The 115,343-nt window shown below is 52.0% G+C and carries 106 protein-coding genes and 1 tRNA gene (1 of these 107 only partly in view); 32 read left to right on the forward strand and 75 right to left on the reverse strand.

Annotated features, from left to right (window positions below; all coding sequences use genetic code 11):
• Nucleotides 1-327 precede the first annotated feature (327 nt).
• The 8 genes from coaE to BD749_RS11065 all read right to left on the reverse strand — a co-directional run bounded on the left by coaE (nt 328) and on the right by BD749_RS11065 (nt 6,692).
• Entirely contained in the window at nt 328-933 is a 606-nt protein-coding gene (gene coaE, locus BD749_RS11030) for a dephospho-CoA kinase (protein WP_101444383.1), read from the reverse strand.
• Nucleotides 934-937: 4 nt separating this feature from the next.
• The gene (locus BD749_RS11035; RefSeq protein ID WP_101444384.1) at nt 938-1,915 is read right to left on the reverse strand and encodes a YbbR-like domain-containing protein; all 978 of its coding nucleotides are present in this window, start codon (nt 1,913-1,915) and stop codon (nt 938-940) included.
• Between the two features lie 11 nt (nt 1,916-1,926).
• Nucleotides 1,927-2,229, reverse strand: coding sequence for a preprotein translocase subunit YajC (yajC, locus tag BD749_RS11040; protein ID WP_076668646.1), 303 nt, complete (start codon nt 2,227-2,229; stop codon nt 1,927-1,929).
• Nucleotides 2,230-2,259: 30 nt separating this feature from the next.
• Nucleotides 2,260-2,799, reverse strand: coding sequence for a DUF1573 domain-containing protein (locus BD749_RS11045; protein ID WP_101444385.1), 540 nt, complete (start codon nt 2,797-2,799; stop codon nt 2,260-2,262).
• Nucleotides 2,800-2,824: 25 nt separating this feature from the next.
• The gene (locus BD749_RS11050) at nt 2,825-3,823 is read right to left on the reverse strand and encodes an isocitrate/isopropylmalate dehydrogenase family protein (protein ID WP_101444386.1); all 999 of its coding nucleotides are present in this window, start codon (nt 3,821-3,823) and stop codon (nt 2,825-2,827) included.
• A 2-nt stretch (nt 3,824-3,825) separates the two neighbouring features.
• Nucleotides 3,826-4,131: a YtxH domain-containing protein gene (locus BD749_RS11055; RefSeq protein ID WP_101444387.1), complete on the reverse strand. Its 306-nt coding sequence runs from the start codon at nt 4,129-4,131 to the stop codon at nt 3,826-3,828.
• A gap of 80 nt (nt 4,132-4,211) precedes the next feature.
• Nucleotides 4,212-5,384: a transcription antitermination factor NusB gene (gene nusB, locus BD749_RS11060; RefSeq protein WP_101444388.1), complete on the reverse strand. Its 1,173-nt coding sequence runs from the start codon at nt 5,382-5,384 to the stop codon at nt 4,212-4,214.
• A 207-nt stretch (nt 5,385-5,591) separates the two neighbouring features.
• Nucleotides 5,592-6,692: a Glu/Leu/Phe/Val family dehydrogenase gene (locus tag BD749_RS11065; RefSeq protein WP_101444389.1), complete on the reverse strand. Its 1,101-nt coding sequence runs from the start codon at nt 6,690-6,692 to the stop codon at nt 5,592-5,594.
• Nucleotides 6,693-6,842: 150 nt separating this feature from the next.
• Here BD749_RS11065 and BD749_RS11070 point away from each other — a divergent pair, with 150 nt between their 5' ends.
• The gene (locus tag BD749_RS11070) at nt 6,843-8,627 is read left to right on the forward strand and encodes an ABC transporter ATP-binding protein (RefSeq protein WP_101444390.1); all 1,785 of its coding nucleotides are present in this window, start codon (nt 6,843-6,845) and stop codon (nt 8,625-8,627) included.
• Nucleotides 8,628-8,764: 137 nt separating this feature from the next.
• Complete coding sequence (locus BD749_RS11075) at nt 8,765-9,184, forward strand: hypothetical protein (RefSeq protein ID WP_101444391.1); 420 nt, start codon at nt 8,765-8,767, stop codon at nt 9,182-9,184.
• A 134-nt stretch (nt 9,185-9,318) separates the two neighbouring features.
• Here BD749_RS11075 and BD749_RS11080 read toward each other — a convergent pair whose 3' ends face one another.
• From BD749_RS11080 to BD749_RS11110, 7 genes are all read right to left on the reverse strand, one after another.
• Nucleotides 9,319-9,930: a TetR/AcrR family transcriptional regulator gene (locus BD749_RS11080; protein WP_101444392.1), complete on the reverse strand. Its 612-nt coding sequence runs from the start codon at nt 9,928-9,930 to the stop codon at nt 9,319-9,321.
• 72 nt (nt 9,931-10,002) lie between these two features.
• The gene (locus BD749_RS11085) at nt 10,003-10,524 is read right to left on the reverse strand and encodes a GyrI-like domain-containing protein (RefSeq protein WP_101444393.1); all 522 of its coding nucleotides are present in this window, start codon (nt 10,522-10,524) and stop codon (nt 10,003-10,005) included.
• Nucleotides 10,521-12,290: an ABC transporter ATP-binding protein gene (locus tag BD749_RS11090; protein WP_101444394.1), complete on the reverse strand. Its 1,770-nt coding sequence runs from the start codon at nt 12,288-12,290 to the stop codon at nt 10,521-10,523. Before BD749_RS11090 ends, BD749_RS11085 begins: the two co-directional genes overlap by 4 nt.
• A 914-nt stretch (nt 12,291-13,204) precedes the next feature.
• On the reverse strand, nt 13,205-14,512 hold the full coding sequence (locus BD749_RS11095; protein ID WP_101444395.1) for a cystathionine gamma-synthase family protein: 1,308 nt from the start codon (nt 14,510-14,512) through the stop codon (nt 13,205-13,207).
• Between the two features lies 1 nt (nt 14,513).
• Nucleotides 14,514-15,281 (reverse strand): tRNA pseudouridine(38-40) synthase TruA, encoded by a 768-nt coding sequence (truA, locus tag BD749_RS11100; protein ID WP_101444396.1) that lies wholly within the window; start codon nt 15,279-15,281, stop codon nt 14,514-14,516.
• A gap of 72 nt (nt 15,282-15,353) precedes the next feature.
• Entirely contained in the window at nt 15,354-15,893 is a 540-nt protein-coding gene (locus tag BD749_RS11105; RefSeq protein ID WP_101444397.1) for a GAF domain-containing protein, read from the reverse strand.
• Nucleotides 15,894-16,067: 174 nt separating this feature from the next.
• Nucleotides 16,068-17,267 (reverse strand): acetyl-CoA C-acyltransferase, encoded by a 1,200-nt coding sequence (locus tag BD749_RS11110; RefSeq protein ID WP_101444398.1) that lies wholly within the window; start codon nt 17,265-17,267, stop codon nt 16,068-16,070.
• Between the two features lie 64 nt (nt 17,268-17,331).
• On the opposite strand from BD749_RS11110, the gene BD749_RS11115 reads away from it, so the two are divergent.
• Nucleotides 17,332-17,829, forward strand: a complete 498-nt coding sequence (locus BD749_RS11115; protein ID WP_101444399.1) for a DUF4293 domain-containing protein — start codon at nt 17,332-17,334, stop codon at nt 17,827-17,829.
• Between the two features lie 152 nt (nt 17,830-17,981).
• On the opposite strand, the gene BD749_RS11120 is transcribed toward BD749_RS11115, so the two are convergent.
• The 3 genes from BD749_RS11120 to BD749_RS11130 form a co-directional block, all read right to left on the reverse strand.
• A complete protein-coding gene (locus BD749_RS11120) occupies nt 17,982-19,319 on the reverse strand; it encodes a PepSY-associated TM helix domain-containing protein (RefSeq protein ID WP_101444400.1) in 1,338 nt (445 codons plus the stop codon).
• Between the two features lie 79 nt (nt 19,320-19,398).
• Entirely contained in the window at nt 19,399-20,916 is a 1,518-nt protein-coding gene (locus tag BD749_RS11125; protein ID WP_101444401.1) for a SusD/RagB family nutrient-binding outer membrane lipoprotein, read from the reverse strand.
• Between the two features lie 27 nt (nt 20,917-20,943).
• Entirely contained in the window at nt 20,944-23,979 is a 3,036-nt protein-coding gene (locus tag BD749_RS11130) for a SusC/RagA family TonB-linked outer membrane protein (RefSeq protein ID WP_101444402.1), read from the reverse strand.
• A 169-nt stretch (nt 23,980-24,148) separates the two neighbouring features.
• Between BD749_RS11130 and BD749_RS11135 the strand changes: the two genes are divergently transcribed.
• On the forward strand, nt 24,149-25,129 hold the full coding sequence (locus BD749_RS11135; RefSeq protein WP_245869060.1) for a helix-turn-helix transcriptional regulator: 981 nt from the start codon (nt 24,149-24,151) through the stop codon (nt 25,127-25,129).
• 200 nt (nt 25,130-25,329) lie between these two features.
• Here the strand turns inward: BD749_RS11135 and BD749_RS11140 are convergent, their stop codons facing one another.
• The 5 genes from BD749_RS11140 to BD749_RS11155 all read right to left on the reverse strand — a co-directional run bounded on the left by BD749_RS11140 (nt 25,330) and on the right by BD749_RS11155 (nt 28,949).
• Nucleotides 25,330-26,058 carry a DUF4476 domain-containing protein gene (locus BD749_RS11140; RefSeq protein ID WP_101444403.1) on the reverse strand — a complete coding sequence of 243 codons (729 nt, stop codon included), beginning with the start codon at nt 26,056-26,058 and terminating at the stop codon, nt 25,330-25,332.
• Nucleotides 26,059-26,237: 179 nt separating this feature from the next.
• Nucleotides 26,238-26,912: an outer membrane beta-barrel protein gene (locus tag BD749_RS11145; protein WP_101444404.1), complete on the reverse strand. Its 675-nt coding sequence runs from the start codon at nt 26,910-26,912 to the stop codon at nt 26,238-26,240.
• Between the two features lie 12 nt (nt 26,913-26,924).
• A complete protein-coding gene (locus BD749_RS19760) occupies nt 26,925-27,500 on the reverse strand; it encodes an outer membrane beta-barrel protein (protein WP_394341669.1) in 576 nt (191 codons plus the stop codon).
• On the reverse strand, nt 27,455-27,625 hold the full coding sequence (locus BD749_RS19420) for a hypothetical protein (RefSeq protein WP_180336385.1): 171 nt from the start codon (nt 27,623-27,625) through the stop codon (nt 27,455-27,457). The genes BD749_RS19760 and BD749_RS19420 overlap by 46 nt, the downstream gene beginning before the upstream one ends.
• Nucleotides 27,626-27,779: 154 nt before the next feature.
• Entirely contained in the window at nt 27,780-28,949 is a 1,170-nt protein-coding gene (locus BD749_RS11155; protein WP_101444754.1) for an AIR synthase related protein, read from the reverse strand.
• A gap of 223 nt (nt 28,950-29,172) precedes the next feature.
• Between BD749_RS11155 and BD749_RS11160 the strand changes: the two genes are divergently transcribed.
• Nucleotides 29,173-29,718 (forward strand): outer membrane protein, encoded by a 546-nt coding sequence (locus BD749_RS11160; RefSeq protein ID WP_101444406.1) that lies wholly within the window; start codon nt 29,173-29,175, stop codon nt 29,716-29,718.
• A 154-nt stretch (nt 29,719-29,872) separates the two neighbouring features.
• Here BD749_RS11160 and BD749_RS11165 read toward each other — a convergent pair whose 3' ends face one another.
• The 4 genes from BD749_RS11165 to BD749_RS11180 form a co-directional block, all read right to left on the reverse strand.
• Nucleotides 29,873-31,822 carry an OmpA family protein gene (locus BD749_RS11165; protein ID WP_101444407.1) on the reverse strand — a complete coding sequence of 650 codons (1,950 nt, stop codon included), beginning with the start codon at nt 31,820-31,822 and terminating at the stop codon, nt 29,873-29,875.
• 25 nt (nt 31,823-31,847) lie between these two features.
• Nucleotides 31,848-32,330: a hypothetical protein gene (locus BD749_RS11170; protein ID WP_101444408.1), complete on the reverse strand. Its 483-nt coding sequence runs from the start codon at nt 32,328-32,330 to the stop codon at nt 31,848-31,850.
• 160 nt (nt 32,331-32,490) lie between these two features.
• Entirely contained in the window at nt 32,491-33,309 is an 819-nt protein-coding gene (locus tag BD749_RS11175) for a (Fe-S)-binding protein (protein WP_245869064.1), read from the reverse strand.
• A gap of 159 nt (nt 33,310-33,468) precedes the next feature.
• Nucleotides 33,469-34,842, reverse strand: coding sequence for a (Fe-S)-binding protein (locus BD749_RS11180; protein WP_101444409.1), 1,374 nt, complete (start codon nt 34,840-34,842; stop codon nt 33,469-33,471).
• 168 nt (nt 34,843-35,010) lie between these two features.
• On the opposite strand from BD749_RS11180, the gene BD749_RS11185 reads away from it, so the two are divergent.
• Both BD749_RS11185 and BD749_RS11190 read left to right on the forward strand, forming a co-directional pair.
• Nucleotides 35,011-35,086, forward strand: a tRNA-Phe gene (locus BD749_RS11185).
• 278 nt (nt 35,087-35,364) lie between these two features.
• Nucleotides 35,365-35,871 (forward strand): TlpA family protein disulfide reductase, encoded by a 507-nt coding sequence (locus BD749_RS11190; protein WP_101444410.1) that lies wholly within the window; start codon nt 35,365-35,367, stop codon nt 35,869-35,871.
• Here the strand turns inward: BD749_RS11190 and BD749_RS11195 are convergent.
• Entirely contained in the window at nt 35,868-36,965 is a 1,098-nt protein-coding gene (locus BD749_RS11195) for a J domain-containing protein (protein ID WP_101444411.1), read from the reverse strand. The two genes, BD749_RS11190 and BD749_RS11195, sit on opposite strands and share 4 nt — an antisense overlap.
• A 153-nt stretch (nt 36,966-37,118) precedes the next feature.
• Here BD749_RS11195 and BD749_RS11200 point away from each other — a divergent pair, with 153 nt between their 5' ends.
• From BD749_RS11200 to BD749_RS11210, 3 genes are read left to right on the forward strand one after another with little or no spacing between them, the layout of a single operon-like run.
• Nucleotides 37,119-37,493 (forward strand): phage holin family protein, encoded by a 375-nt coding sequence (locus BD749_RS11200; protein ID WP_101444412.1) that lies wholly within the window; start codon nt 37,119-37,121, stop codon nt 37,491-37,493.
• Nucleotides 37,490-38,125 carry a hypothetical protein gene (locus BD749_RS11205; protein ID WP_101444413.1) on the forward strand — a complete coding sequence of 212 codons (636 nt, stop codon included), beginning with the start codon at nt 37,490-37,492 and terminating at the stop codon, nt 38,123-38,125. The genes BD749_RS11200 and BD749_RS11205 overlap by 4 nt, the downstream gene beginning before the upstream one ends.
• Entirely contained in the window at nt 38,103-38,867 is a 765-nt protein-coding gene (locus BD749_RS11210; RefSeq protein WP_101444414.1) for a geranylgeranylglyceryl/heptaprenylglyceryl phosphate synthase, read from the forward strand. Before BD749_RS11205 ends, BD749_RS11210 begins: the two co-directional genes overlap by 23 nt.
• On the opposite strand, the gene BD749_RS11215 is transcribed toward BD749_RS11210, so the two are convergent.
• The 7 genes from BD749_RS11215 to panC form a co-directional block, all read right to left on the reverse strand.
• Nucleotides 38,850-39,773, reverse strand: coding sequence for an AraC family transcriptional regulator (locus BD749_RS11215; RefSeq protein WP_101444415.1), 924 nt, complete (start codon nt 39,771-39,773; stop codon nt 38,850-38,852). The two genes, BD749_RS11210 and BD749_RS11215, sit on opposite strands and share 18 nt — an antisense overlap.
• A 158-nt stretch (nt 39,774-39,931) precedes the next feature.
• Entirely contained in the window at nt 39,932-41,071 is a 1,140-nt protein-coding gene (locus BD749_RS11220) for an acyl-CoA dehydrogenase (RefSeq protein WP_101444416.1), read from the reverse strand.
• A 190-nt stretch (nt 41,072-41,261) separates the two neighbouring features.
• The gene (locus BD749_RS11225) at nt 41,262-41,939 is read right to left on the reverse strand and encodes a zinc metallopeptidase (RefSeq protein WP_101444417.1); all 678 of its coding nucleotides are present in this window, start codon (nt 41,937-41,939) and stop codon (nt 41,262-41,264) included.
• Nucleotides 41,940-41,954: 15 nt separating this feature from the next.
• Nucleotides 41,955-42,443, reverse strand: a complete 489-nt coding sequence (gene rfaE2, locus BD749_RS11230; protein WP_101444418.1) for a D-glycero-beta-D-manno-heptose 1-phosphate adenylyltransferase — start codon at nt 42,441-42,443, stop codon at nt 41,955-41,957.
• Nucleotides 42,427-43,470 carry a lysylphosphatidylglycerol synthase transmembrane domain-containing protein gene (locus tag BD749_RS11235; protein WP_101444419.1) on the reverse strand — a complete coding sequence of 348 codons (1,044 nt, stop codon included), beginning with the start codon at nt 43,468-43,470 and terminating at the stop codon, nt 42,427-42,429. The genes rfaE2 and BD749_RS11235 overlap by 17 nt, the downstream gene beginning before the upstream one ends.
• 9 nt (nt 43,471-43,479) lie before the next feature.
• A complete protein-coding gene (panD, locus tag BD749_RS11240; protein ID WP_007655433.1) occupies nt 43,480-43,827 on the reverse strand; it encodes an aspartate 1-decarboxylase in 348 nt (115 codons plus the stop codon).
• A 97-nt stretch (nt 43,828-43,924) separates the two neighbouring features.
• Nucleotides 43,925-44,779, reverse strand: coding sequence for a pantoate--beta-alanine ligase (gene panC, locus BD749_RS11245; RefSeq protein ID WP_101444420.1), 855 nt, complete (start codon nt 44,777-44,779; stop codon nt 43,925-43,927).
• A gap of 137 nt (nt 44,780-44,916) precedes the next feature.
• On the opposite strand from panC, the gene BD749_RS11250 reads away from it, so the two are divergent.
• From BD749_RS11250 to glmS, 3 genes are all read left to right on the forward strand, one after another.
• The gene (locus BD749_RS11250; RefSeq protein ID WP_101444421.1) at nt 44,917-45,732 is read left to right on the forward strand and encodes a glycogen/starch synthase; all 816 of its coding nucleotides are present in this window, start codon (nt 44,917-44,919) and stop codon (nt 45,730-45,732) included.
• Entirely contained in the window at nt 45,716-47,098 is a 1,383-nt protein-coding gene (locus BD749_RS11255) for a DUF4270 domain-containing protein (protein ID WP_101444422.1), read from the forward strand. Before BD749_RS11250 ends, BD749_RS11255 begins: the two co-directional genes overlap by 17 nt.
• A 91-nt stretch (nt 47,099-47,189) precedes the next feature.
• Nucleotides 47,190-49,025: a glutamine--fructose-6-phosphate transaminase (isomerizing) gene (glmS, locus tag BD749_RS11260; RefSeq protein ID WP_101444423.1), complete on the forward strand. Its 1,836-nt coding sequence runs from the start codon at nt 47,190-47,192 to the stop codon at nt 49,023-49,025.
• Nucleotides 49,026-49,078: 53 nt separating this feature from the next.
• Here glmS and BD749_RS11265 read toward each other — a convergent pair whose 3' ends face one another.
• The gene (locus BD749_RS11265; RefSeq protein WP_101444424.1) at nt 49,079-49,762 is read right to left on the reverse strand and encodes a 3-hydroxyacyl-CoA dehydrogenase family protein; all 684 of its coding nucleotides are present in this window, start codon (nt 49,760-49,762) and stop codon (nt 49,079-49,081) included.
• A 49-nt stretch (nt 49,763-49,811) separates the two neighbouring features.
• Between BD749_RS11265 and BD749_RS11270 the strand changes: the two genes are divergently transcribed.
• Both BD749_RS11270 and BD749_RS11275 read left to right on the forward strand, forming a co-directional pair.
• On the forward strand, nt 49,812-50,192 hold the full coding sequence (locus tag BD749_RS11270; protein ID WP_101444425.1) for a RidA family protein: 381 nt from the start codon (nt 49,812-49,814) through the stop codon (nt 50,190-50,192).
• A gap of 173 nt (nt 50,193-50,365) precedes the next feature.
• A complete protein-coding gene (locus BD749_RS11275) occupies nt 50,366-50,905 on the forward strand; it encodes a hypothetical protein (protein WP_101444426.1) in 540 nt (179 codons plus the stop codon).
• Between the two features lie 62 nt (nt 50,906-50,967).
• Here BD749_RS11275 and BD749_RS11280 read toward each other — a convergent pair whose 3' ends face one another.
• On the reverse strand, nt 50,968-51,990 hold the full coding sequence (locus BD749_RS11280) for a YihY/virulence factor BrkB family protein (protein ID WP_101444427.1): 1,023 nt from the start codon (nt 51,988-51,990) through the stop codon (nt 50,968-50,970).
• Nucleotides 51,991-52,155: 165 nt separating this feature from the next.
• Here BD749_RS11280 and gltX point away from each other — a divergent pair, with 165 nt between their 5' ends.
• From gltX to BD749_RS11300, 4 genes are all read left to right on the forward strand, one after another.
• Nucleotides 52,156-53,697: a glutamate--tRNA ligase gene (gltX, locus tag BD749_RS11285; protein WP_101444428.1), complete on the forward strand. Its 1,542-nt coding sequence runs from the start codon at nt 52,156-52,158 to the stop codon at nt 53,695-53,697.
• Nucleotides 53,698-53,828: 131 nt separating this feature from the next.
• Complete coding sequence (locus BD749_RS11290) at nt 53,829-54,197, forward strand: hypothetical protein (protein ID WP_101444429.1); 369 nt, start codon at nt 53,829-53,831, stop codon at nt 54,195-54,197.
• A gap of 44 nt (nt 54,198-54,241) precedes the next feature.
• Complete coding sequence (locus tag BD749_RS11295) at nt 54,242-55,009, forward strand: TIGR00266 family protein (protein ID WP_101444430.1); 768 nt, start codon at nt 54,242-54,244, stop codon at nt 55,007-55,009.
• A gap of 39 nt (nt 55,010-55,048) precedes the next feature.
• On the forward strand, nt 55,049-55,252 hold the full coding sequence (locus BD749_RS11300; RefSeq protein ID WP_101444431.1) for a hypothetical protein: 204 nt from the start codon (nt 55,049-55,051) through the stop codon (nt 55,250-55,252).
• Between the two features lie 227 nt (nt 55,253-55,479).
• Here the strand turns inward: BD749_RS11300 and BD749_RS11310 are convergent, their stop codons facing one another.
• From BD749_RS11310 to lptB, 3 genes are all read right to left on the reverse strand, one after another.
• On the reverse strand, nt 55,480-56,964 hold the full coding sequence (locus tag BD749_RS11310; RefSeq protein WP_101444433.1) for a GH3 auxin-responsive promoter family protein: 1,485 nt from the start codon (nt 56,962-56,964) through the stop codon (nt 55,480-55,482).
• A gap of 78 nt (nt 56,965-57,042) precedes the next feature.
• A complete protein-coding gene (locus tag BD749_RS11315; RefSeq protein ID WP_101444434.1) occupies nt 57,043-57,411 on the reverse strand; it encodes a four helix bundle protein in 369 nt (122 codons plus the stop codon).
• 85 nt (nt 57,412-57,496) lie between these two features.
• On the reverse strand, nt 57,497-58,228 hold the full coding sequence (lptB, locus tag BD749_RS11320; protein WP_101444435.1) for an LPS export ABC transporter ATP-binding protein: 732 nt from the start codon (nt 58,226-58,228) through the stop codon (nt 57,497-57,499).
• Between the two features lie 200 nt (nt 58,229-58,428).
• Here lptB and BD749_RS11325 point away from each other — a divergent pair, with 200 nt between their 5' ends.
• Both BD749_RS11325 and BD749_RS11330 read left to right on the forward strand, forming a co-directional pair.
• Entirely contained in the window at nt 58,429-59,292 is an 864-nt protein-coding gene (locus tag BD749_RS11325; protein WP_101444436.1) for a glycoside hydrolase family 25 protein, read from the forward strand.
• A 93-nt stretch (nt 59,293-59,385) separates the two neighbouring features.
• Entirely contained in the window at nt 59,386-59,670 is a 285-nt protein-coding gene (locus tag BD749_RS11330; RefSeq protein WP_101444437.1) for a hypothetical protein, read from the forward strand.
• A 50-nt stretch (nt 59,671-59,720) separates the two neighbouring features.
• Here BD749_RS11330 and recJ read toward each other — a convergent pair whose 3' ends face one another.
• Nucleotides 59,721-61,436 (reverse strand): single-stranded-DNA-specific exonuclease RecJ, encoded by a 1,716-nt coding sequence (gene recJ / locus BD749_RS11335; RefSeq protein ID WP_101444438.1) that lies wholly within the window; start codon nt 61,434-61,436, stop codon nt 59,721-59,723.
• A gap of 282 nt (nt 61,437-61,718) precedes the next feature.
• On the opposite strand from recJ, the gene BD749_RS11340 reads away from it, so the two are divergent.
• Nucleotides 61,719-62,330: a hypothetical protein gene (locus tag BD749_RS11340; RefSeq protein ID WP_101444439.1), complete on the forward strand. Its 612-nt coding sequence runs from the start codon at nt 61,719-61,721 to the stop codon at nt 62,328-62,330.
• 12 nt (nt 62,331-62,342) lie between these two features.
• Here BD749_RS11340 and BD749_RS11345 read toward each other — a convergent pair whose 3' ends face one another.
• The 10 genes from BD749_RS11345 to BD749_RS11385 form a co-directional block, all read right to left on the reverse strand.
• Nucleotides 62,343-64,151 (reverse strand): tetratricopeptide repeat protein, encoded by a 1,809-nt coding sequence (locus BD749_RS11345; RefSeq protein ID WP_245869067.1) that lies wholly within the window; start codon nt 64,149-64,151, stop codon nt 62,343-62,345.
• Nucleotides 64,152-64,318: 167 nt separating this feature from the next.
• Nucleotides 64,319-66,424 carry a peptidylprolyl isomerase gene (locus BD749_RS11350; RefSeq protein WP_101444441.1) on the reverse strand — a complete coding sequence of 702 codons (2,106 nt, stop codon included), beginning with the start codon at nt 66,422-66,424 and terminating at the stop codon, nt 64,319-64,321.
• A gap of 74 nt (nt 66,425-66,498) precedes the next feature.
• Entirely contained in the window at nt 66,499-67,797 is a 1,299-nt protein-coding gene (locus BD749_RS11355) for a hemolysin family protein (protein ID WP_101444442.1), read from the reverse strand.
• A gap of 13 nt (nt 67,798-67,810) precedes the next feature.
• On the reverse strand, nt 67,811-67,984 hold the full coding sequence (locus BD749_RS19425; protein WP_180336386.1) for a hypothetical protein: 174 nt from the start codon (nt 67,982-67,984) through the stop codon (nt 67,811-67,813).
• Entirely contained in the window at nt 67,984-68,520 is a 537-nt protein-coding gene (lptC, locus tag BD749_RS11360) for an LPS export ABC transporter periplasmic protein LptC (protein WP_101444443.1), read from the reverse strand. The genes BD749_RS19425 and lptC overlap by 1 nt, the downstream gene beginning before the upstream one ends.
• Before the next feature lie 95 nt (nt 68,521-68,615).
• Nucleotides 68,616-69,911: a hypothetical protein gene (locus tag BD749_RS11365; RefSeq protein ID WP_101444444.1), complete on the reverse strand. Its 1,296-nt coding sequence runs from the start codon at nt 69,909-69,911 to the stop codon at nt 68,616-68,618.
• The gene (locus tag BD749_RS11370) at nt 69,904-70,623 is read right to left on the reverse strand and encodes a type III pantothenate kinase (protein WP_101444445.1); all 720 of its coding nucleotides are present in this window, start codon (nt 70,621-70,623) and stop codon (nt 69,904-69,906) included. The genes BD749_RS11365 and BD749_RS11370 overlap by 8 nt, the downstream gene beginning before the upstream one ends.
• A 4-nt stretch (nt 70,624-70,627) precedes the next feature.
• Nucleotides 70,628-72,349: a pseudouridine synthase gene (locus BD749_RS11375; RefSeq protein ID WP_245869069.1), complete on the reverse strand. Its 1,722-nt coding sequence runs from the start codon at nt 72,347-72,349 to the stop codon at nt 70,628-70,630.
• Between the two features lie 88 nt (nt 72,350-72,437).
• Nucleotides 72,438-72,998, reverse strand: a complete 561-nt coding sequence (gene scpB, locus BD749_RS11380) for an SMC-Scp complex subunit ScpB (protein WP_101444446.1) — start codon at nt 72,996-72,998, stop codon at nt 72,438-72,440.
• Nucleotides 72,999-73,010: 12 nt separating this feature from the next.
• Nucleotides 73,011-73,400 carry a TraR/DksA family transcriptional regulator gene (locus BD749_RS11385; RefSeq protein ID WP_101444447.1) on the reverse strand — a complete coding sequence of 130 codons (390 nt, stop codon included), beginning with the start codon at nt 73,398-73,400 and terminating at the stop codon, nt 73,011-73,013.
• Nucleotides 73,401-73,746: 346 nt separating this feature from the next.
• On the opposite strand from BD749_RS11385, the gene BD749_RS11390 reads away from it, so the two are divergent.
• Nucleotides 73,747-74,343 carry a DUF3575 domain-containing protein gene (locus tag BD749_RS11390; RefSeq protein WP_101444448.1) on the forward strand — a complete coding sequence of 199 codons (597 nt, stop codon included), beginning with the start codon at nt 73,747-73,749 and terminating at the stop codon, nt 74,341-74,343.
• Between the two features lie 94 nt (nt 74,344-74,437).
• Here the strand turns inward: BD749_RS11390 and ribH are convergent, their stop codons facing one another.
• The 4 genes from ribH to pdhA form a co-directional block, all read right to left on the reverse strand.
• The gene (gene ribH, locus BD749_RS11395) at nt 74,438-74,914 is read right to left on the reverse strand and encodes a 6,7-dimethyl-8-ribityllumazine synthase (protein ID WP_101444449.1); all 477 of its coding nucleotides are present in this window, start codon (nt 74,912-74,914) and stop codon (nt 74,438-74,440) included.
• A gap of 47 nt (nt 74,915-74,961) precedes the next feature.
• A complete protein-coding gene (locus tag BD749_RS19430; RefSeq protein ID WP_180336387.1) occupies nt 74,962-75,099 on the reverse strand; it encodes a hypothetical protein in 138 nt (45 codons plus the stop codon).
• A gap of 6 nt (nt 75,100-75,105) precedes the next feature.
• Entirely contained in the window at nt 75,106-75,825 is a 720-nt protein-coding gene (locus tag BD749_RS11400; protein WP_101444450.1) for a tetratricopeptide repeat protein, read from the reverse strand.
• A gap of 117 nt (nt 75,826-75,942) precedes the next feature.
• Complete coding sequence (gene pdhA, locus BD749_RS11405) at nt 75,943-76,989, reverse strand: pyruvate dehydrogenase (acetyl-transferring) E1 component subunit alpha (protein WP_101444451.1); 1,047 nt, start codon at nt 76,987-76,989, stop codon at nt 75,943-75,945.
• A gap of 132 nt (nt 76,990-77,121) precedes the next feature.
• Between pdhA and recF the strand changes: the two genes are divergently transcribed.
• From recF to BD749_RS11425, 4 genes are all read left to right on the forward strand, one after another.
• On the forward strand, nt 77,122-78,228 hold the full coding sequence (recF, locus tag BD749_RS11410; protein WP_101444452.1) for a DNA replication/repair protein RecF: 1,107 nt from the start codon (nt 77,122-77,124) through the stop codon (nt 78,226-78,228).
• A gap of 53 nt (nt 78,229-78,281) precedes the next feature.
• A complete protein-coding gene (locus BD749_RS11415) occupies nt 78,282-78,605 on the forward strand; it encodes a DUF721 domain-containing protein (protein WP_101444453.1) in 324 nt (107 codons plus the stop codon).
• Nucleotides 78,606-78,687: 82 nt separating this feature from the next.
• Nucleotides 78,688-79,245, forward strand: coding sequence for an acyl-CoA thioesterase (locus BD749_RS11420; protein ID WP_101444454.1), 558 nt, complete (start codon nt 78,688-78,690; stop codon nt 79,243-79,245).
• A gap of 162 nt (nt 79,246-79,407) precedes the next feature.
• Nucleotides 79,408-80,787 carry a M28 family metallopeptidase gene (locus BD749_RS11425; RefSeq protein ID WP_101444455.1) on the forward strand — a complete coding sequence of 460 codons (1,380 nt, stop codon included), beginning with the start codon at nt 79,408-79,410 and terminating at the stop codon, nt 80,785-80,787.
• A gap of 76 nt (nt 80,788-80,863) precedes the next feature.
• Here BD749_RS11425 and BD749_RS11430 read toward each other — a convergent pair whose 3' ends face one another.
• Nucleotides 80,864-81,595 (reverse strand): head GIN domain-containing protein, encoded by a 732-nt coding sequence (locus BD749_RS11430; protein ID WP_101444456.1) that lies wholly within the window; start codon nt 81,593-81,595, stop codon nt 80,864-80,866.
• Nucleotides 81,596-82,269: 674 nt separating this feature from the next.
• Nucleotides 82,270-83,838 carry a rhomboid family protein gene (locus tag BD749_RS11435; RefSeq protein WP_101444457.1) on the reverse strand — a complete coding sequence of 523 codons (1,569 nt, stop codon included), beginning with the start codon at nt 83,836-83,838 and terminating at the stop codon, nt 82,270-82,272.
• A gap of 481 nt (nt 83,839-84,319) precedes the next feature.
• Between BD749_RS11435 and BD749_RS11445 the strand changes: the two genes are divergently transcribed.
• Genes BD749_RS11445 through BD749_RS11455 form a run of 3 tightly spaced genes read left to right on the forward strand, consistent with a single transcriptional unit; the run spans nt 84,320 to nt 88,067 of the window.
• Nucleotides 84,320-85,135, forward strand: coding sequence for an N-formylglutamate amidohydrolase (locus BD749_RS11445; protein ID WP_101444459.1), 816 nt, complete (start codon nt 84,320-84,322; stop codon nt 85,133-85,135).
• On the forward strand, nt 85,114-86,991 hold the full coding sequence (locus tag BD749_RS11450; RefSeq protein WP_101444460.1) for a flavohemoglobin expression-modulating QEGLA motif protein: 1,878 nt from the start codon (nt 85,114-85,116) through the stop codon (nt 86,989-86,991). The genes BD749_RS11445 and BD749_RS11450 overlap by 22 nt, the downstream gene beginning before the upstream one ends.
• Before the next feature lie 26 nt (nt 86,992-87,017).
• A complete protein-coding gene (locus BD749_RS11455) occupies nt 87,018-88,067 on the forward strand; it encodes a glutathione synthetase (protein ID WP_101444461.1) in 1,050 nt (349 codons plus the stop codon).
• 607 nt (nt 88,068-88,674) lie between these two features.
• On the opposite strand, the gene BD749_RS11460 is transcribed toward BD749_RS11455, so the two are convergent.
• From BD749_RS11460 to BD749_RS11470, 3 genes are all read right to left on the reverse strand, one after another.
• Complete coding sequence (locus BD749_RS11460) at nt 88,675-89,127, reverse strand: hypothetical protein (RefSeq protein ID WP_101444462.1); 453 nt, start codon at nt 89,125-89,127, stop codon at nt 88,675-88,677.
• 27 nt (nt 89,128-89,154) lie between these two features.
• The gene (locus tag BD749_RS11465) at nt 89,155-90,090 is read right to left on the reverse strand and encodes a hypothetical protein (protein WP_143741255.1); all 936 of its coding nucleotides are present in this window, start codon (nt 90,088-90,090) and stop codon (nt 89,155-89,157) included.
• 137 nt (nt 90,091-90,227) lie between these two features.
• A complete protein-coding gene (locus tag BD749_RS11470; protein ID WP_101444464.1) occupies nt 90,228-91,055 on the reverse strand; it encodes an energy transducer TonB in 828 nt (275 codons plus the stop codon).
• Between the two features lie 138 nt (nt 91,056-91,193).
• Between BD749_RS11470 and BD749_RS11475 the strand changes: the two genes are divergently transcribed.
• Complete coding sequence (locus BD749_RS11475) at nt 91,194-93,044, forward strand: ABC transporter ATP-binding protein (RefSeq protein WP_101444465.1); 1,851 nt, start codon at nt 91,194-91,196, stop codon at nt 93,042-93,044.
• 55 nt (nt 93,045-93,099) lie between these two features.
• Here the strand turns inward: BD749_RS11475 and BD749_RS11480 are convergent, their stop codons facing one another.
• The 12 genes from BD749_RS11480 to BD749_RS11540 all read right to left on the reverse strand — a co-directional run bounded on the left by BD749_RS11480 (nt 93,100) and on the right by BD749_RS11540 (nt 111,640).
• Nucleotides 93,100-93,888, reverse strand: a complete 789-nt coding sequence (locus tag BD749_RS11480; protein ID WP_101444466.1) for a DUF2490 domain-containing protein — start codon at nt 93,886-93,888, stop codon at nt 93,100-93,102.
• A 103-nt stretch (nt 93,889-93,991) separates the two neighbouring features.
• Nucleotides 93,992-95,407 (reverse strand): FAD/NAD(P)-binding protein, encoded by a 1,416-nt coding sequence (locus BD749_RS11485; RefSeq protein WP_101444467.1) that lies wholly within the window; start codon nt 95,405-95,407, stop codon nt 93,992-93,994.
• Between the two features lie 192 nt (nt 95,408-95,599).
• Entirely contained in the window at nt 95,600-97,378 is a 1,779-nt protein-coding gene (locus BD749_RS11490) for an SLC13 family permease (RefSeq protein ID WP_101444468.1), read from the reverse strand.
• 187 nt (nt 97,379-97,565) lie between these two features.
• On the reverse strand, nt 97,566-98,003 hold the full coding sequence (locus tag BD749_RS11495) for a hypothetical protein (RefSeq protein WP_101444469.1): 438 nt from the start codon (nt 98,001-98,003) through the stop codon (nt 97,566-97,568).
• A 118-nt stretch (nt 98,004-98,121) separates the two neighbouring features.
• Nucleotides 98,122-98,493, reverse strand: a complete 372-nt coding sequence (locus BD749_RS11500; protein ID WP_180336388.1) for a fasciclin domain-containing protein — start codon at nt 98,491-98,493, stop codon at nt 98,122-98,124.
• A 207-nt stretch (nt 98,494-98,700) separates the two neighbouring features.
• The gene (locus BD749_RS11505; protein ID WP_101444471.1) at nt 98,701-99,348 is read right to left on the reverse strand and encodes a rhomboid family intramembrane serine protease; all 648 of its coding nucleotides are present in this window, start codon (nt 99,346-99,348) and stop codon (nt 98,701-98,703) included.
• A 236-nt stretch (nt 99,349-99,584) separates the two neighbouring features.
• The gene (locus BD749_RS11510) at nt 99,585-100,559 is read right to left on the reverse strand and encodes a polyprenyl synthetase family protein (RefSeq protein WP_101444472.1); all 975 of its coding nucleotides are present in this window, start codon (nt 100,557-100,559) and stop codon (nt 99,585-99,587) included.
• Nucleotides 100,560-100,566: 7 nt separating this feature from the next.
• Nucleotides 100,567-102,825, reverse strand: a complete 2,259-nt coding sequence (rnr, locus tag BD749_RS11515; RefSeq protein WP_101444473.1) for a ribonuclease R — start codon at nt 102,823-102,825, stop codon at nt 100,567-100,569.
• Nucleotides 102,826-103,013: 188 nt separating this feature from the next.
• Nucleotides 103,014-104,849, reverse strand: coding sequence for an ABC transporter ATP-binding protein (locus BD749_RS11520; protein WP_101444474.1), 1,836 nt, complete (start codon nt 104,847-104,849; stop codon nt 103,014-103,016).
• A gap of 264 nt (nt 104,850-105,113) precedes the next feature.
• On the reverse strand, nt 105,114-105,734 hold the full coding sequence (locus tag BD749_RS11525; RefSeq protein WP_101444475.1) for a lipoprotein signal peptidase: 621 nt from the start codon (nt 105,732-105,734) through the stop codon (nt 105,114-105,116).
• 96 nt (nt 105,735-105,830) lie between these two features.
• On the reverse strand, nt 105,831-109,184 hold the full coding sequence (gene ileS / locus BD749_RS11530) for an isoleucine--tRNA ligase (protein WP_101444476.1): 3,354 nt from the start codon (nt 109,182-109,184) through the stop codon (nt 105,831-105,833).
• A gap of 953 nt (nt 109,185-110,137) precedes the next feature.
• Nucleotides 110,138-111,640 (reverse strand): glycine--tRNA ligase, encoded by a 1,503-nt coding sequence (locus BD749_RS11540; RefSeq protein ID WP_101444478.1) that lies wholly within the window; start codon nt 111,638-111,640, stop codon nt 110,138-110,140.
• A 224-nt stretch (nt 111,641-111,864) separates the two neighbouring features.
• Between BD749_RS11540 and BD749_RS11545 the strand changes: the two genes are divergently transcribed.
• A complete protein-coding gene (locus BD749_RS11545; RefSeq protein WP_101444479.1) occupies nt 111,865-113,001 on the forward strand; it encodes a hypothetical protein in 1,137 nt (378 codons plus the stop codon).
• Between the two features lie 217 nt (nt 113,002-113,218).
• Here the strand turns inward: BD749_RS11545 and BD749_RS11550 are convergent, their stop codons facing one another.
• The 3 genes from BD749_RS11550 to BD749_RS11560 form a co-directional block, all read right to left on the reverse strand.
• Nucleotides 113,219-113,677 (reverse strand): hypothetical protein, encoded by a 459-nt coding sequence (locus BD749_RS11550; protein WP_101444480.1) that lies wholly within the window; start codon nt 113,675-113,677, stop codon nt 113,219-113,221.
• A gap of 91 nt (nt 113,678-113,768) precedes the next feature.
• The gene (locus BD749_RS11555) at nt 113,769-114,275 is read right to left on the reverse strand and encodes a DUF4385 domain-containing protein (protein ID WP_101444481.1); all 507 of its coding nucleotides are present in this window, start codon (nt 114,273-114,275) and stop codon (nt 113,769-113,771) included.
• On the reverse strand, nt 114,247-115,343 hold the 3' portion of the coding sequence (locus tag BD749_RS11560; RefSeq protein ID WP_101444482.1) for a cation:proton antiporter. The gene runs 982 nt beyond the window's last position; 1,097 of the gene's 2,079 nt are visible here — the last part of the coding sequence; the start codon falls outside the window, past its right edge; the stop codon is at nt 114,247-114,249. The genes BD749_RS11555 and BD749_RS11560 overlap by 29 nt, the downstream gene beginning before the upstream one ends.

Consider the following 115,343-nt stretch of genomic DNA (forward strand, 5'->3'; position numbering starts at 1 on the left):
TGTCTATACTTTTCCGGACTGCCTCAACTACATGCCCTCCCTACGCCTATACCTGTTTCTATAACGACCTGATTCCAACTATCATATATTGAAGCAAAGCAGCCTCTACCCTGTCGCTTTCATTGTCAAAGAAGTGCCGCCCTGCGACCATAGATCCATACCTTCAGTTTTCCGGAAAAGGTTAGCATGTACGCCCCTGGCCTTGGGTGTGATGCATCTCAGGCTGGCAGTATACTTACTCGTAGGTATAGGGAGTGAAAATGGAGTTGGATAAGGTATAGAAGATACTATACTGCTATAACTGAAGGGAAAGGCAGGCGCAAGATTTTACTTTGCAATACCTGACTTGGCAAGAAACTGCTCGTGAAGCGCCACAACCTGGGGTATGATAAGCTGCTGGCCGTCGTTGTAGACGATGTGCTGCGCGCGGGCTATCTTCTCTTCTTCGCTTAGTTGCTTGCTGATGATTGCTTTTATATCGGCCTCCGTGCGGTGCGGATCCCGCTGTAGCAAGCGCTTGAGGCGGACCTTAAGGGGTGCGGTCACCACAATGATTTCGTCCATCTGCCGCCACGACTCCGACTCAAACATCAAGGCAGCTTCCTTGATCAGATACGGAGCAGTTGCATTCGCCTCGGCCCAGTGCTCAAAGTCAAGGCCTACGTGGGGGTGCACCAGGGCATTGAGCTGATCAAGCCGCTCCTGGTTGCTGAAAACCACCGATGCCAGGTAAGACCGGTTCAGGTATCCTTCCGAGGTATAGGTCCCCTGCCCAAAAGCGTCCTGCAGTTCCTGTTTAAGTGCTTCATCATACTGCATCACCCACTTGGCACGGGTATCCGCATCATACACAGGTATACCCAGTACCTCGAACACACGGCAGACGATGGTCTTCCCTACGCCTATTCCTCCGGTTATACCTATCCTCAGCATGTTGTTACCTTTCTAAAACTGCTTTGATGCGCTCAGGCCAGAGCGTGATGTTGCGCGCACCGGCGGGCTTTTGCACAAGCTCTGGCACCACAGTGGAGTCGAGGCGGTTATACCTCGAGAAGTCTACAATCGCTTTGAAGGCGTCGGAGTTGATCACGGCTCCCGAGTCTTCGAGGGCCAGGTAGCGAATCAGCACGACCTGCGGGCGCAACGTTACCTCAGTGTTCAGCGGCACGTTCACCATCTCAGGTGCAACCTGTAGCTCCCGCTGTTGCAATGGTCTTATCCTTGCCGCAACAGTGGCTTCTGTGATGTTTGCCTTCACCAGCGATTTATTGTCGTACTCGATGGGCACAACGATCTTGGCTGACTCGGTCAGGTTAGTGATGGGCAGTCGCAACAGGAAAGGACTCGGCAGGCTGTCGACCATGGAAGATGGCCCCCGGAACGTAATCGTGTCCGGATCAATGCGGACAGGGCGCAGGAGGGCATGGCGTTCGCCGGTAACTTTTTGAGCCGGATCGAGCTGCAGGGCTATGCGCCGCGTCACTTGCTCGTTAAAATTAAAGAAAAGCGTGTCTGTCACCACAAAGTTCAGCTGCAGACCGTCCATGGCGTTTACCAGGGCAGGCCTTAAGGCGGAACCAAGCAGGTAATTGTTGCGGGGAAGGCTACGGATGTAGACTTCTGCGGGCTGCACCTCCACCCTGAGCGCCTTGCGAAGCAGCTTCCACCCCCTGCCGGTTACATTGACCTCTACTTCCTCTGGAAGCGGGCTGATGGGCACCAACCGCTGGTCATTGTATACAAAGCGAACCGGGTAAGTAGTTTGGGTAGAGTAGCTTTTGTTAAGTGCATTAAGAAGCCAAAAAGTAGAGGCCGCCACAAAACAGAGCACTACAATTCGCCAGTAGTGCTCTGTTTGGGGCTTAAATGGCCTTACAAACCATGAAATGATATTTCGGGCTTTCTCAAACGACAAGGTTAATATCCTTATTTCACTTTAGCAGTAGCTTCCAGCGAGATGGCAGACTTCTCAAAAACAAGGCGTACGCCTTTGTCTACTTCTATCTCTACGGTGTCATCGTTTACAGCTGTTAAACGACCATGCAGACCGCCTATTGTCACGACTTGCATGCCTTTGGTCAGCTCATCGCGGAATTTTTTCTGGTCCTTCGCCTTTTTCTGCTGCGGACGGATCATGAAAAAATAGAAAACAAGGATAATAGCGCCGAACATCAGCAACTGAGGCAACATGCCTCCGTCTGGTGCGGCTTGTAGGAATATCGTTTGCATAAAAAGGTTGTGCTCTCCGGAGCGTGATGTTTAGTTAAGTCTCACAGGGCCGTCAGCGCCTGCAGTTGGAATGCTTGATGAAGTAACGTTGCCTTTCATGAACACACGCACAATGTTAGGCTCTGTGTTGGCACGTACTGTTACAGTCGGCGACTGCTGACCTGGCTTGTTACGGCTGTCGAAACGAACTTTCACTTCACCCTGCTCACCTGGTGCAACAGGTGTCTTCGTCCAGTCAGGTGCAGTACAGCCACAAGAGGCAGAAGCGCTCTCGATCACCAACGGCGACTTGCCTGTGTTCGTGAACTTAAAGGTATGCTCCACTACATCGCCTTCTTTGATTGTACCAAAATCGTACTCCGTAGTCTCAAAGCTCATAACAGCCATGTTCTCGGTGCTGGCAGTTTGGTTAGCTGGCACAACATTGGGGTTATCTACTACCTGCGGCTGTGCTGCAGGTGCAGTTGCTTCGGCAGTAGTTGCCTCCGATGCCGTCGTGTTGTTCTGGTCGCAGCTGGTCACTGTCATGGCAGTGCCAAGCGCTAGGGCTAATAAGAAGTTCTTTTTCATATCAGTTAAACAGCTTTTTGCTTGATTATAGTTTCGCAATAATGTGTTGTGCAAATTCCATGGTGCTGGCCTTGCCGCCCAAGTCACCGGTGCACTGCTCTCTGTTGGCAAGTGTTGCGTCCAGCGCCGTCTCAATGCGGTTTGCCTCATCTTTCAGGTCGATGTGGTGGAGCATCATGATGGCGGAGCGCAGCAGCGCGGTTGGGTTTGCCTTGCCCTGGCCTGCAATATCAGGAGCAGAGCCGTGTACGGCTTCGAAAATGGCCATGTCGCTGCCGATGTTGGCTCCGGATACCACGCCCAAACCGCCTACCAGGCCCGCGCACAGGTCAGACAGGATATCGCCGAACAGGTTGGTGGTTACGATCACGTCGAACTGCTCCGGCTTAATTACCAGCTGCATACACATGTTGTCGATGATCTTATCGTCGTACTGGATGTGTGGGTATTCTTTTGCGATCTCGCTGGCCTCGCTTAGGAACAGGGCGCCTGCGCTTTTCAGGATGTTGGCTTTGTGCACAGCTGTTACCTTTTTGCAGTTGTGCTTGTTGGCATACTCGAAAGCGGCACGGATGATTTTGCGGCAGCCTACACGCGTCAGGCGGGCCACAGAGTCAGAGATCTGCAGGCGCTCGTCGAACATCTCCAAACCAGAGTACAGGCCTTCGGTGTTCTCGCGGAACAGTACCAAGTTCACATTCTCGAAACGGGTATTAACACCAGGCGTTGTTTTGGCAGGGCGCACGTTGGAGTAGAGGTCGAACATCTGGCGCAGCTGCACATTGATGCTCTTAAAGCCTTTGCCAACCGGCGTGGTGATCGGGCCTTTCAGGGCCACTTTGTTTTTCTTCAGGGAGGCAATCAATGTAGAAGGAATCAGTTCACCGATCGAATCGAAGGTGGTCTGCCCTGCATTTTCCTCTTCCCAGGTTACAGGCACGCTGGCGGCACTGAACACGGCCTTTACGGCTTCTGTAATCTCTGGTCCAATCCCGTCGCCGGGAATCAGTGTAATCTCTCTCATGTCTATATTTCTTTCCTGCTGTTAATCTCGTTGATAAGTGAATCGACATCGCCCAGCAGTTTCTCGGCTTTGTCTTTTGCGTCCTGTATCACACGCTGTCCTTCCGATTTTGCGCTTGAGGTCACGCGGTCACGGTTTTCTACCAGCTCTTCCAGCAAGTCTGAAAGCGTATCGCGGTATTTCTCCAGTCGGTAGCTTAGCCAGCTGCGCGTCTCTCTGCCCTTCTCTGGCGCAAACAGGATGCCTGCTGCAGCTCCCACAGCAGCCCCAGACACGAAAAACAGTATGTTGCTCGTCTTCTTACTCATAGGATTATCTCTATACTTATATATTTGGTACGTCGTTTCCCCCTATTACGGTAGATTGGGGCTCAAAGTCGGACTATACCTTATTTGTTGTCGATCAAACCACGGCCTGACTTGCGGATGTCTCCCTTCGAGGTCAGTTCCTGTGCCATTTTGTCCAGTACGCCGTTTACAAATTGCTTGCTTTTCGGTGTGCTGTACAGCTTGGAGATCTCGATGTATTCGTTGATGGTCACTTTAACGGGTATGCTTCGGAAGATGTGCATTTCGCAAAGCGCCAACTTCAGGATGATCTTGTCAAGCAGGGCCACACGCTCCACATCCCAGTTCTTCACGCTTGCGGCAATCATGGCCTCGTACTTCTCATCGTCCTGCAGTGTCTGGTGGTAAAGCTCCTCAAAAAAGGCCTTGTCGTCTTCCCAGTTAGCCGAAAGGTCGAGCAGCACGGGCTCCTCTTCACTCTCCTCACCAAACATCTTTACAGTCTTGTTGACCAGGCTTTTCACGATGGATTTGTTCTCCACCCAGTTCAAATCCTGCTCCTCAAACAAAGATTGTAAGTTTTTTTCTTTAAAAATAATGTTTTTGAAAATATGTTTCACCACTTCCAGGTCCTCTTCGAGGGAGGGCGCAGGCAGTGCCAGATAGTTCAAAAACACCTCGTCTTGCTTCAAAATGTTCTTGTATACCTGCCGGATCTCGCTGATGTCGGAGCCCCACGAAATGTTACGACGGATGATGTTCTCCTGGTACGATTTGTTGTTGAGTATGCGCTGGGCTACGCGGTTGTTCAGGAAGCGTTTTACATCAGGGCCAGTGGCGGCCGTAAAGCGCTTCTCTTTCTTCACTTCTTCTTCCTCTACTAGCTCGTTGAGGAGTTGCAGAATCTGCAGCGTACCGAGGTAGTGGTCGTAAATGCGCTCCACCGCGCCCATCATCTGGTTACTGTAGTGCTTGTAGTCTTTCTTGGTGAGGTTCTTGTAAGCCACAATGGCTCTGTTTACCGCATCAATTATCTCCTTGTCGGTCTCTTCGGTTTCGAACTGGCCTGTTTCGTGCCATTCCTTAAAGAGCAGCTGGGCAATTTGCTTGCGGCCTTCCAGCAGCTTGCGGTCCTGCACCTCCATGGAGTTCAGGTCTGGGGCAAAGTCTTCTGCTATCTGGTCAAGTGCCAGCTGGTAATCCGAACCTTCGGCCTGCTTGTAGGCATAAATGGCTTGCATAGCCTTGATTCGAAGTGTTCTGCGGTTGAGCATAATGGTATTTTAAAGAACGTGTTGGTTGATATGTGTTTATACTCTTGCCACTATTGTGGCGCTAAATGCGGTGGTCAGGTATAGGCGCCACCGGTAAAGGTATACGCAAAGGCGGGCCTGTGCGCTAAAAATATGAACTGTAGTAAAACAAAAGTGCCACAGGTTAATGCAGCACTTTTGTTTTGAATATTGTCAGAAAGGCTAGGCTTAGTAAGTAGACTTTACTTTGCCGATGCTGTGGATGCGCTGCTCAGCCATTTTGGTAGCGGCCAACTGCGTATGGATGCCTTCTTTCTCGGCCAGGTCGAAGATGTCGAGGGTATAGCCGTAGATACGTTCTGTCTGGGCGTAGGCGCTTTCGCGGTTGTAGCCTTGCAGCTCAGAGTACACGTTGATCAGACCACCTGCATTGATGAGGAAGTCTGGCGCGTACAGGATGCCTTTTTTCACAAGCTCAGATCCGTGCAGTGTTTCGTCGCGCAGCTGGTTGTTGGCAGAACCTGCGATAACGCGGCACTTCAGACGGTTGATGGTGTCGCTGTTCACGGTGCCACCTAACGCGCAAGGAGAGTAGATGTCCACATCCAGGTCATAGATCTCGTCCATACCTACCACCTTGGCTTTGTATTTAGAAGAGATGTCGCGTAGACGGTCTTCGTAGATGTCGGTGATGAAGACCTGGGCGTTCTCTTTGGCCAGCAGCTCAACCAGGTAACCACCTACATGGCCCACACCCTGCACTGAGATTTTCTTGCCTTCGAGCGAGTCAGAGCCGTAAGCTCTCTTCGCCGCCGCTTTCATACCCATGTAAGTACCGTAGGCTGTCACAGGAGACGGGTCGCCGCTGCCACCCATTGCCTCAGGCAGACCAGCCACGTGGTCAGTCTCCATCTTGATGTACTCCATGTCCTTTGTGGTCGTTCCAACGTCCTCAGCAGTAATGTAGGCACCATTCAGGTTCTTCACGAAGCGGCCATAGCGGCGCATCAGCGCTTCGCTCTTGTCTTTTTTGGCATCGCCGATGATCACGGCTTTACCACCACCCAGGTTCAGGCCTGAGATAGCGGCTTTATAAGTCATACCTCTTGAAAGACGCAGCACATCATCCAACGCCTCGGCCTCGGAAGCATACGACCACATACGGGTACCGCCCAGTGCCGGGCCAAGTACAGTATTGTGGATACCGATAATAGCTTTCAGTCCAGTTTCGTGGTCATGGCAGAAAACTACTTTCTCATGGTTATACTCCGATATCTGACCGAAGACTGATTTGTCTTTCTTCAGTTCAACTTCTTTTAGTTCGACCATTTATGATTTTGATTAAGGGTTATTCTATCTTTGTAGAAGCGGGACAACAGACACCCCGTTTTTCGTGCTGCAAAATTAATTCTTTTTTTGATTAATTCAATTTGTAGGCCATAACTCTACGTAAAAGCCTCTGAGTTCCATATTCTTGCTGTGAAATCACTACGCTACCTTAACAAGTACCTGTTCAAGTATAAATACCGCCTCCTGTGGGGTGTGGTGTTTATTATCATCTCCAACTTTTTCCAGATTCTGCCTGCCCAGGTGGTGCGCCACGCCTTTAACCTGATCAAGGAAGGCATTAACCTGCACAACCTGTTCGAGGGCATGGCCCAGCAGGAGGCGGTGTACGACACCTTCGCCAGCAGCATCCTGGTCTATGGGGTGATCATCCTGGTGATGGCGCTCCTGCGGGGACTTTTCCTATTCTTTGTGCGGCAAACCATTATTGTGATGAGCCGTCTGATCGAGAACGACCTCAAGAACGAGATCTACGAGCACTACCAGAGCCTGCCGCTGAGCTTTTACCGTAAAAACAACACAGGCGACCTGATGTCGCGCATCTCGGAGGACGTAAGCCGGGTGCGCATGTACCTGGGTCCGGCCATTATGTACGGCATCAACCTGATTATCCTGTTTTTGATGGTGATTCCCTACATGCTGTCGGTGAACGTGAAGCTCACGCTCTATACCCTGATCCCACTACCGATCCTGGCCATCAGCATCTACTATGTCAATAACATCATCGAGCGCAAGTCCGACGAGATACAGCGCAGCCTGTCAGGTATAACCACGTTTGTGCAGGAGGCTTTTTCAGGTATACGGGTACTCAAATCCTTCGTGCGCGAAGACGACTCGCACAACAATTTTACCAGGGCCAGCAACAACTACAAAGACAAGTCGCTGGACCTCAACTTCGTGAACTCGCTCTTCTTCCCATTAGTGCTGTTTCTGGTGGGCCTGAGCACGATCATCACGGTATACATCGGCGGTCAGGAAGTGATAAACGGCAGTATCACGGCAGGCAACATCGCTGAGTTCATCATTTACGTGAACATGCTCACCTGGCCGGTGACCTCGCTCGGCTGGACGGCCAGTCTTGTGCAGCGAGCCGCCGCTTCACAGGCCCGCATCAACGAGTTCCTCAACACCAAAACCGACATCATTTCCCGTGAGAATATCAGCCGACAGATACAGGGCGACATCGTGTTCGAGAACGTGGACTTCGTATACCCCGACACGGGTATACATGCCCTGAAAAACGTGTCCTTCGACATCAAGCACGGCGAAACACTGGCGGTGATTGGCAACACCGGCTCCGGCAAGAGCACCATCGCCAACCTGCTTCCGCGCATGTACGACGTGACGGGCGGGCGCATTTTGATAGACGGGGTGGATGTGCGCGATTATAACCTGGAAAGCCTCCGCAGCCAGATAGGCTATGTACCGCAAGACGTGTTCCTCTTCTCAGACTCTATCCGCAACAACATCGGCTTTGGTCTGCCGAGCATTACCGAGGAGCAAATGGTGCAGTCGGCCAAAGACGCAGACGTATACGAAAACATCATGCGCTTCCCGGAGCAATTCGAAACCAAGCTGGGCGAGCGCGGCATCACACTTTCAGGCGGACAGAAACAGCGCGTGTCCATTGCCAGGGCACTGGTGCGGGAGCCTAGCATCCTGATCTTAGACGACTCGCTTTCGGCGGTGGATACGAAAACGGAAAACGCCATTCTCAATAGCCTGCGCCGCATCATGGCCAACCGCACTTCCATCATCATTTCGCACCGGGTGTCGTCGGTAAAGCTAGCGGACAAGATTCTGGTGCTGGAAGATGGGGAGATCGTGCAGCATGGCACGCACGAGGAACTGATACAACAGCAAGGCTTGTACAAGGTGCTTTATGAAAGGCAGTTGCAGGCCGAGGACTCACAGTAGCAACATACCGTCTTGCCATTTTCGGACTGAAAACCAATTGCTTAGCAGACAAGCATTTAGCCTGAGGGGAATTTTTTGATCCAGAAACTGTTATAGGTACGTATAGAAAGTTTACATGACCTCAAAAATCTCTATCTATGGCTATTGACATACAGCAAATCGGCAAAAGGTTCCGTTTTTATACCAGCATCAAGGAGTTGGAAATGCCGCAGCTCATCGAGATGACGGGCAGCGACGAGGCGGTACTTTCGAATATACTTTCAGGAAAAAACTACCTGCTCGATGAGTTGGTGGGAATCGTGAAGAATTTCCAGGACCTGAACACGCAATGGCTCATTTATGGGGAAGGCAGTATGTTTAAGCCCATGGACGAGGATGGCACTTGCAAAGACAATCACAAAGGTTGTCTCAAGAAGGACAAAGCCGCCTACCTGAAACAGATGCAGAACATGCTCATCGAGCTCGATGCTGCCGAAGTAGCCAAAGGGCACCACGCCGATGTGGAAGCTCTTAAAGCCAAGCTGGAGGCCTATAAAGCCAGCCACCCGCAGGGGTAGATTCCTGAACCTACGGGCATGTTGCTGCCCACCTCTTGCACCTCATTTTTGATAACCTTTCGCCTGATCAGGCCAGATATACGCATGCCCCCTGCGAGCAAATCGCCGGGGGCATGTTGCGTTTGGGGGGCTGGCTATACCTTCACCCGTATACCTTCCAGAATCAGGTTCACGGTATACAGTACCTCGCGTTCTATTCTTTCAAAGTCGATGGAGGGCAGGTTATGGAACTGGGCGCGCTGGAACTCTTCGAACTGGATCAGGTCTTTGACAACCATAATGGAATAACCCACCCGATCGGCTTCGCACCCGATGAATGAGCCGTTGGCTATACCTTCCTTGATGACGGAAGCGTAGAAATTTGTCTCTTTGGCGCGCGACTCTTTGAAGAGCTCCTGGAACATAGTACGCGTCTCGATCAGCACCTGGATGGAGATGGTGTGTTGCGTCACTATTTCCTGGTAATAGCGGAGAGAGGAACGGATGTAACGCAAGAGGCGCTCGCGGGGGTCTTTTTCCTGCTCGGCAATTTTTTTGATACGGTACAGGCTGTCTTTCCACTCCTGCGAGAAAGCTTCAATGAAGAGCACCTCCTTGCTTTTGTAGTAGTAGTAGAGCGTAGGCTTTTTGAGGCCAATGGCATGGGCAATATCGTCGAGTGTGGCTTTGCTGTAGCCCAGCTTGCCGAACACCGACTTGGCTGCCTCCAGTATCAGCTCTTTCTTTGCCTCTGCCTTTTTACCCAATTTGCTTTTTGCTATCGTTCCACGGGGAAATCTCCTCGTCATCAAATATAGAGAGATATTCTATACCTGCAACTACTCCTTTATCGGAACCTCCACTATACCCTGGTGGTCTTCCGGGAACCACTCTACATAGAAAGTCTCCAGCTCCAGGTTTTGCTCTTTGGAATAGTCAAAAACAGCTTCGTAAAGTTTGTTCGGAGCGAGCATGTAGTGGGCGCTTACTTCACCCCGCAAGGCCCTACGACCACCGGGCACAACCCGCAGTTCGTAATCGGCGGGCAGCTGAGCAGCGCTATCAGGTATAATTACCCCAATAAAGGCATCCAGGCTATCAGCTCGTCCCTCGGGGTTGTTATAGTAGATGTTGCCCAGCATCCCTTCCAGTTCCTTCTTATCCAGCACCTCAGCGGCTCTCCGGAAAGCGTCGTTGATGCCCTTGTCGTTCACTGAGCCGCGGAAGGCGCGGCCGGCCACATAGAGTTGTGTTGAGTTTGTTTCTGATACTTTAGCTGAGCTGAAACCTCCTAAATAGGCATAAAAAGCCGCTACGATAAAGGAGAGGACCAGCATCACTAACAAGAATTTCTTGTTCATAGATCAATCATGTTTTTGTACTGCATGTGGTAGAGTTGCGCATAGTAACCGTCGCGGCGCAGTAATTCCTCGTGGTTACCAATTTCTTTTATCTCGCCGCGGTCCATCACAATAATCTTGTCCGCCTTTTGGATGGTAGACAGACGGTGGGCAATGACGATGGACGTACGCCCGTGCATGAGCTGGTCGATGGCGTACTGGATCAGTTCTTCGGTTTCGGAGTCGACGCTGGAAGTGGCCTCGTCGAGGATGATGATCTCGGGGTTGTAGACCATGGCCCGCACAAAGGAGATCAGCTGGCGCTGGCCCACGGAAAGCGTGGCACCGCGCTCCATTACCTGGTAATGCAGCCCGCCAGGCAGTCGCTCGATGAACTTGCGGGCGCCCACCAGGTCGGCGGCGCGCCACATCTGTTCTTCGGTGATGGCCTTGTTGCCCAGACTGATGTTGTCGGCGATAGTGCCCGAGAAGAGGAACACGTCCTGCAACACTACGCCAATATGGTGGCGCAGCACGCTCAGGTCATATTCTTTGATGTCGTGGCCATCAATCAGAATCTGGCCGCTGTTGATTTCGTAGAAGCGGTTAAGCAGGTTGATAACCGAGGTCTTGCCTGCCCCCGTGGCTCCCACGAAAGCGACTGATTCACCCGCTTTCACATCCAGCGAAATATTGCGCAGCACCCAGTCCTCGTCTTTGTAGGCAAACCACACATCCTTGAACGCCACATTGCCTTTAATCTTTTCGGGTTTGTAAGCTCCGTTATCAGGAATCATTTCTTTGCTGTCGAGGAGGCGCATGAGGCGCTCGGTGCTTACCACACCCAGTTGCAGGGTGTTGAAGCGGTCGGCAATCATGCGAATCGGGCGGAAGAACATCTGGATGTAGAGGATAAAGGCCATCAGCGTACCCAACGACACCTCATTGTCAATCACCCCGTGGGCGCCATACCACACGAGCAAGCCCAGGCCCGCCGCACCGATAATCTCGGCCACAGGGAAGTATACTGAGTAGTAAAGAACAGAACGCACATTGGCGCGGGTATGCTCTTTGTTGATTTCCTTGAACTTATCCAGCTCACGCTTCTCGTTGTTGAAGATCTGCACGATGCTCATGCCCGTGATATGCTCCTGCACAAAGGAATTGAGCCGCGCCACGGCCGTACGCACGTCCTGGAACGTGTCTTTTATCTTCTCCTTGAAAATGTAGGTACTGATGAGCATTATCGGGAAGGTGGACAAACTCACCAGCGCCAGCTCCCAATCGATGTAGAACATGAAGCCGAGGATGAACACCAACTGCAGAATGTCGCCAATCATGGCAGCCAGCCCCTCACTAAACACGTCGGAAAGCGTTTCCACATCCGATACGTTACGGGTCACGAGCGTACCGATGGGCGTGCGGTCGAAGAACTTGAGGCGCAGGTTGAGAATGTGGCGGTAGAGCTGCACCCGAATGTCGCGCACGACGTGCTGCCCCAGCCAACCCGCGAAATAGGTATGGAGGTACTGCACGATGGCATGCCCCACAAGGAGCACCGCCAGTATCACGAACATCTTGTTCAGACCTTCCCAGTCGTTCTGCAGAATCTCGTTGTCGACAGTATACTGAATCAGGAAAGGACGCACCGCGGCAAGTATAGCCGAGGCAAAGGTCAGGAACACGATGAAGTAAAAGATACGGATGTATGGCTTCACAAAGGTGAAAAGCCGCCGTATGACGTCCGCATCGAATACCTTGCCTGTATTTTGTGGTTTATCTTCCAAGTTTGATTAATCAAGTTTTGTTTGTTTTCGGGGGGTGGGGTTCCGTGAGGTTTGCACTGTCCCCTGCCCTCATTTTTGTCTGAATCTTCACATAGGGCCCCTACCCAAGGATTTACAGGATTTAAAGATTGACAGGATTATCGCAAACGATTATCCTGCCCCTACCCCTAGGGGCCATCCTGTCGATGCTAGTTCTAAGGTATAGCTCTGTCGTTACTACTAAATGCACGATTAACATCCCCCTACCCCCTTCGAAGGGGGACTTGCCGTACCTGCTATTTTGCAGGTATGGTTTCATCGTTTCCGAAATTCGTTTGCTATACCTAGTCCAACCACCCCTAACCCCTCCTTATCTAAGGCGGGGAACCCTTAGCTGCCGAGCGCATAGGTATAGCTTCGTCGGTTCTGCTAAAGACCACATAGACCACTGGCACGCATTGCCAAGTAACTCGCACGGAACTACGCTAGGTATAGCGGTGCCATGTGCACCAAAATGACTATCCACTGTCTGAGCGTTCAGCGAGTTTGGATAGTCTTGACTTTTTTGCCTACTTTTTGTGTCAAGACAAAAAGTAGGTGCCCGCCGCACAGGCGAAAAAGCAGCCCGCCTGGCCAAGGCAAGCTATGCAATAACACAGCAGCTATACTTAAAACTAAAACCGTTAGCCCTGACAATAGGCCAGAGACCCCACCATAGTAGACAGAGCGAGGACACCCGCGCCATTAACATAAAGCCGTTGCAATCCCAGATATACGCATCCCCTTCACTAACCGCTTGCAAAGTTAATGGTTTTTGCATCAGGATATTCGGGATTTATCACGCATCATTGTCAAAACAAGAGTAAGTCCCAAACTACAAAAAAAGCCCTCCCCTGTTTTTAGGGAAGGGCTTTAGAAAAAATGCATGTTTATACCTATACCTCCGCTTCCACAGGTATGGTAACTTTCTCGAGCGCTTGTGCAATGTCGGAGATAATATCCTCAGGGTGCTCCACACCTACCGAGATACGAATCATGCCCTCGCCTATGCCCATCACGGCGCGGTCGGCCAGGCAGATATCGGAGTGCGTCATAGAGGCAGGGTGCTCGGCCAGCGACTCGGTACCGCCCAGGCTCACGGCCAGTTTGATAAGTTTTAGGTTGTTGAGGAAGGTGAAGGCCTCTTTCTCGCCGCCTTTGATGTCGAACGAAATCATGGAGCCTGCCGCTTTGCACTGCTTGTCGTAAATGGCCTGTTGCTGCGGATTGTCCTGCAGGTAGCCGAGGAAGTAAATTTTCTCCACTTTCGGGTGCTCTTTCAGGTAGGCTGCCACTACTTCGGCGCCGCGAGCCTGGCACTCCATGCGTATTTTCAGCGTCTCGAGGCTTCGCATCAGCATCCAGCCTGTCCACGGACTCGCCATAGAGCCCATGAAGGTACGCATGCCTTTTACTTGCTTCATCAGGTCGGCAGGACCAGCGCAAGCACCTGCAATCAGGTCGGAGTGACCACCGATGTACTTGGTGGCAGAGTATAAAACGAGGTCGGCGCCGTGCTTGAGCGGGTGCGAGAACACGGGCCCCAGGAAGGTGTTGTCTACGGCTACGACTACTTTTTTATCGGCTGTCGAGTGCTTTTGGGCCAGTGCGGCGCAAGCCTCAATGTCGACCAGGTGGTTGGTTGGGTTGGCTGGGGTTTCCAGGTATACCATCGCCAGTTTATCAGCCATACCTGATTCCTCGAGCATTTGCGCTACTTCCTCCATTGGGGTGTTGGCACGAAAGCCCATACTTTGCACACCGAACTTCGGCAGAATGTTTTTGATATAGTAGTCAGAACCACCGTAGATGGGCTCGCTATGCAGAATCAGGTCGCCCGGCTTGAGCAAGGCCAGAAGCGTGGTACTGATGGCGGCCATACCGCTGGCGAAAACCGCTGCGTCTTCGGCGCCGTCCCAGAAGCGGAGGCGGTTCTCGAGGATTTCGAGGTCGGGGTTGTTGAGGCGGCTGTAGATGAGGCCCAGCTGCTCTTCGGCGTGCTTCTCGCGCAGGCCATACGCTAGTTCGAAAAATGCTTTGCCCTCTTCCGCGTTCTTAAAAACGAAGGTAGAAGTCTGATAAATCGGCGCCTTCACAGCCATTTCTGACCATTCGGGGTTGTAGCCGTAGCTCATCATCAAGCTTTCGGGGCGCAGGTGTTTGCCGTTCAAATGGGGACCGTTCTGGTCTTCTGGTAATTGCATGCTATAAAGGGTTTGTTTTGGGTATTGCCTTGAAAATATGGTCTGGGTAACTCACCTTGGCCAGGTATAGCCCCTCGGAGGGTGCTGCCCCGCTGGCCTGGCTGCGGTCCTGACTGGCAATCAATTGCTCAAAGTCGGCTACGGAGAGCTTGCCGCGGCCCACGTCCAGCAAAGTGCCTACCACCAGTCGCACCATACCCCGCAAGAAGCGGTTGGCACGAATCGTAAAAATCAGCTCGTCGCCTTGCTGGCGCCATGCGGCCTCGTAGATGTTGCAGCGGTAGTGCTTGGTATCGCCTTTCACTTTGCTAAAGGTCGTAAAATCCTCGTAACGAAGCAAAACAGCGGCCGCCTCATTCATCTTCTCCACATCCACAGAACGCGGCAGGTAGGTGGCGTAGTATCGCTTAAAAGGGTCTTTGACTAAGGTGATGTGGTAGTGATAGGTGCGCTCAAACGCGTCGAAACGAGCATGGGCCTCGTCGGTAACGAGGTAGAGGCTCTTGGCCACAATGTCGTCGGGCAAGAGGCGGTTGAAGCGGTAGACCATGTGCTCGGTGTCCAGTTCCGGCGCCACATCGAAGTGCACGAACTGCTGACTCGCATGCACACCCGTGTCGGTGCGGCCGCTGCCTGTCGTACTGATGGACTGCCGCAGCACTTTGCTCAAACAATCCTCCAGTACCTCTTGCACCGAAAGGGCGTTGGGCTGTGTCTGCCAGCCATGGAAACGGGTGCCGTCGTAGGCGATTTCTAGGAAGTAGCGCATACGACAAAGATAAAAAAATAAACCCGCAGCCTTTGGGGGACTGCGGGTTTAAAATGTTCGGAATAAATTAAGTTAAGCGGCAGGGTCTTCCACCACCTTTTTTCGAAGGTAGCGCAGTTCTATTTCGTCCATCACGATGGCCGCCAACTGGCTCAGCACTTTCTGGTCGGCATCCGAAAAATCGCGTGGCTGCTTGTCCACGATGCAAAGCGTGCCCAGGTTGTAGCCATCGGTAGTCTTTAAGGGTGCGCCCGCATAAAAACGGAGTCCGAAGTTACCCGTCACCAAAGGGTTTGCCAGCAAACAAGGCTCGTTAACCGCGTCTGGAAACACAGTGGGGCCATCGTTCAGAATAGCCAGCGAACACAGGCTAATGCCTCGGCTCACATTCTCCACGCCTTCCATACCTACGTTAGCCTTAAACCACACCCGCTCAGAGTCTACCAGGGCCACCAGGGCGATAGGTACATTGAACATGCGTGCAGCCATGGCCGCAATGTGATTGAATGCACCCTCGGGAGGCGTATCCAGTATGTCGTATTCCTGCAGTTTCAGCAGTCTTTCCTCGTCGTTCTGAGGAATCAGGTCCACCCCAATAAAGGTGTTTTTCATAAGTTACAGGTCAAAGTCTCTTCCCACGCTAAACGTGTAGACTATAACCTACCGAAGCGGTGAAGCGTTCCCGTTTATTTGCTTTGCGCAGCAATTACTGACTCTCAGAATTCCCACCAAGCTATACCTTGCTAACCATCAGCAGATTAGACAGGTATAGCGCCCCCAAATTTTCTACAGCTTTTCGTAAATCACGGCTGCTCCCTGGCCCACACCTACGCACATGGTAGCCAAGCCGTAGCGTACGTTGTCGCGGCGCTTCATTTCGTGCAGCAAAGTGGCTGAGATACGGGTGCCGCTGGCACCTAGTGGGTGACCGATGGCAATAGAGCCGCCATTTACGTTCACGATGTCGGGGTTGATGCCGAGCTCCTGCACGCAAGGTATAGCCTGCGCCGCAAAGGCCTCGTTTATCTCCGCCAAGCCGATATCGTTGATGGTGAGGCCTGCCCGTTTAAGTGCTTTTTGGGTAGCGGGCACTGGTCCCATACCCATGAAAGCGGGCTCTACGCCTGCCACCGCCGCCGATACAATGCGGGCCATCGGTTTCAAATCAAAGCGCTTCACTATTTCCTCACTCACGATGATAGAGGCCGCCGCACCGTCGTTTATACCTGAGGCGTTACCCGCTGTCACAGTGCCGCCTTTCTTGAAGGCTGCTCCCAGTGCGCCAAGTTTTTCCACCGAAGATAGGCGTGGGTGCTCGTCGGTGTCGAATAGAATAGGGTCGCCTTTGCGCTGTGGCACGGGCACAGGTATAATCTCGTCGTTGAACTTGCCTGTCTCGGCGGCTGCCTTGTATTTGAGCTGTGAGCTGTGGGCAAATTCGTCCTGGGCTTCACGTGAAACACCATAGCGCCCGGCCACGTTCTCGGCGGTTTCGCCCATGCTATACGGGTAGTGCAACGACGACAACTGATTGTTCACGAAGCGCCAGCCAATGGTGGTGTCGTAGATTTCGGCCGTGCGGGCAAAGGCTGTTTCGGCTTTGGCCATCACGAAAGGGGCGCGTGTCATGCTTTCCACACCGCCCGCCAGGTATACAGCACCGTCGCCGCTCTTTATGGCACGGCCTGCGTCGATGATGGACTGCAGACCAGAGGCGCACAGACGGTTGACGGTTACGCCGCCAATTTCGTGCGGCAGCCCCGCCAACAGCAGGGCCATGCGGGCCACGTTGCGGTTGTCTTCACCTGCCTGATTGGCAGCGCCCAGCACCACGTCTTCAATCAGGCTCGGGTCTAGCTGCGGATTGCGGGCCATTAACTCCTTGAGGATAAAGGCGGCCAGGTCGTCGGGACGTACGCTGCTGAGGGCGCCCGTATACTTTCCGACAGGGGTTCTAACGATATCTATTATATAAGCTGTGCTCATCAATTTTTGTTTTACAGGTCTTTGTCTAATTTTGCAACGCTTTGCAAGTTAAATCAACCCCTTTATGATACAAAGAATTCAAACCGTATTTCTGGCGCTCATCGTGATTGCTATGGTCTCGTTGCTGTTTTTGCCGCTGTGGTCTAAAGTAGATGCCACTACTGGCGAGGAAGTGGTGCTGACTGCCTGGAACTTGTTTTTCCAGACTGTGAACGCTGAAGGCGAGGCCGTGCAGGCTGGCGCACAGACAGGCACCAGCACTATTGCGATTGCCATTCTGGCTATTATAGCGGCGGGTGTGGCACTGTACGAGATTTTCCAGTACAAGAGCCGCATCACCCAGATGAAGTTCGGCCTGATTAACTCTCTGGTCCTGATCGCACTGTTCGGCACTTCCTTTTACTATGCCAACTATGTAGGCAACTCCTTGGCCGCAGGCAACGAGGGTAATTACGAAGCTGGTTTCTACATGCCTATTCTGGCGCTGCTGCTCAATGCGCTGGCTAACCGCTTCATTAAAAAAGACGAGGACCTGGTTCGCTCTGTCGACAGACTGCGCTAAGGTATAGCAACCCGTAACAGAAAAGGCTTCTCTTAACCGGAGAAGCCTTTTCTGTTTTAGCACCATGTATGTCATTTCGAATTTCAGTGAGAAATCTGAGTTTATATGTGGTGACCCAGATTTCTCGTTCCACTCAAGATGACCAGACTGTTTTAAACCGCCGCTGATTTTCTCGCCACAGGTATAGCGCCCTTCTTTGATTTCTTGCGCAGCTTGTTTATCCAGATGATGGTACCTGTTACCGGTAAGCTGGTGGCCACAAGGCAGGCAAGGAAGTAGAGTATCTTCGAGAAAGTGCCGTACACGTTGCCCACGTGCAACGGCTTGATGGACGACGTGATTTTCTCGTTGAACGGCTTGTCGGCAAATATCTCCGCCTTCAGCACCTGCCCGCTGTACTGGTCCAGCTGCACTTTGTCGGATGCTGCCGGCGCGAAAAAGCCGACTTTGTTTTTGCTGATGGAAACAGTAGCAGCTGAATCCGTTGAAAAAGAAATGCGGTAGTCCCCTTTATAAGGCAGCGCGGCATCGGCCGATTTAAGGTAGTCAGCGATCGTAAGCGTTGTGGCTTGCGTTAGATCAGTTGACACTTTTGAGAAGAGCGGCTCTTCCTTGCGGTCCTTTTGTGGCGTTACGCCCAATACCTTAAAGAAGCCTTCTTTGTACCACTCAAAAGACCAGGTCAGGCCCGTGAGCGACATCACCAGCAACAGGAAAGACGAGTAAAAGCCAAGCGAGTTGTGCAGGTCGTGGTTCACGCGTTTCCAGTTGCCGCTCCACTTTATTTTGAGGCCCTGTCGCCAGTTTTTCACTTTCTGCGGGAACCAGATCACCAGGCCACTGAGCACGATCAGGGTGAAGATGACGGTTGCCCAGCCCACGATCGGACGGCCTACTTCGGTGTCGAGCAGGAGCCAGCGGTGCAGACGGAACATGGTCATGAAAAATTCGGAGGTCGGGCTATCGGTCGTGCCGATCACTTCCGCTGTGTAAGGGTTCACGAGGTAGTTGGTACCCCGGTCGCGGCCACCACCGCCTCCTTTGCCGCCAGGCCCTCCAACCGGTCCGCCCTTATCAGCCGCACCTTCCGGACCTTTTTTGCCTTCATCGCCTTTTTCACCGGAGCCTTTGCCACTACCCTTTCCTTCACCACCAGGGCCTTTTCCTTCCCCGCCCTTGTCCATTTTCACGTTCACGGTGTAGGTGCGGTTGGGGTCGGCAGGTATGGTAATGGCACTCACTTTGCCCCCCGTCTCGGCTGCCACCTTTGCCATGATTGCTTCCGCTGTCATGGGTTCAACTCCCGCATCTAACTGCACGGTAAACTTTTCGGGTTCCATAAATTCCTGCACCTCCGTGTTAAAGGTATAGATCGTGCCGCTCAGGCAGACCACAAACAGGATCAGGCCGCTTGCAATGCCCATCCACAGGTGGAGGTCATTGAACAGCTTGCGCACCTTTTGCCAAGTCGATTTTTGTTTTTGTGTCATGGTGGTGATGTTTAGCTAAAAATCCCTCCCTTGCATTTTCCGGCAAGGAAGGGAGAGAGTTATGTGTAAGGCTATATATTTACTTGTTCCAGAATACCCGCGAGTTAAACGGATCGATCGTTCCCTGCTTGGCTACTTCCTCGCTGTTGGTATATACCTCCGACTGGCGGTACGTCAGGCGGCGCGGCCTGAACTCCGGGTCAGCCGACGGGCTTTGCAGCGACTGCGGCAAGCGGCTTAGGTAGTTCAGTCTTCTGAAGTCGTTCCAAGCCTCGATGCTGCTGATGCTGTTCAGTGCCAGCCACTTCTGCCCGATAATGCGCTCCATTTTATTCGGCGCGAGTGCAAAGTTAACAGACGGCTGCGCATTGTACGCCACAAATTCTCCTGTTGGTACGCCCATGTACTTGAACGACTCTTTGATGGCTTCTTCGTACAGCTGCTCCGCGCCGCTCAGCCAGCCACGCTCGGCTGCCTCGGCCTGCAGGAACAAGCTCTCGAAAGAGGAAAGTAACACAGATGGCTGCTGTGCGCTCTTCAGCAAGGCAGCTGGTTGGTTGCCATTTTCGTTCGGGCCCAACAAAGCGGAGGTTTTCGCCATGTTAAAATCGGCGGCGGTAGCTCCAAGCGGCACCCCTACGTAGTCGCCGTTTACGGGGCGGTAAAGTTTGGCCAGGCGCGGATCGTTGCGCTCTTTGTACTGTTGCACCAGGTAGGCCGTAGGGCGCAGGGTGTTGTAGCCTGTTGTCAGGGCGCCGGCCTGATTTCTATAGTAGGCGTCCCAGAACGGATTCTGCAGACCAGCTGAAACCTGGTAGCCTGGGTTTACCAGAGCACTCTCACCAACACCCAAGAAGCCGCTTCCCTCCTGCCTGATCTTAGCCAGCTCGTCGCTGATGTAGCCCTCTCTTCCGGCTTCGGACTGCCGGAGTAACGCCCGCAGCTTGATGGTGTTGGCAAATTTTACCCACAGGGTCAGGTTGCCTTTAAAAATCACATCGTCTGTCACCGGTTTTTTAGACAAGGCCGGAGCCGCTTTGATGTCCTCTATACCTGCCGTGATCAGGTTCATGGCGCCTTCGTATACCTGCTGCCCGTCTTCGTACTTCGGCGTTACGTTTTTGCTACCCTGCAGCGCATCCGTGAAGGGCACGTTGTTGTAAAGATCCACGAGGCGCATGAAGTGCCAGCCCTGCATGATCTTGGCTATACCTACATAAGCCAGGTCGCCGGTGGCGGCAGCGCTGTTTTCGATGTCTTTGTAGTTCACCAGCGTGGTATAGCTGTCTTCCCAGATCGGCCGGCCGTCGCGGTCAAAGGACATGGCCTCCACGCCGTAGGTTTCTTCCAACCTGAACAGTGAGGTGTTCACCGGGCCATCGGTGGCTTTGGACCAGTAGCCCACCCACACAGCTCCCAGTTGGTTCAGGGCGCCTGTCTCCAGGTTCACGGTCTTGACAAGGGCATTCGGCAGTTTTTGCTCCACCGGCACATCGGTCGGTGCGTTCGGGTTCACGTTGGTATCCAGGAAGCTATCGCAGGCAGTAAAAGTGGTGCCGGCAAGCGCGATCAGGACAAGGGATAATAACTTTTTCATATCACGAAGAAGGATGAATAATCTTGTTTAGAATGCCACGTTTACATTGAAGCCAAAGGTGCGCGTTGGTGGCAAGTGCCTCCAGCTCATGTAGCCCTCGCTGCTTCCGCCGGCGTACACAAACTCCGGGTCGTTGTAAATGTTGTCTTTCGCCCAGATCGAGAACAGGTTGCGGCCCACAAAGCCGATCGTCGCCTCTTTCACCAGTTTCTGGCCATCCAGCCAGTGCATCGGCAAGGTATAGCTTAGGCTCAGCTCACGCATTTTGAAGAAGTCGGCGCTCACGGCGTAGTTCGACTGCACGGTGGCGTAGTGGTTGGCGAAGTAGTTACGGTCGCCTTTGGTTTTTACATCCGTGTTGGGCGTGAACACGCCCGGCGAGGTTTCGATCACAGAGTTCGGAATCACGAACGGCTCGCGGCCATACTGCGTGGTAAGCGGGCTGGTACCGTCAGAGATCATACGCGCTGCTGCCTCGGTGTATACCACAGCACCCATACGCCAATCGAACTGCGCGCCCAGCTGGAAGCCTTTGTACTGCAGGGAGGTGTTCAGGCCAAGTTGATAAGGAGGTGTGCCGGTGCCGCCGTAGTAGAGTTCCGAGCCGCTTACCGGGTTGCCGGTTTTCGGGTCCACGATCACTCTGCCCTCTGGATCGCGCTTGTAGTCGGTGAATAGGTAGCTGTTGTAAGGCTTGCCCACGATCAGGTAGTTCTGGCGGAAGTGGAAGAGCTGGTCGATACCACCGTAGATCTCGTCTACCTTGCTCTTGATGTGCGTGAGGTTAGCGCCCACATTCCACACCAGGTCGCCGCGCTGGATCACATCGCCGTTGATGTTCAGTTCGATGATCTTGTTGCTCGCCTTAAAGGCATTTACCCAAGCCGATGTGAAGCCTGATCCGGCAGAGATGTCAGCCAGGATGGTACCGTCTGTGGTTTTGGCATCTACGTAGGCGGCTTCCAGGTTCAGGCGGTTCTGGAAGAAGCTCAGCTGCGTACCCACCTCCAGTGAGGTCACGAACTCCGGTTTCAGGTTCGGGTTGGCATCGGAAGTGCCCAGGCTAAAGCCCGGCAGGTTGCCGTAAGGGAAGCCGTTGCTCTGGCTATACACGTTCTGCAATTGGTAAGGCTCCACTACCACGTTGCCGGTTCTATTATAAGAGGCATATACCTTGCCGTAAGAAAGGGTGCTGTTGTTTTTCAGGGCATCAATGGCATCACTGAACACAAAAGACGAACTCACGCCCGGATAAAAGTAGCTGCGGTTCTCCGGACTCAGCACCGACACCGCCTCCTGGCGACCGGTAAAGGTTAGGAACAGGTAGTTGTTGTAGCCGGCTGTCAATTCACCGAACACCGCCACCTGTCTTCTCTGTCTGATAGCGGACTGACCGCCCAACTGCCCCAGGCGGTTGTCCTGGTTGAACAGGCCGGGCACCACCAGCGCCGAAGCGCTCAGATTGGTCGTCTTGCTGTCGTCGGTGCGCACGTTGTTGCCCAGCAACAGGCGCGTGCTGAACTTGCCGAAGTCCTTGTGCATGTCCAGGATGAAGTCGCTGTTGATGCGGCGGAAGTTGTTGGTCGCGTCGTTCACGCTGCCGGGTATGTTGGTGCGGCCTGGCGTGGTGTAGGTAAACTTGCCCACTGTAGTGCGGGTGTCGGTGTTGCGGCTGTAAAGACCCAACCGGTAGATGGCGTTTATCCAGGGAGAGATCTCGTAGTTGAGCTCGATGTTTCCGGTCAGGGTTTGCTGCTCGTTTACCGTACGCTGGTTGTCGGCGTTGAAGTATGGGTTAGGCTGGTTCGTGCTGAACCAGTAGTTCGGGTTGGCATGCGGTTTGTTCTCCCAGTCTTTCAGGTCGGCAAATGGCAGGCTGACCGGCAGGCGGTATACCGTAGACCAGGGCTCGCTCTGCGTTACGTCGCTTTTGTTGAACACGTAATTGAGGTTGTAGCTCGTGCTCAGCTTGCCAAACGAACGGGAGCCGTTGAAACGGGCGCCGGCACGTCTGTTTTTGTCGCCTTCGATGATGCCTTTAGTGAGCACATCCTGCAGCGAGAAATAGTAGGTGGATTTCTCGTCGCCACCTGAAAAGTTCAGGTCATTTTGGGTCGTGAACCCTGTGTTGAAGAACGCTTTTCTGCCGTCCGGGTGCGCGCTGTATGGCAGTTGCCACTGGCTTCCGTCGGGCAGCACAGGTCCCACTGGGCGCAGTTCTCCGTCGAAGCGCGGCCCCCACGACTGGTACTGCAGCGGGTCGTACACGCCGTTCAGCCCCTGCCCGAATTCTGTCTGCTGTTCCGGCAGGCGGCTCACATTATCAAAAGTAGTGGTGTTCGAGTAGTTGATGCGCTGCGTGCCTGCACGGCCCTTCTTGGTTGTGATCATCAGCACGCCGTTCACGCCATCAGAACCGTACACAGCGGCTGCGTTGGCACCTTTCAGCACGTTGATGCTTTCGATGTCGTTCGGGTTGAGGCGGTTGATGTCAGGTATAGGCACGCCGTCCACTACATAGAGTGGCGCGTTGTTACCGGTATGCGAGCGTATACCGCGCAGGTTCACCTGCACATCCGGGTCCACCTTGCTGTCGAATAGGTTGATACGCAGCCCCGACACCTTGCTGGCCAAGCCGAGGATGGGGTTCACCACTTTGCCCTGGTTCAGCTCGGCGGTATTGAGCTGCGCACTGGCTGTACCCAGTTCGCGGGCAGGCCGCTTTATACCGAGTGCACCGGTTACGACTACTTCAGACAGTTGGGTGTTGCCGGGCTGAAGCTGCACCTGTAGCGAGCCAGCATTTCCGTTTACCGGTATTTCCTGCGAGGCATAGCCAATGTACGAGAACACAAGTACCTCTCCTTCTTTCGCGCGAATCTGAAACTCGCCATCAGGGTTGGTGGTAGTGCCGTTGTTTGTCTCTTTCACTCTAACCGTGACGCCTGGCAGCGCTGTGCCGGTGGCCTGTTCTGTTACCTGCCCCGAAACGGCCAGGTCTTGCGCAAATACGCCAAGCGCCATAAGCAGAAAAAATGCTAACGCCAGTAAATGTCTGAACATATCTTTATAAGGTATACTAGTTGGCTCCAAGGCATTCCGAGTAAGGATTGCCTTTTTATAAAATTGTTATTTAGATAAAGTCTAAATAAACTTAACTTGCGCAAAAGTATAACCTCTCAACTTAATGTTGTAACAGATAAGGGAGTTCTTTTATCAAATAAGGGAAAACATGAAGCAAGAAGCGAGCGAGCCACTAATCGATGGGCAGAGCAGCACCAGTCAGCCATCAGTTGAGCAACACCGTGTTGCCTTTTGTGCCTGTCAGGGCCAAAACGCGCGTGCAGCTGCTGAAACCAACATGCGCTTCCCCTCCGGTGAAATTCACTTTAGCCATACCGTCATCAGTTTGTCGAACAAGAAAGTGGTGGGCTGCTTTAACAGCGAAGATTTTGCTCAGTTGTACTTCTCGATGCGCGGGAAGAGTACATTCAGGCTCGGAGACAACCCCAAGCCTTTTGCCAGCTTCAACGACCAGCAACACAACTTGCTTTTCTTCTCCGACGAACAGGCCCAACAAGAAATAAAGCCCGACCCGCAGGTGGAGATGCTAACCGTATACATCCCTTCTGACTTTCTGCTGCACTACCTACCCGACACGGGAAGCGCGTTTCAGCAGATGAGAGAGAACATACTAGCTGGCAAGCCAGCCCGGCTCAGAAAAGGCAACCTGCCCATTACACCCCGGATCACGGCCGTGCTGCACGAATTGATCAACTGCATGTACACAGGTTACTGCAAGCGCATGTTTGTGGAGGCAAAGGTGATCGAGCTACTGATGCTGCAGTTTGAGCAGTGCGAACAGGACGAGGCGCACCTTGCGCCGACGCTCAAACAGACAGATATCGAAAAGATGCTGCATGCCCGCGATCTGATCCTTCAGAACATGGAGTGCCCCTGCTCGCTGATCGACCTGGCCCATATGGTCGGCACGAACGAGTATTACCTCAAAAAGCATTTTAAGCAGGTATTCGGCACCACGGTGTTTGGCTACCTTAACAGTTACCGCATGGAGCAGGCCCGCAAGATGCTGCTCGCAGGCGACCAGAAAGTCGGGGACATTGCCAGCGCCCTGGGCTTTAAGTACGCCGCCCATTTCACGGCTGCTTTCAAGAAACACTTTGGCTACCTGCCTCAGAAGATAAAGTCGTAGGCGTGTGCCTTATGTAAACGGCTTTTTGACAAAGGATTTTTTGACAAAGGACAAAAGACCCTTCGGTATACCTGCTACTTGCTATACCTTAACACCTTCCATACCTAAAAAAGAGCAACGCAGGATTACCCCACGCTGCTCTCCACTTGCTTAAACTTTAAACTCTCTAACTCTTAAATTCCTTAACTCCTAAACTTCCACTACCTTCTCCGACTGGTGAACTCCTCGAGCTCCCGCACGTGGTGGTCGAACTTGAAGATGTCGTAGATATAGTAGAAGCGCTCTTTGTCGCACACGCTGTCATAGGCGAACTTGGCGAACTCGAGGCGGGTACTCTCAAACTCAAATTGCAGGAGCACGTTGCGCAGGTCCTCTGACAGGATACTGCTGTTGCGCACTGCCTCGCGGGCAATGGTGAGGCGGGTGCTTTCGAAGTCGCGGCCTTTCATGGCGTCGATCAGGCGATCCACATCGTAGCGGTCGAGCAGGTTGCGGCAGCCGTTGGCCGGCTCTTCGTAGCGCGGCGGCACTGGCTCGTAGCGCGGCGGAGCAGGCTCATATCGGTCGGGGTAGCGTGGTGGCACGACCACTACCGGCGGGCCAAGCGGTGTTTCGCTGATCACATGCAAGGCTACTTTTCTACCCGATACCCGCACAGAGTAATTCGTTTCGTAACCAGCGCGGGCCAGTACATTTATACCTGTTCTATAAATGCCATGGCGGCCTCTGATCCGGAACTCCACATAGTGGTTGCCGGGCCGCAGGTGCGTGATGCGCACAAAGTTGGAAGCCGTGCGGTTGATCATACGCCCATCCAAGGCCATCTGGAACAGCTCGCCCCGGTGGGTGGTAAAGGTCACAACAGTGGGTTGTGCGAAAGCCGGCAGCGCCAGCAGCACAAACAGAAGCGGAAGTAGAAGCTTTTTCATGGCTGTATAGGTTTTAGCGTATACTTTCGCCAAGCCAATTATTGTGCCAGTTTGTGGAACTAAAGCAGGGTAGGGTTTGTCTGCGGGGATTCTTTAAATTGCAGGTATAGGTATAAGAAAAACCGCAGGTATAGCACGCGTGGTTTTTAGGTTTTATTATCGTCCAGAATCGATCTAAATCACAGCTTATAATTCATTCCCAGCTCAAAAGACTTGGTGATGCTTCGTAGCCCGTACCCCTGGTCCCAATCATAATGCGAGGAGTTCATGCCGGACAGATTATACTTATAAAAGAAATAAGTTATGTTCCCGTAGAGCCTGTTGCTGATCTGGTAGTTAAAACCCGCTCCTGCCATAGCAAATACATTAAGCCCGCTGTCTTTCACAGTGTGTGAAACGGGACCATTTGCACCGTTGTGAGTAGTCTGCAAACTTGTGGAGCCATAGGCCGGCACAACCGAGAAAGTCCCGTAAATTGGCAGCTTCCTGTAGAGATTAAAAAAGGTATGGTACAAGGAAAGCGAGCTTACTAAGGCAACAGTCTTTGCATCGTGCTTGTAGTCTACTCCTTGTATTTGCTCCGTCAGCTTATCCCTATCACCACCTAATCCGAGGCTAAGCCTCAGGCTTGCTCTATCGGAAAGTTGGTAGCCGGTGTTTATAGAAACAGGAGTGAAGTATCCAGACCGGACTGACCCTTTCGTTTTGCCTTCTTTGTAATAGATATGGTAGGAGACTGTCTGTAGGTTAAGCCCTAACGTGAATTTTCCTTTCTCAATATACGAAGGTCCTTGCTGCGCGATAGCTGAGAAACAGAATAGCACGGACAGAAGAAGTGTTAAGCATGTTTTCATGATTGCTGTTTATTAATCTCCCAAATCGAGTTTATAATTCAGGCCTATACCTACCGATTTATAAAAATGCAAAAGCCCTTTAAATCCCTGATCCCAATCGTGAAAGAAAGAGTTTCTGCCAGTCAGGTTATGCTTTAGGGCATGATACTCTACCTGTCCGTAAAGGCGCGGGTTTATTTTATAATTAACCCCTATACCTGCCGACACAAACGTGTTGATTCCTTTGTCTGTAATATTGTTTACCTCAGCTGTGTCGCCGTTCTCTGACTGAGCATATTCGGTCTGCGATATACCGTAGGCCGGCATCAGTGTACCAGTAGCATACATCGGAAACCGCCTAAAAACTTTGAACATAACATGTTGCAGCGTTACTGGCATGGCGATAACATTGGTGCGAGAGGAGGCTGTGTGAAAGACTTTATTGTCGGGCGTCCAACTGAATTTTTCTGAACTACAGCCATAAGCCAAGCCTGCCTGCACCCGCATGTTCCTGCCGAAATTGTAGCCCAGGTATAAGGAGAGCGGAGCAAAGTAGCCAGAACTTATAATATCCTGGCTTTCGAATCTTTGTAGTAGATGTGGTGCGATACCGTGCTGAAGTTTATACCTGTGTAGAGTTTATCATACCTGACTTTAGCTGTGTCCGCTTCACTAGCTAAGGCAATAAAGGGAGTTAGCAAGAAAGTCCATAGAAGGGTAAGGTTTGTTCTCATACAGGTATGGCGCAAGGATTACAACCTTAATATATAACTATATTGCGAACGAATTAATCTTTCGCCAAATTTTATCTTGCTTTATAAAAGCTGAAAAACAAAAAACCACAGGCGCTATACCTGTGGTTTTCCGTTATCTGAAGCTTCTTAGCTCTTATCCTTCGTAATAAAATTCCCCCTTATCACTTTTGATCGTGAGTTCATTGCGTTCGCTGGCTTCTACGCGGCCCACAATCTGGGCCTCCACGCCGAATGATTTCGAAATATCAATGAGGCTTTGGGCGTACTGCTCCGGCAGATAGATCTCGAGGCGGTGGCCCATGTTGAAGACCTTGTACATCTCTTTCCAGTCGGTGTGGCTCTGCTCCTGTATGATGCGGAACAGCGGTGGCACCGGGAAGAGGTTGTCTTTGATAATATGTACCTTGTCGGTGAAGTGCAGCACTTTGGTCTGGGCGCCGCCGCTGCAGTGCACCATGCCGTGTATGTGCGGACGGTGCTGCTCCAGTATAGCCTTTACGATAGGCGCATAGGTACGGGTCGGCGAAAGCACCAGTTTACCCACTTCCATACCTGTTTCCGGCTCCACATCGGTCAAGCGGTAGTTGCCTGAGTATACCAGGTCTTTTGGCAGTTCCGGGTCGTAACTCTCCGGGTAAGAGGCAGAAAGGTACGAGTGGAACACGTCGTGACGGGCAGAAGTGAGGCCGTTGCTACCCATACCGCCGTTATACTCGTCTTCGTACGTGGCTTGGCCGTGCGAGGCAAAGCCTACGATCACGTCGCCAGCCTGTATGTTGCCGTTTGAGATCACTTCGTCGCGACGCATGCGGGCCGTCACAGTGCTATCCACGATGATGGTGCGCACCAGGTCGCCCACGTCGGCTGTCTCGCCTCCGGTGCTGTAGATGCCGATGCCGTTGTCGCGCAGCATTTGCAGTACTTCTTCGGTACCGTTAATGATGGCGGCAATCACTTCGCCCGGTATCAGGTGCTTATTGCGGCCAATGGTGGAAGAAAGCAGGATGTTATCGGTGGCGCCCACGCAGAGCAGGTCATCGGTGTTCATCACCACAGCATCCTGGGCTATACCTTTCCATACGCTCAGGTCACCGGTTTCTTTCCAGTACATGTAGGCTAGTGCGGACTTGGTGCCGGCTCCGTCGGCGTGCATGATGGCGCAGTACTCCGGGTCGCCGGTGAGCATATCGGGGATGATCTTGCAGAATGCTTTCGGGAAAAGCCCTTTGTCGATGTTCTTGATGGCATTGTGTACGTCTTCCTTGGAGGCGGACACGCCACGGCGGAGGTATCTATTTTCCATAGTGCTGGTCTTACTTGCTCTTACAAATGTAAGAAAAGGCGGTTGCATATACCGCAAAAACAGCGCTTTAAAAAGGCAGTAGCGCCAAAATACTGATAAGCTGCGCGCTTTATCTACCCTAACACTGAAGGCTTCAGGTATAGCCTCTCCGAAAAAGTAGATTCCATACCTTGCAACCATCCCAGAATATATTGAATCCTCTATATAAACAAACTCCAAGCTTATGAAAAAAATACTCTTGATTTTAGCTTTCGGCCTGAGCCTTGCCGGTTCAGTACAAGCACAAGATTCGGTACAGGTAAAGACGCAGGTGTCGGCACCCTATAAACTTGCTGTTGGCATGCGCTATGCATCGGGTCCGGCGGGTGTGGCGCTGGGCCTAACGGCAAAGTATTTTATAAGGGAACAGGCTGCCCTGGAAGCTTACTCCGACCTCAACCCGAGTTCCCGTCATTTCCTAGCCTCCCTCAGCTACGTCTGGCAGCCAAAACTCGCTACATCGGGCCGGCTTAGGCCATATGCAGGTATAGGCATCGGCATGCTCCGCACCAATAACCCCGCCCCTATGTATTTCGACGGCCCCGACAGTTATACTAACCTGGTAGGAGTCGCTTCCTTCGGGGTAGAATACACCATGAAGAAAATTCCTTTGGCTATCTCGCTGGATTACCGGTCGGCCTTTGTCCGCTACGGCCGCTCAACGCCACCCTATGTCCACCTGAATAACTCCAACACCATTGGCCTTGGCCTGAAGTATACCTTCCGCTAGGTATAGCACAGGTATAAAACAGCACCGGCGGCTACAGTTCAAAACTATAGCCGCCGATTTTATGTGTGCTCAGGTATAGCGCTATACCTGCCGAGCCAACTCTCAAAGTCTTTCGTCAAAAAATCCTTTGTCAAAAGGTCATTTGTCCAGACGCTTACTCCTGAATGCGCACCACTTTAAATTCAGTACGGCGGTTGCGCTGGTGCTCTTCTTCGGTTTTGGCGTTGCGCACCACCGGGCGACTCTCGCCGTAACCACGGGCCGTAATACGCGATTTGTCTATCCCTTTCGAGATGATGTAGTTCACGGCGGACTGGGCACGGCGTTGCGACAGGTCCTGGTTGTAAATATCTACGCCACGCGAGTCAGTGTGCGAGCTTAGCTCAATGGAAATCTGCGGATTATCTACCAGTATCTCCACCAGTTTGTCGAGTTCCACGGCAGCATCCGGACGGATGTCCGCTTTGTCGAAGTCGTAGAAGATGTTCTCAAGCACAATGGCTTTCTCTTTCACGATCTCGGTCAGCAGCAGGTCAGCAGTGAGGCGCACTTCGTTTACCTCGTTTTTTAGCTCGCTTTGAGGCGGCATTTTACCTACTGTAGTCACACGCTGGCGCGCAGCAAAGAACCCGGGCTTTTCAGACAAAAGCGAATAGGCCGTAGCGCTGTCGAGCGGGAAAGAGAATTTGCCTTCGGCATCCGCCTTTGTTTCAGCTATTTTCTGCCCGCGAGTATCCTGCAGCACCACCGGTATGTTAGGCACCACGGTCTGCTGCTTGTCTTTGTCGCGGCGCTGGTATACAGTACCGTCCACAAAGAAATTCACTAGCTTGCGTGCCGATCTGGCAATAGCGTAGATATCGTCGCCACCTTTGCCGCCCTCGCGGTTAGATGAGATATAGCCCGAAAAGGCATCCTGGAAAAAGATTCCAAAATCATCGCCGCTGGAATTAACCGGCACCCCCATGTTCACGGGCTTGCCGTCTTCTATCTTAAACACATCGAGCCCCCCCAAACCTGGCAGACCATCAGAAGCAATGTAGAGCGTGCCATCAGGGGCCACGTGCACGTAGCTCTCGTTGCCTGGCGTGTTGATGCCCGGCCCTAGGTTTTCGGGTGCTGAGAAGCGGCCGTTGTCGTCGATGGTGGTTTTGTAGATGTCGTTGCCTCCCAATCCGCCTTTGCGGTCAGAAGAGAAGTAAAGTGTTCTGCCATCCGGAGAGAAAGCCGGTGATGAATCCCAGGCGCGCGGGTCGCTGATGCTCAGCAGTTTTGGCTCAGACCAGGCATTGGAGCGGTAGAACGAGATGAACAAGTCTACGTTGCGGCGGCCTTTCTTGGTGCCTTCGTTGCCTCTTGCAAACACCATCGTGTTGCCTTCGTCGGCAAATGTGGCCAGCGCCTCGTGCAGGTCGTCGGTGTTTATACCTTCCAGCTTGCGCACAGCAGCTCCCAGGTTGGCTGAGTCGACTTCCAAGGTAGTGGCGTATAGGTTCAGGAAGCCTTCGCCGTTGCCCAGGTAGGTCTTACCCGGCCCGCGTGTGGACGAGAAGATCAGTTCGTTACCGCGCACAAAGGGAGCAAAGTCAGACCCCTCGGTGTTCAGTGCCTCCAGGTTATAGATCTCGAATCCGGTGTTCTTTTTCAGGATGGTACTCAGTTGGCTAAGGGTTTCGACTTCGCGCAGCGCCAGCGCTTTCAGATCCGGCTTGCTACCAATGCGGGCATAGTCCTGCATTTGGCCTAAGGCAGCTTCGTACTTGCCATTGGCCTTCAGTGCCATGCCGTAGTAAAAGAAGCCTTCCTCTTTGCGGTAGTTGTTGTCGAGTGCGGCTTTGTAATAGTTTTCGGACTCAGCCAGGCGGTTGGACAAGCGGTACGACTCGGCGATGCGGTAATTGATCTCGCCCGTATTCTTGGCTCCTTTCAGTGCCTGCTTGTAGTATTCAATAGCCCGCTCATACTGCTCTTCTTCGAAACGCTTTTCGGCCTTGCTCAGGTACATGCCCGCGCCGCAGGAGCTAAGCACCACTGCCAGCAGCAGAGTAGCTGCCGTAAACTTCAGGTAATTGGCCACTGACTTGGTCGATAGCGTCTGCTGCATGAGGGTAGTTTTTGAATTAGCGAATCTAAAAATACCTGGAGAGCCAGCTTTGCTGCGCAGGCCGGGGCCAGGCATCCTGCAACTCACCATAATTGTTAACCAATGTATCGAAATATAAGGTATGCCCGTCAATCTCGCCGGCGGCCACTTTATTTTTCAGCTCGTTCATACCTACCACCTGCACTTGCCCGTCTTTCAGAAAAGCCAGGCGCGTACGGTCAAAGAATGATACGCCAAATTGCTGCTCCAGTTCCCGCACAAACGCCACAGACTTGTCGATGGAACAGCCGCTGGCTGATGTAACGGTTTCGTTGTTGGCCAGCACCAGGAAACGGTTGTGTAATAAACTGGCCGACGCCTGCAGCCCCTTGCCATGACTGCTCCAGTCAGTAGCAAAACGCGCCAGCATTGGTTTTATTTCTTCCTGCTCTGCCTCCGTCAACTCCCTGTCAGCCTGGTATATCCAGAGCCGGGCATGCGGTGGCAATTGGTCAAAAGGAATGTACATAATTGATTGTTGGTTGTTAATTGCTGATTGTTGTTTTTGAAGCATTGCTCCCTGATGATACCATACCTGAAGAGCTATACCTGTATAATCTACAAAAGCAGGTATAGCTAAATCCCTTTCAGGATTAAACAATCATCAATCAACAATCAACAATCGGATACTACTTCGTAAGCCCCTCCGCTTGGGCGATCAGCTCGGCGATGTCAAAAACTTTTACGCTTTCTTCCTGCTCCTTGTTCTTCACGCCGTCGCTCATCATCACCATGCAGAATGGGCAGGCTGTAGCGATCACGCCATTACCGGTGCCAAGTGTGGCCAGGGCCTCTTCCGTACGCTCGATGTTGATGTCTTTGTTGCCCGGCTCCGGCTCTTTGAACATTTGGGCACCACCGGCACCGCAGCAAAGCCCGTTGGCACGGCTGCGCTTCATCTCCACCAGGTCGGCATCCAAGGCGGCCAGCACGTCGCGTGGCGCTTCGTAGATGTCGTTGGCGCGGCCCAGGTAGCAGGAGTCATGGAAGGTTATACGCTTTCCTTTGAAAGCCTCACCGCCCTGTACCTTCACCTTGCCCTCGTTGATGAGTTGCTGCAGAAAAGTAGAGTGGTGAATTACCTCGTAGTTACCGCCCAGGTCCGGGTATTCGTTTTTGATCGTGTTGAAGCAGTGCGGGCAGGCCGTCACGATCTTCTTCACGTTATAGGCGTTGAGCACCTCGATGTTGGTGATGGCCTGCATCTGGAACAGGAACTCGTTACCTGCGCGCTTGGCGGGTTCGCCCGTGCAGCTCTCTTCGGTTCCCAGCACGGCATATTTAACACCTACGTGCTCGAGAATCTGCACGAAGGCACGCGTCACGCGCTTGTATCGGTCGTCGAACGAACCGGCACAGCCAACCCAGAACAGCACTTCCGGCTCCTCGCCGTTCGCAGCCATCTCTGCCATGGTCGGCACTTTCACTAATCTTTTATTCTCTTCCATCTGATATTTGAATTGTTGATTGTTGATTGATGATTGTTGTTTTCATACCTCTTCAGGTTTACTATACCTTGTAACAAGGGCTTGAGCGTTCCTGGAATCAAGCATCACAATCAAGAATAACAGTCAACTTATAAGCAATTAACAATAAACAATTAGCAATTAATTCTTTGAAGGTACATACAGGTCCTCGGCCCAGTTAAAGCGGTCTGAAGGTGAGAAGGCCCACGGGGCACCGTTGTTTTCGATGTTGGTGAACATGGCGTTGACCGACGCTGGCGCGGCCGATTCCTCGAGCACCAAATAGCGGCGCAGGTCCATGATGGTGGACAGCTGGTCGATGTTCACAGGGCAAGACTCCACGCAGGCGTTGCAGGTGGTACAGGCCCAGAGTTCTTCTGGCGTGATGTAGCCACGCAGCAGGGTTTTCTCGTCGGTGGTCTGCACACGCTCCACGCCCAGTTCCTTATAGTGGTTCGGGGCGAAGATGGCCGGGTGCTCGCCTTTCTCCTCCATGCGGTCGCGGGTGTCCATCACGATCTTGCGCGGCGAAAGCAGTTTGCCCGTCAGGTTGGCGGGGCACACAGAGGTACAGCGGCCGCACTCGGTACAGGTATAGGCGTCCATGAGCTGTTTCCAGGTCAGGTCTTCCACGTCTTTGGCGCCGAAACGCTGCACAATCGGGTTGCCCTCGGCGTCAACTTCCGGAGCTGGCGGCTGGTAGCTTGGGTCCAGCATGGCCTTAATTTCGTGTGTGATGGCCGGGTTTGTCGTGAACTTACCCTTCGGCCACAGCTTGGAGTAGTACACGTTCGGGAACGCCATGATGATGTGGAAGTGCTTGGAGCTCGGCAGGTAGTTCATAAAGGCCAGAATACCGATGATGTGGAACCACCAGCCCACACGCTCGATTATGTGCAGGGAATTCGGGTTATCGCCGAAGATGTTCACGAACAGTTGGCTGATCGGGTAGCTACCCGCTACTTCGCCGCCTTCCAGCTGCACCAGCTTCAAACCGGCAATGTTGAAGGCGAAAAGCGCCAGCATCAGCACAATCTCCGTGATCAGAATAAAGTTGGCATCCAGCTTCGGCCAGGCGCGCATCTCCACACCCGTTGCCAGGCGAGGCACCCTGGTCACATTTCGTCTCCACAAGAAGATCACGCAGGCTACGATCACCAGGGCAGCCAGAATTTCGTTGATGAACATCAACGCGCTGTACAATGGCCCCAGGAAGGCCAGCACGCGATGCGTACCAAACACGCCGTCGATCAAAATCTCGATCACCTCGATGTTGATCACCAGGAAGCCTACATACACAAACAGGTGCAGCACAGCCGGCAGCATGCGTTTAAACATTTTCTGCTGACCAAAAGCCACTAGCAGCGTTTTGTTAATGCGCTCCGACGGGTTATCGCTCAAATCGACATCACGGCCAATCAGAATGTTCTTACGGATCTTGCGGATTTGCCACACAAACAGGCCGATGCCCAGGCCTGCTACAATCAGGAAGATAATGTTTTCGAGTTGAATCACGGTGAATTATTCGTTATACATACCAATTCGTAGATAAAGATAGCAGAATAGCGAGAATAAACGTATACAAGGCCACTTTTTTAAAATATTTTTGTCCGAAAGTTTGCGTCTTCGATTTTAGATACTACTTTTGCATACCCTTTCGGAAGACGGGGTAACAACAGAGCTGGTGATGTAGCTCAGTTGGTAGAGCAAAGGACTGAAAATCCTTGTGTCGTTGGTTCGATTCCAATCATCACCACCAGCTTAAACCCTTACCCTAACCGGTAAGGGTTTTTGTTTTTTTACCCTCCTCCTTTCTGCTGCCCTACTATACTACATCATAAGCCACTGGTTGCCTGAATTGTTTTCGGCCGGGGATTTTAGCTGCATTTTACTAACTTAGCTGTTGCAACATTTATTACAGCCATGAAAAAAACCTACTGGAGCGCTATTTTTGCAGGTATGGCGGCCGGCGTGGGCACCGTGCTTTTGCTTGCGCTCGTTTACATGTTTTTCATTCAGCACATCCAACTCTAAGCCATGACCCGCCGCCAAACTTTCTGGGCTGCCTATGCCGTAGGCTTTGCCGTAACAAGCCTTATTGCTGTGTTTGCCTTTTATATGCTCAACCAAACCGTTCCGCAACGCGTGAACTGGCAGGCACTGCAGCTCACTACCCTACAGGGCGAGCCAGTGTCCATCGACAGGTATAAGGGCAGAGTAGTACTATTGAATGTATGGGCAACCTGGTGCAAGCCCTGCATCGAAGAGATGCCCTCTATGGACCGGCTCCAGCAACTGCACCCCGATAAGATTGCTGTTGTAACGGTATCAGACGAGGAGATGGAGAAACTGCTGAAGTTCCGAAGCCGCCAGACGTACGCTTTTACTTACCTGAAAGCCAACTCCCCTTTGGCCAACCAGCAGCTGACGGTATTCCCGACTACCTACATACTGGACCCGGCAGGGGAGATAAAGGAAATCTACCTGGGCGGGCAAACCTGGGATAGCGATAAAATGCAGAGGAAACTGCTCAAATACTATTAGCGGCAGTTGGCCCGCAGTTCGAGCAGGGCGGCTGAATAGCCTAACCGGTAAGCTTCGTTAAAATGTGCGCAGGCCGAGTCGGGCTGGGCCTGCTCCAACTCAGTACGGCCTAGCAGGTAATACACCCTCCCGTTGGCGTTATCAGCCTGCAACACCTGCCGGTAATCGGCCTCAGAGGCAGCAAAGTCGCCTGTTTTGTAGTAGCCAAAGCCACGGAAAGTCAGCGCATTTGCCCATGACTCGCCCTTGGAGGTATGGCGCAGAAAACTGGTAAAATCGGCTATGGCCGGCTCAAACTTCTGAAGGTAGAACAGGCGCACCTCTCCTCTCTCTAGTTGCGCCGTATGCAGGGTGCTGTCGAGTGTCAGAGCAATCCCGAAATCTCTTTCTGCCTCACCGTACTTCTCCAACTTGGCCAGGCTCTTGCCCCGCATCATAAACACTTCGGCAGAGGGCCTGTCCTGCAGCGCGATCACCTGGTTCAGGTCCTCCACGGCGGCGCGGTAGTTTTCATACACGTTCATCGAAATGCTCGCTCTTGTCAGGTAGGCGTCGGCATGCTTTGGCCGGAAATAAATGGCATCGGTCAATAGGCTGTGCGCACTGCTGTACTTGCCATGCTCAATGTAGCTGAGCGCCGTTTTATACCTGTCTTCACCGGTAATGTAATCCATCGTGGACTTGAGCAGCACACTGAACACGAACATGAAAGCAAAAAAACCAAGCGTGATGTAAAGGTCCTTGCGCACAAAGCGGCGGCCTTCGCGGCGGGGAATGTTCTGGTAATGGCGCTCCGAAACGGGTGCCGGGGGCCGGGTTTGCCGGTAGCGGGGGTTATGGTGCGGCTGATGCTGGCGAATGGCCTGCCGCTGCTCGCGCAGGTATTGCAGGCGCATGTCGTAGCGCGCGCGTTTGCCCGGATCCGACAAGGTTTGGTAAGCGGCGTTTACTACCTTGAACAATTCCTCGGCCCGCGCATCGCCCGGGTTACGGTCAGGGTGGTACTTCAAAGCCAGCCGCTTGTAAGCCAGCTTTACCTCCTGCGCCGACGCCGTAGGACTCACGCCCAGAATACTATATAGATTATGCTCCAAAGGGGCTAATGTAACAAAAAAGTGATACTTGAGTTAAGTAAACACGGACAAGATACAGCAAATTCCGTACTACAACTTTAACAGTATTGTATCTTCCGCAAATAATTTAATATACTACCGTATACAGAAAAAGCACTAAAAAAGCTGGGCACTATGAATGACAATGGCACAAGAGAGAAAAGCACCAACCTTATCGAGAACCTGATGGGGTATATCGATACCCGCATAGACATCATACGGCTTGAGATACAGGAAAAGATGAAGGCTGCCATGGTGGGCGCCATACATGTGGCACTGCTTGGTTTTTTTGGGCTTATGAGTCTACTCTTCGTAAGCATTTTCCTGGGGCTGCTGCTCAACCACCTCCTCGACAGTTCTTTCTGGGGTTTCGGCATTATTGCTTTGTTCTACGTGGTGGTGCTTGTCATACTGTTGGTAGGCCTCGATAAAAAAGTGTTCCAGGGTATGGCCGACAAGGCTTTGGACAATACCATCTATAAAACCGATAAACGAGAAAATCAGATATGAGTGAGATAACAAACCCCTTGTTCGACAATGAGCGAGAACTGCTGGAGCGCCAAAAAGAAGAATACAAGAAGGCGCTCATGGGTGATGTGGATCAGATAAAAACGCAGAGCCAGCAGATCGGCAAGAAGGTAGCCATTGCGGGCGGCGTGCTGGTGGCGGGCCTGTTGCTGAGGAGCCTGTTCAGCGGCGGTAAAAAAAAAGTTAAAAAGCTAAAGAACAAGAAGGCTGGCAAGAAGTCCGCAAAGGGGGCTGATGCTCCTGGCTTCAACAGGTATGCGTATGACCAGGACACAAGCCACGTCGATTCGAATGCTGCCCTGGCCGGGTACGATTCTTTTGTGCACGAGCAGGAAGATGCCTATACCTTGTCTTCTGAGCGCATGCCGCACTTGGAACACGGGGCAACCCAACAAACCGGCGTTTCGAGGAGCTTCCTCAACTCTGAGCTGATGCAGGTCATCAGCCAACAGGTAATGGCCTTACTTCTGGTATACCTTACCAAAAAGGTGGAGGAATACTTAAGCACTGTTTCTAAAAATAGCGATATTGCAGCAGCCCCTATTGAGGTGACTGAAGTAGAAACAATTGCTTATACCGTTCCAGAAGAGAATGCCATTCAACAACCTTTGTAACAGACAGCAGCATGAGCCAGGCAGAAAGCACTTCGCCCTCCTGATCGACCCCGATAATCTGGACGAAGCTTCCTGCCTGAACCTGCTCTCCTTAAGTGAAACACACCAGGTAGATTTCTTCTTTGTAGGCGGTAGCCTCATCACTACCGACAACCAGGCAGCCATCATCAAACTCATCAAAGAGAACAGTTCTATACCTGTTATCCTCTTCCCAAGCAACAGCCTGCACATCGACAAACAGGCGGACGGCATTCTGCTTCTTTCCCTTATCTCGGGCCGCAACCCCGACTTCCTGATAGGCCAGCATGTGCTTTCGGCCCCTATTCTAAGAGCAAGCCACCTGCAGGTATACCCAACCGGCTACATGCTCGTTGAAACGGGCCGCCAGACCACCGCCTCCTACATGAGCGGCACTACGCCTATACCTTACGATAAACCCGCTATTGCTGCCTGCACCGCCATGGCTGGTGAGTTATTGGGCTTGCGCTACATTTACCTGGATGGTGGAAGTGGTGCCATGCAACCTATCAGTGCTGACATGATCAAGGCCGTGCGCCAGTCAGTGGATGTGCCTGTAATTGTGGGAGGAGGTATTAACACGGCTGCAAAAGCAAAAGCGGCACTGGAGGCTGGCGCCGATGTAATTGTAGTAGGTAACCACATAGAAAAAAACCCCGGCTTTTTGGCCGAGGTTTCTCATACTGTATCTTCTTATAATCTAGCCTTAGATGTTCATCGCTGATTCGCGGCGGCGCATCTTACCTGCAGGTATACCAAACATCATCTTAAAGCGACGGCAGAAGTAAGCGGTGTCTTTGTAACCCACGTCCTTACCGATTTCGCGGATGCTTTTCTTGGTAGTGCGCAGCAGGAACACGGCGCGCTCCATGCGCTGGTATTCGATGTAATCCTGTGGGTTTATACCTGTCAGCATTTTGAAGTACTGACCTACATAGTCCTCAGAAACGTTGGCAACGTTAGAAAGCACTTTGTTAGACAGGTCGCCGCCCAGGTTCTCCTTGATGTAGTTGAACAGGTCGATAAGGCGAGGGTCTTTGAAGTAAGTGCTGTTGGTAGCCAGCTGCTCCACAAACATCTTGTTGCGCAGGATGTGGCGCACGATCTCTACCACGATGTTCTCGGTGTAGATGCTGATCAAACGCTCCTTGCCAGGCAGGTCCTGCATGCTTTCTTCCACCACCTTGATCACCAGGTTAGCCAGTTTGTTGTTGCCCGAAATCAGGAACGCTGGCAGGTCAAGCGATGCAAAGAAGTTAACTGAATCGAACACTTTCGCTTCGAAGCTCACATAGCTGTGGCTCTCCTCGGCGTCGCCGATCAGATCGAGGTCGTTATTGCTCTTAAAGAACTTCTCTCTGTTGGTGATCAGGTCATCGTTTGTGATGGAGCGGCCGTCGCTGGAACCATAGGTTACCTTCGTGCTGCGTCCACCCGGTATAAAGAGCAGTTCGCCCTCTTCTACCATCTGTTCCTCCTCACCAAAGAAAATTGTACCTTTATGAAGCAGAATCAGGTTGTTGCCTACGTCGTAGTAATTGCGAACCGAGAACGGCTGCTGCAACACCAGATTTTTCGCTTTAATGAACCGCACCCCAAGCGACTCAATAATCTTATTGTAATCTTCCATGTGTGTTACCAACTAACTTTTATACTATAAACCCTTTAATTTTGTCCTAAAGCTAGGCTAATCTTTATAAAATTCAAAATATTTTAAATATTTAATTTTAATTCGAAAAACCATATCCTTAGCCTAAATAACACAGGAACAAAGGTTTAAGTGCCAAATTACTTTAACAATTCTCTTGAAATTACTATTTTCTGAATCTCAGAAGTACCCTCATAGATTTGTGTGATTTTAGCATCACGCATCAGGCGCTCTACATGGTACTCTTTTACGAAACCGTAACCGCCGTGCACCTGCACTGCTTCAACAGTGGTATCCATCGCAACTTTGGAAGCAAACAGCTTTGCCATTGCACCAGACTTGCCATAGTCCTGGTGGCTATCTTTGTGGTAGGCAGCCTGCAGGCAAAGCAAACGGGCCGCTTCAATATTCGTGGCCATGTCAGCCAGCTTGAACTGGATAGCCTGGTGCTTGGCGATCTCCACACCGAACGCTTTGCGCTCTTTTGAGTACTTCACCGCCAGTTCGAAAGCACCCGATGCTATACCCAACGCCTGCGCAGCAATACCAATACGGCCACCTGCCAGCGTCGACATCGCGAACTTAAAGCCGAAGCCGTCTTCGCCAATGCGGTTCTCTTTCGGCACTTTCACATCCGTGAACATCAGCGAGTGCGTGTCAGAGCCACGGATACCCAGCTTGTTCTCTTTCGGTCCGATCTGGAAGCCTTCCATACCGCGCTCTACGATCAGGGCGTTTATACCACGGTGGCCTTTCGCCACGTCTGTCTGTGCAATCACCAGGTATACCGAGGCGGTGCTGCCGTTGGTGATCCAGTTCTTTGTGCCGTTCAGCAGGTAATAGTCGCCTTTGTCTTCGGCGGTAGTGCGCTGCGACGTGGCGTCAGAACCAGCTTCCGGCTCCGAAAGACAGAAGGCACCGATGATCTCGCCAGTGGCAAGTTTGGTCAGGTATTTCTGCTTTTGCTCTTCATTACCGTATTTCTCAAGGCCCCAGCAAACGAGTGAGTTATTCACCGACATCACAACAGAAGCAGAGGCATCCACTTTGGAAATCTCTTCCATGGCCAGTACATAAGAGATGGTATCCATACCGCCACCGCCGTACTTCGGATCCACCATCATGCCCAGGAAGCCGAGCTCTCCCATTTTTTTGATCTGCTCAGCTGGAAACTTCTGGTGCTCGTCGCGCTCGATTACGCCTGGCAGTAATTCTGTTTGTGCAAATTCGCGGGCAGCAGCCTGCACCGCCAAATGTTCTTCGGTTAATTGAAAATTCATGCTTTTATATATAAAAGGACTGCAATTAATAATTATAGTACAAAACTATGAAATTCGACAATATTAAAATAACCTGCCTAACTAATATTTGTTAGGAATGATGAAATCCAAGGCCGCAAAATAGAAACGCCACCCGCTCGAAACGAACAGGTGGCGTTTTACCTAATGCTTATACGGCATGTAGGCGTCCTTAATCACGTCGGCCCATTAGCAGCGACACATAGTACAACAGCGTGGCCAGGGAGCCCAGCGCAGCTACCACATACGTCATGGCGGCCCATTTCAACGCGTCTTTCGACATGGCCAGCTCTTGCTGCGTCACAATGTTATTGGAGCTGATCCAGGCTAGTGCACGCTTGCTGGCGTCGAACTCGACAGGCAGTGTTATGAAACTAAAAAGGGTTGTCAGCGCAAACAGGGCCACCCCAATTGTCAGCGGGATAGGCGTAGTCTGCAGCATGAAAATACCGATCAGGATGATCCACTGCATGTAGCGAGAGGCGATGCTCAGCGCCGGCACCATGGCCGAACGGAATTTCAGGAAGCTGTAGGCTCTGGCGTGCTGCACGGCGTGACCGCATTCGTGCGCCGCCACGGCTGCAGCCGCCGCACTACGCGCCTCGTACACGTACTCGCTCAGGTTCACGGTCTTGTCAGCCGGGTTGTAGTGGTCCGTCAGTCGGCCCGCCACCGATATCACTTTCACATCATGTATACCGTTGTCGGCCAGCATCATTTCGGCAATCTCGCGGCCGGTGTAGCCCGATTGCAACGGAATTTCAGAGTACTTTTTAAACTTGCTCTTCAGTCTCCAGCTTACCCACATGCTGAGGCCCATGAAGAGAATAACAATCAAATATATTCCCATTTCTCTAATTAAAATTTAAGGGTTCGGTCGGTTTTCAATCTTTTTAACAACATTCGTGGTGGAGTAGCCTTTCACGAGCGGCACGGTTTTCACCTGGCCTCCTCTTGCAGTAACGACATCCTGTCCCACTATATTTTCGACGGTATAATCGTCGCCCTTCACCAGTATATCGGGCTGTATCGCCTTGATGAGTTCGAGCGGCGTATCTTCATCGAAGAATACTACAGCATCTACGAACAAAAGCGATGCCATAACCCGAGCACGTGACATTTCGTCCTGCAGCGGGCGACTTGGACCTTTTATACGGCTTATTGACGCATCTGTGTTAAGCCCGAGCACCAATTTATCGCCAAGTTGTCGTGCTTTCTCCAGGTAGTCGACATGGCCGAGGTGGAGAATATCGAAGCAGCCGTTGGTAAAAACAATCTGCTGCCCCTGGCTGCGCCATGCCTCCACTTGCTGCTGCAGATCAGGCAGGGTTAGGATTTTATCTTTTGAATTCATGTATGGGCGGGTTTGCCTGCGCATGCTCTTCGGCTACGGCGGGCTTCTGTAACATTCCTGCTATAAAACTAAGCACTCCCATGCCAACTACCAAAAGTGTTTGTGAAGTGTGCGCTACCAACGCATACGCCATACCGGCCTCCTTAGGTATACCGTATAGCAGCAATACCGTCTGCACGAGCAGGTGGTACACCCCCACCCCGCCCTGTACCGGCGCCGCCATACCCAAGGTACCAATCACAAGCACCGATAGGGCCGCCACCGGAGTGAGGCCAGAAGTGGCAGGTATAGCGTAGAACACAACAAGGCTCATGCCATAGTACATCGCCCACACAAACAGGGTATGACCCCAGAAGGCGGCTTGGTTCTCAATTTTGGTGATACTGAACACACCCTGCAGCATACCGCGCACAAAAGTGACGGCCTTACGGAAAAAGGCGTTTTGCCGCAGCCTGTTCAGGTAAATAATACCCAACACCAGAAACACGGCTCCTACGACCATCAGCAACACCACTAACAGGTATAACGACCCGAAGCTTTGCTCCAGACTGGCGTATTTATCCGTGAAAAGACCGAAGAGAAAATCGCGGAGGCGGTTGACCTCGAGCAGAAAAGTAAGCCCCAGAAAAAGGAGCAGCATCACCATATCGATGAAGCGCTCGGCGATGACCGTACCAAAGGCTTTGTTAACAGGTATGCCGTCGCTGCGACGGAGCATGCTGCAGCGTACCACCTCCCCCATGCGGGGCAACACCAGGTTGGCCAGGTAGCCCACCATCATGGCGTTGTAAGTATTTTTAAAAGATGGGGTATAGCCCGTGGGCCGTATCTGCATGTACCAGCGGTAGGCCCGGCTCAGGTAGGCTGCCAGGCCCATGAGCACAGAGAGAGCCAGCCAACTGTAATTGATGTTTTGAAGCTCGGCCCATAGTTTCTCGAAGTCGAGCTCTTTGAGGGCGTACCACATCAGAAATGCGGAAAGCCCCAGAAGCAGGCTGTACTTCAGAAAAGAGAGCAGTTTTCTCATGCAGTGGCGTTACACCAATCGGTTGTGCTGATCCGGGAAAACGAGCGTAGGCTGGTGGTTCTTGGCGTCTTCGAACTTAATGGAGCAATAGGAAATCACGATCACGATATCGCCTACCTGCACCTTGCGAGCGGCCGGGCCGTTCAGACAAACCGTACCGGTACCGCGCTCACCCTTAATCACGTACGTTTCGAAGCGCTCCCCGTTGTTGATGTTGACGATCTGTACCTTCTCGTTCTCCACTACGTTGGCGGCATCCATCAGGTCTTCGTCAATGGTGATGCTTCCTACATAATGCAGCTCAGCCTGCGTAACCCGACAACGGTGTATCTTTGATTTTAAAACCTCAATATACATGGTTTATTTTTGTAATAGGCCGCAAAGTTATGCAATTAGGCGCAGATAAACTACCAGCGCCTCAGCATCTTCTTAAGCCTTTACCATCCCAAACAAATCAGCCTTCTTTTAGATTCACGAGCATGTTGTCGATCAGGCGCACCTCGCCCACAAAGGCGGCGATGCAAAGGGCCACTTCTTCCTGTCCGCTGATGTCCTGCAGGGGTTGCAAGGTGGTGGCGTCCACAATTTCAAAGTACTCCAACCTGATCTCGTTCGACTGCTGCAGTAGCTGCGCCACTTCGCTCTTGATAGTTTCGATCGGTTTTTCATTCAAGTCAGAGGCCGCCATCTGCAGGGCTTGGTATAGCTGCGGGGCCAGCTGCCGCTGCGCCTCGCTCAGGCGCTTGTTGCGCGACGACATGGCCAGCCCGTCGGCCTCGCGCACGGTGGGGTAGCACACCAGCTCCAGGTCGAAGCTCAGTGCCTGCACCAATTGCCGCACAATGGCCACCTGCTGCAAATCCTTCTGTCCGAAATAGGCCTTGTGGGGCTGCACGATATGGAACAATTTACTTACTACCGTAGCTACGCCGTTGAAGTGGCCGGGACGGTGCTCGCCCTCCATAACGGCTTCCAGCGCGCCGAAACTAAACTGCAGCACAGACTGTTGTGGGTATATCTCTTCCGCACTCGGCGCAAACAGGTAGTCGCAGCCAACGGACTGCAGCAGCCGGATGTCCTGCTCGAGCGTGCGGGGGTATAGCTTATAATCAGAGGCGTTGTTGAATTGAGTCGGATTCACGAACACACTACATACTGTAATGTCATTCTCGCGGGCAGAGGCGCGCAAAAGCTGCAGGTGCCCTTCGTGCAGGGCGCCCATGGTGGGCACAAAGCCAATACGCTTGCCGCCACATCGCAGCGCCTTCACAATGGCCTTGAGGGCCTCCACCTGCTCTATAACTTCCATATTAATAGGTATAAAGGATACAATTGCTAAAAGTCGGCAAAAGTAGGTTATAGAACATTAAATTGAAAATTAGAATAAAAAATGCTAATTTTGCACGTCCCATTACTGTTGCTTAATAAATTTTTAATTACATACCCATGTCTAAATTGCGAATCCTGTACGCCGCCACCGAAATCCTTCCTTTCCTCCAAACCACTAAAGTAGCAGAATTTCTGAACACGCTGCCGCAGAGTATGCAGGAAAGAGGTATGGAGATCCGCATCTTTGTGCCAAAGTTCGGTATAATAAACGAGCGTAAAAACCGTTTGCATGAGGTAGTACGCCTGTCGGGCATTAACATTGCCGTGGGTGATGACGAGAAGCCGCTTGTCATCAAGGTGGCCTCTATCCCGAATGCCAAGCTGCAGGTATATTTTATCGACAACGAAGACTATTTCCAGCGCAAGTCCGTTTTCGTGGATAAGAACAACAACTTCCACCAGGACAACGACGAGCGCGCCATCTTCTTCTGCAAGGGTGTGCTCGAGACGGTGAAGAAACTGGGCTGGCAACCGGATATCGTGCATTGCAACGACTGGATGACGGGCCTGATTCCGCTATACCTGAAAACGACTTATAAGAAAGACCCGATCTTTAAGGATTCGAAGTCTATCTTTACGGTTTACAACCACGAGTACAAGCACAAGTTCGACGGCGACCTGCTTGAAAAAGTAAAGATGCTTGACATCGACAACAGCATGCTGGCCTCTTTGCAGGAAGCAGACCTGGACAGCTTTATTAAAGTAGGCATGGAGTACGCTGACTCTGTGATCAAAACCAACGAGAACTTCAGCGAGAACATCGATGCCCTGTTCAACAAATTTGTTGAGACGAACAAAAACATCAATACCATCAGTGCCGACGACAACCTGTGTGATTCATACTTCAACCTATATAATGAACTCAGCCGCTAGAAGATTATTCCTTTTCTTCTTTTCATTTGCCGCCCTCACAGCCTGCGAAGACCCAAAAGACATCGGACTCGAACTACAGGACGAAAACCTGATAGGAACCGAGTTCACGGACACCCTGACCATTCAGACCGGAACTGTGTTCCAGGGCGATTCCATTGTATCGTTCCGCACACAGCCACCTCTTCTGGGCCAGTACATTGATCCGGTACTGGGGAAGGTGCGTGCCAGCACCATCACGGAGGTGTCGCTTAACGGCAGCAGCCTGAACTTTGGCGCTGGCGCCAGAGCAGACTCGTTGGTGCTCACGCTGGACTATTCGTTCAAGTATGCTGATACGCTGAAAGCGATGCAGGTGAACGTGCACCGCGTGACCGGCACGTTTGATGAAAGAACGTCTTATTTCACGACTACCCCTTTCGCTTATAATGCAGAGCCTGTCGGGTCAAAGGCTTTCCTTCCGCGCATTGACACGGAAACGACCAACGGCGTTACCACCAAAAAAACAAGATTGCTGAAGGTGAAGCTGAGCCAGGAACTGGCAAACGAGTTCATGGCCCAATCTGGTCAGGCTGGCCTCGCCAGTCAGGCAGGGTTCGAGAACTTCTTCAAAGGGATTGCGCTAACAGTGCCTGAAGGAGAGAATGCCAGCATTATCGGCCTCACCCTGAACAGCACAAACTCAAGCTTGGCGCTGCACTATACAACAGCTGAAGGTACGGCAAGGCAGCATAACTTTTTGCTGGGTTCCGGCGATTACTTTACTCAACTGACCTCTGACCGCACGGGTACCGCCGTGGCGGCGCTGCAGGCCAATGGAAGCTTCGTACCGGCCACCGAAACAGGTGGAGACTCATATGTGCAATCAGGCACACAGCTGCTCACCAAAATCACCATTCCTCACCTGGATAAGTTCAAGGATCTGCCAGGAAACCGAATCATTAACCGGGCTGAGCTGATCATACCCATCAAAGCGGCCTCTGCAGCCAACAACCTGACCAGACCACAGCAGTTGGCGCTATATGAGACCAACAACGCCAACCAGTTTCTAAGAGACATTGCCGGCAACTTGCGCGCTGTGCAGCAGGATGGTATTAACCCATTATTTACCACCTATCCAGCTCTGGTGGCCAGTAGCCGCAAAAATGGAGTAGATTACTACACCATGAACGTGACGAGCTACCTGCAAGGCGTAATGATGGGTATGAAGCCAAACAACGGCCTGATGCTCGGAGCTGTTTCATCCACCTCGAACTCAGACAGAACCGTGACGATTCGTCCGGAGCTGCGTCCATACCGCGCCATTGTTACAAACAACGAAGCCAACCCGGTTAAGCTCCTGATATACTATTCGAAGCTGCAGGACTAGGGCTTAAATATTAGTAAGAAATTTTATACATATTATAGAAAAGGGTACCTTTGTAGGTACCCTTTATTTTTTTAATGAAATTTTATACTATATGTGCGGAATTGTAGCATACGTAGGGCATAGAGATGCTTGCCCTATTGTCCTTAAGGGCTTGAAACGACTTGAATACAGAGGCTATGACAGCGCAGGCATAGCACTGATGAATGGAGACTTAAACGTCTTCAAAAGAAAAGGCAAGGTAAGCGACCTGGAGGCCTTTATTGCAGACAAAGATGTGCATGGCAACATCGGCATGGGCCATACCCGCTGGGCAACCCACGGCGAGCCGAACGATGTGAATGCACACCCACACTACTCCAGCTCCAAGAACATCGCCATTATCCACAATGGCATCATCGAGAACTACGCTTCGCTGAAGCAGCTCCTGATCGAGAAAGGCCATACTTTCCAGTCTGAGACGGATTCGGAGGTTTTCATTAACCTGATCGAGGACATTAAGCAGAACAGCAACTGCTCGCTGGCTGAGGCCGTGCGACTTGCCCTGCACGAAGTGGTAGGCGCTTATGCGATTGTGGTACTTTCCAAAGAGGATCAAAACCAACTGATTGCTGCCCGCAAAGGCAGTCCACTGGTGGTAGGTATAGGCGAAGGTGAGTATTTCCTGGCCTCTGATGCCACCCCTATCATTGAGTACACCAACGATGTCGTGTATGTGAACGACTACGAACTGGTGGTGATCAAAGACGGTGAGTTGGAGATCCGCACAAAAGAGGACGTGGTGCAGACACCTTACGTGCAGCGCCTCGAAATGGCCCTTGAGTCGATCGAGAAAGGCGGCTATCCGCACTTCATGCTGAAGGAGATCTTTGAGCAGCCGCGCTCTATTCTCGACAGCATGCGCGGCCGTATGATTGCCGAGAGCGACCATATGATGATGGGTGGCATCCGTGAGTTCGAAAATAAATTCGTGAATGCTGAGCGTATCCTTATTGTGGCTTGTGGTACCTCCTGGCACGCAGGCCTGGTAGCCGAGTACCTGATCGAGGACCTGGCCCGCATACCTGTAGAGGTAGAATACGCCTCTGAATTCCGTTACCGTAACCCGATCATCAGCGAGCGCGACATTGTAGTGGCGATTTCGCAGTCCGGGGAGACGGCTGATACGCTGGCGGCACTGGAGCTGGCCAAATCAAAAGGTGCTACTATATTCGGTATCTGCAACGTGGTAGGCTCCTCTATAGCCCGTGCTACCGACGCCGGCGCCTATACCCATGCCGGTCCTGAGATTGGGGTGGCCTCTACCAAGGCCTTTACGGCACAGGTAACCGTGCTTTCGCTGATCGCCATGATTTTGGGCAGCAAGCGCGGCACACTGGAGACCTCTAAACTGCGCCAACTGATGGTGGAGCTGGAGAGCATCCCATCTAAAGTGGAGAAAGCCCTTGAGCTGAACGAGCAGATCATTAAGATCTCTGAGCAGTACAAAGACGCCACCAACTTCCTATACCTGGGCCGTGGCTATAATTTCCCGGTTGCCCTGGAAGGCGCCCTGAAGCTGAAGGAGATCTCTTATATCCACGCCGAAGGTTATCCTGCCGCCGAGATGAAGCACGGCCCGATCGCGCTGATTGACGAGCACATGCCAGTAGTGGTGATTGCGACGAAAGACAGCTCTTACGAGAAGATCGTGTCGAACATTCAGGAGGTGAAGGCCCGTAAAGGCAAGATCATCGCGGTTGTGACTGAAGGTGACACGACGATACCTGCTATGGCCGACCACGTGATCGAGATTCCGGAGACGAGCGAGCACCTGGTGCCGTTGCTGTCGGTTATTCCGCTGCAGTTATTGTCTTATCACATTGCGGTGATGCGCGGCTGTAACGTAGACCAGCCACGTAATTTGGCGAAGTCTGTAACGGTGGAATAATCCGGTTAGATGCATAAAAGAGAAGGGGAAGCTGAATGGCTTCCCCTTTTTGTTTACAACTCAAACTTCTCCCCTCTCAAATACTTGGTCTTAAGCAGCGGGCAGATCTTGTAGCGCTCTTCTTTAGTGTCTTCGTACATCGCTTTCAGCACTTGATACACGTTGGCTATACCTATGGCATTGGCCCACTCGAAAGGTCCGAACGGGTAGTTAGTACCGAGCTTCATGCCCAGGTCAATGTCCTGAATAGAAGCGGTGCCCTCTTGCAAGGTATAGCAGGCTTCGTTGATGATCATGCACAGGATGCGGGGTGTTGCCATACCTGCGCGGTCGTTCACCAATTGGTATTCTGTGCCGAGTTGTGCGCATACCTGCTTCAGTTTGTCGGCATCGCGCTGCAGGTATAGGCTTACCTCCAGCACCGGTCGATTGAACAGCGTTGGCAGACCGTTGAAGCCAAACAGGGTGCAGGTACTCTCTAAACCTGACTCCTGTACCAGCGCGGCCAATTGCTTGGTGACGGCCTGGCAAAACACGACCTGCTCGGGCGTATAGTCGCTCAGGCGCTCGGGCTCTTCGTGCAGCAGAAAGTCAAATACGATATCGGATGGCTTCAGTTGGTCATCGGTTAGGTGGCGGCTGTGCAGGAAGGTATAGGTATTGCCGTTGGCTCCTTCCGCAAATTTCTGCCGAAACTCAGCGGCCATTTCATCACCAGACAAAACAAGTATGTGCATATTTCTGTACTTTTGATGGGTAAAGATACACATTAAAACGAATCAGACTATGACGCACAGCATCATCACATCCGCCAATGCACCCGCTGCTATTGGACCTTATAGCCAGGCTACACTCCACAACGGCACCATGTATATTTCGGGCCAGATTCCTTTGGACCCCCAAAGCGGCGAACTGGTAAGCGGCACCATTGAGGAGGAAACGCACCAGGTTATGAAGAACCTGTTTGCGATATTACAGGAAGCAGGTATGGGCTTCGACAATGTGCTCAAGTGCAGCATCTTCGTGAAAGACTTGGGTAACTTCGCCAAAATAAACGAGGTATACGGGAGCTATTTCCGCTCCAACCCACCTGCCCGCGAAACAGTAGAAGTTAGCAGACTGCCGAAAGACGTGAACGTAGAAATTTCCTGCATTGCCGCATTGTAGAATTTCTTCCCTATTACAATCTATACCTATGGATTTATCGATCGTGTAATCCCATAGGTATAGATTTTTTATTATATAGTATATTCGCTAACCCAGTTACGGCTATCTGTTCAAATCGACAAAAAACCGTATGTTTATTCCGTTTAGCTACAAGTTAGCGGTTACTTCAAAGTATGAAGAAATTTCTCGAACGATACCATGAAAGATTCTCAATAGAGATTAGCCAGCCTAAGTCGAAGGTAATGGAGACTATCGCACGAGAAAAAGATAAGAAGAGAGACTTTGCCAGCATGCTTGGGATTGGTGTAGTTGACTACAAAGAAGTGAAAGTTACTGGTGTTGACTCGGTGGAAATAGTTGTGAAGTCAAAAATGTTTAACCCTTACAGGGGTGCAGGCAAAATAAGGATAGCTTTTTCAGAAGGTAACATAGCTTCGAACACAGTAGCGCAAGGTGAGATTATACCCTATACAGCAGGGTACCAGTTATTCGTATTTATTGCGTTTGCTTTCCTGTTGTTCATGGCTTTGATTACACTTGTTACCGACAGTAGCACTTATGGAATAGGTATTTTAGTGTTTGCTTGGCTTGTACTTCCAACAACTTTATACTTGTTGCCATTCGGATACAGAAAAAAGCTAAGAGAGTACAGAGACTCTTTTTTAGCTGACTTAACAGCAAATAGGAAAAACAGGAAGAAAAGCATCCGCTAACCCTGCACATAAGCCACTCGCTGCTATGCATCGCTCGCCTTATGTACCAACCGTTACTCCCCTCAAATACCCTCCCCCATCGACTTGTCGTGCTCGTCTGATTTGGCGGCTTCCTTGGCTTCTTCTTCCCCATAAATATCCTTCGTAAACTTGCCCGGTTCGGCGTTTACGGCGGTATGACCAACCTCTATTTCCTGCCGGATGAAGCGCACCGCATACTCGGCTGGGTAGATGTTGAAACCATACTTGCGGGAGTAGACGAAGGTGAACACAGCCCCGAAGAAAATGATCTGCGAGGTATAGAACACCCATAGCAGAATGACGATGACCGAACCGGCCGCACCATAAATGGAGGTGATGTTGCTTGTGCCCAAGTATAGCCCGATGATTTCGCGGCCAATGGCAAAGAGCGCCGAGGTCACCAATGCCCCCACCCACACGTCTCGCCACTTGATCTTGGCATCGGGCAGGAAGCGGTAAATGCAGCCGAACATGAAGGTCATGAGCACAAAACCCGACACCAGGTTAACACCCCGCATAATGTATACAATCCAGCCAGCCAACCGGGCCTCCAGAAAATCGCCGACGGCGACCAGGATGGTGTTGGCCAGCAGCGACACAATCAGCAGAATAGCGATGGCCAGAATCATGGCAAAGGACAGAAAACGGTCGAGGATCAGCTTAACATAGCCGCGTTTGGGTGCCGGCCGCACATACCATACCTCGTTGAGCGAATCCTGCAGCGACACAAACACCCCCGTGGCCGCAATGAACAGTGTGACCACAATGACGACCGTGGCCAGGTTGAAGGAGGTGATGTCGTTGATGCTCTCCACCATACGCTGCACCGCAAAAGCCGCCTCCGAGCCCACCGTTTCCCTAATCTGGTAATAGATCTCGCCCGATACAGCCTGCTCGCCAAAAAAATAGCCCGTCGCGTTGATGATGATCAGCAGAATGGGCGGCAAAGCGAAAATGGTATAATAGGCCAGCGCCGCCCCTTTTTGGAAGGAGTTGTTCTCAATGAACTCCAGGCTGGTTTCCTTGAGCAGGCACCAGATATTTTTCAGCGTTTGGCGAGGCATGGGGCAGTTCGTGGCATTCTCCTAAAACTGATACGCACATGAAAAGTTATGTTTATACCTGCGCCCCGTACAGGTATAGCTTACAGCACATAACTCTTACCGAAACGAGAATTTATTTTGTACCTTTGTGGCGTCATTTACAATGCCTTTTTGAAATAACCATACATGGAAAGAGAAGTTAGAGTACGCTTTGCCCCAAGCCCGACAGGGCCTCTCCATATCGGCGGTGTACGCACAGCCCTTTACAATTTTTTGCTTGCCAGAAAAACTGGCGGTAAAATGATTTTGCGCATCGAGGACACAGACCAGAACCGTTTTGTGCCAGGTGCCGAAGATTACATCCGTGAGTCGCTGGAGTGGTGCGGCATTGAGCTGGATGAAAGCCCATGGCACGGTGGCCCCTACGCCCCTTACCGCCAGTCGGAGCGCAAGCCAATGTACATGCAGTACGCCATGCAACTTATCGAGAGCGGCCATGCCTACTACGCCTTCGACACGGCCGAGGAACTTGATGAGATGCGCGAGCGCCTGAAGGCTGCCAAGGTAGCCACGCCACAGTACAACGCCATCACCCGCATGACGATGAAAAACTCGCTCACGCTGCCTGAAGATGAAGTAAAGAAGCGCCTGGAGTCAGGTGACCCGTACGTGATCCGTCTGAAAGTACCCCGCAAAGAGGAAGTGCGTCTGAAAGACCTGATCCGCGGTTGGGTCATGGTGCACTCTTCTGCCATTGACGATAAAGTTTTGATGAAGTCGGACGGCATGCCGACCTACCACTTGGCCAACATTGTGGACGACCACCTGATGCAGATCACGCACGTGATCCGCGGTGAGGAGTGGTTGCCATCTGCACCGCTGCACGTGTTGCTATACCGCTACCTGGGCTGGGAAGACACCATGCCTGAGTTCGCGCACCTGCCGCTGCTGCTGAAGCCAGACGGCAACGGCAAGCTGAGCAAGCGCGACGGCGACAAGCTGGGCTTCCCGGTATTCCCGCTGCGTTGGGTAGACCCATTCTCTAACGAAGTTTCTTCAGGCTACCGCGAGTCGGGCTACATTCCGGAGGCTTTCATCAACTTCCTGGCATTCCTGGGCTGGAACCCAGGCACACAGCAGGAGATCTTCTCAATGGAAGAGCTCGCCAATGAATTCACGATCGAGCGTATCGGCAAGTCCGGTACCCGTTTCGACATACAAAAAGCCCGCTGGTTCAACGAGCAGTACCTACGCGCCAAGCCAGACGCCGAGCTGGCAGGCTACCTGCTCAAAGCGCTGGAAGAGCACAATATCTCCTGCTCGCCTGAAAAAGCCGAGAAGATCGCCGGCCTGATGAAAGAGCGTGTGAGCTTCCCGCAGGAGTTCTGGCGCGAGGCGGCCTACTTCTTCGTGGCGCCTACCGAGTACAGCGAGAAGGTAGCGAGCAAGAAGTGGAACAGCCAGGCGGTGGCCGTGTTCACCGACTTCCGCAACGAGCTTTCTACCCTCAGCAACTTCAACGCCGATACGGTAAAAGACCTCCTGACAAGCATACTGGAGCGCCACGGCATGAAACTGGGCATGGTGATGCAGGCGCTTCGTCTGGCCGTAACCGGTGCCGAAGCGGGCCCCGACCTGATGCAAATTATTGAGGTGATTGGCCGTGAGGAGACGGCAAATCGCATCGACGCTGCCATTAGTGCCCTCGGCCACTACGTAACGGCCTAGGCTATACCTATACCTGACCAACGGCGGCTACTCTGAGAAGGGTAGCCGCTTTTTTTATACCTGCCCGGTCTGCCTGCCTGTAACTATTTGGCCGTTTCGCCTTATACTTCAGAAAGAAACAGACCAACGTTATGGCTAAGGATAAAAAAGAAAACAAAAGCTCGAAGAAGAAATCCCGTGTGCACAAAGACCTGGAGGGTTTCGAGATAAAAGTGAATAAGCAGGGCGAGATCATCTCCAATTACTCAATCGACCAGATCAACGAATTCCTCAACAAGAACGTGGAGGATAAAAAGCTGGTAAAACGCGATGCCGCCGAACGCGCCAAGAAAGAGGAAGAAGTGTTTCACATAGAAGAGGGCGAAGAGGTAGAAGAAACCGACGAGGACTTCGTGAAAGGCACCAGTTCCGTATCAGACGACGAAGACGACAAGGACTTGCCAAAGGCCCGCCGAAAAAAAGGACGTGGCGAAGAGGACGAAGACGATGAAGTGGATTAGATAATTTACTATCTTGTCTGTCTGAACACTAAGTCCTAAAAACTATGAGAAACGCACACGAAATTGACTTTCGCATTTTCGGCAACGACATACAAGTACTCGAAATCGAGCTCGACCCCAACGAAACTGTGATAGCCGAGGCTGGCGCCATGGTCTACATGGAAGAAGGCATTGATTTCCAGACCAAAATGGGCGACGGCTCCAACCCCAGCCAGGGCTTTCTGGGCAAACTGGTTTCGGCGGGTAGCCGCCTGATCACGGGCGAGTCGCTGTTTATGACGCACTTCACGCACCGTGGCTACGGCAAGAGCCGCGTGGCCTTTTCGGCCCCCTACCCTGGCACCATCCTGCCCCTGGACCTGCAGCAACTCAGTGGCAACACATTGATTGCACAGAAAGATGCTTTTCTGGCAGCGGCACTCGGCACGAAGCTGGCCATGCACTTCAACCAGAAGCTCGGCTCCGGCCTGTTTGGTGGTGAAGGCTTCATCCTGCAACGACTTTCCGGCGACGGACTGGCCTTTTTGCATGCGGGCGGCACTATTGTAGAGAAAGAGCTCAACAACGAAACCCTGCGCGTCGACACAGGCTGCGTGGTCGCTTTTGAGCAAGGTATAGATTTCAGCATTCAACGGGCCGGCGGACTCAAGTCCATGATCTTCGGCGGTGAGGGTATCTTCTTAGCTACTCTGCGCGGCACCGGCAAGGTATGGCTGCAGTCGATGCCGGTAAAGAAGCTGATCGAAGCGCTCGTGCCGCACGGGGAGAATGCCAGGAAAGAGGGCGGCTTTATGAGTAGCTTTTTGGAGTAATGGATAATCGGCCCCTATACCTAACTAACACCATACGCGATGACTTTAGAAATAAAGAATACCTGGATCGGCCTTAACCGCGTGCTAACCATTATCAACCTCGTTTTGCTGATGGTACTAACAGCGCAGGGCTTCGATTACACAAAAGTGAAAGGCAAAACGGTGCCTGTGTACCTTAATGTGGCGCTCCTGTTGGTATTGAGTTTCGCAGTATCTGTAACGATTTACGGCTTATTTAGATAGTTGCTATACCTGAGGTATAGGTTAAAAGCAAAAATGCCCGGCAGTTTACACCTGCCGGGCATTTTTATTGTCATTTCGACTACTCTTGAGGCGCGAGCCGAAGAGAGCCAGCGTAGCTGTGAGAAAACTGAAATGCTACCTGAAATGCTATACGCTTCTTACTCCAGCTCTCTCACCACCATTCAAAATGACACACCAAGAGAAGACTCACTCTTAACTTTAAACTCTTAACTCTTAGCTAAATTCATGATCTCCTCCAGATACTCGCGGGTATTGCTCAGCCTCGGCACTTTGTGCTGGCCACCCAGCTTTCCTTTTTTGCTGAGCCAGTTCATGAAGGTGCCTTTCGGAGCGGCGTGCACGATGGGCTCCTGCAGGGCAATGTCGTTCTGGCGCTTGGCGTCGTAGTCGGAGTTTGTCTCGCGCAGCGTTTGGTCGAGCACCTGGGTGAAGCGAGGCAAACTGTCTGGCTCTTTCTCAAACTCGATCAGCCATTCGTGACCGCCACGCTTGCCGCTCTCCATGTACACAGGTGCGGCCGTGAAGTTCGAGATGATCGCACCAGTGGCGTCGCAGGCCTTGGTAATGGCCACTTCGGCGTTCTCCACGATCACCTCCTCACCAAAGGCATTGATGAAGTGCTTCGTGCGGCCTGATATCTTGATGCGGTATGGGCTCAGGTTAGTGAAGCGCACGGTGTCGCCGATCTTATAGCGCCACAGGCCGGCATTGGTCGATATAACTAGTGCATAGTTCTTGCCCAGTTCTACCTGGTCCAACGTGAGTGTTTTTGGGTTTTCCTCCTCAAACTGGTCCATCGGGATAAACTCGTAATACACGCCGTAGTCGAGCATCAGCAGCATTTCGTCTTCGGTGTCGCGCTGGTCCTGTATCCCGAAGAAGCCCTCTGAGGCATTGTATACCTCCAGGTAGTTCATTTGCGCAGAGGGGATAATCTCTTTGAACAGCTGACGGTATGGCCCAAACGCCACCGCCCCGTGTGTGAAGAGCTCCAGGTTCGGCCATACCTCCAGGATATTCTTCTTGCCCGTCACTTCCAGAATGCGCTTCAAAAGCACGTAAGTCCAGGTAGGCACACCACTCAGGCTGGTCACGTTTTCGGGCACGGTCACCTCCACCATCTTCTCGATCTTCTCTTCCCACTTGTCCATAAGGGCCACTTTGAGCGGCGGGGTGCGCATGGCCTCGGCCCAGATCGGCAGGTTCTGCATAATCACGGCTGACACATCGCCACAGGAGGTCTTGGCGTTGAATTCGTTGGGGTGGTGGCTGCCGCCAATGGAAAGGCCCTTGCCCGTGAACAGCCTGGTGTTGGGGTAATTGTTGACGTAGAGCGAGAGCATGTCTTTGCCGCCCTTGTAGTGGCAGTCCTCCAGCGACTCCGGGCTGACAGGTATAAACTTGCTGCGGGCGTTGGTAGTACCCGACGATTTGGCGAACCACTCGATTTTGCTTGGCCACAGGATATTCTGTTCACCTTTCATCACCCGCTCGATGTAAGGGTACAGGTCTTCGTAGGTGGCAATCGGCACCCGCTCCTGGAAGGTCCTCACCGACTTCATATCGCCGAAGCCATACTTCTTTCCGAACTCCGTTCCCTTGGCGGTACTGATCAGGTCCTGAAACAGTTCGTTCTGCACTTCATGCGGGTATTTCCGAAACAGATCAATGTCATGAATCCGCTTCTTCATCACCCACGTCACGATAGAGTTGATTATTTCCACTTTTGCAGTTAACAGTTAACAATAACTAGTAAACAGATTGTTAGGCTATTTACCACTCTCTCTAGAGTTAATTCTAGTAGACTTCAATATAGAGAATAAAATCTTACTAAGTTCATCCGCGTCTATCAACATGCTTTCTGCGACTGCGACTTCCAGATATCCAGTATCTCTCAATAAACTTAGCCAATACTTTGTTTCTAAACTCTCTTTGTAAGCTAAAGATATTTTTGAGGAGAAGTCTGCAACAGATATCCCACCATTGGCTTCTGCTACATTAGCCCCAATGGAGGTACCACTACGCAAAAGTTGTTTTGAGAGCGTAAATTCTCTTTTTTCTGTACTCAAGTGCTGATGTGCCTTTACGATTCTAATAGCAAAGGCATAACACTTCTTATAAAGGTTATTGCTGTCCATACCAATATATCATAGGCTATACCTATCGGAACTGACAGCAGAAAGTTGTACAATTGCTTACTGTTTACTGATAATTGCTAACTGTCTAAATTTTCCGCTTGAGCTCGAAATGTTTCCCCAGGTATACCCTACGCACCTGTTCGTCGGCGGCCAGTTCTTCGGCGGTGCCGGATTTCAGGATTTTGCCCTCAAAGAGCAAATAGGCGCGGTCGGTGATGGAGAGCGTCTCGTTTACGTTGTGGTCGGTGATGAGGATGCCGATATTTTTGCTCTTGAGCTTGGCCACAATGCTTTGGATCTCCTCCACGGCAATCGGGTCTACGCCGGCAAAAGGTTCGTCAAGCAGCACGAACTTAGGGTCTACGGCCAGGGCACGGGCAATCTCGGTGCGGCGACGCTCGCCACCCGACAGCACGATGCCTTTGTTCTTGCGCACATGTGTGAGCGAAAACTCCTCGAGCAGTTCCTCCACTTTCTCCAGCTGCTCCTTTTTGGGGCGGTTGGTCATCTCGAGCGGGGCCAGGATGTTCTCCTCTACCGTCAGTTGCCGAAACACCGAGGCTTCCTGGGCCAGGTAGCCCACGCCACGTTTGGCGCGCTGGTACATGGGCAGGTCCGTGATATCCTCTTTGTCGAGGTAGATGCGGCCCTCGTTCGGCTTCACCAGTCCCACGATCATATAGAAAGAAGTCGTTTTTCCGGCTCCGTTCGGCCCCAGCAGACCCACGATCTCGCCCTGGTTCACTTCCACGCTTACGTCGTTCACGACCAGGCGCGACTTATATTTTTTGTATAAATGTTCGGCTCTTAATATCATCGGGCTAATTTACGCATTCTAGACCCGTCCTGCAATGCAGTAATCCTGCCAAGTTTTATGCCTATACCTGGCAGGTATAACAACAGCTATACACGGCCATATATTCAGAAAATCTAATTTTAGAAATGAAATTATTCTGGGTTTCCTGTTGTTAGTGTCGCGTCTTCTTATTAGTTTGGAATTCCGATTAACCAGCCTTTATGATGCTTTCTTTACTTTACCTGGCTGCCCACAAGGTGGCTTATACTGGCTTATTGCTCTCGATGTTGTTTACCGGGCTTATTTCCGGAAATTCCGATAATGCAAAAACCAATGGTGCTGCCGCCAAAAGCACCGGGGCTACCATGAAGGCTACGCTCATTACTTCCTCGAGCCTGAAAGGTATAGATGTGTCGAAGTGGCAACGGGAGGTAAACTGGGACCAGGTGCGTGATGCCGACGTAACGTTTGCATTCGTAAAAGCAACACAGGACGACTACCGGCTAGACCCGTTTTTCGCCCGCAATTGGGCCGAAACGAAGCGTGTGGGCATCAAACGGGGCGCTTACCACTTCTTTATACCTGCGGCACCGGTGCAGGGCCAGATCGAGATGTTTATTAACACTGTGGAGTTGGAAGAAGGCGATCTGCCGCCCGTGCTGGATGTGGAAGTGATCGAGAAGCACACATCACCTGCCGACATGCGAAAGAACATGCGCATCTGGCTGGAGGCCGTAACAGCACATTATGGCGTAAAACCCATCATTTACACCAACCAGAACTTCTACCGCCGCTGGCTGCAGGGGCATTTCAAGGATTATCATTTCTGGATCGCCCGCTACAACACCATCGAGCCCGACATCCACCACGAAGACAAGTGGCTTTTCTGGCAGTACACCGACACGGGCAGGCTGGCCGGCGTGAATGCTGCTATTGACCTGAACTACTTTGCCGGCGACATGAACAGCCTGAACCTGATGTGCGTGCCTCCTAAGCTTATACCTTACCCGGAGAAGGTAATTCTGGCGGAGCTCGAGCAATTGCCTGCCGTGAAGCTGCTGGCCAATAACAGCGAACAGTTTTAACGTTATAAAACATGCCCTGAACGCATCGCGCCCTGCAGAAAGCTGCAGGGCGCGATGCGTTTATTTTTGCTGATTGTGCGTAGTTCTAAGTGTATGAAAATAGGATTCTCTTCTGTATTGATCGGCCTGGCCGGGCTGATCGTGATCACCTATTTCTACCTGCAGGCAGGAGAAAGCCCGGTGGTGCTCGGTGAGATGCAGCAAGAGTCCTTTGTCTATACCATGGGCCTCCCGCTGCGGGTTTTCCTCTTTACATTGGAAACGCTGGGCGTGCTGCTAGGTTATTTGGCCTATAGAAACCGCTCTCTAAAACTCGGGCTATTAGGTATAGGTTTGTGCGCACTTTGTCTTATACTGCTGTATGGGTATTCTTTTTAGCACGAAGGCTTCATGCTATACCTCAGGTGAAAGAATAGAAACCCGTTTTGCTACTTCTGCATCCGGATATCCTTGATGCGCAGCTGCAGCGTTACATTTCCCCTGAACTCGTTTTCCTCTACGGTATAGCATACATCGAATGGGATGCCTTTGGAGATGTGCTTGAAAAAGTCGCCAAAGCCGAAGCCAATGGCGTCGATGTCGTAGAAGCCGTCCTGCGTCAGGCGCAGCTTCAGATGGCTGTCGCCAACCACACGCACACTGCCCGTGTCGTACACGCACTCCGACACAAACACAGGTTTCATGTTGCCCGGCCCGAAAGGCTCCATTTGTTTTATGATCTTATAGAAGTTCGGGGTGATCTGGTTGAGCCTGATCTTGGCATCTACCTCTATCTGCGGAATTTTCTGGTCTTCGGTAATGGTACGCGCTACCACCTCTTCAAAGCGCTGTCTGAAGGCTGGCACATTCTCCACAGGCAGCGTTAGCCCTGCCGCGTACATGTGCCCGCCAAACTGGTCGAGCAGATCAGCGCAGCTCTCAATGGCATCATGCACATTGAAGCCGTGCACCGAACGGGCCGAGCCCGACGCCTTGCCATTGGATTGTGTGAGGATGATGGTAGGGCGGTAGTAGTGGTCGATGCAGCGGGAAGCCACGATCCCGATCACGCCTTTGTGCCAGTTCTCCTTGTAGAGCACCGTGGAGTTCGCGTTTCGCAGAAAATCGTCTTCTGCAATCATCTGCAGCGCCTCCTTGGTGATGTTCGAGTCCTTGTCGCGGCGCTCTTTATTAGACTCGTTGATGATATCGGCTACCTCAAAGGCTTCTTCCTTGGTCTGCGCCAGCAGCATGCGCACCGAGCGTTTTGCATCGCCCATACGGCCTGCCGCGTTAATGCGGGGCGCAAAACCGAACACAACACTTGTGATGTCCATCACGCCTGCTATACCTGCCAGCTCGTTCAAGGCTGCCAATCCCGGGCGCAAAGGTCCGGGCCCATTGATCAACTCAAGACCGTAGTAAGCCAGTATGCGGTTCTCTCCTGTGATGGGCACAATATCGGCAGCAATGCTTACCACCAGCAGGTCGAGCAGCTTAAACGCTTCTTCCTGCGGTATACCTTGCTGGAAACAAAAGGCCTGTATCAGCTTAAAGCCAACGCCGCAGCCCGAAAGCTCTTTGTAAGGGTATGGGCAGTCGATCTGCTTCGGATCCAGCACAGCCACCGCCTGGGGTATGTCCTCGTCGGGCAGGTGGTGGTCGCAGATGATAAAGTCTATACCCAGCGACTTGGCATAGGCTACCTTATCGGCTGACTTGATGCCACAGTCGAGGCTGATGATAAGCGAGAACTCCTGCGCTTTGGCGTAATCTATACCTTGCGTGGACACGCCGTAGCCTTCCTTATATCTGTCGGGGATGTAATACTCGAGTTGGCCGGGTTGGGTGAGCGGCTCCAGGAAGCTGTACATGAGCGCCACAGAGGTCGTGCCGTCTACATCGTAGTCGCCGTAAACCAATATCTTCTCGGAGCGGTGCAGCGCCTCGGTCAGCCGGTCGACGGCGCGGTGCATGTCCTTCATCAGGAAAGGATCGTGCAGGTCGTGCAGGCTGGGGCGGAAGAACGCTTTGGCTTCGTCGAACGTGCAGATAGAGCGTTGGCACAGCACATCGGCCAGCGTGGTGCTGATTCGAAGCGACTCAGCCAGTTGATTGATCACCTCCGGCGCGACGCTTTTGTTATATACCCACCTTTTCTCCATATGCTGCTTCACAAATAAACCCGAAGCAAAGGTAGTCAATTTACTCTGGATTTGGGGCGGCCGTTGCAACTGACACAGTACCTTTGTGCTATTTTTTGTAATTTGCAGCCATACACTTCACCAGATCATGAAACGACTCAGAGAAATTTACGAGCAGTATAAGAACTACTCCCTCGACCTGATCATGTATGGATTTTTTATTCTCTTCATCCTGATCCTGTTCCTTTTCTTTTCGTAATACCTATACCTAAGGCCTATACCTTTCACAAAACGTTCCATGGCATGAATCGCAGACTCTGGCTCATCGTGATAGTCACCTGTGTGCTGGCCGTTCTGCTGACCAATCTTCCGTTTCTGCCAGGCCCAGCTATGCTATACCTCCCTGCTCAGCTATACTTTTCGCTAGGTATGCTTATCGGGTTATTGGGTTTTCTACTTATACCTGTTGGACTGATCTGGACGGTGTGGGCTTTCGTCAAATTCCCTGGACCACGTTTGTCCAAGGCATTTGCTATTTTGTGTTGGGCCTTGCCTGCCACGATGCTGGCATCTACCATTTGGCTCGCTAACCAAACACGCGATATAAGCCGCAACCTGGCGATTTCAAACGCTTCTACCCTGATTGAAGATATAGAAAACCAATTTCACGAACAGGGCGCCTACCCCGAACAACTTATGACGGCGCAACCCTCCTCCCGGGTGATCGGCATCCCGGCTTATCACTACCGCAAAACCGACAAGGCCTATACCCTATCCTTCAACCAGAACGTGATTTTGGGCTTTAACTACGAAGTGGTGGTATATGACCCGTTAGGGGCACACAAGACTGAAGGGGAACTGACTACCCTGTACGATACGGGGCGTGCTAACTGGAAGTATTACATTTACGACTGAGGTCTATACCTGCTAATTAACCACAGGCGCGTCGCCGCGCAGCTTCCGGAAGCGCTTGCGGGCCTCGGCCACATAAATGCTGCCCTGGTGCTTCACCAGAAACTCGTTGTATAGCTCCTGCGCCTTTTGCGTGTCTTTCAGGTTCTCTTCATAGATATAGGCCATCTTATAGAGGGCATCGTCACTCAGGATGTCGGCGGGCGCACTTACTACCTTCTCCAGACTCATAATGGCTTTATCAAACTCGCCAGCACGCTCGTATATGCTGGCTTTCAGAAAGTGAATCTCGTCGGTAAGGCTGTGGCCCGGGAATTTCTGCAGCATGCCATCCAGCCTGTTTTGCGCCTCGCCTAGCTTGTTCTGGAAAATGAGCAGCTCAATGGCTGCAAACTCTTCCATGGCTACAGTAGAGGTATCCAAACCGGTATTGTCCGTGATCAATAAGCTCAGGTCCATGGCGTCGTTGGCGATCTCCCGGCTGGTGGCCAGTTTCAGGATGTCGAGGTGAGCCTGCGCCAGTTCGAAGTCGCCTTTGTAGTAGTTGAGGCGGGCATTGCGCAGCTTGGCCTCGTGCCCGATCGGCGTCTCCTTATGCGACTTCTCTACCTGCGAGTACAACAAAGTCGACTCCCAGGGTTCTCCTTTCAGCAAATAGATATCGCCCAGCGTGAGTTTGCTTTCCGCCACAAAGTCAGGCTTGGCACGCGGCATGGCAATGGCTTCCTGCAACAGGGCAATGGCTTTTTCTTTTTCGTCCAGGTGAAACGCATACAGATTAGCCATATGCTGGAGCACCTCCACTGTCTGCACATTCCGGCCCACTTCATTCAGCAGCGCTTCATAGTCGGTTATCAGTGTCCTGATCTTATCCAGGTTAACCGGGAAGGTGTTCTCTACCTGCTCTTCGCGGGCGTTTATCAGTCGCTGCCGGGCTATGAGGTAATAAGGCCCGTCAGGATATTCCTTGATGATGTACTCGTAAGCTTCGATGGCGCCCTGGTAGTCTTGGTTGCGGGCACTGATGGCGCCCAGCTCCATCACGCGGGTACCGCCGCTGCGGGTGCGCTTATCTACCGACCGGGCCTGCAGCAGGGCACTGTAAAAGTCGCGCCGCTGGATGTAGAGCCAGATCAGGAGCTCGTTGTATGCCAGCAGGTCGGGGTGCTGCTGCACACGGGAGATCAGCTCCTTCTCCAACACCTCAAAGGTCTTTTCGTCCTGCATGCTGTTCTGCAGCATGTTCTGCACATAAATCAGTTCGCTCTCGTTTTCCTGCAGCAGGTTGAGTGCCTCGCCTATCAGGGGCTCATGCTTCTGCCGGAAGGTATAGAGTGAGATGAGCGAGCGGTTATGCTCATAAGGGTTCTTGCTGAGTTCACGGCCGCGCAGGTAGGCTTTCTCGGCGTAGTCAAACAGCTCGTGCTGCACGAACACACTGGCCGCCACGATCACCTCCTCCGGCTTGAGTTGCGCAATTAGCTTATCAAAATGCTTTTCTGCAGCTGCTTTATCGCCGGCTGCCTGGTATACAATGCCTAGATCGATGTTGTAGCTCACCTGCCCCGGGTAGCGCTTGATGGTGCGCTTCACCAGCTTTTCGGCCTCTTTGTGGTTGTTTTGGGCCAGCAGGGTTTTCAGGTAGTCCGGATACACAACGGAGAAGAGGCGCTGGTCGTCGATCAGTTTGCTGTAGATGCTTTCCGCTTTCTGGTACTCGCCCTTGCTGAGGTACTCGCGTGCCAGCGCCAGTTCCTGGTTTTGCGCCATAGCAAAAGGCCCGGCCAGCAAGATCAGCAGCAGCACAACAAGCAATCTCGACAAATAGGTATGGACAGGTATAGACATCATCTATTACAACGTGTGTGCAGACTTTTTGATATGGGATGCGCTCCCGAAAATGAAGATAACCAATAATTTCGGTTTGGCCATAAACAACAAAGGGCCGCTCCGATGGGAGCAGCCCTTTGCTTATACCTATTGTGCGGTTCTTAGAAGAATCTTACACGGTTGTCTTTGATATCGGCTTTCTCTTTAATGGCTTCAAAGGCATTGGTCTCTACGCGCGATGTACGCGTGTTTACCAGCTGCGCCTTTACACCAGTAAGATCCTGCGCCTCCGGTGCCTTGGTCAGGTTAACCAGTTCCGCTATCACCACACCACCTTGTCCCTCGATAGGGGCGGTACGGCTGCCCTGCTTTAGACCAAATGCTTTGCCAATGGCCACGGGCTCCAGGCCAAGGCCAGGTATAGCACCCGAAGCAAGTGATACTTCTTCAGCCTCTCTCACAATCGCATCCGGACCGTAGTTAGCCGCGATCTGATCCAGTGAACCTGTTGCACCTTTCAGCTTTTCGATGATCTGCTGCGCCTTTACCTCGTTGCGAACGGCAGCTGTCAGCTCTTCTTTCACATCTTCGATCTTCGCATAGCCTTTCTCGCGCTTGCCGGTCAGCGTGGCGATCACGTACTGGTCATTGATCTCGAACACAGGCGATACATCTCCTACTGACGTGTCTTTGGAGTAAGCCCAGCGTACCAGTTCACGAGCGTTGCTCAGATTACCTACCAGCACGTTGTTTTTGCCTACGTTGGCTGCTTCCTCAACAGAAAGTGCTTCGTTTTTCTTTACGTTCTCTCTGAACTCCTGCGTTGAGCCGCTTGTACCAGCCAGTTCGTCAGCCATGGCGTAAGCCTGGTCGCGGGTAGCATCGCTGGCATCAAGTGAGCGCTGCACGGCGGCCACTTTGTACGTACGCTTCGATTTAGGAGCCGTTATTTTGATGATGTGGTAGCCATACTCCGTTTCAACAGGAGCTGGCAACAGGCCTTCGGAAGTAGCGCCGAAAACAGCCTTCTCAAAAGCTGGCACCATGCGGCCTTCCGTGAAGTAACCCAGGTCACCACCTACAGAGGCAGTACCGTCAGAACCATGCTGCGCTGCCATTGCCGCGAAGTCAGCACCGTTTTTGATCTGCGCCTGAATGTCCTTTGCTTTGGCAAGGGCTGCTTGCTTCGCCTCCGGCGTGTCGTTCTCTGGCTTGATCAGGATGTGGCTTGCACGGGCTGTGTTCACGCTACCGTCTCTGATGTCTACAATCTTGTACAGGGCGTATGTATCGCCTTGGTTGTATGGGCCGTATACCTTGCCTTCTTCCAGCGGCGCGATGGCGTGCAGTTGCTCAGGCAGCTCTGCTGTGTGCAGGTAGGTACCGTCGTATGGCAGGTCGGAGTGCGTGTTCACGAAAGCCGAGTCGTTGGTCGATGCCGCAAACTGCTCGGTCAGGTCTTTCAGCTCTTCCTGGAAGTAGTTCATATCGTCGGTAGAGGCAGCAACTGGAATGGTCACATACTCCAGCGTACGGCCGTCTTCTACTTTGTAAAGCTCTTTGTTGCGGTTATAGTAGTCTTTCAGCTGCGCGTCTGTTACGCTCACAGCTGAGTCAGCGATCGAGAAGTACGGGATGTACAGCACTTTCATGCTGGCGATCGTGTTCTGCGCCTCGAAGTGCTTCTTCGCTTCAGCTGTTGTTACGTACTCCGACTTGGTCAGCAGGTTGCTATACTTGGTCTGGATACGGTCGTTGAGGATGCTCTGCTCAAAGTTCACCCACATTGGGCGGCCGCCTGTCTGGTCGAGGTTTTGCAGGTACTGCACTACCTGGTTACGGTCAAACTCACCTGTCTGTGGGTTAGTGAACGCCTGTCTAACCGATGGGTGGATGTTGTTACCCTGCACCATGTCGGCCAGTTCTTCTTCTGACACCTGTATGCCCAGGCGGTCGTACTCTTTCTGCAAGGCAATCTGGAAGATTAGCTGGTTCCAGGCCTGTTCACGCATCATGGCCATCTCGCTTTCGGTGGCAGCACGCTGTACCTGACCTTCGTACTGGGCTTTGATCTGCTGGAACACCATATCGAAGCGCTGGTAGTCAATTTCCTCACCGGCTATTTCGCCTACGGTTGTCGCATCGTTGCCCAAAAGTCTGGAGTTTGGCCCTAATAGGTCGCCGCCTACTACAAACACGCCAAGCCCAATGGCGATAGCGCCAACAGCCCAACCCGACTTTTCTCTAATCTTGTTAATTAATGCCATGTGTTATACGAATGATAAAGGATGTGCAAAATAAGGGTAATCGTGCAAAAATTCAAAATTTTGTGCGCATCTGTTTAAAATACGCCATCTGCCTGTAAGTCTGGGTCTTTGAACAGCTTCACCGCATTGATGCGGTTGTCGTCCATCGACAGGATCGTGATCGTGAAAGGCCGCAGCTCTACCACATCGCCCGCCTTGGGTATCTCGCCCAGCACCGAAAAGATCAGTCCGCCCAGTGTTTCGTAATCCCCTTCGGGCAGGTGGAGTTCGTATTTGTCGTTGAGGTAGTCGATCTCGTGGCGGGCGCTCAGCAGGTATAGGTGTTTGGCCGGGAACACCTGCTCCAGTAGCGCTTCATAGTCGTACTCGTCCTGAATCTCGCCCACGATCTCCTCAATTACGTCCTCCACGGTCACTATACCCGACGTGCCGCCAAACTCGTCGACCACCACGGCCACGGTGCGATGTTCGGTACCGAAGCGCAGAAACAGTTCGCTGGCCAGCATGCTCTCCGGCACCAGGCTCACCGGCGACAGGATTTCGCGGATCTGGCGTGGCTGCTGGAACATGGCCAGCTGGTGGCAATACCCGATGATGTTGTCAATCGAGTTCTCGTACACCAGTATCTTGGAGTGCCCTGTTTTGATAAAGGTATCGCGCAGCAGTTCTACAGACTCGTTTACCTCCACTGCTTCCACCTCTGTGCGGGGCACCATGCATTCTTTCACGCGCACCTTCTTAAACTCCAGCGCATTGTGAAATATTTCCTGATCTACTTCCGGCGCTCCCTCCTCTACCGGGTGGTATAGCCTGTTCTTGATGTAGGCGTTCAGATCCGTTACCCCAAACACCGGGTGCTCATCTGAGAATTCTATCTTGAGAACCCGCTCGGCAATCCATTTGCTCAGCTTCATCAGCAGAATGACAACAGGGTACAGTGCATAGTAAAGCACCAGCATAGGTATAGCCAGCACATCGAGCATGCGGTTGGGGTTGATAGCAAAGAGACTGCGGGGCAGAAACTCGGCGGTGAGCAGCACAATAACCGAGGCGAGCAGGATCTGCAGCACCAGTATGAGCGGCGCCAGTTGCAGGGAGACCGGCAAAAACGCCTGCAGCAAGGTATAGAGGATACCCGCTATCACAAAGCCATACAAGACCAAGGAAATAACATAGCCGATCAGGGCGGTGCCCATCAGTTGGGCAGGATGGCGCAGCAGGTGGGTAAGGATGCGGCCCGAGAGCACGTTGTTTTTCTCGTCAAGCTCTATCTGCAGTTTATTCGCGGCCAGAAAGGCTATCTCTATACCTGAGAAAAAGGCACAGGCCAGCAACGCAATAAACAACAACAGTATCTGGTCGGGGTCTATCATGAGATGGTACAGCCTACTCGGTCTGTTTCTTCTTGCGGTAATGGTACACGATGTACAGCATAAAGCCGATCATGTAAATCCAGTAATTGCCTGCAATATCAGATTCCTGAATGCTTCTGTGCACGCCAATTACCATGGCTACAAAAGCCAGCGACAGTAAAATGCTATTAACCAGTTTTGGGTTCATTATTCTTTCAGGCTGAAAACGCCTGTTACTTTTTTGATTCTGTAATTACTAAAGTCCTGGTTCGCCTCCAGCCCGTGCCCCATCAGAATCTCCTCAGGGGTGGTTATCTTCACGAACTTGTCGGTATAGATCTGGGCTTTGGCTTTGTTCCAGTACAGCTCCTCTGTCTCGAGTTTCTCCTGCTTCTGCAGGTTGTGCACGATCACGTTGCCGCGCACCAGGTATAGGTCCTTGTTGCGTTCCTGTTTGCCGTAGTTGGCCCGCAGCGTCGACGTCACCACGTCTCCTTCTTCCAGAAATTCCATATCAATGCCGTCCGGAAAAACCACATCGCCGTTTTCATAGTCCTCCTGCATGGGCGTCTGCAGCCTGATCAGCACTTTGGCCGAGTCGCTGTAAAGGGTCAGCACGTTGGCTGTTTCCCGAAACGGCCCTTCATATTTTTTCTCCTGGTCCGGGTCTTTCAGGTCTGTTCCGCAACTCGCTGCCACCAGGGCAAGCAAGGCGATCAGCACTGAAAAAGTAGATCTCGGCATGCTCTATAATCTTATCGAAAGTGAAGTTACTAAAAATTAAAAAAGACCGTCGTCAGAACGGCCTGTTTTAATAATGCTTTTAAGGTCGGAATAGTTTACTCTATTCTGCGTTTTACGAACCAGCGGCTGTTAATGGTCACCCCGGCGCCGAACTGAAAATAGTTCTCGGCGATCAGGCCTTTGTCGGTTGTTCCCCGCTTGCCATAGCCCATCATAATGTTCATCTGGAAAGGAGGCTCGAAGTAGTTGCCGCGCCCAATAGGCAGCGTCAGGCCGCCTGTAACAGCCATATCCTTAATGTTTTCGCCGTTGACGATGTATGGGCTCTGGCCATAGCGCAGTCCGCCGCGGTAGGTGATGCGTTTGAAATAGCTGTCGATGGCGGTTGGGTTTGGTGTGTACTCCGTGCCAACTCCGATCTTGTAGCTTTTACCCAGTTCCTGCTCTCCGTCCAGATTACGGTAATCTGACCAGTCCTGCGTCATGAACTCGGTACCGATCGTGAGGTTCGAGCCATTGTCGTAGCTGATAGAGGCAGCCAGGCTTGGCGGCACATTCACAGAGGATTTAACACTGTCTGCTAGCATCGGGGCTCCCTTCAGGGCATCTCCCAGGTCGCGGCGCTCATAGGCAGAGTTGCGCTTCGCATTTATGTCAGCACCTAGCGTATAAACTGCTCCAGCACTAACATAGGCTTTGTCGGCTATTTTCTTGCGGTAGTTGGCGCCGCCTCTGAAAATAAAATCTGAGTAACGGGTACGCTCCACGTAGGCCACGCGCTCCAGCGAGGCGTTGCTGATCGATGTATCCGCTACAATGGACGAAGACTCCTGAGAGATGGTACCAAACAGGTATGAGGCGCTCGCACCGATCGTCAGTCCGTCGGCTACCCTAACGCCGTGCCCAAAGTAAAGCTCTGAGATTCCGCCCTCACCGCTGTATTCGCTGATCACCACGGCCTCCTGCCTGTTCGGCAAAGAACCCATGTTTCTGATGTTATACTCCACCGAACTGTATGGTCGTAGGCTGACAGCAGAACTCCAGCGCTTGGTAATAGGCACACCCAGCGTCATATAAGTCAGGTTGGCATCGCCGTCGCGCTGCGACTGGGTGGCATTTTTCAGGGTCTTATACCTGCCTGCTATACCTAAATCGAATACCGTGATGCTGTTGTAGTAAAGTAGCGCAGGGTTGGCCACATTGGAGTGAAAGCTGTTTCCGGTACTTACGCCCACATCGCCCATACCTGCCGTTCGCAGATTGCCAAGGTTGGTATTGAGTTCCCCTAATCCGTAGCGGGAGTAAGGCGAGTTACCGATGCTTTGCGCCTGCACGCCCTGCGCCAGGCACAGCACGGATGCGCAAATAAGTAAACGGAGCGTTTTATACATTATGTCTTAATATTCTTTGCAGTCCAATCAGGACCAGTTCAGGAATTACAAAGATGGGGTGTTTTATGGTACTTTCAAAAAATCCTGCGTCTCCACCGCAAAGTATAACCACCAGTTTATCTGATTTTTGGCGATATGCACTGATTATACCTTCTACTTCTGCTACAGTTCCGCCCAGCACGCCGCTCTCAAGCGACTCCTGCGTGGTCTGCCCGATCAAAGGAAAATTTTTGTGGATTCCTTGTACTAACGGGAGGCGACCAGTAAAATTATGCAGTGCCTTAAATTTCATTTGGATGCCGGGTGCTATACCTCCACCCTGGTAGCGGCCTGCTGCATCGATGAAGTCGTAGGTGATGGCCGTACCCGCATCTATCACCAGGCAGTTGCGCCCCGGAAAGAAATAATGGGCTGCCACAGCACCTGCTATACGGTCTGCACCCAGTGTTTCGGGTGTTTTGTAACCGACAGAAACAGGCAGGGCTGTCTGCGCCGAAAGCTCTATAATGCTTCCGGACACTGACAGCCCTGCTTTTATCTGTTCTGCGCCTCTGCTCACCGAGGCAACTATGGCATTGTCAAAAGACTGAGACGCTACCTCCTGCGGCAGCCCCTCCTGTTCTTTAAAATTACCCTGGGCGATTAAAGCGTCTTCTTCAAAGATGCCGTACTTACCGCCTGTGTTGCCTATGTCGATGGCGATGCTGCGCATATGCTTACATGAAGTATTTCAAACGGATCACTTCTTTTTCGGAGAGGTAGCGCCACTCACCGCGTGGCAGGTCTTTTTTCGTAAGGCCTGCATACTGCACACGATCCAGTGTTACCACCTCGTAACCCAGGTGCTCGAATATGCGGCGCACAATGCGGTTGCGGCCAATGTGGATCTCCAGACCCAGGAACTTCTTGGAGTCACCCAGCATGGCCACGTCGTCCACCATTGCTTTGCCGTCCTCCAGTTCCACGCCTTCCACCACTTTCTGGAAGTCGTCTTTTGTGATCGGCTTGTCTAGCTCTACCTGGTATATTTTCTTAATCTCGTTTGATGGATGCGTCAGCTTCTGGGCTAACTCACCGTCGTTGGTGAAGAGCAGCAGACCGGTTGTGTTACGGTCGAGGCGACCTACCGGGAAGATGCGCTCCTTCGAGGCTTTCTCTACCAGGCTCATTACCGTTTTGCGGCCTTCCGGGTCTTCTGTCGTCGTAATGAAATCCTTCGGCTTGTTGAGCAGTACGTATACCATTTTCTCACGGCTCAGCACTTTCTTTCCGTAGATCACGGTATCAGAAGGCTGTACCTTAAAGCCCATTTCGGTTACCACTTCGCCGTTCACCTTGATCTCGCCTGACAGAATCAGTTCATCTGCCTCACGACGCGAACAAACACCTGCATTGGCGATGTAGCGGTTCAAGCGGATGCTTCCGTCCTCGTCCTCTCCTTTGCGGTTGGTTTTCTTGATGCGCGGATTGTCTTTGTAACGACGCAGGTCGTAGTTTGGCGTTTCCGGATCGCGCTCGGAGTCAGCGTTGCGGTCGAAACTGCGGCCACGGCGCTCCTCACCACCTTTGCTGAACTTGTCTTTGCGATCGAATGATCTGCGCTCGCCGCCTTCGCGTCGATCACCAAAGCTGCGACGTTCGCCGCCTTCTCTGCGATCTCCTTCGAAAGAGCGTCTTTCAGCACGGTCGCCCCCTTCAGGGCGGTCGCCGAAGCTGCGTCGTTCTCTGCGTTCTTCTCTCTCGCCTCCTTCTCTGCGATCACCGTAAGGTTTGCGTTCGCGGTCGCCTCCAAAAGAACGGCCTTCGCCGCGCTCTCTTCTGTCGCCGTATGGTTTGCGTTCTCTGTCTTCGCCAAACGAGCGGCGCTCGCCTCTCTCCTCACGATTTTCACCGAATGAGCGGCGTTCACCTCGCTCTTCTCTATTATCACGGCCAAATGATTTTCTTTCGCCCCGATCCGAGTCGAAGCGGCGCTCACCGCCTTCTCTGCGATCACCGTATGATCTGCGTTCATTACCTTCGTTGCGATCGCCATAAGACTTGCGCTCGCGGCCTCCATCAAAAGAGCGACGTTCGCCACCCTCTCTTCTATCACCGTATGGCTTGCGTTCGCGGTCGCCACCAAAAGAACGTCTTTCACCGCCTTCTCTGCGATCGCCGTATGGCTTGCGCTCACCGCCCTCGCGACGCTCTCTGTCGCCTCCGAAGCTGCGGCGCTCTCCACCTTCGCGACGGTCGCCGTATGGTTTGCGGTCATCTCTTCTATCGTTGCCGAAAGAGCGGCGCTCTCCGCCATCTCTTCCTTCGCCTTTGTCTCTTCTGTTAAAGATTTTCTTTTCGCCGCGATCGTTGTACGGCTTGCCTGACTCGTTTCTGTCAGACGATCTTCTGCCTTCGCCGTCGTTGTAGCGGGATGGTCTTTCGTTTTCTCTTGCCATTGTTTAATAATTAATGATGCAGTATCGCTACTGTACCTTTGTGTGCAGTATATAAGAATAGTATACTCTAATGAATGATGGGAGTTCGCTAATCGGCTGCCTCGCCAATCATATTCTCTTCTGTGGCGAAGTCCTTTAGCTGCGGGAGGTCCTTGATGTGGTTGATGCCGAAGTAATCCATGAACTTTTGAGACGTGCCGTAGAGTACGGGTCTCCCAATGGTGTCGGCCTTACCTTTTATTTCGATAAGTTCTTTCTCTAGTAATTTGTGGATGGCGTAGTCACAGCCCACGCCACGAATCTGCTCTACAGCCGAGCGGGTAATCGGCTGCTTGTAGGCAATAATTGCCAGCGTCTCCAGAGAAGACGCTGACAATTTCTTTTTTGACTTGTGCTTCAGGTAGGTGCTTACCGTTTCCTGGTACTCCGGTTTGGTCAGGAACTGGTAGCCGCCTCCGATAGCGTATATCTGAAAGGCAAAACCAGCGTCGCTCAGCTGCTCATTGATGTTCTCAACGGCTTCCAGCACGTCGCTTACGAGCACCTCCATTTGCAGCGACTCCGTGAGGCAACGCTGGATCTCTTCGATGCTGATTGGCGATTGGGCACAGAAAACCAGTGCCTGAATATGGTTCTGCAGTATATTCAAAGTAAAAATGTACTAGTCGTTACGCTGAAGCTTGGCCTCAATGGTGTGTTGGGTATGCGGCACAGCACGCAGTCTCTCTTTCGGGATCAGTTTGCCGGTTACGATGCAAACACCGTAAGTACCGTTTTTGATGCGGATAAGCGCATTTTCCAACTGCTGGATAAACTTCATCTGACGCGACGCCAGCTGGTTCAGGCTTTCCTTCTCCGCTGTATCGGCTCCGTCTTCCAATACTTTGGTCGGAGATGCCGTGTTATCCGTGCCCGAGTCGTTTCGGCGGCTCAGGGTCTCCTTGATAAACGCTACTTCTTTGCGCGCATTGCTCAACTTCTCTTGAATGATTGCCTCAAACTCTGCCAATTCCTCACGGGAATACCGCTGTTTCTCTTCGTTTGTGTTCATTATACTATCTTAGAACTAGGTTATAGTTTTTTGTCTTGATTCTCAAAAAACCGTCCCTGTGTTGTGTATGTGCTAGTGCCTTCTCAACAGCAAAGGGGCAGTTTTAGTTTACTGTTTTAAACTTGTAGCCAAAAACCGAACCATACTGATGTTCAGATTATTATTTAAGCTAAATTTCGTGCAAAAATAGAAGTTATATCTATAATTTGCTACCTGCCTTCTTTATTTTAATTTTAATTTTATCTTTCGGGCCTTTTATCTGGTCGGCCGCAATACTGGAATGGAACTTGCTGTTGGCCTGAAACACGATCAGGCTAATTAAGTTTCAGAATCCACTTATTACTTTATGAAAAACAGAATATTACTAGCCATTGCCGCTGCAGCGTTTCTTTCTATACCTGCTCAGCAAGCCCAAGCGCAGGCCCAACAGCCAAAGCGGGGAGTTATAAAAGTAAACCCTTTGAGTGCTCTTGCCCTCACGGGTTCCGGATTCTTGGAATATGCCATTACCGATAACTTGAGTGCACAGCTGGGCGCTTCTGTTACAGGCGTTTCTGTTTCGAACATTAAGTTCAGGGGCTATGGCTTCACGCCTGAGATCCGGTATTATTTCTCCGAAAACAAGGTAGCGCCTATGGGCCCCTATGTGGCAGGCTATGGCCGTATCAGGAGTTTTAAACTGACTGCGGAGAAAAAGGACGAAGAAGGCCGTGACTATAGCGCTACATACAAACCGGTTGGGGCGGGTGTGGCCATCGGCAACCAGTGGGTATTCAACAGCGGCTTCGCGTTTGATGTGTTTTTGGGAGCGGGCTACAATGGCGGCAACCTGAAGGTAAATGTCGGCACCGAGGAAGACTTTGACACAGGTATAATCGGTGACATGCTCCTTGGAGGCGGTTTTTCCATAAGACCAGGCATCTCCATTGGCTATAATTTCTAAGTAGCCTATACCTAGGCGCTCGTATGAGACGAAAGAGGCCCTTGCTACAGTCACAGCAAGGGCCTCTTTTTTATACCTGGTTACCTGCTCCAGCCTAAAAGCTTAACATATGTATGGCTGCTGCAGCGGCCTCTACTCCTTTGTTGCCGTGCTTCCCGCCAGCTCTGTCCAGTGCCTGCTCCAGGTTATTGGTCGTTACCAGTCCAAAGGAAACCGGCTTGTTGAACTTAAGTGACACATTGGTCAGACCATTCGCCACGGCGTGGTTAATATAGTCGTCGTGCTTGGTATCGCCTTTAATCACCACTCCGATGCAGATAACCGCATCGATTTCTTCCTGCATCGCCAGGAACTGTGCACCCAGTGTTAGCTCGAAGCTGCCCGGCACCGTGTTGCGGAAAATGTTCTCCTTTTGTGCTCCGTGTTTTAAAAGTGTATCGATGGCACCAGCACAAAGCACATCGGTGATTTCGCTGTGCCAGTCGGCTACTACAATTCCGAATTTTTTTTCCGATATATCGCCGAAGCCTTCTTTCTTGTAATCGTTCAGGTTCTTAAGAGAGGTCGCCATGTTTTAAATTTTGATGGTTGAATTGTTAAATGGTTGAGCTCGCAGTACTAGTAATAGGTATAGATCAGGTATAGCGCCGTGTCTTCCTTAAACAGGAACTTGCCGCTCTTGGCAGATGAACTAAAAAAAAGAAGCGCTTCTGCCAGGTTGACAAAAGCGCTTTTTATGTGCAGGCATTCGCCCAAAAAAACTTAGTTAGCGGCTGCGCCGGTCATGGCTTCAGCACGTGCCTTAAACTTCTTGGCGTCTGTTACTTCAGCCGATGTTACAAAATCCTTGATGATCTTGTCATAAGTGTTGGCAGCGGCCTGGAAGTCGTTGGCTGCTTCGTAAGCCACGGCCGCCTTTATCAGGTACTGTGGCGAAAAGAAAGCGTTGCTGTTGTGGTTAGCCGCCTTGTTGTACAGGTCAGCCGCCTCCTTGTACTTGCCTTGTTCAGAAAGTGCATCCCCTGTCAGGCTGTATGCACGTGCCTGCAACAGGTAGTCATCCGATTTAAAGTCTTCTAAGTGAGATTGTGCCTCGGCATAGTTCCCCTGCTTTAGTAAAGCAACGCCAGCGTAGAAATTAGCCAGGTTGCCTGCTTCTGTTCCGCTATACTCATCGGCCACTTTCAGCAAGCCATCATACTGACCATCGCCGTTAAGGGCTTTGTTCAGAGAGTCAGCTTCGAAATAATACACCGCCTGGAACATGGCCTCGTGTGCCTCCTGGTTCTGGGTAGTGCGGTGGTTGTAATACAGGAAACCTGCAACGATGATAGCGGCAATGGCGGCAAACACACCGAGCAGCTTGGTTTTGTTTTTCTTCACGAAATCCTCAGAACCTGTTGTCAGGCGCTCTGCCAACGCATCCGGATTTTCTACCAGCTCCTCAAACTCGCTGTGCTTCTGTACTGTCTCTTTTGCCATTAGTTTAATTGAATAAAGAACTCAAAAATAGAAATTAAAAGCGATTCGCTCCAAATCCCGTAAGTTCAGAACATTAAATTTATAACTTTTAATTCCTAATCCTTAATTATTTAAAATTTAGTCCATTATATAAGGATAGTTCTCCTCTACATAAATGTCGGTGTACAGCTCAGAAGGATCTGGGTAAGGAGACTCCTCGGCAAACTTCACGGCCTCCATCACGATCTGCTTCTGCTTCTCGTCAATCTCGTCCAGCTCCTCTTCTGTTGCCCATCCGTTCTTCAAGATGGTTGCTTTAACAGATTCTATGGAGTCGCGGCCTTTGTAGTCTTCCAGTTCCTCTTTGGTTCTATACTTGGCAGGGTCAGACATGGAGTGACCTTTGTAGCGGTAGGTCTTGAACTCCAACAAGGTAGGTCCTTCACCGGCACGGGCACGCTCAGCGGCTTTTGCCACGGCGTTGTGCACGTTCTCTACGCTCATGGCCTCTACTGCCTCAGACGGCATTTCGTAGGCATGGCCCAGCTTGTAGAGGTCGTTCACGTTAGAGGTACGCGTTACGGAAGTACCCATGGCGTAGCCGTTGTTCTCGATTACAAAGATCACAGGCAGCTTCCAGGTCATGGCCATGTTCAGGGCCTCGTGGAATGCGCCCTGGCGCACCGCACCGTCACCCATGTAGCAAATACACAGCTTGCCTGTTTTGTTATACTTCTCAGCGAAGGCCAGACCAGCGCCCAGTGGCACCTGACCACCCACGATACCGTGACCGCCTACGAAGTTCACTTCCTTATCGAAGATGTGCATCGAGCCACCTTTGCCTTTAGAGCAGCCGGTTACTTTCGCGAACATCTCGGCCATTACCGCGCCCGGCGATGTGCCAAGGGCCAACGGGTGAGCGTGGTCGCGGTAAGCTGTGATCCACTTGTCGCCTTTCTCAAGGGCTGTTACGGCACCTGCCACACAGGCCTCCTGGCCGATGTAGAGGTGGCAAAAGCCTTTTATTTTCTGCTGGCCATACAGCTGGCCTGTTTTTTCTTCGAAGCGGCGGATGAGTTTCATGTTCTCATACCACCACATGTAAGTCTCTTTTGAAAATGTTGGTTCAGCCTGTACCTTTGCTTTCTGCGACTTCGCTTTTGCCTTTTCTTTCGTATCAGCCATGGGTATTTGTGTATCGTTATTGTTGTCCGTACAGCTTTTTTAGCGAGATTCGGGCCTCAATGGGCGGCAAATCAGGTTACTGTCGGGTTTTAGCATGCGAAATTAAGGAAAAAGAAATCAAAGAAGAAACTAATGCTCCTCGAAAATCTAAGTCTGCTGTTTTTCAAGAACTACGACGAAGCTAACATTAGTTTCTCGCCGCACATCAACTGCTTTATCGGCGACAACGGCAGCGGCAAGACAAACCTGCTCGATGCCATCCATTACCTCTCCATGACGCGCAGCGCCTTCAACAGCTCCGACGCCCTCAACATCAAGCAGGGCGAAGAGTATTTTATGGTGAAGGGGCGCTTCAAGATCGACAGCGAGAAGCACACCGTGACCTGCAGCCTGCGACAGGGCCAGAAGAAGTCGGTGATCCACAACAAAGTGGCTTACGAGAAGATGAGCGACCATATCGGTCGGTTCCCTGTGGTCCTGATTTCACCCTATGATACAGATTTGATCCGCGAAGGTAGCGAGGAGCGTCGCAAGTATTTCGATAGCCTGATTTCGCAGCTCAACCATACCTACCTGGAGCAGCTCATCCAGTACAACTACATCCTCAAGCAGCGCAACTCCCTGCTCAAGCAGTTTGCCGAGCGCCGCTACTTCGACCGCGACTACCTGCACATCCTCAACGAGCAGTTGGTACCATTGGGCGAACAGTTGGCGCAGGAGCGTATGGCCTTTTTGGAAACCTTTGTGCCGGTTTTCCAGAAGCACTACCGCCATATTTCCGACAGCAGCGAAACCGTAACGCTCACCTACAAAAGCCAGCTCGCCGGCGCCAACTTTGCCGCCTTACTGGAGCAGGCCGAGCAGAAGGACCGCGCCCTGCAGCGCACCACCGTGGGCACGCACAAAGACGATTTCGTGTTCCTGATGGACGGCAACCCCGTGAAGAACTTCGGTTCGCAGGGCCAGCAGAAGAGCTACGTGATCGCCCTGAAGTTGGCGCACTTCGAGGTAATGGCCGAGCGCCAGCACCACAAGCCCCTCCTCCTCCTCGACGACATCTTCGACCGCCTCGACGAGAAGCGCATCACCAAACTCATGCAAATGGTCGCCGCCCATACTTTTGGGCAAATCTTCCTGACGGATACCCACCTGGAACGGACGGATAAGATTCTGGAGAATCTGTCGGAGCAGATTCGTAGATTTGAAGTGAAGGAGGGGACGGTAAGTTTAATTGCTTAACTTCACACCTTCAAAAACTCACTCAACCACTCATTCAAAAATCAACCATCCCCGTGCGCTACTACAAGAAGAAAGAGGAGATTGCGAAGCGAAAGGCAGACGTGCAGACCATTGGCGACAGTATAAAAGGACTGCTGAAGGCCTATAGGCTACAGGGCAAGCTGAACGAAGTGGACCTGGTGCAGCGTTGGGAGGAGATCATGGGCAAACCCATCGCACTCAAAACGAAGGAGTTATACTTCCGGGACCAGAAGCTTTTTGTACGCCTCACCTCTGCCCCACTTAAGCACGAACTCAACATGAGCAAAAGCAAGGTGGTGGAACTGCTTAACCGCGCCATGGGCGATGAGGTGGTAAAAGAAGTGGTATTCCTGTAACCACCCTGCCTTGTGGCAGGTATAGCATATCCGATTTAGGGTATAGCCCCGTATACCTTGGCAAAACCTTTTGCGCATACCCATGGCTATACCTGCATTCCGACCAGTCTCCTATTCCCGCACTACCCTCACCGAACTCATGATCCCGAGCTATGCTAACTTCGGCGGCAAGATTCACGGTGGCATCCTGCTCTCGCTCATGGACAAAGTGGCCTATGCCTGCTCGGCCAAGCACGCCGGCAACTACTGCGTAACCGTAACAGTGGATGGAGTGCATTTTCTGCAGCCCGTGGAAGTGGGTGAACTGGTGTCGCTGCTGGCCTCGGTGAACTATGTGGGCAATACTTCGCTGATGGTAGGTATAAAAGTGATCGCCGAAAATGTGAAGACAGGTATCGTCAAGCACACCAACACCTCCTACTTTACTATGGTAGCCAAAGGCGAGGACGACAAACCAACGCAGGTGCCTGGCCTTATTTTGGAAGCCCCCAATGATACACGTCGCTTTCTGGAGGCGCTGAAGCGGCGCGAACTGGCACAGCGCTACCAATCTGAATTTGCTGAGGCTAAGCACGAGATAACCGTAGAGGCAGAGCTTTACCGACTGGAAAACGAGCGCTGCCAACTGGCCTATACCTGATACAACGGGTTGAAAAATTTGCTGCTGCGGTATATTTTAGCTGCTAAACCTGCGCTCGTCAACGCTTTGCTGCAGTCTTTCTTTTTGTTCCTTCCCGAAGCTGCTTATCTTTAGACACTAATCTAAAACAAAAGAGCACTTTATCTACCTCACCTAACACAAATGACTTACAAAACGAAGTTCACCCGATTGCTGGCGCTTTGTATGCTGGCAGGGCTATTCCTTACCCAAACCGTGGCGGCGCAGGCCCCGGCCACCCACGACGAAGAGATTCAGAAAATGGTCGGCGAAGTGTCGGCAGAAAACCTGCGGGCGCTCGTGGAGAAGATGGTTTCGTTTGAGACCCGCCACTCCCTGAGCACCACGACCAGCAAAAAAGTAGGTATAGGCGCCGCCCGCGAGTGGGTAAAAGCCGAGTTCGAGAAATACGCCAAAGCCTCCAACGGCCGCATGACTGTGGACATGGACCGCTATACCGTGAAAGCCGACGGCCGCCGCATTCCGCAGGACGTTGAAATGGCCAACGTGGTGGCCACCCTCAAAGGATCCGACCCAAGCGATGACCGTGTGATCATCGTGGCCGGCCACCTCGACTCCCGCGCCACCGACGTGATGGACGCCAAAAGCAAGGCCCCCGGCGCCAACGATGATGCCTCCGGTGTGGCCATCGTGATGGAGATGGCCCGCGTGATGGCTTCGCGCCAGTTCCCGGCCACGCTGGTGTTTGTGGCTTTTCAAGGCGAGGAACAAGGCTTGTATGGCTCCCGCCACATGGCCGAGCGCGTGAAGAAAGAAGGCTGGAACCTGGTGGCCGTGCTCAACAACGACATCGTGGGCAACTCCTACTCTGCCGAAATGGGCATCCATGACAACACCCGTGTGCGCGTGTTCAGCGAAGCCACTCCTTCCAATGAAACCGAAGAGCAGGCACGCCTGCGCCGCACCCTGGGCTCGGAGAACGATGGCCCGAGCCGCAACCTGGCTCGCTACATGAAAATAACTGGCGAGGCCTATGTAGACCAAATCGAGGTGGTGCTGGGTTACCGCCCGGACCGCTTCCTGCGCGGCGGCGACCACACGCCCTTTAACCAACAGGGCTATGCTGCGGTGCGCATGAGCGAGATGAACGAGGACTTCGACCACCAGCACCAGGATGTGCGCAAAGAGAATGGCAAGCAGTACGGTGACCTGACAGAGTTTATGGACTTCGAGTACCTGCGCAAGAACACCGCCGTGAACCTGGCTACTATGGCCAACCTGGGTCGCGCGCCGCATGCGCCTGAGAAGGTAGGCGTGCTCACCGCCAACCTCACCAACAAAACCGATCTCACCTGGACTGCTCCTTCCAAAGGCAAAAAACCAGCCGGTTACTACATCCTGATGCGCGAAACCAGCAGTCAGACCTGGGACAAGAAGTTCTTTGTGAAAGACACCAAAGTAACGCTGCCTTACTCTAAGGATAATTATTTCTTCGCTGTGCAGGCCGCTGATGAACTGGGCCATACCAGTCTGCCGGTGCTTCCGGTGCCAGTGCGCCAGTAGGTATAGACCAGATGCTCCAAAAGAAAAGGGCAACCCAGCGGGCTGCCCTTTTCTGCTTTATATGCGATGTATTCTCTTACATTTTTGAAATCTTGGCTGCTGCCGATACGTTGGAAGTGACACTTGGGTCACCTTTGTAGGCTACTTTGGTAGCACCGGAGGCATTTACGCTCAGCTCATTTTTGGCGAACACTTTCACGTTGCTGGCACCACTGGCCACTACGTGCACGTATTTGGCCTCCAGCTCAGCAGCCTCTACCTTAGAAGCTCCCGACATGTCCATCTGCAATTCGTCGGCACGGCCGCTGAGCATTACTTTGCTGGCGCCGCTCATATTGGCAGTCAGCTTTTTGGTGTTCAGTGCCAGCGTTACCTTCGAGCCCCCGCTCAGGTCCATCTTAAAGGCATCTGCCTTAAAAGTAAAGTTGCCCGTCACTTTAACGCCACCGCTTATATCGATCATGTTCAGCTCTTTAACCGATATGTAGGCTTTCAGGCCTTTGTTGGTGCTGATGTTGTCGGAGGTATAGATGTGGAGCACCCCGTTTTTCACTTCTGTCCGGATGCTATTGAGCAGGTTTTCCTGCGCCTCGATGCGCACGCCTTCGTTGCCGCTCTGGGTCAGTTCTACCGCAAAGCCGCCGCTCACGTCGATTCCTTTAAAGCCAGACACTTTCCTGTTTTGCGACACAGGCTCTCCCTCGCCTTTCAGGTTGCGACGCTCCTGCGCCATGGTCGTCAGGCTGGTCAGCACGAAAAACGTTACAAGCAGGGCAACAATCGCTTTGTAAATGTTGATGATGTTCATAGTTCTATTTTGATTGATGGTTTTGGTTAGACGTGCATTGGCTCCGCAGCAGGCTATACCTCCCTGAAGCTTTTCACTGCCTAATAGATGCGTATATTTTGGAAAGGTTGCTTCTACCTTATAAAAAATTATGCTTTCCGTGAACCTACTTAAGAAGGAGATTAACAGGTATAAGTTGTTGCCAGAGAGATTGATGCGCAACAGGGATAGCAACGACAAACAGGGAGCAGTATGCCCCTTGCCGCCATCTCAAGAATTTAGAAAAGCAGAATTGCAGAGCTGATTCGGATTTATCAATCCGAATCCCAAGCAGTGGCAGGGATGTTTCATTCAAGTTGATTCTCCCCTTGAGGACAAGTGAGAACGAGAGTTCGAAGCTTGTGAGCGAAGCTCTCAGAGGGGTGTTTACAGGTGTAGAGGAAATGGGAATTGGCCCATTACTGGCAATTCAACGCTGAATTTACACCCTTATAATCCCCTCAAGGGGATAGTCTTGGAGAATGAAACGACCCTGCCTGCAGTAGTGGTAGGGGCCCCTGGACAAAACTTCCAGATATGGATGTCCCGAAGAGCATCGGCTTAAGCTGACGGCATTGGCAGCATACCTTAGGTATAGGCTGCTGCATCTGATTGCTCAGCGCTTCAGGCTAAATTGTCAATCGCGTTATTACCGCCTACTCCTGCTTCGAAATGATTTCGACTGCCCCATTTCTGGCTCTCTCGCCATACTTTGCCAGAGCTTGCTCGCCTTTCAGCACCGTAACCGACTCTATTTCATCAGGGGTGATATGGCCTTCTATTCCATCAGAGCCTATACCTTCCAGCACCTTGCCATCGAGCACGAAAAGTGGATGTGACTCCGGTTGAAAGCCGGTTGTTTCTTCCAGTGCTTCCGGTAAGGCCAAATCTGTTGCACTGTCGTGGGGTTGAGGCGCATTGCCTTCGCGCAGATTGTTCAGTTGCTGCACCGAATTACCGATATCCCACAATAAACGCCGCTGCCGCTCGTGCATCCAGGGTTGGCTTTTTCGGATATCGTCGCGCATCATGGTATAGGATGTTTTGCGCAGTTGGGTGTAGTGCAGCAGGATTTCCACTTCTTTTGCCTGCTCCTCTCCCAGTTCAGGCAGTTCCTGCAGTGCGATCAGCTCTTTTATGTTCTCGTCCCAGAGGGCTATACCTTGCTCCAGACCTGGCAGGTACTTTCCACCATTAATCAGACTGGCATCCACCTCCATTTCCTTCATCACCTGCATGGCCGCTGTTTCCCGCTCACCAAAGCGGTCCAGCATAGTCAGGTACCGTGCGTTCTCGGTCGGTATCTGCAAGTATAGGCCCACAAAAGCAACCAGCAGCAGCGCCACCGTCACAATGCTTCCGCCTAAATTATACGCTTGGGCGAAGTGCCTGCCCGAGCGCAGCATCAGCACGGCTCCGTAGGCTATGCCCAGCACCAGGCCTCCCGTGTGGGCGGCATTGTCTATACCTCCTTGCAGACCAAAGACCAGGTTCAGCGCAATTACGCCAAGCAGGTTATACACCATGCCTTTTTTCTCAGCCCAGGTCATCCGCCGCTCCAGCAGCACCATAGTCATAAACATGCCGAACATACCAAAGATAGCCCCGGAGGCACCCGCACTGATGCGCTGCTGGTCCCACCACAGACTTGCCAGGCTGCCCGCCAGTCCGCAAAGCACGTAGGCCACTATAAACTGCCTGCGCCCCACCAAGGGCTCTAACGCACCGCCTATGCTGGCCAGGGCATACATGTTCACCAGCAGGTGAATGATGCCAATGTGCAGAAACATGGACGTGAAAAGGCGCCACTGCTCTCCGGTTAAGGTATAGGGGCCGAAGTTGGCTCCTACCTGAATCAGATCCTCCCCCTCGGGCGAGAGCACATGCACACCAGCCAGCGCCAGCAGCACGAAAATAACAAGGTTGGTATTGATCAGGATAGGCGTGACAAAGTAATGCTGCTGTGGCACGAAGAGTGCCCGGATATCCTTGAGTTTATCTGAAAAAGATGTGGGCGCAGGGTTTTGCTGTTGCTCGCGCAGTTCATGGGCTTGCAGCGCTTCCTGTTTTACTTGCTCCAGGTTAGGAGCGGTGATGTTTCTTTTTTCAATCTCAGCGATCACGGCCAGTATAGCTTCCGGCTCGTATGCTGCATGCTCTCCTAAAATCTTCAGCAGTTGGTAATCCTCTTTTTCAGAGGCCACTGCCGCATAATTGTTTTCCATCTACAAACCTTAATCTCTTTTTGTAAAGATAAGGCCATAGGTTCATTATACAAGCACGGTGTACGTTACCGGGTATAGGCAAGCATTGCTCTGCCAACCAGCACTGCGCCAGTCAACCCTATTCCGTACCACAAGCTGAGCTCAAGTTTTTCTGTCAGAAAGAGCCCACCACTTCGGAGGCTGTGCATCAAAAACACCACTGAAAAAATGGCAATCGCTAACAGTGTATTTTTACAAAACTGACGCATAGGCGCTCCTGGTTTTAGGGTGAAACAATTGTTATATAGCTATACTTAATAGTAAATAATTTGTTGTAGACTTTTAAATCTATCTATTTCCATTCAATCTTCAAACCATCCTGTGCCGGTCCACCTGTTTTTTTACTGGATTTGTTTATGTCTGAATATCAAGGTTTAAACAAACAAGCCTGTAAAATAACCTTAGGTATAAATATCGGGTAAAAGTTTTCAAAAAAGATTTTATGCCTGACACAGCAACACCGCATCCATATTATACCCTTACAACCGGCCAAAGCCCCCTGATCGCCACCGCCATTCACGACGGTCATACCGTGCGCGACAACATCAGTGGCCTCTTTTCACTCACACCTGACGAGCGGCTGCGTGAGGAGGATCCCTTCACGGCGGGCTGGGTAAGTATAACCGACAACCAGGTGATAGGTTTGAACTCCCGCTTCGAGATGGACCTGAACCGTCCGCGCGAGAAAGCCATCTACCGCAAACCCGAAGACGCCTGGGGCCTCACCGTTTGGAAAGACGAGCTGCCCGAGGAGCTGGCGCAGGAGTCGCTGGCCCGCTACGACCGGTTCTATGCCGACGTGAAAGAGATGCTGCAAGGTATAGCCGACCGCCACGGCTGCTTTGTGGTATACGACCTGCATACCTACAACCACCGCCGCGACGGTGCCGACGGTCCGGAAGCAGACCCGCAGGAGAACCCGGAAGTGAACCTCGGCACCGGCAACATGAATAGACAGCTCTGGGCGCCCGTGGTGGACGCATTTGCCCAAACGCTGCAGCAATATGACTACCAGGGCCATTACCTCGACGTGCGCGAGAACGTGAAGTTCGAAGGTGGCCACTTCATGCGCTGGATCCACGACACCTTTCCGGACCGCGCCTGCGTCATCTCCATCGAGTTCAAGAAGTTCTTTATGGACGAGTGGACCGGCAAGCCCGACGAAATCCAGCTGAAGGAAATCAGGAGAGCGCTTCAAAGTACGATTGAGCCTGTGCTGAAAGCCCGTGAGCAGGTATGCAAAACTCTCTCGCCATGACCGACACCATCTCAGACATTTTCATCAAAGGCATTGTCCGGAGCTTGAAGCGGGGCCGGCAGGTGCGGCGCCGACTGCCGGACGGTGGCTTGCTGCACATCGACAGGCCGCTGCCTTTTCTGGTGCTTTTCCGCCACCCAGCGGGCCAGCCCGACCATGCCACCGCTGATTTTGTGAAAGCTGAAGCCGCCTACATTATCGCCCGCGAAGAGCAGACACCCGAATTGCGGCAACTGGTCCGGGAGATTGCCAAAGCCATGGCCGATGCGTTTGGGGCTTTCATGGTGTTGGAGCTATTTGCCGCACCAACCATCACCACCGGGCCCGACAGCCCGACGTTTCGGGTGCTGGGGCCGGAACAGGCCCTGCCTGCCACTATTCGCACACTCCACGACGAGCTGTGCAAGATCAAAATCACCAACCTGCCTGTATCGGTGGACACAGCCTCTAACCAGGCCTTGCTTGAAGGGCCAAACAGCCTGATGAACGAGGAGGAACTGAAGCAACACAGTACACTTATGCTAGGGTTGGAAATGAAGCCGATTTACCGCCAGGCCGACAGCGACAAGGTATACCCGCTGCTGCAGCGCACGCTACGGGGCTACGTGTCGAGCGCCATTAAAAAAGCCGTGTTCGACTTTGTGCGGGTACAAACTTCGCACCAACCGCAGCATTTTCAGGCGCTGGGCCGGCAGGCGGTGGTGCCCGCTGTGTGGCGCATCGACAAGCAGCTTACGGCCATCAGTGACCAGTTCCGCTTTCTGCTACTTGTAACACCCATTAATGCCGACGAGGCCTGGGAGGAATTCAGGAAAAAGAAGTATAAGCAGGCCCCCAACTTTCACTACCGTCTCATGCCCGTCGACGCCGACTTGCTCAAGCGCAAGCTCTACAACATCCCCATCGAGAAAGTGGAAGACCCGACATTAGGCTTTCTGTTCCGGGACAAGCGCCACGAGCTCGACAAAACCCTGAGCATGCTGGCCAATCGCAATACTCCCGATTTCATGTACAGCAGCCTCCAGCTGTTCGGTGGGGTGGACGAGCAACTCCTTAAAGTAGCCGAAGGTATACTGGCCGCCATACCAGAGCCCGCCCGCGAAAAAGACGTTCCGCTTATACCTGTGGACGAGTTTGCCGCCCTGGCCGAGCACGAGATCGCCTACCTCAAAAGCCAGTACCCCGCACTCGACTCGGGCGTGGACATCCGCAAAGACATTGTAGGGCTTATTGTTTCCAAGGGCAGGCTCAACATCGGCACCGACGCCAAAATACCCCGTCACCGGGCCGAGGCCTTGATTCAGCACGAGGTGGGCACACACATCCTCACCTACTTCAACGGCAAGGCGCAGCCGCTGCAGCAGCTGTATGTGGGCGTTCCGGGCTACGAGGAGTTGCAGGAAGGGCTGGCCGTGCTGAGTGAGTACCTGGTAGGTGGCCTCGACCAGGACCGACTCCGCATACTGGCTGCCCGTGTGGTGGCGGTGCATCACCTCACCAAAGGCTGCGGCTTTACCGATAACTTCTGCCGACTTAAAGAAGAATATCATTTCGACGACGACACAGCCTTTAACGTGACCATGCGCGTGCACCGGGGCGGAGGACTCACCAAAGACGCCGTATACCTGCGCGGGCTCGTGCACCTCTTGCACTACCTCAAAGAGGGAAATGATCTGGAGCCCCTTCTGATTGGTAAAATACGCCAGGAGTACATTCCCATTGTGCAGGAGCTCATCTACCGGCAGGTGCTACGGCCCGTGCCCATCCGGCCCCGCTACCTTACCGCTCCGGCCGTGCAGCCCAAATTGGAAAAACTAAAAACAGGGATATCAGTATTTAACTTACTGGAAAATTAATCCCAACATATACTGATATATAGATCATGACGATAGGATTCGTAGTAAACGACGTACATACAGAAAAACCCGAACACACCACTATATTTCTGGCGCAGCGCATGCACAATCTGGGGCATACCGTGCTGCTGATGGGCGTGGGCGACCTGGCCTACTACCCCGACGGCTACATGGGCGCCAACGCCGCCATCGCCGACACCAAGCATAAGTATAAATCGCCGGCCACGTTTCTGGAGGCCATACAGGGCCCCAAAGGAAGACGCACCCGCGTGACCGCCCCCGAGTTGGACGTGCTCATGCTCCGCAACGACCCCTCTTCTGAGGGCGAGGGCCGCGGCTGGGCCCAGAATGCGGGTATCATCTTCGGGCAGCTGGCTCTGCGCCACGGAGTAATCGTGCTTAACGACCCTACCTCGCTTTCGGACGCAGTAAACAAAATGTACTTCCAGCATTTCCCGGAGGCGGTGCGCCCTCGCACACTCATCACCCGCGATAAAGAGGAGATCAAGGAATTCTTCAACGAGCAGAAGAATAACATTATTCTGAAGCCCCTGCAGGGCTCGGGCGGCTCGGGTGTGTTTATGGTAAAGAAGAACGACGCCACCAACCTCAACCAGATCGTAGAGGCTATCAGCCGCGACGGCTACGTAATTGCGCAGGAGTACCTGCCCCAAGCCACCGAAGGAGACACACGCCTGTTTGTGGTGAATGGAGAGGCGCTGCAATGCAAAGGGAAATACTGCGCCATGCGTCGCGTCAACAGCAAAGACGATATCCGGAGCAACATACACGCCGGTGGCTCGGCAGTGGCGGCCAAGGTAGACCAAAAAATGCTCGACTTAGTGGAGCTGGTGCGCCCCAAACTGATCCAGGACGGCATGTTTATGGTGGGCCTTGATATTGTAGGCGACAAACTGATGGAGATCAACGTGTTCAGCCCGGGCGGGATGCCCACTGCCAGCAACCTCGAAGGCGTGGACTTCTCTATACCTGTCATTGAGGCGCTGGAGCGAAAGGTGCATTACAAGAAAACCTATGGCACCCAGATCGACAACAAAACGGTCGCCATGATCTAAGGCTGGTTTCTACACTTAAAAAGCCTGCGGGAGCGATACATCTGTACATCGCTCCCGCAGGCTTTTTTAGGAGAACAGTAACCTACAGGTAGGCTTGTCGCATTTGCTATACCTATAATTTGGCAATGAAGCTCCTCACCTGAAAGTTATCATTCACGCTGTTTCAATGGGGAAAAAAAGTGTAGGATCGGAGAAAATGGAGATATACGCAAAATTATTACCCTGGCAATCAAGGCGTTACAAAAAACTAAAAAAATTTCATGCAGCCTGTTTTGTTTTACAAAAACAAAACAATAATTTTGCACCCGATTTGAGAGAGACACATAAACGGAAAGCTAATATGTAAAGCAATTCCTAAAGTCGCAAATCTCAATCAATATTTTTTGAATTTTATTGGCTGTGTACAGCATGGCTTCAAAAAAGTGATATAAAATCTGCTCCGGCAGTTATAAAGATAAGGTTAGTTAAAGTTTAGATTAGTTTGTTTTAAGGTGAGAGAAGGCCCCAGTCATTTTGACGGGGCTTTTCTCATTTATGCCCAATTCAATCCGCCTTTTTCCTGAATGAATTCATCTGCAGAGCCTGTCTTATCGAAGCGTATTCAGGCTTAGGCGTACAGCAGGTAAGCCGTTCCGAGCGTGACTGGTATAGCAGCCAGGATCAGTTTCAGCACAAGACCCGGAGTAGGGGTACCCCTGCCCCAGGCCAGATTGGCTCTAAACACGTAGCGAAGACTCGTGATCAGGGCAATCAACGTCAGCAGGCCAACCACCAGGTGAATAGTAGCGATGACCGAATCGAAGGCTGTATTTAGTTCCAGGCTGTGCTCCACAGTGCGCAGGTTCCAGTAAATAAGCACTAGCAGGCTAGGCACCGAAATGAGTGCGCCCAGCCGCATGCTGAACAATGTAAGCCACGAGGCAAAGGCAAAAAGCGGAACAGCCGCCATTAAACCCATTCTCCTGTAAAAAAGGGCATCGCCGCCCGTCAGATCGGTATAGAGCAGAATGAGGAGGGCATGAGCGAAGCCCGTCAGGAAAAGCAGCAGGTAGCGTGTCATAGGCTACTATACTGCCGAAGCCGCGTTTCAGATTTCCTCCAGGGTATAATAGGTATAGGCGCTTCGCAAAAAGGGCTGTTTTACGGGTAGGTTGGTGTTATATACCTGCACCTCTGCTGCCTGACCGGCTTCGTTGTAGCGGTATACCTCCTCCAGGTAAGGTTTGCCGCTCTTCAAGATGATGCGCTGGCTCAGTCTGCCGTTTTCGTCATACACAAAGTTTATCTCTTCTGAAGGTCCTTTCATATTTTTGATCCGAATCTGCTTCAGTCGCTTGGCTGTGTCGTAGTCAAACTCCATGCGCTTTTGCAGGATGCCGTCTGTGTGTAGCACCCGCTCCACTATATAACCCTCCTGCAGGCGGTGCGACCAACCTGGCCCATGGTCTCTGAGGTGGCGCATGCTATAGTTGCCAATATAATTGCTGTACACAAGCGCCGCATTTTCGCGTAGTTCCTCTTTCGCCTTCAGATTCCCGTTCGGCAGGTAGGCGAGGTCGATCAACGGCTGAAAGGTACCTGTCTTGGCATCGTATACCTCTACCTGCTGGCTTTTGGGCAACAAGTTGGTGTCCAGGTTTTTCTTGAACTTGATAGCCACTCCTACCAGTCCACTCGAATTGGTGGTGTGCACCCGGTTGGTGATCACATCGGTGTGCACATCCGAAACGATGTTCTTTTCCTGAATGACCACTGCATCGGCGCCATAGGCTCTGGCCTGGTCCTGCAGGTTTCTGATCATGCTGGCATAAGGCACATACTCCGTGCTCCTCGTCTCGAGCGCCGCCAGTTTTATGTATTGTTCCTGAGGCCACTCCCCCGCGAAGAACACGTCTATCTCGTTAGCATGTGGTTGCAGGGGGATTTTGGACAGGGGGATTTCCATCTCCGGGTATAAGGTAGAGGTGCAGGCGCTTAGCGAGGTGGCGCCCGCCATGAGCATAAGCAGTATCGTTTTTCTCATAGGTCTTATCAAGAAGGTTCTAACCTGGCTTCGCTCAAACATCGTGCTGTTTTTAACCGGAATGCTCCTATCTCCCAAGAATATAGTAAAAATCTATATTGAATGGGCTTTGCGTGCATCTATACCCTTTGCTTAAGCTAACGCAGTGAAAAGCGCAGCGGTAAGGTATAGCGCACTGGCACTGGCTTGCCTTCCTGTAGTCCGGGCTTCCAGGTGGGCATGGCTTTTATCACCCGCATACCCTCGGCGTCCGCGTCCGGATGGATTCCCCTGATCAGTTCGGTATCTCCTATCCTGCCCTGTTCGTCTACTATAAACGATATGATGACCAGGCCCTCGGCTTTTGCCTTGCGAGTGGTTTTCGGATACTTCAGGACTGTACCGATCCAGCGTAGCATTACCTTTTCGCCTCCCGGGAACTCAGGCATAACCTCCATCGGCACGAAATCTATTCCCTTGCCACTTTCATCGTACACCTCACCCGACACCATTTTGCCCTGCTGGTATACCTCTACTCGGCGCAAGGCTCCTGTTTCATAGTAAGCTTTAAGGGTATCTGTCACCGTGCCCCGGCTATACCTGCTGCTAAGCCTCACCCGCCCGTTCTCATACCAGGTGGTGTAAGGGCCGTCCCATTTATTGTCATGATAGGCCATCTCCAATTTTAACTGTCCGTTGGGGTACCATTCGTAAACAGGACCATGCTGGATGCCGAAGCCATAAGTGCCTCCATCTATGTCGCTGTAGTGAATCTGCCTTACCTTGCTGCTGTCTTCTACCAGGTAGCGCGTGCGGGTTCCTCCACCAAGTGAGTCCTCCTTTATTTCTTCGAAGTAGTACGCCTGGGTAGCTGGCACCTCTTTCTGCATGGCGGAGAGGTACTTTATTTTCACGGTTTGAGCAGCAGCCTGGTGCCCGCACAGGAGCACGACCGCTGCAGCCAGGAAAGAGTAAATGTTTTTCATCCACTAAAAATAAGTACAATTCAGCAGATAAGGTATAGCGCATGGGCAAATGCTACAGCTTTTGTTAAGATTAGAACCGCCAGGTAAAACATAAGCTTAGTTTTTCGGTATAGGTATAGGTTTCAGGTATAGCAAAAGATGAACAGACCAAGCAAAGGGGCCCGTGGGGCAAATCAGACAGACGACAAGAAGAGCTTCCGCGAGCAGGTGGGCGCCTTGAAAAACCTGCCCAAATTCTTTCGCCTGATCTGGAACACGAGCCCTAGCATGACCATTGGCAACGTGCTGCTGCGCCTCGTTAAATCGGCCATACCGTTGGCGATGCTCTATGTGGGCAAGCTGATCATAGACGAAGTGATCGGATTAATTGCCGCGACGGGCGAGCGCGACCTGAGCTTCTTGTGGATGCTGGTGGCGGCAGAACTGGGGCTGGCTATCCTCTCCGATATCTTCAACCGGGGCATAACGCTACTCGACAGCCTGCTGGGCGACCTGTTCTCCAACAACACTTCGGTGCAGCTCATAGAGCACGCCGCCAAACTGGACCTGGCGCAGTTCGAAGACGCCACCTTTTACGACAAGCTGGAGCGTGCCCGACGGCAGACGATCACGCGGGTGGTGCTTATGTCGCAGGTGCTCTCACAGCTGCAGGATATGGTCACGATCGCTTTTCTGGCGGTGGGCCTGGTCGCTTTTAACCCCTGGCTAATCCTGATTCTGCTGGTGGCTGTTATACCTTCTTTTCTGGGTGAGACGCACTTTAACGAACGCACTTACTCCCTCTCCCGCTCCTGGACGCCCGAGCGCCGCGAGCTCGACTACCTCCGCTACATCGGGGCCTCCGACGAAACAGCCAAGGAGATCAAGACCTTTAACCTGTCGGGTTTTCTGGCCAGTCGTTTCAAGCAGCTCTCGGACCGCTACTATGCCCTGAACAAAAACCTGATCGTGCGGCGGGCGGTATGGGGCAGCGTTCTTTCCTCGCTGGGTACGCTGGCTTATTACGGGGCCTACATTTTTATACTGGCGCAAACGGTGGCAGGGGTTATTACAGTGGGTACGCTTACTTTTCTGGCCGGCTCGTTCAGCAACATGCGGGGACTGTTGCAGGCCATCATGACGCGCTTTTCGCAGATTGCCGAGAGTGCGCTATACCTGCAGGACCTGTTTGACTTTCTGGAGCTCCGGCCACAGATCACCCCGCCTGCCAATCCGCTGCCTATACCCAGGCCCATCCAGCAGGGCTTCACATTTGAGGATGTTGGTTTCAAATACCACAACAGCGACAAATGGGCTGTGCGGCACCTCTCCTTCCACTTGCGGGCCGGTGAGAAGCTGGCGCTGGTAGGTGAAAATGGGGCTGGCAAAACCACGCTGGTCAAGCTGCTGGCAAGACTCTATGAACCCTCAGAGGGCCGCATCCTGCTCGACGGTATTGACCTTCGTGAGTACGATTTGAACGACCTGCGCCACCAGGTGGGCATCATCTTCCAGGATTATGTACGCTTCCAGATGACCGCTTCCGACAATATTGCCATTGGGCAGATCAGCAACATCGGCGACCGCGATCGCATACAAGGGTCGGCGCAGAAAAGCCTGGCAGATCCCGTGATTCAACGCCTGCCCGACGGGTATGAGCAAGTGCTGGGCAAGCGCTTCAACAAAGGCGTGGAGCTGTCGGGTGGAGAGTGGCAAAAGGTGGCGCTGGCCCGGGCCTACATGCGCGACGCGCAGCTGATCATTCTCGATGAGCCGACTTCGGCCCTGGACGCCCGCGCCGAACATGAGGTGTTCCTGCGTTTCTCGGAGCTCATTGCCGGCAAGACCGCTGTGCTTATCTCCCACCGCTTCTCCACGGTGCGCATGGCCGACCGCATCCTGTTTCTGGAGCGGGGCCAGCTGAAGGAGCTTGGCTCACACGAGGAACTGCTGGCGCAGAACGGCAAGTACGCCGAGTTGTTCACGCTGCAGGCAAGAGGCTATTTGTAGGCAACGATCAATAATGTTTAAAGGCAGCCGCGCTTTTAAAGTAAGGCGACAGTTTTCAGCGCGTCTCTTGCTCTGTCGCATTTTTCCGCTTGCCTGTTAAATCCAGCTTGTGCGAAACAGCCAACTGCACAATGTGCCGGTTATAGAACTGATGACCTGACGCCCGCTGCTGGTACCAGTTCAGATAGCCCGCCTCCACCTCCAGATTAGGCATAAGCGCATAACTCAACCCTGTGTAAATTCTGTTTTGATCGAAGCGGTTGTAGGTAATGTTCCTGCCAGCATTCACATGGAGTTCATTGCTCAGTTTAAGCTTAAGCGGCCGCTCCTGTAGGTTTGCCAGCCTATATTCTAGCCCAAGCCTATACCTGAAGCGAAAATTATGATGATACCCTGCTGCCAGTTCCCCGCTGCTTGTGTTCCGGAAGAAGCGCATTTCGGTCCTATACCTGTGTGTGATGCCTGCGCGACCTATGGCCTGACTGTAGTTAAACTGGATGTGGGGCCTTAGCTCGGGTACCACCAGCCGTTGCGTAGCGCTGGGGTCGTGGGGGCTCTGCAAAAAATACGTGAAACCCGCCGCCGCCTCCCAGTTCTCGCCCAATGCGTACCGGGCCTGCGAGCGAAGCACGAATTGGTGTTGTCTGCCGGGGTTTAAAAAGCGCCTTTCATGTATTTCGGATGTAAGCGACCACTTAGGATGGAGTTTGAGCGTGAGGGCATAAGAGAACCAGGCTAACTGCTGGCGCGTCACCTCTTTCTGGGGAGATTGGGCATAGCCCGCCGCGGCATGCAGCACTCCCCCAACCCAGAACAGCAATAGGCAAAACCGTATCTTACTCATCCTCCGCCATAAAATGCCAAACCAGTATCACACAGGCCAGACTCAGTATTGCCAGAAAAATCAGGAACAGGTCTTCTCCCATGGTTGGTTTGTAACAGGTCAGCTAGTTATTGGCGGTTTCGAGTGTGGCTTTTCCCTGACGAAGCAGTCGTTGGGCCAGTTTCTTGGCCTGCTGTCGTATTTCCCGAAGTGCCGTGGATTCGTAGAGCATCCCTTTTCTGGGAGAGCCAAGCGTATACAGCCCGCGCACTGGCTTATCCCGCGCATCGACTAGCCTGCCTCCTGGTGTCGTTTTAAGCCCAAGGTGCAGCACGTCGGGCTGCGCTATACCTGCTGCCAGCAAGTGCTGCACCAACGGGGCGTTCACGCGGGTATAATCGCACTGAGGGCCGGTGCAGTTGATCACTCTGCCCACCGCTATTTCTTCTGTTTCTCTTTGGTGCCTTTGCCGGATGAGAATGCGGGCTTCGCCTGCTGTCTCCTGTATGTCCACAACTGTGGCGGCCATCACCACCAGTTGCCCCTTATTCTGCAACGCCTGCAGCAAAGCGGCTGAGGCGGCCGGCATGCGGTGGCGGTGAACCTCCCAGTAGGGCCGTACATGGCGCAGAAAAGTCTTCTTCTCCCCCAATGGCAGCGATTGCCAAAGCACAGGTATGTCATCGCGCAGCGCATCCAACACGCTTCGCCAGGTATAGCCCATTGCTTCGGCACGCTTTATTTCTGCACGAACAAAACGGAACAAATGCAAGGCAGATACACATGCTCCCTCCGGAATCGTCAATTTAGGGTATGGCTTTGTGCTGACATCGAAGGGCTGCGGCAGCAGTCCGTGGCGCGACACCACGTATACCTTGCCCTGATGGCCTTGCGCCTGCAGACTGCCCACCAGGTCTACCATGGTCAGGCTAGAGCCAATAAGCAGAAGCGGCTCCTGCGATTGCAGCCCGCTTATACCTTTGGCCGGCCAGGGCGAGGCAACATAGCGGGGACTTTGGTAAAAGCTTGTGTTAGGTATAGGCAGCGGCGCAGGTGGGAAATTGCCCATGGCCAGCACCACCTTGTGGGCGCTTAAAGTAGTCTGGTTGCTGCAGCGTATGGTGAAACGGCGCCCTTGCCTGGAAACGGCCAGGGCTTCTTCGTATACCCGCACCAGCGATACTCCCTTTGCCGCGCCTGCCTCCGCTTCGTGCAAGCGCACTTTCAGGTAATCGCCAAAAATAGTTCTAGGTATAAAGTCGGTCGGCTGGACTGGCAGCGTGATCTGTCTTTTGTAGAGCGAAGCATGTTTCTCCAGCCAGTGGAAGAAGTCGAGCGGTTCGTCAGCAAAGAGGCTCATGGCCGAGGCGGGCACATTCAGCGGCTGAAAAGGCAACTGGCTGGAGTAGGCCACACCTCGGTGCATTCTATACCTGTCCGGCTCTACCAGGTAAATCGTTGTGCCTGCCACCGCGTTCTTCAACAGATGGATTGCCGTTAGCGTACCGCTCAGCCCTGCTCCTATTATAGCGATTGTCATGGTAGGTTATAGCAAAAGTATAGACTTCTTCCCGTGGCCGAACGTGCTCATGGTGCTCATAACCTGCGTGAAAGCGCGGCAGGTACCTGCATCCGTTGCAAAACAGCTTTCAGATTTTACGGCAATCCAAAAACCGGGTTGACTTGCCACTTAAGCAAATGACGTTGGTTGGGCTGTCCCACGTGGAACAATTCAGAAAGGGAAGAAAAACGGAATGATAAAAGAGGCGACCAGCCACAGCAGTATGTTGAGCGGCGTACCCACGCGCAGATAGTCCACAAATTTGTAATTGCCCGGTCCGTAGATCATGGTGTTGGTCTGGTAACCCATGGGCGTCATAAAGCTGAGGGAGGCCGCGTAAGTCACCGCCACCAGAAACGGGCGCACGCTCACTCCCATCTCTTTGGCCGCCACAATGGCAATAGGTGCCAACAGGGCCGCCGTAGCATTGTTCGACATGAAGTTGGTAGACATAAACGTGATGAAAAAGAAAGCCGACAGGAGCACATGCGGCCCGTAGCTACCAACCGAGTCTACCAGGTAACCCGACAGCAGGGCGGCGGCCCCGGTCTTTTCGAGCGCTGCCCCCATAGAGAGCACACCCGCCAGCATAAAGATCACTTTCCACTCAATGGCTTTATAGAGTTCGTCGAGGCGAATGGATTTGGTGAGCACCAGCAGTACTACACCTACCAGGGCGCTAAGCACAATGTGGGCTAGTCCTGTAGCAGCTACAGTTACCACCCCTGCTCCTATAAGCAACACAGGTATAATCTTGCTGTAGTCGTAGTGGCTGCGCTCCGTTTCGGAGACAAGCAGGATGTCCTCGTTGTTTCGCAGGTTCTGGGCCTGGCCCTTATCTGCCGAAATCAGGAGCACGTCGCCGGCAGAGAGGCGGGTATGGGTGAGCTTTTCGTGAAGGATTTCGTCGCGGTGCCGGATAGCCACCACAGTGGCGCCATGGTTGTAGGCCCTGAAGTCGAGCTCTTTCAGAGATTTGCCCACCATGTAAGAGTTAGGTGTTACGATGGCCTCGAAGAGCTTGGAGGTAGCGCTGTTCAGGTCTTCTTCTTTGAGCTTTCGCTCTGATTTCAGTTTGATGCCCTTCTCTTCCTTCATTTTCTTGAGCTTCCCCACGTCGCATCGCACCTTCAGCACGTCGCCGGCCCGCAGCATGGTATAGGGGGTGGCATTGAGCCTGTACTTGTCGCGCGTAACCTGCAGCACATCTATATCGAGGTTCTGCACCAGGCTGGAGCTGCTGAGCGGCATACCTACCGATGGAGAATTGGGCAAAAGCACGATTTCGGTTAGATAGTCGCCCATGTTGAAGTCTTCTGTCAGGTCTTCGGCCAGTTTGCGGCTAGGCAACAGAAAACGGCCCACGAATAGCATATACAGCACTCCGGTGATCAGGAAAAAAACGCCGGCCCCTGTCAGCTCGAACATGCCAATAGGTTCCTCGCCCTGTGTCTCGGCAATACCACTCACCAGTATGTTGGTAGAAGTGCCGATGAGGGTGCAGACGCCCCCCAAGAGGGCTCCGAAGGAGAGCGGCATAAGCAGTTTAGCGGGACTGATGCGGGTGTCGCGGGCCACCTGGATCACCATCGGCATGAGCAGAGCCACTACTGCGGTGTCGTTCACGAAAGCTGACAGCAGGCCAGCCACCAGCATAACGGCCAGCAAGCAGAGGATGTAATTTCTGCGCCCCACCCGCGTCAGCAGCACTCCTACGCTGCTCAGGGCGCCCGACTTAAAAATAGCGGTGCTGATGATGAACATGCACGCCACCGTGATGGTGGCCGGGTTACTGAAACCCGCCAGGCCCTCGGCTGGGGTAAGGATACCGAGCATCATAAACAGCGACATCACCAGAATGGCTGTCGTGTCGATGGAGAGCTTCTCGCTGACGAAAAGCACCACAGCCACCGCGATCACAGACAGAACTACGCCAATCTCGTACGTCATGCTCGATAAGTTAAGGATAGATCTGACCTCGTGCGCTGCTGGCCAGGGGTGTTACGATACCACAGACGAGAGGCGAAATAATTGGTAGCTATAACTGCATTTGCAGCCAAACTGTTACAAAAGATAGGAATTAGCGCTAAAGGAATAAAGCACTTGCTGGGAAAGGATTGCGGCCGGTAAGCGCGTGTTATGCCATTGGTTTGTCAAGCCACTCCTGGGCTGCCTCGCAGGTATCGAAATGGTGCGAGGGCAGTTCTATTTTCCTTATACTCTCTGCCACCTGTAAACCAGCTATTCTATCCACCGGCATCACGTTGGCAATTCTGTTCAATCCTGCTTCCTTCATTTTTTGCTGCGACTCCTCGTGCAGTTTGTTGAGCTGCTGCGGATGGGTGATCATGGTGCGCATGTCAATGAGCAGGGTGAAGCCAGGGGAAACCAATTGCAGGGCCTTGTCCCAGTCTTTCAGGAAATGAGGTATACTGTCTTCATTTTTCCAAAAGCCCAGAATCTTGTAGTGAATGCTGTTTCGGGTAGCGTCAAAGCTGATTTCGTAACACGAATTGCGTGCAACATAGTGCTGGGCAGAAAGTGAAGAGTCGATATGCGGCATTTTGCTATTCATGGGGTGTACCTATAGCATACGCAGGCTGCAAGCAAAGGCATTATACCTATCCAAGGAATAACAGGCTAATTGAAAGTAAAACTGTGAGGCCCAAATGGAAGCTAGGCGCATTCCTGGTTTAAGGTTGCAGCACACCGTCCAACTCATATACCCGGCCGTTTCGGAGGGCGAGCTCCGTCATGCGCAGCTGCACGCCATTGAGCAAAGTGCTGTCTTTTTTGCGGCACACGTTAAGCGTTGCGCCACCGTAAGTCTGCAGGCGACTGCCCTCTTTAAAGTCTGAGCCAGCCAAAGTGCCTTTGATCAGGTGCATGGCCATCACAGCACGAATCTTTTCCACGGACTGGCCTTTTAGCTCCTGCAGGCGCGCCTCGGCAGGCATTAGTAAGGTATAGGCTGTGCTGCCAGAAAGGGTCGGGGCCATACCTGCTGTGGTCAGGAGTTCAGCCAAAACAGGGCGCTCATTCACAACATATTGCATGATGGTCATGCGCTGTAAATCCGTATCCTGCGCCGAGACTGGCTTACTTAAAAAAGTGGCTAAAATGAGTACTATTGCAAGGTATATATAGTAGAGTGTCGATTTCATCGGTACAAATGCTTGTCTTAAGCATTTATACGGAAGCTATCGACTCTCAGCCCGATTTCTAGTGCAAAGAATCAGGGAAGAAGAATGCAATTATACCTAGCCGAACAATTACCACCTGGCAATCTGATCAACAAAGTGAGGTACTACTTTTGGAACAAGTATCAATGTTATAATTACCCCAAATAGCGCCCCGTAAAGGTGCGCATCATGGTTAATGTTGTCGCCCATTTGCTTGCTCTGGTAATATGAGTATATCATATAAAGCACGCCGAATATAAATCCCGGAATCCCGATAGGGATAAAGAGTATACCTATCTCACCCAGTGGGTTGAACATAATGCTTGCGAAAACCACAGAAGCCACGCCCCCTGAGGCACCCAAAGCCCGGTAGACCGGATTATTCTTATGTTTAATAAATGTTGGAATATCAGAGACAATAATGCCACCTATAAAAATGAGCAAGAAGAGTAACTCTCCTGTTATTAAACCAAACCCTCCTAACACTGACTCACCGTTATAGATACCATTCACCATGATGTATTCTATATGCTGTCCAAAAGAGTACAGGACAAACATATTGAAGAACAAGTGCATATAATCAGCATGAAGAAAGCCAGAGGTGATGAAGCGATACCATGAATTATCGCGCTGCACTGCATAAGGATACATGATCCAGTTTTGCATGAGTTCGTGGTTCTTCCAGGCATACCATGAAATGCCTACTGTAATGATGATCAGGATGATGGTAACGCTCATTTGTCTATTGAGTGATTGAGTGAGTTAGCGAATGAGTGAATTAATGACGGGTGATAAATCAGTAATGACTGATCGGTGTCTTTTATAAAACTCATAATTTATTACTGGTGCAGGCTTCAAACTTGTGCCTACTGATGATGCCGAGCTTGCAACCCGACGGGCTTGAAAAGCCCAATGCTATACCTGTGAGGTTATACCTGAAGATTCACAATCTGCGAACCAACAATTCAACAATTCTAACTATCCCTTTCCATCAGCTGCAGGGCCAGGCCGTGGATGGTGGCTTTGCGCTCGATAGGTACCTGCACTGCGTCTAAATGTTCTATAGCCTGCTGGAAGTAGAAGTCGATCTGCTGTTCGGTTTGCTTGCGGATGTTGAGCTGGTCGTAAACGGCAGTGATGGCCTGCACCTTTTCTTCGGCTGTTTTGGCGTCGGTTTTGTCGCGCCAGTCGAGTATGGTTTGCAGTTGCGCTGTGTTGGCTTGCTCCAGGGCCGTCAGCATCAGGAAGGTCTTCTTGTCCGACAGGATATCGCCGCCTACCTGCTTGCCAAACTTGTCTTTGTCGCCATACACATCGAGCAAATCGTCGCGCAGCTGGAAAGCTATCCCTACGTTGTCGCCGAATTGCTTCAGGTGCTCGGCGTCTGAGTCAGGGGCTCCCTGCAGGATGGCACCCAGCTCCAGACTGAAGCCCAGGAGCACAGCTGTTTTGAGCGTGATCATCTGGATGTATTCCTCAATGCTCACCTGCTCGCGGCGCTCAAAGTTCATGTCGAGCTGCTGGCCTTCACATACCTCGGCGGCTGTTTTGCTGAAGAGTTGCAGCACCTTGCCCAGTTTGTCGGGGGCTATACCTAAAAGCATTTCGTAGGCACGCACTAGCATCACATCACCACTCAGAATGGCGGTGTTGGCGTCCCACTTTTCGTGCACGGTTTGCTGTCCGCGGCGCAGGGGGGCCTTGTCCATGATGTCGTCGTGCATGAGCGTGAAGTTGTGGAAAACCTCTACGGCCGCAGCGGGCAATAGCACGTTTTCCACATCATCATCATACATTTTTGCAGCCAGAAGCACCAGTAAGGGCCTTATCCGCTTTCCGCCCAAGGCCATGATGTAGCGGATGGGCTCGTAAAGTTCCGCCGGCTGGTCGCCGTAGCGGAGGGTATTCAGGGTTTGGTTAAGCTGGGTTGAAAGCTGCGTGATATCCACAGGGGTGTTAGTGTGTTTTAAGGGTTTCTACCAGTTCCATGTCGATGGTGCGCTCGGCCATATTGGCGCTCACGATCTCGACCATCACCTCGTCGCCAAACGAGATAATGCGCTTCGACTGACGACCAATAATGCGGTAGTTGTTCGCGTCCAGCTCGTAGTAATCGTCGTTCAGACTCGACAGGCGCACCATACCCTCGCACTTGTTCTCTTCAATCTCCACAAATATACCCCATTCTGTCACACCAGACACAATTCCTTTGTATTGGTTGCCGATGGTGTCCTTCATGAACTCCACCTGCTTGTACTTAATGGAAGCACGCTCGGCGTCGGCGGCACGTTTCTCCATTTCCGAAGAATGCCGGCAGCGCTCCTCAAATGCCTCTTTGTCTTCTGACTGACCACCGTCGAGATAGTGCTGCAACAGGCGGTGCGCCATCATGTCGGGGTAGCGGCGAATCGGCGACGTGAAGTGCGAATAATGGTCGAACGCCAGACCGAAGTGACCCTCGGGCTCGGTGCTATACTTGGCCTTGGCCATTGTACGGATCGCCAGGTTCTGCAACACGCTCTGCTCGGGCTTGCCCTCGATTTCGTGCGTCAGGTTGTTCAGTTCTTCCGAAATGTCGCCATCAGGGTCCACCTTATACCCAAACTTGCGGGCGAAGAGCGAGAACGTGCTTAGCTTATCGGGATCTGGGGAGCCGTGGGTACGGTATACCATGGTCGGGCGCTTCTTGCCTTTGCCTTTGTTGTAGACAAACTCGGCCACCTTTTTGTTTGCCAGGAGCATGAATTCCTCAATCAGCTTGTGGGCGTCCTTGCGCTCTTTCACATAGATGGAAAGCGGCTTACCCGTCTCGTCAAGCTTGAACTTCACCTCTACTGTCTCGAAGCTGATGGCGCCGTTTTTAAAGCGTTTGGCCTGCAGTTTCTTGGCAATGTTGTTCAGGATGTTGATTTCCTCGGCAAAGTCGCCCTCACCACTCTCAATGCGTTCCTGTGCCTCTTCGTAGGCAAAGCGGCGGTCGGAGTAGGTTACCGTGCGGCCGTACCACGTGTCGTAGAGTTTGCCGTTGTCGTCGAGCTCGAACACCACCGAGAAGGTCAGCTTCTCTTCGTTCGGGCGCAGCGAGCAAAGGCCGTTTGAGAGGCGCTCAGGCAACATTGGGATGGTTCTATCCACCAGGTATACCGAGGTTGCTCTGTGGAAGGCTTCTTTCTCGAGCAAGCTTCGCGGGTGCACATAATGGGTCACGTCGGCAATGTGCACGCCTATTTCCCAGTTGCCGTTCTCGAGTTTCTGTATCGACAATGCGTCGTCAAAGTCCTTGGCGTCGGCGGGGTCGATGGTGAAGGTGGTGACGTCGCGCATGTCGCGGCGCTTGGCAATCTCGCCTGCGGGAATCTTATCGGATATCTTCTCGGCCTCTTCTTCCACGGCCTCCGGAAATTCGAACGGCAAGCCGAATTCGGCCATGATGGAGTGAATCTCAGCCTCGTGCTCACCGGCCGGACCAAACACGCGAATCACTTCGCCCGTCGGGTTTTTGCCTGGGTCTTTCGGCCACTCTACAATCTTTACGAGTACTTTGTCACCGGCTTCGGCTCCGTTGAGGTTGCGCTCGCCTACAAATACATCAAAGTAGAGTTTCTTGAAATCAGGTACTACAAAGCCAAAGTTTTTGGAGAGCTCCATAATACCCACCAGTTCGATTCGCGAACGCTCCAGCACTTCCACAACGATACCTTCGGCACGGCCGCCCTGCATGGTCGGCAGTACTTCTACTTTCACCAGGTCGCCGTCCATGGCGTACTTCAGGTGCTCGCGGAACACGCGCACGTCGTCCTCTGTCTCCTCCGACACAATATAGGCGTACTTGCTGTTGGCCAGGTCCACGCGACCCGTGATAATGTTGACGCGCAGGTTAAGCTGGTATTTGTCGCCGTCAATCAGCAACAGCTTGTTCTCGCGCACAAGGTTCACCAGAATGCCTTGTAGCTGGTCACGGCCTTTCTTATCAACGATTCCTAGTTTGCGGGTAATCTGGCGCTGCGTGAACACCGTGTCGGGGCTGTTGGAGAACATCTCCAGCACAATGCCCTTGGCTGATTTATCTTTGCCACCACCTCTGCGGTCGTCGCCTCTGCGGGAGCCGCCTCTGTTAGATGGTTCTCTTCTGGAAGACTCGCCTCTGCGGGAGCCGCCTTTTTCGTTGCGGCTGTCTTGCTCTCTGCCGCTTTTGCTTGGTCTTTTACTTCTCATGTATCTTGTTTCTATTGGCCGGCGCAGGTATACCGCACCTCAGGCCATGGTAATCTTGGTTGAAATAGTTTAGCCTCTATACGCCCGCAAGGCGGACTAAGGTTAAAGCGGAACCAATTTCAGGTGAATTTATAGAGAAAACTCTATATATGGGCTATGGGGGAAGGTATATTAATCCTGGTACTGCGCTATACTTGATAGTGCGCTATACCTGATTTCAAAGCTGCCCGCTTCTCATGCGCCGCCACAATGGCTTCGGGCTCGCCACCGGGTATAGCCTGTATAAGCGAACGGGTATAGTCATGCTGCGGATTTTGAAACAGCTGCACAGGTATACCCTGCTCCACGATGCGCCCTTCGTGCATGACCAATATACGGTCGGCCATGTGCTTGGCCACCGCCAGATCGTGGGTGATGAAGAGGTAGGTCATGTTGAAATCTCGCTTGAGCTCATTGAGCAAGTTGAGCACCTGCGCCTGCACCGACACGTCCAGTGCCGACACCGACTCGTCGCATATCAACAGCTTCGGCTGCAGGGCCAAGGCCCGGGCAATGGCAATGCGTTGCCGCTGCCCACCCGAAAACGCCTGTGGATAACGTTGCGCATGCTCAGGGCTAAGACCCACTTTCTCAATAAGTTCAAGCATCTCTCCACGGCGTTCTTTGTCGCTGCCGTAGAGCTTATGCACACGCATGGGCTCCAGTATCGCCTCCCCTACGGTGTGCATGGGATTGAGCGAGGTATAAGGGTCCTGGAAGATCATCTGAAAATGACGGCGGTTCTGTCGCAGGGTTTTGGTGTTCATGCTGGCGATATCCTTTCCCTCAAAAAGCACGCTGCCGGCCGTAGACTCTACCAGCCTTAATATGGCTCTTCCAAGTGTTGTCTTTCCGCTTCCAGACTCTCCTACCAAGGCAATGGTCTCCCCGTGCTTCACCTCGAAACTCACGCCATCCACGGCTTTCACATAGCCCGTGGTGCGGGAGAAGATGCCTTTCTTGATAGGAAAGTATACCTGCAAATCCTGCACCTGCAGCAAAGGCGGCTTCTGGCTGTTGTCGCGCTGTTGCTTTATGTCGGATACTGTCCCTACATAGGCATTCACCACATCTGCCAAAGAGGGCTCGTATACCTGCGGCTTCTTCTCGCGGATAATGCCTTGCCCGTCTTCCTCCATAAAATCGGCTACTGTCGGCAATTTGGCTTGCGACTTCGTGCTGAGTGTCGGGCGGCAGGCCAGCAAGCCTTTGGTATAGGGGTGCTGCGGATTGGTAAATATGTCGAGCACCTTGCCTTGCTCCACGATGCGGCCTTTGTACATCACCAGCACCCGGTCTGCAATCTCGGCCACTACCCCCAAATCGTGAGAGATAAACAGCACCGCCATGTTTTGCTTCACCCGCAGCTCGTCTATCAGCGAAAGCATGCGGGCCTGCACGGTCACGTCCAAAGCCGTGGTGGACTCGTCAGCAATTAAGATGGCAGGCTCGCAAGCCATCGCCATGGCAATTATCACGCGTTGCTTTTGCCCGCCTGAAATCTGGTGTGGATAACTGTCGTAAATTTGTTCCGGTCTTGGGAGCTTGGCTTGTTCAAAAAGCTGTAAAACACGTTCCCTTGCCTCTTTTTTTGATATTTTGCGGTGCCACAGGAGCACCTCCACCACTTGCTGTCCACAGGTATAGACGGGGTTGAGCGACGACATCGGATCCTGGAAAATCATCCCCATCTCGTTGCCCCGAAGCTGTTGGAGTTGCTTTTCCTGCAGTTGCAGCAAGTCCACCGCCCCCAGCCGCTCCGACTGAAACACCGCCTTCCCTCCTACCTGCGCATTCGTATCAAGTAATTGCATCAGCGACAGCGCCATCACCGTCTTCCCGGAGCCCGACTCCCCTACAATGGCCACTGCTTCGCCGGGGTATAGAGCAAACGATACCTTGTCCACGGCCCGAACTATACCCTGGCGTGTAGCGAAAGTGGTTTCAAGATCCGTGACCTGCAGGATGGGTGTGGGTATAGACAAGGGTGAAAGGCTTGGTGCTTCTGGTAAAAATAATGTTTTTTGAATGATTGCGAAGCCTTTCTTGTTTTTCGTTTTTCGCAGTACATTTAAGATTGAGCTTAATGTATATAAAAACTCTCGCTACGCCAGTTACAAACTGGCCTTATGTACAACTACCAGTTGCACAATGCTAAACTGGTGGTATAGATTTAACCCATTCACAAAACAAAAAAAGCGGCTATTCCACATGGAACAGCCGCTTTTTTTATACTTATTTCTTATACCTTACATCCCCTGTTGCTCCGCCGCTGGCTTGTTCACCGGCTCTTCGTAGTGCGCAAAGAAACGCTTCTGGTTAAAGAGGATAATCAGTACCCCGATGAAGATAGCCGAGTCCGCCACGTTGAAGATAGGCCACAGCGACATCGGTTTACCACCTAGCAAAGGAATCCAGTGCGGCACAATGCCTTCCCAAATATCAATGTAGAACATGTCGATTACCTGTCCATGGAACCATGGTGTTGGTGAGCCATAAGGGTGGTTGTCGAACAACACGCCGTAGAACGTACTATCGATCAGGTTGCCAATAGCACCGCCCAGTATCAGGCCGATGCACCATATCAAGCCTTTTGGGGCTCCAGTTTTCACCAGATGGTAGATGTAGTAACCGATACCGAACACCGCTACCAATCTAAACAGCGACAAAATCAACTTACCATAATCAGAGCCGAGCTGCACACCAAAGGCCATACCCGGGTTGAGGGTATAGTGCAGCTTCAACCAGTCGCCCAGGAGCACGATCTCGCCTGGCATACCCATTTCCATGTTGTAATGCACGATAAGCTTCACAGCTTGGTCGATGATGATGACGATTAGGGCCACCAGGTAGTACTTCCAATATTTCATGTGTCTTCAATTAGGCTGCAGCGACATTGTTCAGCCGCCGCAGGATAAAGGTATAAGGTATAGCCCCGGCCATTTCATAGAGCCGGGGCTTACAATTTATGCTACTACCGCTTCGGTGCGGATATGGATGTTCACCTGGTAATCGTCCACCTCCAGGATAGTACCATCTACCACATTGTCAGCCAGATCCAGGCTCAGTGCCTGTGTCTCGGCTTGTATGTAGTTGCGGAAGTTTTCCACAGCGGCGTTTACCTCAGGTATAGACGCCTGCAGCACGATGTGTATCTTATCCTGCACCTCCAGGTTGCTGTCTTTGCGCAGGTTCTGGATACGGTTCACCAGTTCGCGGGCGATGCCCTCCTGTTTCAGCTCTTCGGTGATGGTTACGTCCAAGGCCACGGTCAGCTTGCCCTCGCTGGCCACCAACCAACCTGGGATGTCCTCGGAGGAGATTTCCACGTCCTCTGGCGTTAGCACGGCGGTTTCCTCGTCGCTTATCTGCAGTTCTATACCTCCCTCACGCTCCAGGTGGGCAATGTCGTCCTGATTCATTTGCTGCACGGCGGCGGCCACCAGCTTCATCTTCGGACCGAATACCTGACCCAGCTTCTTGAAGTTCGGCTTGATCTTCTTCACCAATATGCCCGACGTATCGTCGATGTACTCCACGTGCTTGATGTTCACCTCGCTCATGATCAGGTCTTCTACGGCCTGAATCTGCTGGCGCGTCTTGTCGTTCAACACAGGTATAAGAATGCGCTGCAGCGGCTGACGCACTTTGATGAAGTGCTTCTTGCGCAGCGAGTGCACCAGCGACGAAATGGTCTGGGCCAGCGCCATGCGCTCTTCCAAATCCTCATCGATAGCCGTGTGCTCAACCTCTGGGTAGTAAGCCAAATGTACGGACTCTTCCTTATGTTTGCCGCTCACGTTGTTAAGGTCGCGGTAGAGCTGCTCGGTATAGAACGGCGCGATAGGCGAAGCCAGCTTGGCGATAACTTCCAGACAGGTATAGAGCGTCTGGTAAGCGGCCATCTTGTCTTCGTTGTACTCGCCTTTCCAGAAGCGCTTGCGGTTCAGACGCACGTACCAGTTGCTCAAGTCGTCCACCACGAAATCCTGGATAGCACGGGCGGCACGGGTTGGGTCGTAGTCTTCTAGGAAGGTGTCAACGTCCTTAACCAGCGTGTTCAGCTTTGAGATAATCCAGCGGTCGCTTTCGGTTCTGCGCTCCAGCGGCACTTCGTCCTCGGCAAAGGTGAAGTTGTCCAGGTTAGCGTATAGCGCGAAGAAAGAGTAGGTATTCTGCAGCGTGCCGAAGAAACGGCGCTGCGTTTCCACCACACCCTCCGGGTTGAACTTCAGGTTGTCCCAAGGTGGTGCATTGGCAATCATGTACCAGCGCACAGCGTCCGGGCCGTACTTGCCGATCATCTCAAAGGGGTCGATGGCGTTGCCAAGGCGCTTACTCATCTTGTTGCCGTTCTTGTCGAGCACCAGACCGTTGGCGATTACGTTCTTGTAGGCTACGCTATCCTCCAGCATAACCGCCAGAGCATGCAGCGTGAAGAACCAACCACGCGTCTGGTCAACGCCCTCGGCGATGTAGTCGGCAGGGAAGTTCTGACGGAAGATATCTTCGTTCTCGATTGGGTAGTGCCACTGTGCATAAGGCATGGCACCCGAATCAAACCAAACGTCGATAAGGTCTGTCTCTCTGTACATTGGCTTTCCGGAGTCGCTCACCAGCACGATGTTGTCCACATACGGACGGTGCAGGTCGTTTATCTCTACAGAAGCCTCCATCAGTCCAGCGTCCACGGCACAGTCTATCTCTTCGCTCAGTTGCTGGATCGAGCCGATGCAGATTTCCTCCTCTCCGTCTTCGGTTCGCCAGATAGGCAGCGGCGTACCCCAATAGCGTGAGCGCGACAGGTTCCAGTCCACCAGGTTCTCCAGCCAGTTACCGAAACGACCCGAGCCTGTAGACTCTGGTTTCCAGTTGATGGTCTTGTTCAGCTCAATCAGTCTATCCTTTACGGCCGTGGTCTTGATGAACCAGCTGTCCAGCGGATAATATAATACGGGCTTGTCCGTACGCCAGCAATGCGGGTAGGTGTGCTCGTATTTCTCTACTTTAAAGGCTCTGCCCTCCTCTTTGAGTTTAATGGCAATCAGGACGTCGGTTGGCTTGTAGTCAGCGGCTGACTCGTCTTCGCCTGTGTAGTTCTTCACGTACATGCCTGCAAAGTCGGTCACCTCTTTCACGAAGCGGCCTTGCTTGTCCACGAGTGGCATCGGCTTGCCATTCTCGTCCTCTACCAATAGCGCAGGTATATCGTTCTGGGCAGCTACCCTGAAGTCGTCCGAACCAAAGGTTGGGGAGATGTGCACGATACCCGTACCGTCTTCCGTGGTCACGAAATCGCCTACCACCACGCGGAAAGCGGGTTTATCAGGCTGCACGTATGGCATCAGCTGGTGGTACTCCACGCCTGCCAGATCGCGGCCTTCGAACTCCTCTACTATCTTGTAAGGTATCAGCTTGTCGCCCGAGCTATACTCTGTGAGCGGAATGCCGTCGGCTTTCGGGTTAAAGAAGCGGCTCACCAAGTCTTTAGCTAGAATCACCGAAATCGGCTCGTAGGTATAGGGGTTGTAGGTACGCACTTTCACGTACTTGATGCCTTTGCCCACCGCCAGCGCGGTATTGGCAGGAAGCGTCCAAGGCGTCGTCGTCCAGGCCAGGAAGAACACTTTCTCCTCCTCGTACTCGAACAGGAACATGTTGCGGGTGATTTTCTTCACCTCGAACTGGGCCACAATGGTCGTGTCCTTCACCATCTTGTAGCAACCCGGCTGGTTGAGCTCGTGCGAACTCAAACCCGTGCCTGCGCCCGGCGAGTAGGGCTGGATGGTATAGCCTTTGTATAAAAAGCCTTTGTCGTACAGGCGCTTCAACAGGGCCCATACTGACTCGATGTACTCGTTCTCAAAGGTGATGTACGGATTGTCCAGGTCCACCCAGTAACCCATCTTCTCGGTCAGGTCGTCCCACTGGCTCTTGAAACGCATCACCGTTTCGCGACAGCGCTGGTTGTATTCCTCTACCGTTATCTTCTTGCCAATATCCTCTTTCGTGATACCCAGCTCCTTTTCTACCTGCAACTCTACGGGCAGACCGTGCGTGTCCCAGCCGCCTTTGCGGTTCACCTGAAAGCCTTTCAGGGTCTTGTAGCGGCAGAAAATGTCTTTCACGGCGCGGGCCATCACGTGGTGAATGCCTGGCGTACCGTTCGCCGACGGCGGTCCCTCATAAAACACGAAAGGCTTGTGCCCCTGTCTTGTCGACACTGAGCGCTGGAAGATATTGTGTTCTTTCCAGTAGGCCAGCACGTCTTCGCCTACCTGTGCGTAGTTCAGGTTCTTGTACTCGTTATACTTTGCCATTTTCAGCACTTAATCTTCTGGTATTTCTTCGTCAAATTTCAAATCAGCTGGCTTGACTCTTCTGCTTATTACAGGTATGAGCACGGCTTGTTGTTAAAGCCACGGCTGCTATTTGGCAAGTTAGTCAGGTTTGGGCATAATCCATATTGCCTCACTCCTTATTTCTAATTGCCAGCCAAATAGTTTATACCTACGCTGCGCTTCGGATAGTTAAGGTAAGTAACCAGTTTTGTGTAATGACATCTGCCCGCTTCTGAACGGAAATCAATTGCTAAACAATGCTGCTTACTCTCTGATACCTCTGCTAAAGCCTCTATTTAAACCCAGTTATTCCAGCTGGAATACAAAGGTAAGTATTTTTAGTTTTTTGCCTCTTTTCCCTTTTGCACTTACCGCTCTTCCTTGCTTTCTCTAACGCTCAGTGCTTATCAAGGTAAATCCATTACAAGTTTACTTCTGCTAATACATGTGGAATAGTCGACTGTAATGCGGGTTTAAATAGCGTTTTGGCACTTTTAATTCAACTTTTATACACCTCTTTCTACGATTTTTTGCTGGATCTAAGCTCCTCGTTGCTTTGTATGACAAGAACCTGTTTTGATCAACTCTAATGCTCTTTATCTTGGTTTTGATGGAGACAAACGTAAGAGTTTACCAGAATTATTAAAGAATTGACAGACTCACATAATCTGTTGAATACTTTCAGTGTAATTCTTTATAATCCTATAATTATCAGTTAGTTGTATAATAATTAGGGCTTTAAATAGGATCAATTTTCCACATCTATCAAGCTTTAGCTTAACATAACAAAAGCACTTTTCTCCATATAAGGACAAATATGACAGCCGGAAGTTCAATAGTGTACTCATCTGCATTCTAAAGATGCCATAAACAAAAGCAGCCTGCGACTTAAGGCCGCAGGCTGCTCTATGCTTTTTAGCTATACCTATACCTTAGGCTAGCTTCTCGAATATACTCTTAAAGCTTACGGCATTGTTGATATAGCCATGCAGTTCGCTGATCGGCATACGCACCTGCTCGCGCGAGTCGCGGTCGCGAACCGTCACCGTGTTATCCTCCAGGGTCTGGTGGTCTACGGCGATACAGAACGGCGTACCGATCAGGTCCTGACGGGTATAGCGCTTGCCGATAGAGTCACGCTCTTCATAAATCATGTTGAAGTCGTAGCGCAGTGCGTTGAAGATCTCGGTTGCTTTTTCTGGCAGACCGTCTTTCTTCGTCAGCGGCAGGATAGCAGCCTTCACCGGAGCCAAAGCTGGGTGGAACTTCAGGAACGTACGCGTCTTGGTTTGCTCACCCTCGGTAATCTCTTCTTCAGTATAAGCGCTGCACAGCGTCATCAGGAACAGGCGGTCGGCGCCTACGGATGTTTCCACCACGTACGGGATATAGTTACCATACGGTTTACCGTCCTCGTTCAGGTCGTTGTCGAAGTACTGCATTTTCTTGCGGCTCAACTCCTGGTGCTGCGTCAGGTCGAAGTCGGTGCGGGAGTGTATACCTTCCACCTCCTTGAAACCGAACGGGAACTTGAACTCGATGTCCACGGCGGCGTTGGCGTAGTGGGCCAGCTTCTCGTGGTCGTGGTAACGGAGGCTGTCGGCAGGTATACCGATGGCCTCGTGCCATTTCTTGCGGTTCTCTTTCCAGGTGTTGTACCACTCCATCTCGGTGCCAGGGCGTACGAAGAACTGCATCTCCATCTGTTCGAACTCGCGCATGCGGAAGATGAACTGACGGGCTACGATCTCGTTACGGAACGCCTTACCGATCTGCGCGATACCAAACGGCACTTTCATGCGGCCCGTCTTCTGCACGTTCAGGAAGTTTACGAATATACCCTGAGCCGTTTCAGGGCGCAGGTAAATGGTGCTTGAGTCTTCGGCTACGGAACCTACCTGCGTCGAGAACATCAGGTTAAACTGACGCACCTCGGTCCAGTTGGCGGTGCCGGAGATCGGGCATTTGATGTCTTCACGGATGATGAGCTCACGCACGCCGTCGAGTTCTTCGGCGCCCAGCAGCTTGCCCATCTCCACCAACAGCTCGCTGGCTTTGTCGTAGTGGCCATCGGCTTCGTACTGGGCGGCTTTCTCTTCTATCAGCACGTCGGCACGGTAACGCTTCTTCGAGTCCTTGTTGTCGATCATCGGGTCGTTGAAGCTGTCGATGTGGCCAGAGGCCTTCCAGGTGAGCGGGTGCATGAAAATGGCGGCGTCTATACCTACCACGTTCTGGTGCAGCTGCGTCATCGACTTCCACCACAGGTTCTTGAGGTTGTTCTTCAGCTCTACGCCCATCTGGCCGTAATCGTACACGGCTTGCAGACCATCATAGATCTCGCTTGACGGGAACACGAAGCCGTATTCCTTGGCATGCGAGATAATGTCTTTTAACTGTGCGTTTTCTACAGGGGTTTTCTCTTGTGTCGCCATGCTGCAAAGATAGAGGATTAACGGGTGATTATGCCATACGCTCGTTACAGATTTTCGGGCATGGCGGTACCTGCATCTTTTAATTCTCCATTATTATCTTGTAGAATCAGGAGAATATAGGTTATAAAATTCCGGCTGTTAACAATTTCTTAACATTGGCGACACTACCTCTCGCCTATTATGTGATAACTTGCGTCGTTTTTTAATCTCACCCAACTTTTGAAATGGCTAAGAAAAAGAAGGCCCCAAAACACGTTTTACCAGCTCAACCACACAAGTTCACCAAGCGGGTTGGCCTGTTGGACGTGGTCGTACAGAAGGAAAAGAAGTTCCTTTACTTTATCGCATTCTCCCTGATCATGGCAGGTGCTGTTTATCCTTATCCTTCTATCGCCATGTGGGTGGGCTTTGCCTTTGCGGGCTACTCGGCCATTGCCAACGACAGTATCCAGACCATCGGTACGTTCATCGGCTCCAACGAGGACAAGAAATGGTACTGGCAGTGGCTCTTTATGGGGCTTATTTTTGTATTCACGGTAACCTACAGCTGGGTTGTGTTTGACGGGGACGTATCGTACCAGCGTCTGGCCACGCCCGGCCTCGACAAAGCGCCTACCAACTTCGTCTACCTGCAGCTGGCAGCCCCCATTATCCTGCTGCTCTTAACCAGGTTCCGTATACCGGTTTCCACCACGTTCATGCTGCTTAGCGTGTTCACGGCTACCTCGGGCACTATCCTGAGTATGCTCAACAAAAGTATAGCGGGCTATATAGTCGCCTTTCTCTCTGCCCTGATCATTTACATCACGCTTACAAAGGTTATCAAACGCTTTATTAAGGGCGAGGCGCATGCTTTCTGGGTATGGGCGCAATGGATAATCAGTGGTTTCTTGTGGTACATCTGGCTGGCGCAAGACCTGGCCAACATTGCCGTATACCTGCCGCGCCAGCTCAATGTGTACGAATTCCTGGCCTTCACGCTCTTTATCTTCCTGGGTCTTGGATTTCTGTTCTTTAAGAAAGGAGACAAGATCCAGAACATCATCAACGAGAAATCGGAGGTACGCGATGTGCGCAGCGCCACCATCATTGACCTGGTGTATGCCCTGATACTTTATGTTTTCAAGGAAGTGAACAACGTGCCGATGAGTACGACCTGGGTGTTCATTGGTTTGCTGGCAGGCCGCGAGTTAGGTATGCGCCTTAGAGCTCAGGACAGCAGCCTGAAGATTGCCAAGACAATGAACCTGATCGGCAAGGACATCCTGTCTGTGACGATCGGTTTGATCATCTCTATGATCCTTGCAATTGCCATCAACCCGGCTATACAGGAGGAGATTTACAATTTCTTCTTTAACTAAGGTATAGCCCTTTTACTATAAAAAAGGACCGGCTTACACCGGTCCTTTTCTGTTTCCTGCTGCGTACTAACTTTCCTGAAATGGCTTTTCTATACCTGAAAGCCCAGGTATAAACGACCCACCTTCCGCTATTATACCTGGCTGTTCACAATCGATTGGGCAAAAAAAATCCCGGCTCCTTTTTCAGAAGCCGGGATCTGGTGTGTTTCTATTTGATTTATTTCTCTGGCCAAACGACCTCCAGGTTGTCGTTGATGAACACCCCGAAGTTTACAGCGATCAGTTGGTCTTCATCGAAGTACAGGTCGATCATCTCCTTTTCATAAGAAATGCGGGTTTCGCCTGTTTCCATTTCTTCTTCTTCCAGATCCTCGTAACCGTGGTCAGCGAACAGTCTTTTGAGTTGCTCCTGGCTCATCTCAAAAATACGCTCTTCCCACAATTTCACGTCGCGGTTAGCCGTTTCAATGCAGCTCAACCGGTAGTCGTCTTCCTTGTCGAAGTAAAGCGAATAGCCCTCTTCCCAGTAGTTCCAGGCCTGGTGCTCAAACTCATCTTCTTCGTCAGACTCCTCTATCTCTTCAGGTTCGCCCAATAGCGCTTCTACTTCTTCCATTGTAAGGCCAAACTTGATCTTACCAAGCCCTTTGCCTAACCTGATTTCTTTGTTAACCATGTTGCTCTCTAGTTTTATCTTGTATGCAAAGATATGTGATTTACTAAATTAGGTATTAAAAGGTTAAAGGATTATCGATCCTTCGGTAATTTTAGACTTCATATTTTGCCCGGAAGTCAGCCATCATTTCTTTATACGTTTCATTCTCCTTGGCCTGGTCCCATTTCGCCTTAAAGATGCGGGCCGACTCTGCTTTTACCGGATCGGGGTCCAGCGGCAGTTGGTCACGGCCATGGGCCCCGCTCTGTCCTTTCTTACCGTCCGGAACCGGGCCCTCATACTTTTGGCCTGTGCGGTGGTTAGCGTAGCGGCGTGAGCGGGTATAGCCCATTTGCAAAAACTTGCGTGCCATATCGGCGCCCACAAAGTCGTTCTGACGAAGGTAATCAAGAAACAGACCGTAGATATGCTCCGACGACTCCCGTGCGATCTCAGGCGTCTTAAAGCGCCAATACGGCAATATCTCCGACTTATAGGGTTCTACCAGTAACACGCCCTGCTCTCCCTTGCCGACGCGGTATAGCTCAGGGTTCTTCCTAAAATCTGTTTTCTTGAAATCGAGGTCGTAATCAAAAGCCTTCTTTTTCGCTTGTTTCATTGGTATACCCGGTTGTCTTGAACTGATTGTCCTGATATACGTTCGGGTGCTGCTCCGGATATACAATGATAAAGCTATTGTCTTTGTAGTTACGTGACATCACGCGCGGCACATTGTCGAGCACGCCGTTGTAAGACACTGTGCCTCTTCGCGCCGATACTACCACTACCATGTCGTCTTTGCCTATACCTGTCTGGTTGTGCTCAAATTCTGCCATACTTGGTCGTGGCGTATAGGTGGCATCTATGGCTGGCTTACTGGTCTTTACCGTGGACCTGATGTGGTTTATCGTCCGGCGTCCTGCCATAAACACGACTTTCGCTCCCAATTGCGTGGCCATCAGTCGCACGGCCCGCATCCAGCGCAAGAAGCCTCGCTCCAGTTCGGCGTTGGCAGGCACAATTACCACCAGGCGGCTGGTTGTGTTCAGCGGCTGCATGATTTTACATACCAGTATCATCTGCTCGGTGTTCTCCAGCAGATTGTCCAGCACGGTGCCGAAGATGCGGTCGCGGGTTGTGATCTTGGCGTTCCAACCCAGCACGACTTCGGTTATCATCAGTTCCTTTATAGCACGCAGTATGCCGCTGGCTATGTTGATGTCAATCTTAGAGACCAACTCCACATCATTGTCCGTAGCAGAAGCGTGTTTAATGGCCTCCTGCAGCATTTTGTTCTTCTTGAAGATTTCTTCTTCGGCCTGCTCATTGTCCAGCACCACTGCAAGCGGGTAAATGGGCTCTTTGTAATCCGGGTTACGCAACATGATGGATAGGTCGATCAGATTCTCGATGTTCTGCGGATTGGCAATTGGTACGAGTATGCGGTCTGGCTTTTCGCTCAGGTTTGGCTTGCGGCGGCTCTCGATAATGGCCAGTTTCTTACCTGCTTTTTCCGTAACGAATGAGCTAATCAGGCAGCTGACCAGTATTAGAACAATGGTGCCATTTAGTGCTTCCTCGTTTATAATGCCAAGATTATATCCGACCAGTATCACTGCCAATGTTGCCGCCGCATGAGAACTGCTTAATCCGAATATCAGATTACGTTGCGTGGCACTATAGCCAT

The sequence above is a fragment of the Pontibacter ramchanderi genome, from assembly GCF_002846395.1.
GTDB classification, from domain to species: Bacteria; Bacteroidota; Bacteroidia; order Cytophagales; family Hymenobacteraceae; genus Pontibacter; species Pontibacter ramchanderi.

Coding starts and splice junctions, on each gene's coding strand:
- BD749_RS11255 (WP_101444422.1), top strand. CDS start 45,716: ATGAACTCAGCCGCTAGAAGATTATTCCTTTTCTTCTTTTCATTTGCC.
- BD749_RS11205 (WP_101444413.1), top strand. CDS start 37,490: ATGAGTGAGATAACAAACCCCTTGTTCGACAATGAGCGAGAACTGCTG.
- ribH (WP_101444449.1), bottom strand. CDS start 74,914: ATGGCGACCTCTCTTAAGAACCTGAACGATTACAAGAAAGAAGGCTTC.
- BD749_RS11110 (WP_101444398.1), bottom strand. CDS start 17,267: ATGAGCACAGCTTATATAATAGATATCGTTAGAACCCCTGTCGGAAAG.
- pdhA (WP_101444451.1), bottom strand. CDS start 76,989: ATGGCTGATACGAAAGAAAAGGCAAAAGCGAAGTCGCAGAAAGCAAAG.
- coaE (WP_101444383.1), bottom strand. CDS start 933: ATGCTGAGGATAGGTATAACCGGAGGAATAGGCGTAGGGAAGACCATC.
- BD749_RS11480 (WP_101444466.1), bottom strand. CDS start 93,888: ATGAGTAAGATACGGTTTTGCCTATTGCTGTTCTGGGTTGGGGGAGTG.
- BD749_RS11465 (WP_143741255.1), bottom strand. CDS start 90,090: ATGAGAAAAACGATACTGCTTATGCTCATGGCGGGCGCCACCTCGCTA.
- BD749_RS11220 (WP_101444416.1), bottom strand. CDS start 41,071: ATGAATTTTCAATTAACCGAAGAACATTTGGCGGTGCAGGCTGCTGCC.
- BD749_RS11525 (WP_101444475.1), bottom strand. CDS start 105,734: ATGAAATATTGGAAGTACTACCTGGTGGCCCTAATCGTCATCATCATC.
- BD749_RS11215 (WP_101444415.1), bottom strand. CDS start 39,773: ATGGAAGATTACAATAAGATTATTGAGTCGCTTGGGGTGCGGTTCATT.
- BD749_RS11355 (WP_101444442.1), bottom strand. CDS start 67,797: ATGATAGACCCCGACCAGATACTGTTGTTGTTTATTGCGTTGCTGGCC.
- rfaE2 (WP_101444418.1), bottom strand. CDS start 42,443: ATGAATTCAAAAGATAAAATCCTAACCCTGCCTGATCTGCAGCAGCAA.
- BD749_RS11275 (WP_101444426.1), top strand. CDS start 50,366: ATGAAGAAATTTCTCGAACGATACCATGAAAGATTCTCAATAGAGATT.
- BD749_RS11200 (WP_101444412.1), top strand. CDS start 37,119: ATGAATGACAATGGCACAAGAGAGAAAAGCACCAACCTTATCGAGAAC.
- BD749_RS11130 (WP_101444402.1), bottom strand. CDS start 23,979: ATGTTCAGACATTTACTGGCGTTAGCATTTTTTCTGCTTATGGCGCTT.
- BD749_RS11340 (WP_101444439.1), top strand. CDS start 61,719: ATGAATCGCAGACTCTGGCTCATCGTGATAGTCACCTGTGTGCTGGCC.
- BD749_RS11300 (WP_101444431.1), top strand. CDS start 55,049: ATGACTTTAGAAATAAAGAATACCTGGATCGGCCTTAACCGCGTGCTA.
- BD749_RS11155 (WP_101444754.1), bottom strand. CDS start 28,949: ATGGAAAATAGATACCTCCGCCGTGGCGTGTCCGCCTCCAAGGAAGAC.
- BD749_RS11485 (WP_101444467.1), bottom strand. CDS start 95,407: ATGACAATCGCTATAATAGGAGCAGGGCTGAGCGGTACGCTAACGGCA.
- BD749_RS11125 (WP_101444401.1), bottom strand. CDS start 20,916: ATGAAAAAGTTATTATCCCTTGTCCTGATCGCGCTTGCCGGCACCACT.
- BD749_RS11115 (WP_101444399.1), top strand. CDS start 17,332: ATGATACAAAGAATTCAAACCGTATTTCTGGCGCTCATCGTGATTGCT.
- BD749_RS11400 (WP_101444450.1), bottom strand. CDS start 75,825: ATGGCAAAAGAGACAGTACAGAAGCACAGCGAGTTTGAGGAGCTGGTA.
- BD749_RS11120 (WP_101444400.1), bottom strand. CDS start 19,319: ATGACACAAAAACAAAAATCGACTTGGCAAAAGGTGCGCAAGCTGTTC.
- BD749_RS11430 (WP_101444456.1), bottom strand. CDS start 81,595: ATGAACATCATCAACATTTACAAAGCGATTGTTGCCCTGCTTGTAACG.
- BD749_RS11315 (WP_101444434.1), bottom strand. CDS start 57,411: ATGGACAGCAATAACCTTTATAAGAAGTGTTATGCCTTTGCTATTAGA.
- BD749_RS11225 (WP_101444417.1), bottom strand. CDS start 41,939: ATGGGAATATATTTGATTGTTATTCTCTTCATGGGCCTCAGCATGTGG.
- glmS (WP_101444423.1), top strand. CDS start 47,190: ATGTGCGGAATTGTAGCATACGTAGGGCATAGAGATGCTTGCCCTATT.
- BD749_RS19425 (WP_180336386.1), bottom strand. CDS start 67,984: ATGAACCCAAAACTGGTTAATAGCATTTTACTGTCGCTGGCTTTTGTA.
- yajC (WP_076668646.1), bottom strand. CDS start 2,229: ATGCAAACGATATTCCTACAAGCCGCACCAGACGGAGGCATGTTGCCT.
- BD749_RS11455 (WP_101444461.1), top strand. CDS start 87,018: ATGACGATAGGATTCGTAGTAAACGACGTACATACAGAAAAACCCGAA.
- BD749_RS11085 (WP_101444393.1), bottom strand. CDS start 10,524: ATGAACAAGAAATTCTTGTTAGTGATGCTGGTCCTCTCCTTTATCGTA.
- recF (WP_101444452.1), top strand. CDS start 77,122: ATGCTCCTCGAAAATCTAAGTCTGCTGTTTTTCAAGAACTACGACGAA.
- BD749_RS11160 (WP_101444406.1), top strand. CDS start 29,173: ATGAAAAAAATACTCTTGATTTTAGCTTTCGGCCTGAGCCTTGCCGGT.
- lptB (WP_101444435.1), bottom strand. CDS start 58,228: ATGATATTAAGAGCCGAACATTTATACAAAAAATATAAGTCGCGCCTG.
- BD749_RS11370 (WP_101444445.1), bottom strand. CDS start 70,623: ATGCGCAGCATCGCCATCGACATAGGCAACACAGGCGGTAAGTACGGC.
- BD749_RS11490 (WP_101444468.1), bottom strand. CDS start 97,378: ATGACGTACGAGATTGGCGTAGTTCTGTCTGTGATCGCGGTGGCTGTG.
- BD749_RS11175 (WP_245869064.1), bottom strand. CDS start 33,309: ATGGAAGAGAATAAAAGATTAGTGAAAGTGCCGACCATGGCAGAGATG.
- BD749_RS11375 (WP_245869069.1), bottom strand. CDS start 72,349: ATGGCAAGAGAAAACGAAAGACCATCCCGCTACAACGACGGCGAAGGC.
- truA (WP_101444396.1), bottom strand. CDS start 15,281: ATGCGCTACTTCCTAGAAATCGCCTACGACGGCACCCGTTTCCATGGC.
- BD749_RS11310 (WP_101444433.1), bottom strand. CDS start 56,964: ATGAAGAAGCGGATTCATGACATTGATCTGTTTCGGAAATACCCGCAT.
- rnr (WP_101444473.1), bottom strand. CDS start 102,825: ATGAGAAGTAAAAGACCAAGCAAAAGCGGCAGAGAGCAAGACAGCCGC.
- BD749_RS11545 (WP_101444479.1), top strand. CDS start 111,865: ATGGCTAAGAAAAAGAAGGCCCCAAAACACGTTTTACCAGCTCAACCA.
- BD749_RS19420 (WP_180336385.1), bottom strand. CDS start 27,625: ATGAGAACAAACCTTACCCTTCTATGGACTTTCTTGCTAACTCCCTTT.
- BD749_RS11350 (WP_101444441.1), bottom strand. CDS start 66,424: ATGGCATTAATTAACAAGATTAGAGAAAAGTCGGGTTGGGCTGTTGGC.
- BD749_RS11460 (WP_101444462.1), bottom strand. CDS start 89,127: ATGACACGCTACCTGCTGCTTTTCCTGACGGGCTTCGCTCATGCCCTC.
- BD749_RS11495 (WP_101444469.1), bottom strand. CDS start 98,003: ATGAATAGCAAAATGCCGCATATCGACTCTTCACTTTCTGCCCAGCAC.
- BD749_RS11065 (WP_101444389.1), bottom strand. CDS start 6,692: ATGGTCGAACTAAAAGAAGTTGAACTGAAGAAAGACAAATCAGTCTTC.
- BD749_RS11265 (WP_101444424.1), bottom strand. CDS start 49,762: ATGCACATACTTGTTTTGTCTGGTGATGAAATGGCCGCTGAGTTTCGG.
- BD749_RS11045 (WP_101444385.1), bottom strand. CDS start 2,799: ATGAAAAAGAACTTCTTATTAGCCCTAGCGCTTGGCACTGCCATGACA.
- BD749_RS11330 (WP_101444437.1), top strand. CDS start 59,386: ATGAAAATAGGATTCTCTTCTGTATTGATCGGCCTGGCCGGGCTGATC.
- BD749_RS11445 (WP_101444459.1), top strand. CDS start 84,320: ATGCCTGACACAGCAACACCGCATCCATATTATACCCTTACAACCGGC.
- BD749_RS11550 (WP_101444480.1), bottom strand. CDS start 113,677: ATGGTTAACAAAGAAATCAGGTTAGGCAAAGGGCTTGGTAAGATCAAG.
- BD749_RS11290 (WP_101444429.1), top strand. CDS start 53,829: ATGGCTAAGGATAAAAAAGAAAACAAAAGCTCGAAGAAGAAATCCCGT.
- BD749_RS11140 (WP_101444403.1), bottom strand. CDS start 26,058: ATGAAAAAGCTTCTACTTCCGCTTCTGTTTGTGCTGCTGGCGCTGCCG.
- BD749_RS11075 (WP_101444391.1), top strand. CDS start 8,765: ATGGCTATTGACATACAGCAAATCGGCAAAAGGTTCCGTTTTTATACC.
- BD749_RS11105 (WP_101444397.1), bottom strand. CDS start 15,893: ATGAAAAACACCTTTATTGGGGTGGACCTGATTCCTCAGAACGACGAG.
- BD749_RS11170 (WP_101444408.1), bottom strand. CDS start 32,330: ATGTACATTCCTTTTGACCAATTGCCACCGCATGCCCGGCTCTGGATA.
- BD749_RS11505 (WP_101444471.1), bottom strand. CDS start 99,348: ATGAGCGTTACCATCATCCTGATCATCATTACAGTAGGCATTTCATGG.
- BD749_RS11435 (WP_101444457.1), bottom strand. CDS start 83,838: ATGGAAAACAATTATGCGGCAGTGGCCTCTGAAAAAGAGGATTACCAA.
- lptC (WP_101444443.1), bottom strand. CDS start 68,520: ATGCCGAGATCTACTTTTTCAGTGCTGATCGCCTTGCTTGCCCTGGTG.
- BD749_RS11420 (WP_101444454.1), top strand. CDS start 78,688: ATGGCTATACCTGCATTCCGACCAGTCTCCTATTCCCGCACTACCCTC.
- BD749_RS11365 (WP_101444444.1), bottom strand. CDS start 69,911: ATGTATAAAACGCTCCGTTTACTTATTTGCGCATCCGTGCTGTGCCTG.
- BD749_RS11135 (WP_245869060.1), top strand. CDS start 24,149: ATGAAGCAAGAAGCGAGCGAGCCACTAATCGATGGGCAGAGCAGCACC.
- recJ (WP_101444438.1), bottom strand. CDS start 61,436: ATGGAGAAAAGGTGGGTATATAACAAAAGCGTCGCGCCGGAGGTGATC.
- BD749_RS11555 (WP_101444481.1), bottom strand. CDS start 114,275: ATGAAACAAGCGAAAAAGAAGGCTTTTGATTACGACCTCGATTTCAAG.
- BD749_RS11390 (WP_101444448.1), top strand. CDS start 73,747: ATGAAAAACAGAATATTACTAGCCATTGCCGCTGCAGCGTTTCTTTCT.
- panC (WP_101444420.1), bottom strand. CDS start 44,779: ATGGAAGTTATAGAGCAGGTGGAGGCCCTCAAGGCCATTGTGAAGGCG.
- BD749_RS11385 (WP_101444447.1), bottom strand. CDS start 73,400: ATGAACACAAACGAAGAGAAACAGCGGTATTCCCGTGAGGAATTGGCA.
- BD749_RS11325 (WP_101444436.1), top strand. CDS start 58,429: ATGATGCTTTCTTTACTTTACCTGGCTGCCCACAAGGTGGCTTATACT.
- gltX (WP_101444428.1), top strand. CDS start 52,156: ATGGAAAGAGAAGTTAGAGTACGCTTTGCCCCAAGCCCGACAGGGCCT.
- BD749_RS11190 (WP_101444410.1), top strand. CDS start 35,365: ATGACCCGCCGCCAAACTTTCTGGGCTGCCTATGCCGTAGGCTTTGCC.
- BD749_RS11250 (WP_101444421.1), top strand. CDS start 44,917: ATGTCTAAATTGCGAATCCTGTACGCCGCCACCGAAATCCTTCCTTTC.
- BD749_RS11165 (WP_101444407.1), bottom strand. CDS start 31,822: ATGCAGCAGACGCTATCGACCAAGTCAGTGGCCAATTACCTGAAGTTT.
- BD749_RS11295 (WP_101444430.1), top strand. CDS start 54,242: ATGAGAAACGCACACGAAATTGACTTTCGCATTTTCGGCAACGACATA.
- panD (WP_007655433.1), bottom strand. CDS start 43,827: ATGTATATTGAGGTTTTAAAATCAAAGATACACCGTTGTCGGGTTACG.
- nusB (WP_101444388.1), bottom strand. CDS start 5,384: ATGCTCAACCGCAGAACACTTCGAATCAAGGCTATGCAAGCCATTTAT.
- BD749_RS11450 (WP_101444460.1), top strand. CDS start 85,114: ATGCAAAACTCTCTCGCCATGACCGACACCATCTCAGACATTTTCATC.
- BD749_RS11050 (WP_101444386.1), bottom strand. CDS start 3,823: ATGAGAGAGATTACACTGATTCCCGGCGACGGGATTGGACCAGAGATT.
- BD749_RS11235 (WP_101444419.1), bottom strand. CDS start 43,470: ATGAGAAAACTGCTCTCTTTTCTGAAGTACAGCCTGCTTCTGGGGCTT.
- BD749_RS11145 (WP_101444404.1), bottom strand. CDS start 26,912: ATGAAAACATGCTTAACACTTCTTCTGTCCGTGCTATTCTGTTTCTCA.
- BD749_RS11470 (WP_101444464.1), bottom strand. CDS start 91,055: ATGAAAAACATTTACTCTTTCCTGGCTGCAGCGGTCGTGCTCCTGTGC.
- BD749_RS11055 (WP_101444387.1), bottom strand. CDS start 4,131: ATGAGTAAGAAGACGAGCAACATACTGTTTTTCGTGTCTGGGGCTGCT.
- ileS (WP_101444476.1), bottom strand. CDS start 109,184: ATGGCAAAGTATAACGAGTACAAGAACCTGAACTACGCACAGGTAGGC.
- BD749_RS11270 (WP_101444425.1), top strand. CDS start 49,812: ATGACGCACAGCATCATCACATCCGCCAATGCACCCGCTGCTATTGGA.
- BD749_RS11425 (WP_101444455.1), top strand. CDS start 79,408: ATGACTTACAAAACGAAGTTCACCCGATTGCTGGCGCTTTGTATGCTG.
- BD749_RS11500 (WP_180336388.1), bottom strand. CDS start 98,493: ATGACCATCATGCAATATGTTGTGAATGAGCGCCCTGTTTTGGCTGAA.
- BD749_RS11540 (WP_101444478.1), bottom strand. CDS start 111,640: ATGGCGACACAAGAGAAAACCCCTGTAGAAAACGCACAGTTAAAAGAC.
- BD749_RS11095 (WP_101444395.1), bottom strand. CDS start 14,512: ATGCAATTACCAGAAGACCAGAACGGTCCCCATTTGAACGGCAAACAC.
- BD749_RS11280 (WP_101444427.1), bottom strand. CDS start 51,990: ATGCCTCGCCAAACGCTGAAAAATATCTGGTGCCTGCTCAAGGAAACC.
- BD749_RS11475 (WP_101444465.1), top strand. CDS start 91,194: ATGAACAGACCAAGCAAAGGGGCCCGTGGGGCAAATCAGACAGACGAC.
- BD749_RS11210 (WP_101444414.1), top strand. CDS start 38,103: ATGCCATTCAACAACCTTTGTAACAGACAGCAGCATGAGCCAGGCAGA.